Raw genomic sequence first — 115,343 nt, 5'->3', positions numbered from 1 at the left:
GCCTTCAGCGCCGCCAGGTCATTGCCCTTCAGGCCATGGCGAGAATCGACCAGCACGAAGACCCGGCGCAGGTTCACACGACCGCGCAGGTAATCGAAAATCAGGTTGGTCCAGGCATCCACCGTCTTTTTCGGGGCTTCCGCGTAACCGTAGCCCGGCATGTCGACGATCGTGACCGGCTCGGCACCGCCGAAATCGGGGGTTGAGAAGAAGTTGAGGAGCTGTGTGCGGCCCGGCGTGTTGGAGGTGCGTGCCAGTCCCTTGCGGCCCGTTACCGCGTTGATCAGGCTCGACTTGCCCACATTGGAGCGGCCCGCAAAGGCCACCTCCACGCCTTGCGGCGCGCTCAGTTGTTGGTAGCGCGCAACCGAGGTCACGAAGTCCCAGGGGCGGGCAAACAGCAAACGTCCTGCTTCGAGCCGGGCAAGGGCCGCGGCCTCTGCATCAGCGGGATCGATGTCGGAAAGAGGCGGTGTATCTGTCATCTGGTCTCGCAGGGCCGGTTTGGTCCGGTTTCTTGCAATGTCTCACCCTAAGCGGGCAGGCAGCAGGCATACCATAAAAATTGCCGGCCAGATCGAAACAATCTGGCCGGCAACCGTGATTTCAAGCGATGCGGAAACGCCGATCCGCTCCGTTATGTTTCGCTCTTCTTGCGCTTGAAAGTCCCAAGCACGTTGTCGAAAAGTTCCATCTTCACGCCCTGACGGCGCATGATGACATATTGCTGAAGGATCGACAGCGAGTTGTTCCACGCCCAGTAGATCACGAGGCCGGCGGGGAACGAACCCAGCATGAAGGTGAACATCACCGGCATCCAGTTGAAGATCATCTGCTGCGCGGGCTCGGCCGGCGTCGGGTTCATCTTCATCTGGAGGAACATGGTGACACCCATGATCAACGGCCAGATGCCGATCGACATGAAGGCCGGGTGATCCCAAGGCACCAGCCCGAACAGCGTGAACACCGAAGTCGGATCGGGCGCGGACAGGTCGTGGATCCATCCAAAGAACGGCGCGTGCCGCATTTCGATGGTTACATAGAGCACCTTGTAGAGCGAGAAGAACACCGGGATCTGGATGATCATCGGAAGGCAGCCGGCAAGTGGATTGATCTTCTCCGTCTTGTACAGCTCCATCATGGCCTTCTGCTGCTGCGCCTTGTCGTCCTTGTAACGCTCGCGGATCTCAGCCATTTGCGGCTGGACCTTCTTCATCCGGCTCATCGAAACATAGGACTTATTTGCGAGCGGGAAGAAGATGAGCTTAACCACCACGGTGGCCAGCAGGATGGCGATGCCGAAGTTGCCGACCATCTTGTAGAAGAGATCGATCATCCAGAACATCGGCTTGGTGATGAAATAGAACCAGCCCCAGTCGATCATCAGATCGAAATTGTGGATGGAGTACTCATCATCGTACTTGTTGATGACGTTGACTTCCTTGGCGCCTGCGAACAAGCGGACCTTGGCTTCCGATTGGCCACCGGCGGGCACGGAAACCGCATTGCCGAGATAGTCGGCCTGATAGCCGTCAACGTTGGGAATGTAGGAAAAGCGCGGCTGGAACTGGGTGTTGGCATCTGCCGGAATGAGCGCCGTCGCCCAGTACTTGTCGGTGATGCCAAGCCAACCGTTGTTGGTCGCATCGCCGCGCACGGCCTTTTCTTCCTTGAGGTCGGCGTATTTGACCTCTTTCAGGCCCTGGTCGCCGAAGACGCCGATCAGCCCCTCATGCAGAATATAGAAGCCCTTGGTGTCCGGCGTGCCGTGGCGCGAGATCAGTCCGTAAGGATAAAGCTTCACCTCCTGGTCGGTGGCGTTGGCCACGGACTGGGTAACGGTGAACATGTAGTCCTTGTCGACCGAAATCGTGCGGCGGAAGGTCAGGCCTTCGCCATTGTCCCAGCTGAGAACGAGCGGGTTGGTCTCGCTCAGCGGGCCGGTGCTCTCCTGCGTCCAGACCGTCTGGGCGTCGGGAACCGTGACGTTGGCCCCCGGATCCGTCGTCCAGTCGAATTCCGCGTAATAGGGGTGCTCTGAGCCAGACGGCGAGAGGAGCGTGATGGTCGGGCTGTTGTCGTCGACCGTCTCGCGATAATTGGAAAGGTGAAGATCGTCGATGCGCGCGCCGCGCAAATTGACGGAGCCGGACAGGCTCTCCGTCTTAATCTCGACCCGCGGCGTGGCGGCGATGGCCTCTTCACGCGTCATCGCGACGGCTTTTTCGCTGGTCGCCTGCGGAGCCGTGGCCGGAGCAGCTTCAGGAGAGGGGCGGGTCTCACCGGGCAGAACCGCGGTCACGCCCTGCTTGGCGGCCTCTTCCTTGAGGGCGGCCACCTGTGCTTCGCGACGCGCCTCCAAGCCTGGCTGGACGACAAAATACTGCCAGCCGAGCAGGATCGCTAATGAGAGCACGATCGCGACGACGTAATTCTTGTTCTCGAACATGCCTCTGGTCTCACCGTTACTCTGGTTTCGCCTTGGGCGCGGTGTTGGGCTTGCCGCTGCGCGTGCGCACGGCGTCGGTTGCGTCCCGGTGCACGCGGGCAAAACCCGCAGCCAGATCCTTTTTCAGGTCCGAAAAGGATATGTCGAGCGCTGCTTTGCGCCCGATCAGGACATAGTCGCACGCCTCGTGGGCAGCCTCGGGCGCTACGGCCCGAATGGCGGCCCGCAGGCGGCGCTTTATGCGGTTGCGTTCTACAGCATTGCCCGTCTTTTTTGTGACGGTGTAGCCGACACGCGGCAAGTTGCCGCTTTCACGTCCGCACAGGGCTTGCAGCACAAAAGCGCGCCGAGGCGCTCGCGTGCCTTTGGCGACAGCGAGAAACTCGGTGCGCTTTTTAAGCGTAGGTATGGAAAAGGGCGGTGTGCTCATGTGCCATCCGCCTCATTCGTACCTTATGCGGACAGGCGCTTGCGGCCCTTGGCGCGCCGACGGGCGATGACCTGACGGCCATTCTTCGTGGCCATGCGGGAACGGAACCCGTGGCGACGCTTGCGGACAAGGCGGCTCGGCTGATACGTGCGCTTCATGATTTCCCACCGCGCCGGACGCGGCCCTTGACTTAAACAGACTTCTGACGATCGATGTTCGGCTGAGGCTGCGCCCGCCGCGCTCAATCAAGCGCATGTCTTTTCAGGTATGGGCACATCAGGTGCAAAACCACAGCCGAAAGAGACCGGTCGGGCGACAGGTCCTGATGGAGCGCGCTTATACGGGGGGCGTTTGCCTAAGTCAACGCATTCGGCGCAATCATCCTCGCGATACACCGATCTCCATGCTGCAGGTCGCCATCGCCTCGGGTCGGCAAAGCCCGTCTGCCCAGCTCCCATATGCCGTCCATTCTGGCTCACAGCGACTTGAAGTATCGGTTTCAGGTCATCAATTTCGGGTGAGAAGACAGAATAGTCTGCGCGTTTTCCGTATCTAGAGATTAGATAGGCCTCAACAGACAAGGCCAACCTCTCGGCCGAAATGTCGGGACGCACGCCAAGCTCAATGACAAGAATCCTGACAGAGTGTGGTGCCCGGGCAACGGCAATCGCGCAGAGAACGGAATCCCAATGCAAAGACCCCAACGGGGAAACCTCAGGGCCGATGCGAGCGAGAAACCGGCTGGAGACGCGCCGCAGACAGGCGTGGGAGATCGCGCCGGGAGAGCGCGACGCTGGTTGCCTTTGGCGCTTTTGATCGCGGCCATGGTTCTGGGCTACGCCATGGGCTGGCACAGATACCTGACCCTCACCGAGCTCATTCGGCACCGCGACGAGCTGGATGAGCTGGTCGATGCCCATTACTGGGCGACGGCGACCGTCTTTTGCTTGGTCTACGTAGCCTGCGTGGCGTTGTCCTTTCCAGGAGCTTCCCTGCTCACCCTTGCGGGCGGATTGCTTTTCGGGGCGCTTTCGGCCGGGACCATGACCGCCTTTGCAGCCACCTCGGGCGCGGTGATCGTGTTTCTCGTGGCCTCCAGCTCATTCGGCGGCGCCTTGAAACGCCGCGCCGGACCTGCCACCCGGCGCCTGGCGCGGGGCCTGCGTGAGGATGCGTTCAACTATCTCCTGTTCCTGCGCCTGACGCCGATCTTTCCCTTCTGGCTTGTCAATGTGGTGCCCGCGTTGGTGGAGGTGCCATTGCGTACCTACACGCTCGCCACCTTCATCGGAATCCTGCCGGGAACCTACGCCTATGCGTTCCTGGGCTCCGGCCTCGACAGCCTGATCGAGGCACAGGAAGAGGCGGATCCGGGCTGTGTCGCGCGTGGGGCATGTTCCATCGAGGTTTCCGCGTTGATCACGGGGGAGATGATCGTCGCTTTCCTGGCTCTTGGGGGGGCTGCGCTCATTCCGGTCGTGCTGAAGAAATGGCGGCGGAAACAGGCGGGAGGCGAGGCATGACCGGCAATATCCTGACACCGGACATATGCGTCATTGGTGCCGGCAGTGGCGGCTTGAGCGTCGCCGCCGCCGCCGCGGCTTTCGGCGTGGAAGTGGTGCTGATCGAAAAGGGGCTGATGGGCGGAGATTGCCTCAATTACGGCTGCGTCCCCTCCAAGTCTCTCATCGCCGCAGCGCATCGGGCCCACATCATGCGCAACGACAGGGGGCTTGGCGTCGCGTCGGTGGAGCCGGTCATGGATTTCGCTCGGACGCAGGCGCATCTGCGCTCCGTCATCGCCGCCATTGCGCCACATGATTCGGTGGGCCGTTTCGAGGATCTCGGTGTCGTCGTTCTGCAATCGCACGCTCGTTTTGTCGATTCGGAGACCGTGGAGGCGGATGGAACCCGCATCAAGGCCAGACGATTCGTCATCGCGACAGGCTCTTCGCCGGCTATCCCGCCCATTCCGGGCCTTGCCGAGACTGGCTATCTCACCAACGAAACGATCTTTGATCTCACCCAACGTCCCGATCACCTGATCATCGTCGGGGGTGGGCCCATCGGCATCGAACTCGCTCAGGCCTATCGCCGTCTGGGCGCGGGCGTGACCGTTCTGGAAGCCAACAAGGCCCTGTCGCGCGAGGATCCGGAAGCCGCCGCGCTGGTGTTGTCTGCCCTGCGCGCGGAGGGTGTGGCGGTCCATGAGGGCGCGAAGGTCGTGCGGGTCGAGGGGCAGGAGAGCGCTCGCACCGTCATCATCGAACGCGAAGGTGAAGCGCAGGAGCGTATTACCGGGTCCCATCTTCTGGTGGCGGTCGGACGCAGTCCCAACATTGCCGATCTGGGGCTTGAGGCGGCAGGTGTCGATTTCGAGCGCGGCGGCATTCGCGTCGATCCCGATCTCAGGACGTCCAACCGCCGCGTCTACGCCATTGGCGACGTGGCGGGCGGGCTGCAATTCACCCATGCCGCCAATTATCATGCTGGGCTTGTGGTGAGGGCGATTCTGTTTCGCCTGCCGGTGCGCAATCGGCCGCATCTGGTGCCGCGTGTCACCTATTGCGATCCGGAGCTTGCCCATGTCGGACTGAGCGAAGCCGAAGCGCGCGAAGCGCACGGCGACGGCATGAAGGTGCTGCGTGCCGAACTCGCGGAAAACGACCGGGCGCGGGCAGAGGGAATCGCTCAGGGCTTCGTGAAGATACTCACCGACAAGCGCGGCCGTATTCTGGGCGTGACGATTGTCGGCGAAAACGCGGGCGAGTTGATCGGCATGTGGGCGCTTGCTGTGTCGCGACGGCTGAAGGTCTCCGCAATCGCGGGGCTGACATTGCCTTACCCGACCCTGTCGGAAACCGGCAAACGGGCCGCCATCGGCTACTATTCCGGCTCTCTTGAGAGCCCGTGGGTTCGCGCACTTGTTCGTTTCCTGCGCATCTTCGGCTAAGGTGCTCCCCCATAGCAGTTGAAATGCGCTTGAAAGCCGTGATGCCGGAAACGAGTGAAAACAGCCGATCTGTCGATGATGTGGGGGAGGTCACGTCACGGAGCAGGCTTGGCCTGTCGGCAAAGCTCCTGATCCTGACCGTCATTTTCGTCATGCTCAGCGAAGTGCTGATCTTCGTTCCCTCGATAGCCAATTTCCGAAATAACTGGCTGTCCGACAGGTTGCGCACCGCAGCCGTCGCCGCCGCGGTTCTGGCGGAGTCCGATGTGATCTCGCCCGCACTTCAGACCCGTCTTCTGGCGGCGACCGGCGCATCTGCGATCGCGCTCAATGATGGGCCCGCCCGTCGCCTAATCGCCATGAATGCCATGCCGCCCATGGTCGACGAACTCGTCGACATGAACACGATGGACGCAACCACCGCCATCCTGCAGTCCTTCGACACGCTCCTTTACGGTGAGCACCGCACCCTCCGCGCCATCGGAAAGGCGGAAATGGGCATGAGCGGCAATATCGAGATCGTCATGCCGGAGGCGCCACTTCGCGCGGCGATGCTGGGCTTTTCCTGGCGCATTCTCCTCCTGTCGCTGGTCATCTCCATGGTCACCGCCTCCCTCGTCTATGTGAGCCTGCGTTGGCTTTTCGTGCGTCCCTTGCAGCGGCTCTCGGCCAATATGGCCCGCTTCGGCGAGGCGCCACAGGATGCCTCGCGCATCATTGAGCCGTCGGGGCGCGCCGATGAAATCGGTGATGCGGAAAAGCGCCTTGCGACCATGCAGACGACGCTTGGCCAGACCTTGCACCAGCAGCGCAGGCTGGCCGATCTCGGTCTTGCCGTTTCGAAGATCAACCATGATCTGCGAAACCTTCTGGCCTCCGCGCAGCTCTTCCTTGAGCGTTTGGAAACGAGCCCGGACCCCTTGGCGGCCCGTCTCGCACCCAAGATCGTTTCCACTCTCGATCGTGCTGTCGGCTACACCCGTGCGGTGCTTTCCTACGGACGAGCGCAGGAGGCCCCGCCTGCGCGTCGCCTCGTGCACTTGTCGCGTATCGCTGACGATGTCGCGCAGGTCCTGGGGCTGTCGGACAGCGATACGATCACCTGGGAAAACCGCGTCGACGCGGACATGGAGATCGATGCCGATCCGGAACAGATTTTCCGCGTGTTGATGAATATCTGCCGCAATGCGGTTCAGGCCCTGAAGGGCGAGGACGACCCGGCGGTGGTCAAGCGGTTGGCGGTGGAGGCCGAACGGCACGGCTCCGTGGTGACCATCCGCATCAACGATACCGGCCCCGGGGTTCCCGCCGCTGTTCGTCCGAATCTCTTTCAGGCCTTTCGCGCCTCCGCGCGTCCGGGCGGGACGGGACTGGGACTCGCGATTGCGTCGGAACTGGTGCGCGCCCATGGCGGGGAGATCGTTCTGGAGGACGCCACGGTCGGTGCGTCGTTCCGTATCACCCTGCCCGACAGACCGCTTGATCTCGCCCGCGCCCGTGCCTCGCAAGGCGGGACAAGCGGTTCGCTGCGGCAAAATGAAGGGAAATCGGCGGAACGGGCGGACGGGCCGGCGCTCAACTGAACGATGGTCGGGGACGGGGAATTCCACAGTTCGGTGGATGAGTTTGCACAAGGTGGATTTTTCCGTTTTTGTGCCCTTGCATTCCTCGAACTTAGGCAGTAGGAGTAGCGCCCTGTTCGGGACGGTTCCACACGGGCCGCAGAGAACGGAAAGCGGATGTCTCCCATCCGCGACGACCCGGGCGATAAGCCCACGGCAGGCGCCGGTAGCTCAGCTGGATAGAGCACCAGACTACGAATCTGGGGGTCGGGGGTTCGAATCCTCCCCGGCGCGCCATTGCCCTTCACGGCAATGGCCGCCACGCCTGGCCACAAAATCTCAAGTGCCGTCTGGGTCCCTGCATTCCCCTTGTTTAACCCGCAAACCGAACTCGCTCTCGACGTCATCAAGCGTGGAGAAGAGACGTGTGCGGGGCTTAGCGTGCGCTTCAAGGAGCCGAGCCGATGACGAAGAAAATCTCCGATTATACGGCGGCAAACCGCGCTGTTTGGGAGGTCTCCGCACCGCTTCATGAGCAGGGCGCGCAATGGGATGCCCTTCTTGCACAGGCCGGCGAACCCGGGTTTTCGGTGCTGGACAGCCATCTGACCGAGACAATTCGTGCCCTGAACCTCACAGGGGGAACTGCATTCCAGGTTGGCTGCAACAATGCGCGCGAGCTTTTGTCTCTGCGGGCTTTGGGCCTCGTGCCGAAACTGGGGATTGACCAGTCAGCCGCGTTTCTTTCGCAAGGGGCGCGATTGGCTTCGGCCTGCGGGGCCGATGTGAAGCTGGTCGAAGCCGATATTTATGACCTCCCGTCCGGGCTAGGCACATTCGATATGGGCCTGATCACGATCGGCGTCCTGAACTGGATGCCGGACCTGCCCGCTTTCTTCCGGATCGTGGCGGGTCTGTTGGCAGATGGGGGACGTCTTGTCATTTACGAGACGCATCCGATTCTGGAGGTCTTCGACCCCGCCAGCGCCACACCGTATGAGCCGGCCTACAGCTATTTCGATAGCAGCCCTCAGGAGATCGAAGAGATCATCACCTATGACGGACAGGATCACGGCAAGGGCGAAACCGGGTACTGGTTCGTGCACACCATGGGAGCCATCGTGACGGCCTGTGCGAAGGCGGGGCTGCAGATCTGCGAGCTGACGGAATACCCCCACAGCAACCGTGAGCCGCAATATGACCTCTATCAGGGGCGGGCTGCGCAGATCCCCATGTGTTACAGCCTGGTTGCAGCGAAGTCGGCCTGATTGCGAGTGCACCGGGGGCGGCCTTGCTGCGAACCTCGATGCCGATCTGGCCGCGTCAGCTTTCCACCGTCAACTGGATTCGCTCCGCCGCAAAACGTGTTCGCGCGACCTGGATCGGTTGGCCGTCCTTGTCGGTGTTGAGGACAGCGGTGACAAGGACCGGGGCCGTCGGGGCGATTTGCAGAAGACGGGCCTCGTCCGGCTCCGCAAGTCGCGCGGAAATGTCTGTCCGGGCGCGAGAATAGTCGCTCACCCCATGGGCGGCGAGCGCCTTGGTCACCGAGCCGGTCTCCGCATAGTGCATCACGAGATCGGGAAAACGCGCGGCGGGAAACCACGCGGTGGAGACGGAGACCGGCAATCCGTCTGCCACATGCAATGTCTCCAGCCGGTGCACGGTTGCTCCTGCAGGAAGCTTCAGCTTCTCCGTCAGCCAGGGGGCGGCGGTCTCGCGAAAAGACGAGATCAGCCGTCCGCCAGGTTCGCGGGCCTGCCGCGAAATGATCTCCGAAAACCGGGTGCGCGAGCCGATGGGATAGCTGATCGGCGCGCTTTCCACGAAAGTGCCGCGCCCCTGCCTGGAGGAGACGATCCCCTCATTGGCGAGCTCGCCGACCGCGCGGCGAATCGTGTGGCGGTTGACCCCGAATCGCTCGGAAAGCTCTGATTCGGTCGGCAGTTTCGCACCCTGACCCCAAACGCCGGAGCGGATGTCGCGCTTCAACTGTTCTGCGATCTGCCGCCAGAGCGCGACGCCCTTGCTGCGCTCCATGGAGAGTGAGGCCTGGTCTGTCAGGTCACAAGTCAGCTCGCTTGTTTCGTCCAACGGCGTTCTGGGCACGGGGGCTTCCTGTTTCTGCATGTCCGGCTTCGCCATTTTGGCCTGCCTGTTCTTGGTGTTGGGCGTCATCGCGCCGTTATCTCTGCCGCGCCATGATCCATGCCGTCCGAGCAGATCCCGGCAGAGCCGACGACGTGCGCGCAAAAGCGCCGAACGGACCGCGCCGAGATATCCAGTCTTCCCGACATAGCTGCTGCCTTCCTCCCTGTCATGTCCCCGGTGGCGGGATCGTTTGTGTCATCGCCACGTCATGCAGTTTCGATACGACTTGTGCTTGAAGATATGCTTGTATAGATAAATAGACAAATAAGGGGAAGGACGGAGCCTGCGTCTGAAGCTGTTTGAAGGCTGAGGGGGCAGGGCGCGGATCCCTGGTCGGCGGGACACGAGGCCAAGGTTTCAGGTGTTGGCTGCCAGCCGGGTTTTCCCGTGGTGTCGCTCGGGTGACGTCCGAGGCGGAGGCCGGATTTGCGAATCGAGACAGGTCAGAGCGAGGCCCATCTGCGGCCTCAAGGCGGGAATGATGGAAGGTCTCATGATGATGGAACACGAGGTGGAGCGGCGGGACGTGATGGGTGTGATTGCCCGCGCCAGCCGCGATGAAATGCGTGGTGCGCTGGATGCCTGGCCGGAAAAGCCTGAGGCGGAAATCCTGCGCGGCCCGGAAGCGGGCATGATCATGCTGCGCGGGCGCACCGGCGGCGGCGGCGCGCCGTTCAATCTCGGCGAGGCGACCGTGGCGCGCGCCACGGTGCGGCTCTCCTCCGGCGAGGTTGGCTTTTCCTGCGTGATGGGCCGCGATCTGGAAAGGGCGCGTCTCGCCGCGATCTTCGATGCCCTGTGGCAGCGCGAGGCCGAGGCTGTCGATGCCCGGCTGCTACGCGGTGTGCGCGCGCGCCTTTCCGCCGAGACCCGGAAGACGGCGGAAGAAACGGCGGCCACCCGGGTCAACTTCTTCACCATGGTTCGCGGAGAGGACGAATGACCCTCACCTCCAATGCCGACAGCTTTTCCGGCGGCTTCAAGCAGCCTGTCTTTGATGCCCAGAGCGTGTTCCGCGTCATTCTTGATGCGCTTTCGCGTCCGGGCCAACCCAAGGCGCTTGCCTTGCGCACGCGTCCGCCAAAGCCTTTGTCGCCGCTTCTGGCCGATATCCTGTGCGCGCTCGCCGATCAGGACAGTGCCGTCTTTTTCGATCCCGCGCTTTCCAGGGCCAGGGGCGTTGCAGACTGGGTGCGCTTCCAGACGGGCGCGCCCTGCGTGACGAACCCGGTGGAGGCCGATTTCGTGGTTGCATCTGCGCCAGACGTCCTGCCGCCGCTGTCGCAGTTTTCCATCGGCACGGCTGACTATCCCGACCGCTCCGCCACGGTGCTGATCGCGGTGGAGAGCCTTGAGGGCGGCGATGAGGTGACGCTTTCCGGCCCCGGTATCAAGGGCAGCGTGACTTTCGCACCCAAAGGCATCGCGAAGGGCTTGTGGCAGCAGCTTGTCGCCAACCATGCGCATTACCCGCGCGGGCTGGACGTGATTTTCGTTGGCCCTGACGCCATTGCCGGACTGCCACGTTCCACCATCATTGAGACCGCGGAGGGCTGAGACCCATGTATGTTGCCGTCAAGGGTGGCGAGCGCGCCATCCGCAATGCGCACCGCTTGCTTGCCGACAAGCGCCGCGGCCCGCGCACCCTGCCCGACATCACGCTGGAACAGATCGCGACCCAGCTTGCACTTTCCGTTGATCGCATCATGTCGGAAGGCTCGCTCTATGACCGCGATCTGGCAGCTCTTGCCATGAAACAGGCGCGCGGGGATTTGATCGAGGCGATCTTCCTCGTGCGCGCCTATCGCACCACCGCGCCGCGGTTCGGTTTCTCCGAGCCGCTTGATACCGCGAAGATGACCGTGGAACGGCGCATCTCCGCCACCTTCAAGGATCTGCCCGGCGGCCAGCTTCTGGGCCCCACCTTCGACTACACCCACCGCCTGCTCGACCCGACGCTAGAAGGCGCGGATTGCGAAGAAGGCGAACGCGCCGAGGTGACGGATGAAGACCAACCCATGCCGCGCGTCACCGATCTTCTGGCCCATGAGGACCTGATCGAGGGCGATGGACAGGCCGAAGAGGGGGCACCAGTTGGCGATCTCACCCGCGAGCCGCTGTCCTTCCCCGCAGAGCGTGATCTGCGGCTCCAGGCGCTGGCGCGTGGCGATGAGGGCTTCCTGCTGGGGCTCGGCTATTCCACCCAGCGCGGCTATTCGCGCACACACCCCTTTGTGGGCGAGATCCGCATTGGCACGGTGGAAGTGGAAATGGAGATCCCGGAACTGGGCTTTTCCGTCTCCATCGGCGAGGTGCAGGTGACCGAATGCCAGATGATCACCCAGTTCAACGGCTCCGCCAAGGCCCCGCCGCAGTTCACGCGCGGCTACGGGCTTGTCTTCGGACAGGCGGAACGCAAGGCCATGGCCATGTCGCTGGTGGACCGCGCGCTCAGAGCCCGCGACTTCGGCGAGGATGTGGTCGCGCCCGCACAGGATGAGGAATTCGTCCTCTCCCACGCCGACAACGTGCAGTCCACGGGCTTCGTGGAACACCTGAAACTGCCCCATTACGTCGACTTCCAGGCCGAGCTCGATCTCGTGCGTCGTATGCGCGGCGAATATGAAGCCCGCATGGCGGCTGACGCCAGCGGCTCAGATCAGAACAGGGAGGCTGCGGAATGACCGTGAGCGCCGCAATCGACACGCAAGGGTCAGCGTCAGCGGAGCCCGCCGTCTACAATTTCGCCTATCTCGACGAACAGACGAAGCGGATGATCCGCCGGGCGCTTTTGAAGGCGGTAGCCATTCCCGGCTATCAGGTGCCTTTCGCGGGCCGCGAGATGCCCATGCCCTATGGCTGGGGCACCGGTGGCGTGCAGGTGACCGCCGCCGTGCTGGGCCCTGAGGACACGCTCAAGGTCATCGATCAGGGCGCGGACGACACCACCAACGCGGTGGCCATTCGCGGCTTTTTCGAAAAGACCGCCCGTGTCGCCACGACCACGGTGACGGAGGAGGCGACCGTCATTCAGACCCGCCACCGCATTCCTGAAGCGCCGCTCACCGAAAACCAGATCCTCGTCTATCAGGTGCCGATCCCGGAGCCGTTGCGCTATCTGGAACCGCGTGAGCTCGAGACCCGCAAGATGCACGGGCTTGCCGAATATGGCCTCATGCACGTGAAGCTCTACGAGGACATCGCCCGCCACGGCCACATCGCCACGACCTACGCCTATCCGGTCAACGTCAACGGGCGCTATGTGATGGATCCCTCGCCGATCCCCAAGTTCGACAATCCGAAGATGGACGATTGCGAGGCGCTCCAGCTGTTCGGAGCCGGCCGCGAAAAGCGCATCTACGCCGTCCCGCCGCACACCTCGGTCGTCAGCCTCGACTTCGAGGACCATCCCTTCAAGCCGCAGGAGTTTTCCGAGCCCTGCGCGCTGTGCGGGTCCACGGGCGTCTATCTCGACGAGGTCATCCTCGATGACAAGGGCGGGCGGATGTTCGTGTGCTCCGATACCGACCATTGCGAACGGCACCGGCCCGAGGATGCGGATATCGCCCTCGCCGGATGGGGAGAGTGACAATGAGCGATCACACTGAAATGCCGCCCGTCGCCATCGAGGATCTGCCGCTGCTGCGCGCATCCGGTCTCAGTCGGTTCTATGGCGACCGCGTCGGTTGTCGCGATATCGACCTGACGGTCTGGCCGGGCGAGGTTCTGGCGATTGTGGGCGAATCCGGTTCCGGCAAGACAACGCTCCTGAACTGCCTTGCCGCGCGGCTCGTCCCCACCGCTGGGTGTGTCGAATACCGCATGCGCGATGGCACGGTGCGCGATCTGTTCCGCATGTCGGAGGCTGAACGCCGGGTGCTGATGCGCACCGATTGGGGCTTTGTCCACCAGAACCCCATCGACGGGCTTCGCATGGCGGTCTCCGCCGGTGCCAATGTCGGCGAACGGCTGATGGCGGTCGGCGCGCGTCACTACGGCAATATCCGCGGCGAGGCGCTGCGCTGGCTCGACAAGGTGGAAATTGCCGCCGACCGGATCGACGACGACCCGCGCGCCTTTTCCGGCGGCATGCGTCAGCGGTTGCAGATCGCCCGCAATCTCGTCACCGGCCCGCGTCTCGTCTTCATGGACGAGCCGACCGGCGGGCTTGATGTGTCGGTACAGGCGCGGCTTCTCGATCTCATCCGCCAGCTTGTCGCGGATCTGGGGCTGTCGGTCATTCTGGTGACGCACGATCTCGCGGCCGCCCGGCTTCTGTCCCATCGCATGATGGTGATGAAGCAGGGCCAGATCATCGAGCAGGGGCTGACCGATCGCATCCTGGACGATCCGCGCGAACCCTATACCCAGCTTCTCGTCTCCTCCATCCTGCAGGTGTAGCCATGCCCTCCCGTCTCATTCTCACCGATGTGGCAAAGAACTTCGTCATGCACCTGCGCGGCGGGATCGCCATTCCCGTCGTCGGCGGGGTCTCCTTCTCTCTCGACGCGGGCGAATGCGTGGTGCTGGGCGGCCCGTCCGGCATTGGCAAAAGCTCGATCCTGAAGATGATCTACGGCAACTATGGCGTGGAGCAGGGCCAGATCATCTGTGCGCCCGGCTCCGGCAAGCTCGTTGACATCGCTTCCGCCGATGCGCGCACCATCCACGCGCTTCGAAAGCGAACCATCGGCTATGTCAGCCAGTTCCTGCGCGTCGTGCCGCGTGTGAGCGCGCTCGACGTGGTGGCCGAACCGATGGCAGCGCAAGGGGCGGATCCGGAGGCAGCACGCACAAAGGCCGCCGATCTTCTGGCGCGGCTGAACCTGCCGGAAGCCTTGTGGAACCTGCCACCCGCCACCTTTTCCGGCGGCGAACAGCAGCGCGTAAACATCGCGCGCGGCTTCATCACCGATCACGAGATCCTGCTTCTTGATGAACCGACCGCCTCGCTCGATGCGACCAACCGGGCGGTGGTGATCGATCTGATCGAGGAAAAGAAACGCCAGGGCGTCGCCATGCTCGGCATTTTCCACGACCGCGACGTGCGCGAGGTCGTGGCCGACCGGGTCATCGATGTGACCGCTTTTTCCCGTAGAAGGGCTGCAGCATGACCCGGCTGTCTGAAACGCCCCTTGTTCATGATGGGGCCGAGATCGTGAACTCCACGCTCGGCCGCTACACGGAAGTGAGCCGGCGCTGCCAGATCGCCGAGAGCACGGTGGGCGACTATTCCTACCTGATGCAGGACTGCGAGGTCTGGGCGACCGACATCGGCAAGTTCGCGAATATCGCAAGCCATGTCCGCCTCAACGCCACCAACCACCCGATGGAGCGCGCGACGCTCCATCACTTCACCTATCGCGCGGGCGACTATTTCGAGGACGCGGAACACGAGGCCGACTTCTTCGCCGCGCGGCGAGCCGCCCGTGTCACCGTCGGGAATGACACCTGGATCGGCCACAAGGTGACGGTCCTTCCCGGCCTCACCATCGGCAATGGTGCGGTGGTGGCGGCGGGCGCGGTGGTCACACGCGATGTCGCGCCCTACACCGTGGTGGGCGGCGTGACCGCGAAGGTCATCCGGCGCCGTTTCAGCGAAGAAATCGCGGAGCGACTGGAGGCTCTGGCATGGTGGGACTGGTCGCACGAGGCACTGCGTGCGGCGCTTGAGGACTTCCGAAATCTGTCGATTGACGCCTTCCTGGAACGTCATGAGGGGCGTGCAATGTGATCAGCTAAGCAACCCTTGCGGGGCCGCACGTTTGCACACCCGGTGCAGGGCAGTAAGTGAGTGAATTAAAATACTGAAAATAAAAAGAAAACTTAGGCGGCGCAGAAAGAACGCGCTGTCACCCAAATGTCACGAAAGCGAGACACGAGTGCAATAGAGACGCGGTAATCACACTGGGCAAAACACGGGATGCTCACATGGTTGCCGTAAAGATTGATGGCCTGAAGAAAACCTTCGGCCGTACCCGCGCCCTTCGCGGCGTCAGCGTTGAAATACCCGCGGGAGAGATGGTTGCGCTGATCGGGGCGTCCGGCTCTGGCAAGTCCACGCTCATCCGTCATATTGCGGGGCTGGAGCGTGGCGACGAGGGGCGGATCACGATCCACGATCGCGAGATCCAGTCCAACGGGCGGCTCGCCAATGATGCGCGCGATCTGCGCCGCTCCATTGGCGTGGTGTTCCAGCAGTTCAATCTGGTGGGGCGGCTTTCCGTTCTCACCAACGTGCTGATCGGCTTTCTCGGCCAGATCGGTCGGGTTCGCGGCACTCTGGGCTTCTTCACGGCTGAAGAAAAGCAGATCGCGATGCAGGCGCTTCACCGGGTCGGCATTTCAGATCATGCCCGCCAGCGTGCTTCAACGCTTTCGGGCGGCCAGAAGCAGCGCGCGGCCATCGCGCGCGCTCTGGTTCAGGGGGCGAAGCTGATGCTGGCTGACGAACCCATCGCCTCGCTCGATCCGGCATCTGCGCGCCGCGTGATGGAAATCCTCGGCGGCATCAACAAGGAGGACGGCATGACGGTCATCGTGTCGCTCCACCAGGTCGAATATGCGCGTCGCTACTGCCCGCGCACCATCGCCATGAAGGACGGTGAGGTTGTCTATGACGGCCCTTCCACGGCGCTGAATACCGAATTTCTGAAGGAACTCTACGGCGAAGCCTCAGAGGAACTGATCCTGCCCGATGCGCCCGTCAGCGCCCCGGCCAGCGCGCCTTTCAATGTGCCAGTTCGCGAGCGCCCTGTCGTGGTCAACGGTTCCGGCGCGGCTGCGCTGGCAACCGCCTGATCCCCAGCGGGCAGGCAAGAAACGCCATGGCCCGGCACAGCCGGCCAGGCAGCGAGTTTTGAAGATCCACGCCAATCGACTGCCAAAACCGTCCAGATGGAGGACAGCATGAACATGTTTGTGAAGGGTGCCGCCGCGGCCGCACTCGCCCTTTCCCTCGGCACCGCCGCCTATGCGGAGACGACCGAAATCAACTTCGGCATCATCTCCACCGAATCCCAGCAGAACCTGAAGCCGCAGTGGGAACCCTTCCTGTCCGCGATGGAGCAGCAGACGGGTCTGAAGGTCAACGCCTTCTTCGCCACCGACTATGCGGGTGTCATCGAGGGCATGCGCTTCAACAAGGTGCAGGTTGCCTGGTTTGGCAACAAGTCCGCCATGGAAGCCGTCGACCGCTCCGGCGGCGAGGTGTTTGCCCAGACCGTCGATGTTGAAGGCAATCCGGGCTACTGGTCTTTGCTGCTGGCACACAAGGACAGCCCGATCAACTCGCTCGGCGATGTTCTGAAGTGCGGCCAGGATCTGGATTTCGGCATCGGCGATCCGAACTCCACCTCCGGCTTCCTGGTCCCGACCACCTTCATCTTTGCCAAGAACGGCATCGACCCGAAGAAGTGCTTCAAGACCGTGCGCAACGCCAACCACGAGACCAATGCTCTCGCGGTCGCCAACGGCCAGGTGGATGTCGCTGCCAACAACACCGAGAACCTTGCCCGCATCGAGAAGACCAATCCGAAGGCCTTCGCGAACATCAAGGTGATCTGGAAGTCGCCGCTGATCCCGTCCGACCCGATCGTCTGGAAGTCCGAGCTTGATCAGGCCACCAAGGACAAGATCTACACCTTCTTCATGAGCTATGGCCGTCTCGGCACGCCGGAAGAGGTCGCCGAGGCCCGCAAGGTTCTGGCCGGTCTGGCCTGGGCTCCGTTCCGCCCGTCTTCCGATGCGCAGCTCTACCCGATCCGCGTGATGGCGGTGACCAAGGACATGTTCAAGGTCGAGGCCGACGACAAGTTCACGGCCGAGGAAAAGGCCGCCAAGCTCAAGGAGCTGGAAGCGGAAAAGGTCAAGTACCAGAAGCTGATGGACGTCGTCCCGCAGGTCTGATCCTGCAGGATGATCCCACTTTCTCCGGTCGGCGGCGCATGAGTGCGCCGCCGGTTTGGGGGCAGATATCGCGGTTGTGGCCCATCCTTCGAGACGGCCGCTCCGCGTCCTCCTCAGGATGACGTTGAGTGTGTGGAGCGGTTCTTTCGAGGTCGCCTGAAATTCAACGTCATCCTGAGGAGGGCCGAAGGCCCGTCTCGAAGGATGGGCCTCGCGCTCGAAGCAACACTTCAGAGCCCGAGCCCGACCGAAACACCTAGTCGATCAGACATCAATCTCCGGAACACCCCATGACGACCCCGAACGCTGCTGCCCCGAACCCTGCCGTCATGTCCGGCCCTGTCGCATTGCCGGCAAAGGACCTGTCGCGCTCGCTCTTCGGTTATCTGATGTGGGGCGCGCTGGCGCTTGCGCTCGCATGGAGCTGGGCTCCGGCGGAGATGGGCCGCATCGTCCTGCTCTTCGCCGATTCCAGCAATATGGCGGAATACGCTTCCGGCTTCCTGAGCCCCAACTTCCATGAATGGCGCTACTATCTGGAAGAAATGGTTCTGACGGTTCAGATCGCACTCTGGGGCACGGTGCTTTCGATCGTTTTCGGCATTCCCTTTGCGCTGTTGTCATCCTCCAACGTCGCCCCGATCTGGATCGTCCAGCCGGTGCGCCGTCTGATGGACGCCTGCCGCGCCATCAACGAACTGGTCTTCGCCGTTCTCTTCGTGGTGGCCGTGGGCCTGGGGCCGTTTGCAGGCGTGATGGCGCTCTTCGTCCATAATCTCGGCATCATCGCCAAGCTCTTCTCGGAATCGGTAGAAGCCATCGATCCCTATCCGGTGGAAGGCATTCGTGCGACGGGCGCATCGAAACTGCAGGAAATCGTCTTCGGCATCATCCCTCAGGTCGCCCCGTTGTGGATCTCCTTCGCGCTCTACCGTTTCGAGACGAACGTGCGCTCCGCGACCGTGCTGGGCATGGTGGGCGCAGGCGGTATCGGCCAGATCCTGTTCGAATCGATCCGTGGCTTCTACTATGCGGAAACCGCAGCGATCCTTCTGATCGTCGTCGTCACCGTCACTTTCGTCGATCTGCTTTCGCAACGGCTGCGCAAGATAACCATCTAGCCGACATTTGCCGGTCCGTTGGCGCAGCGTTGCCGTTTTGCCAAGGTCGGAGCCCGTATTGTTGAAGTGCGGGCCCCGCAACACAAAACGATGACGGACAGCCCCGCACTGCGCTGAAGTCAGGGGGCGCGGGCTGGCGTGACGATGCTCCATCGATGAACCTGTCTGAAAGCCATTTTGCCCATGCGAACCGCGATTTACTTCACTCCTGCTCCTGACCATCCGCTGACGCTTGCTGCTGCCCGCTGGCTTGGCCGCAACGTCCATGGCGAGGATGTCGCCGGGAAACCGGATCTTGAGGGGATTTCGCCGGAAGACTGGCGGGAGCTGACCGCAGCCCCGCGCCGCTACGGCTTTCACGCCACGCTGAAGGCGCCGTTCTCGCTGGATGCGGCGCGCTCCGTGGCCGGGCTCGACAATGCGATCCAAGCCTGGGCAACGGAAACCGCGCCTTTCGAATTGCCAGCTCTTGCGCTGCGCCGCATCGGGTCTTTCTTCGCGCTCGTACCGGGCGAGCCGAGCGAGACCCTGCAACACTTTGCAGGTGATGTGGTGAAGGCTTTCGAGCCGTTCCGTGCGCCGCTGGACGAAGCTGAATTTGCGCGCAGGACCAAGGCCGATCTCACGCAAAGTCAGGTGGAAAACGTCCGTAAATGGGGCTACCCTTACGTCTTCGACGAGTTTCGTTTCCACATGACCCTCACAGGCCCGGTGCCGCAGGAGAAGCAGGCGCTCCTCCAGGAGGTGCTCGGTCGCCAATTCGCCGAATTCATCGGCAAACCTTTGACCATCGATGCACTGGCTCTGTGTGTGGAGTCTTCCGCGGGAGCCGACTTCACGGTCTTTTCCCGTCACACCCTTCGTGAGCCCTGAACGCTCGCAATAGACCGACTGCTGCAACGGCGTCCGACTGTCCCTTAAGAGGCCCCGATGACTGAAACGATCTTCCGCAATGCCCGCCTCGTGCTGGCCGACACCGTGATTCATGGCGACCTTCTGGCCCGAGACGGCAAGATCGCCGCCATCGACAGCGCGGGCGCGACGAGCGGTGCGGGCAGGGCAGAGGACATGGGCGGCGACTGGTTGGTGCCGGGGCTCGTGGAGCTTCACACCGACCATCTGGAGAGCCACTACATGCCGCGCCCCAAGGTGCGCTGGAACCCGATGGCGGCCGTTCAGGCGCATGATGCGCAGGTCGCCTCTTCCGGCATCACCACCGTGCTGGATGCCTTGCGTGTCGGCATGGATGAAGACGCGCGCGTGACCTCTGCCGACATGCGGCTTCTGGCCGATGCCATCGAGCATGCGCAGAAGGCGGGCCGGTTGCGTGCCGATCACTTCCTGCACCTGCGCTGCGAGGTTTCCTCGCCGGACGTGATGGAGGGCTTCTCGCTTTTCGAAGACGATGACCGCGTGAAGATCGCCTCGCTGATGGATCACACGCCCGGCCAGCGCCAGTTCGTCAGCCTGGAGGCCTACAAGATCTATTATCAGGGCAAGACGGGCATGTCGGATGAGGAGTTCGAAAAGTTCTCAGCCATGCGCCAGTCGCTGGCGGGCAAGTATTCCGGGACCCACCGCGCACAGATTTCCAACACCTGCAACGCACGCGGCATCGTGCTTGCCTCCCATGACGATGCGACCACCGAACATGTCGCAGAGGCGGAAGAACAGGGCATCAAGGTGGCTGAATTCCCCACCACGGTGGAAGCGGCGCGCGCCTCGCACAAGGCGGGGCTGAAGGTTCTGATGGGCGCACCCAACGTGGTGCGCGGCGGCTCGCATTCCGGCAACGTCTCGGCGCGAACCCTCGCCGAAGAGGGCCTCCTGGACGTGCTTTCCTCCGACTACATTCCCTTCTCGCTCATCCAGGGCGCCTTCATGCTGGCGGAAACGGTCGACGGCGTGTCGCTCAATCAGGCGATCAACATGGTCTCCAAGACGCCCGCAGAGGCTGTCGGTCTTGAGGACCGCGGCGAGATTGCGATCGGCCGCCGTGCCGATCTGGTGCGTGTCTCAACGGAAGACGATGTGCCGGTCGTACGCTCTGTGTGGCGCGAGGGCATGCGGGTTTCGTGATGGGAGAGAGTGTCGAGGCTGAGCGCGAAGTGGATACGTCGGAGGCTCCATTGTCCGGCTGTTTCGTTGCCGTGGTGGGACCGAGCGGTGTCGGCAAGGACAGCCTGCTGGCCTATGCCCGCGAACATCTCTCCCGCGATGGGCGGTTCGTTTTCGTGCGCCGCATCGTGACCCGCATCGCGGATGCTGCCCTTGAGGATCACGACAGCCTGAGCCCGGAAGCATTTGACGAGGCGCGAAGCTCGGGCCGTTTCGCGCTCGCCTGGCGCGCGCATGATCTTGGTTATGCGCTACCCGGTGAAATCCGCCATGATCTTGCGAGTGGACGCACGGTGATCGCCAATATTTCGCGCGCCAGTATCGAGGCCGCCCGACGGGAATTCGCGTCGTGCCGTATTGTATCGGTCACCGCGCCGCGTGAGATCGTTGCCCGTCGTCTGGCTGCGCGGGGCCGGGAAACGGCCTCCGAGATCGAGGCACGGCTGAACCGCGACCAGCCCTGTCCGAGCGGTGCGGACGTAATTGAGATCGACAATTCGGGTGATCTGGCGGAAGCTGGAGCGCGGCTCGTTTCGGCGTTGGAGGAACTGACGGGAAAACGGGTCTGAGGCGATGCCGGAGTGACGCCTCGCAGCATGCGGAGGAGGCGAGGTGAGCGAGAATCCTGGTCAGCGTTTCATGTCGGCAACCGCCCGCAAGGACTGGCCGGAGGCGGAAGCGGCCTTGCGTGACCTGTTGCTCGCCGACCCGCGAAACGCCGCGCTTCACTGTAATCTCGCCCGCGTGCTGAACATGCAGGGCCGTCCCGCTGAGGCGTTTCGATCCGTGCGCGACTGTCTTACCCTTGACCCCGATCACCGTGCCGCGCGTTTCGAGAAGGCCTCCTGCCTGATGGCGCTGGGCCGTCTGGATGATGCGGAAGCCGCCTTCACCGCCTATCTGCGGTCCTATCCCGATGATACGGATGCCCATGCGGGCCGTGCCCGGCTGCGGCTCAGGCTCGGCGATCCGCAGCGTGCTCTTGAGGATTGTGAACGTGCGCTGAAAGGTGCGCCGGAACTGAAGCTGCCACAAGGATCTGCGGCCTTGGTGGGGAGTGGCGCGGGCAAGACGATCCCGCTGCCCCTTTCAGGCAGGCGAGATGTCATGCGCGCGGCGATCGTCACGCTGTTTCCCAAGGCCGACACGGTCGGCACCCCTTTGGAAAACGGCGCGCCGGGCTGACCAGATATCAGCCGCAGCGCGGGGCGCGTTCACTTTCGGCGCAGAAATTCGTCGGAGAGCACATATTCGCCATCCGGTGTGCAGTGGAAGGTCGAGGATGCGTCCGGGGCGTCGGAGACATGGGCCTTGATGATCTCGAAGATGAAGTAGTTGTAGTGCTCCACCATGGCGTCGTCGTGAATGCGGCACTCGAAACACGCATGGCATTCGTCGATCAGCGGAGCGGAGACAAGATCGGCCTTCTTTTGCGTGAGGCCGAACCGGGCGAACTTGTCCACATTCGCGCCGGAACAGGTTCCGATCTCGGTGGCGAGCTCGAACATGTCCGGGCCCGGCAGATTGATCACGCATTCACGTGAGGCCAGCACCATCTGGTAACTGTGGGTCCGCGCCTCGATCTTGCAGCCGACAAGCGAGGGGGGGAACGCAAGGACGGAGTGCCAGCCGAGCGTGATGATGTTGGATTTCCCCTCGTGATGCGACGTCAGCAGCATTACGGGGCCGGGCTCAAGAAACTGGAGCGCCTTTTCGACCGGGTAGTCGTGCTTTTCGGGCCTGATCAACGGGAATTCCTTTCGAGCCTGTTCATACGCGGGCCGCACATGCTGCGCCTTTCAAAGAAGTCCTCTTTTTCCTCCCAGATCCAGTCCGTACCAGCCGGGACATGAGACAGCTTGGCTCTGGATCGTTGTCCGAACCGCGCGTCCCCGACAAGCCCCGATATGCTTCGGTTGGGCAGGCCGTTCTTTTTCACGCTCAGGTCATGCGGCCCGGGCTGGCATGACGAAGACACCGCAAGGGGCGCTGGCTGGGGGTGGGCGTTCGCAGCGGCGGTTCCCTGTCCGGATAAGGCAGAAGGGGCGAAGCCGGATGGGGTTTTCGGTCGGGGAGGGGGCTGTCTTGGCGGGACCATCTCTTTGCTCCGGGTCGCGAGCGGGCCGGGACTTTGAGCCGATACTATCCGCCGCGCCTTCCAAAGGGAATGCGACGTTGCGGCACCTCTGACGCTCCCTTCCTAAGGGAAGGGTTGTTCTTGCCTTTGCGCCTTCATGGCGGGAAAATGATCGCATAACAATCACTTGCCTCTGGCAACGAAAGGGAGGAAGGGCGATGCCGTTGACCATGCGTTTTTGCGGGGCGGCCGGAACCGTGACCGGTTCGTGTTACTGGTTGCGCACGCAAAAGTCCTCCTTCCTCATCGATTGCGGCATGTTTCAGGGCAACAAGACCCTTCAGGCCTTGAACTACGAGCCCTTCCCCTTCGACGCCGCGCGGATCGACTTCGTGCTCCAGACGCACGCTCATATCGATCATTCCGGCCTTTTGCCGAAGCTCTACAAGGAAGGCTTTCGCGGGCCGATCCGGGCCACGTCCGGCACTGCGGATCTGCTCTCCTACATGCTCCCCGACAGCGCCTTCATTCAGGAAATGGAAACCGAACAGCTCAATCGCCGCAATTCGCGGCGTGGCAAGCCGCAGGTGGAGCCCGCCTATACCCGTGAAGATGCGGCCGAGTGCCTGGAGCTGTTCCGCTGCGTGGAATATGAACGCTGGGTGGATGTCGCCCCTGGCATCCGTTTCCGCATGTGGAATGCGGGGCATATCCTCGGCTCCGCCTCCATTGAGCTGGAGGTGGCCGATGCGGGACGCGCCGCGCCGCTCAGGTTGCTCTTTTCCGGTGATATCGGCCCCGATCACAAGCTCTTCCATCCCGACCCGGAAGCGTCCAGCAATTTCGACTATGTGATCTGCGAATCCACCTATGGCGGACGTCCGCGCGAACGGCGCAATGCGGAACAGCGGCGTGAAATTCTCGCCCGCGAGGTACGTGACGCCCTTCAGGCGGGTGGCAACCTGTTGATCCCGAGTTTCGCTGTGGAGCGCACACAGGAGCTGCTGGCTGACCTGACGCTTCTTCAGGAATCCGGCGCCATCAATCATGCGCCGATCTTCCTCGACAGTCCGCTTGCCATCCGCGCCACGGAGGTGTTCGAACAGCACGCCCATGAGCTGGAAGAACTCAGCAAACAGCCGCACCTGATCGACAACCCCAACATTCGATTCACCGAGACGGTGGAGGAGAGCAAGGCAATCAACCGGATCCGGGGCGGGGCGATCATTCTGGCCGCCAGCGGCATGTGCGATGCGGGCCGCATCCGTCACCACCTGCTGCAACATCTCTGGCGGCCCGATTCAACCGTGCTTCTCGTCGGCTATCAGGCGCCGGGCACCATGGGGCGCATGCTGTCCGAGGGCAAGGCGCAGGTGACCATTCAGGGCAACCCCATTCGTGTGCGCGCCCGCATCCGCGAGATCGACGTCTATTCCGGCCATGCCGATCACGGCGAACTGGTGGAGTGGATCGACGAGCGCAAGCCTATTGGTTGCCTGTTGCTGACACATGGCGACCCGGAAGCGAGCAAGGCCCTGCGCGAGGCAGTGATCGCCAAAGGCATGGAAGCCGACAAGGTGCTGCTGCCCCAGATCGACGACTGCTACGATTTCGAGGCCGGGAAGCTGGTTCCTTCGGTGAACAGGAAGCCAGTGACGCGCCGCGTGGAGCCGGATGCGATCATCCGGCCCGACTGGCACAACGACGCGGCCCAACTATTGCTCGATATTCGCGCCCAGATCGACGCCGCCGCCGACGAACGCGCGAAGAAGGTCGTCATTCGCCATCTGCGCCGTGCGCTGGAAGAAATGTGAATCCGCGTCTGATCGATGGGGTGCCATTCAGCCCGGTATCGCCCTGTTTCTTCGGGTCCAAACGCGCTCACGCGAGTGTGTGCGCGCGTGTCGGTGACTGCAATTGACTTTCCTTTCCGCAGGCGCACTCTCGGCAAAACCGTGTGCTCAAAAGGGCTTTCCCCCGATGTCGGCTCGCTGTCTCTCCATAGCCGGTGGTCTCCGGTGCGTGCTGCGGGGATTTCTCGGCGGTGCGTGCTTTGCCGCGCTGATGTTCGGGTTGAGCCCTGCGGGCGCTGCCGAACCCGCTGCAAGGACGACGGAACCCTGCGGTGTGGAAGCGGCCTGCACCGTTCCCAGCGGTGAATATCGCGTCCGCCTGCCGGGGCGTGCGAAGCCCAGCGAGCGTATCGGCGCGATTCTTTATCTGCACGGCTATGGCGGCACGGCGGAAAACGCCATCCGCAACAAGGCCCTTGTCCGCATGGCTTCCGATCTCGGCGTGGCGTTGATTGCGCCGCAAGGCGCGGACAGGTCATGGTCTTTTCCCGGAAGCCCGCAGGAACGGCGTGACGACATCGCCTTTGTCGCTGCGGTTCTCGATGATGCCACCCGCCGCCTGCCCATCGATCCGGACAAGATCATGGCTTCGGGCTTTTCGGTTGGCGGATCGATGGTCTGGTATCTCGCCTGCAATCTGGGCGACCGCTTCGCGGGCTTTGCGCCCGTGGCCGGGGCGTTCTGGGAGCCGCTCCCGCACAGCTGCCCCGGTCCGGAGCCGAACCTCTTTCACGTCCACGGGACTTCCGACACCGTGGTGCCGATGGCGGGGCGCGCCATCGGAGATCGCGCCCGCCAAGGCGACGTGATGGAGGGCTGGAAGTTGTGGGAGACGAAAGGGGCCTGTGCGGGTGAAGTGCCGGAGAGCTTCTCGCTTGAAAGGCTCGGCCTTGAGTGCGAGCGCCGTGCGCGCTGCAACGGCAAGACACTGGAGCTTTGCCTCCATCCGGGCGGGCACGCCTTCAAGGCGGTATGGGTGGCGCGCGCCTGGCGCGAGCTCGCGGCTCTCAAGGGCTGGCGGGTGCCGGCAAGGATCGAATAGGGACAGGAATTTCCATGAACGGAGCTGATATTATCGCCCTGGCGCTGAAGGGCGCCGGCTGCCGCACGGCCTATGGTATTCCCGGCGGCGAGGTTCTGGCGCTGGTTGAGGCGCTGGAGGGGGCGGGGATCTCCTTTGTCCTGGCAAAGCACGAAAACGCTGCCGGATTCATGGCCGAGGGCGAATGGCACGCCATGGCGGATGAAGCCGGGGCCGCCGCCGCACCGGGCATCCTCGTTGCGACGCTTGGGCCCGGTATGGCCAATGCGGTGAATGTGGTCGCCAACGCCATGCAGGACCGCGTTCCGCTGATCTTCCTGACCGGCTGCGTCGATGGCGCGGAAGCGGTCCGCTACACCCACCAGGTTTTCGATCACCAGGCCGTGCTCCGCCCGATCGTCAAGGCATCCTTGCGCGCCGAGCCCGGCGCGATTTCCGGGATGATGGAAAAGGCGCTGATCCTGGCGATGGAGGGGCAGCCCGGCCCCGTCCACATCGATGTGCCGATTTCGATTGCGGAAGGGGAGACCTGCGAGGCCCCGAAAGGTTTCCCGCGCCTGCAGACCCTCAGCGAGACCGCTGCCGGTGGCCGGGCGCTGGAAGCCGCCCGCGCGCGTCTCGGCTCAGCGACACGCCCGGTGATGATCGCTGGCGTCGATGCGCTGAACGAGGGGGCCGCGCGGGAAGTGGAAGCCTTCTGCCGCCGCTTTTGCGTGCCGCTCATCACCACCTACAAGGCCAAGGGCATCGTGGATGAGGAGGACCCGATCTGCCTCGGCGGGGCGGGTCTTTCCCCGCGCGCAGATGGTATCTTGATGCCACTGATTGAGGCCGCCGATCTGGTGCTTCTGGCGGGCTATGACCCTATCGAGATGCGCGTTGGCTGGCGTGACCGCTGGGCGGCTGAAAAGGCCGTGGAAATCACTCCCGTTCTGCGCACCCATGGCATGCACCGGTCAGAAACAACGCTGATTGGCGGGATTGCTCCCACATTGGCGGCGCTTGGCCAAGACATCGAGCCGCGCGCCACATGGGCCGATTGCGAACCTGCCAGCGCGCGCGAAGCCTTGTCGCGGGCCTTTGCGCCGGAACCTGACGGCTGGGGGCCGGCGACCGTCTTTCATGTACTGCGTGATGTCATGCCGCGCGCGACAGTGGCAACCGCCGACAGCGGGGCCCATCGCATCCTTTTGTCGCAAATCTGGCGCTGTGCGATGCCGCGCGCGCTTTTGCAATCCTCAGGTCTTTGCACCATGGCCTGCGCGCTTCCGCTGGGCGCAGGCCACAGGCGGGCAAGGCCGGATGCTCCGGTCATCGTCTTTGTTGGCGACGCGGGACTGGAAATGGGGCTTGGCGAACTGGCGACGGTGCGCGACCTGAAGCTTCCCCTCATCGTGGTCGTTCTGGTCGACGCGTCCCTGGCGCTTATCGAGCTGAAGCAGCGAGGTTCCCAACGCCCGAATGCGGGCGTCGATTTCGGCGAGACCGATTTTCCCGCTGTGGCAGCCGCGTTCGGCGGGGCAGGCGTCTGGGTAGAAGATGCAGCAACGCTGCGTCGCGAGGCACAAGCGGCCCTTGGGTGCGACAGCTTCACCCTTCTCGCCTGCCGTATCGGCAGGCGCGCCTATGATGGCAAGATCTGACCCGCTGAGCTGCCGTGAGAGGTTCTCTTGCCCGAAACGTCGGAACTACCGGTTATTCGCGCGAGGGCGAGCTTTCTGAAGTTCCGTCCGGCCCTTCTGGGCGAATGGCGCGGATGGCGATGGTCTTGAAGACCTCGTCCAATTCGTCTGCCAGTTCGCGCAACGCGTCTCCGCCATCTTCGAAATAGGGTTTGAGGAGCATGTGTGGCGTCTTGTAGGCCAGTGTCGCCGTGCCCTTCGGGTCTTCGGTGACATAGAAGCGGATGGGCGCCTCGATCCCGGCTGCGAGGGAGGCCTCAAGCATGCGGCGTGCGAAATCGTTGCGGAAGACGCCGAAGACACTGTTCCCCGGAATCTTGATGCCCTGCAATTGCGCGCCCGCTGAGGCGCTGGCCTGGCTCACGAGGTTCATGTCCTCGTCGACGATTGCGCGCTTCAGGCGTGCGGTGAGTTCGTCGAAGGTGTAGGGGGTTGGCTGAATGATCCAGCCACTGCGATTGGGCCAGACTGGGGCGGCCGAAACCGCAAGTGAACCGGCCACCGTCATCATCAGGACGATGGCGAGGACGGGGAAGCGCAGGATCCGCATGGGAGTCTCCGAAGAAGAAGCATCTGCCCGTCCCGTGGGGAGGAGAGACGGGCAGATTCTGTATATATCGGAGATTGCGGGAAAAACGTGCTATTTCTGCATGGTAGAAATGACAGGTGCGGCAACCTGTGGCGGCTTGGCCGGATCCATGCCTGCAAGCCTGCGAAGCGGCAGCGCGGCGAAAGACCCTGCCAGCGCGAAGGCGAACCAGACCCAGCCATGTACCGAGCCGGAAATGATACCGCCGAGATAGGCGCCGATGTTGCACCCGAAGGCGAGGCGTGCGCCGTAGCCCATCAATAGCCCGCCGGCAATCGCGGTGGCGGCCTCGCGCGCCGTGATGGAGCGCTTGGGCGCGAATTTGCCGGCAAGGGCCGCCGCAGCCATGGCTCCCGCCATGATGCCGAAATTCATCACGGAGGTGGCATCGGCAAAGACGGACCGTTCCACCACGGCTGCCTTTTGCCACTGCCAATATTCCCAGGACAGAACATCGACGCCGAGCGTATGGGCAATCTTGGCGCCCCACAGGGCAAAGCCCGAGGTGATTCCCCAAGGTCGGCCCAGCACGATGAGGGTTGCGATTGAGACGACCGCAATCATCAGCGCCCCCAGCACCATCGACCAGGGACCGGCTAGAAACGAACCCGTCTTGCGCGGGGTTTCCAGCGCGCCATGGGTGCGCTTTTCAAGCCAGATGCTCAAAAGGGCGATCAGGCCGAGCGCGCCGGCTGTCAGGATGAAGGCTCCGACCACACCAAAATGCGCGGGAAGTGAAAAACCTTTCTCCTTTGGCAGCGAATTCCAGAACGGAAGATGCGCGGTTGCGGCCAGAGACCCGGCAATGAAGGCGGCGAGCGTGACAAGCATGCGGCTCGATCCGCCGCCAAGCGTAAAGAGCGTGCCCGATCCGCACCCGTTGCCGAGCTGCATGCCGACGCCGAACATGAAGGCGCCGATGGCAACCGAAACGCCGAAGGGAAAAACGAATCCGCCGACCGGCAGGCCATAGTCGCGCCCGAACTGCATGAGCGGAAAGGCGAAGGCGATTGTCACCACGATGAGCAGAAACTGCGCCCGCAGGCCCGCGCCACGCCTCTCGCGCAGGAAGTGCCGCCACGCGGCGGTGAAGCCGAAGCTCGCGTGATAGAGGGCAAAGCCCGCGACGATGCCGATCAGCGAGCCGGTGCCCACGCGCCAGCCGCCCGCCATCCAGCCGGCGATCGTCACGATGATCATTGCGGCGCTGGACACGGCCAGCACACGGACTTGTGTGTTGCTTGTAATCATTGATCTTACGAGGCTTTCAGTAATCCGGCAGCAGTCTCCGACCACCGATATGTCGAAGGCTGACAGCCCCCGATTTCCTGCCTGTATCCCGGCGACCGGCGCCGATGGAAACCGTCAGGCCCATGTGGTGGAGCGTTGCGAAACACACTGGCTGCGGCTGGCGACGCACATCCTTTGAAGGATCCGAATACCATGCCACAACCCGATTTGTTCGGCTATGACCTAGCGGTAGGTGATCGCGCTGCATGCCTGGCGTGGAACAGGACCGTACTCGGTTTCCTGACCCATTCCGCTGATGCCGCCGATCATCTTCAGCAAGCCATATCCCGCGAGCCGGATTTCCTTCTCGCAACCGTCGCCCGCGGGCTCTTCTGCCTGCTGCTGGGACGGCGCGAGCTTGTGGAAACGGCCCGAGATGCGCATCGCATGGCTCTCTCTCAGCGTCAACGAAACGGAGCCGGGCTGCGTGAAACACTTTATCTTGACAGTCTGGGACTTTGGTTGCAGGGCCGTCCGCTCGCCGCAGCCGCTCGTCTGGAGGACGTGCTGACCGACTTCCCCGCCGATGCGTTGGCGCTCAAGCTCGTCCATGCGATCCGCTTTATGATGGGGGATGCAAAGGGAATGCGGCTATCCATCGAACGCGTGTTGCCTCATTACGGCGAGGACCATCCCGCTCACGGCTATGTGCTCGGTTGTCATGCCTTTGCGCTGGAAGAAACGGGCGATCTGGCTGCAGCAGAGGCGGTCGGGCGGCGCGCGGTTGCCCATTCACCGGACGACGCTTGGGGTATTCATGCCGTCGCCCACGTGTACGAGATGCGCGGCGAACGCGAACATGGCATCGCATGGCTGACCGGTCGCCCGCAGGGATGGGCTCACTGCAACAATTTCCGTTATCACATGTGGTGGCATCTGGCGCTGATGCATCTGGATCGGGGCGAGATCGACGAAGTGCTGGCACTTTATGACAGCCGTGTGCGCCACGAACACACAGACGACTATCGCGATATCTCCAACGGGGCCTCGCTTCTGGCGCGTCTGGAAATCGAGGGCGTGGATGTGGGCGAGCGCTGGCACGAGCTGGCAGAGATTTCCACCGGGCGGACCGAGGACGATTGCCTGGTCTTTGCCGATCTCCACTACATGCTCTCGCTGGTCGGCGACCGGCGAGAGGAGGCGGTGGAGAAGCTTCTGCGCCAGCTCAAGCAGCGCGGGGCGCGCGGTCAAAGCGATATGGATACCGTGACCGCAAGCGCCGGGGTGCAGAGCGCGGAGGCGCTTCATGCCTATCAGCACGGCAACTATGGCGCGGCCTTTCGCGGTTTGGCGGCGGCGCGCCCCAATCTGCAACGGGTGGGAGGCAGCCACGCACAGCGGGACGTATTTGAACAGATCATGATCGAGGCGGCCATGCGGGCTGGCCTTCTGGATGATGCGCGCACCTTGCTCGATGAGCGGCTGGAACGGCGTGGCGGACGTGACGGTTTCGCATCGCGAAGGCTTGCCATGTTGGCGGAAGCCCTCAATGATGCTGGGAATTCCTCAACGGAAGTTTTTCCCGCGACGGCGACGCCTTGAGGGCGCGCCGCGATTTTGCCGGTCTTGTTGCGAGACTGCCTGTGATGCCATGAGAAAGTCGCAAGAATCACGAAAACGCCGTTTGACGCGTTGAGGCGGGTGGGGCAGGAGAATGCGCCCCGCCGTGACGTTGCCTGCGCGTCCCGGCGCCGACATGCGCAGGTTCCAGGGCGCGCTTCAGATGGCCCCCGATTGACACAAGGTTTTTGTTTCTCAAGATGAACAAGCCCCACCCTTCCGCCGGCCCCGTGCCGGACCTTTTCGTCGGCCCTCATGCGACTGGTCCGGCAAAGAAACGTCGCGATCCGCGGCTCGACTTCTTCCGCGGCATCGGCATGTTCATCATCTTCATCGCGCATTTGCCGGAGGCATGGGCCACCTTGTGGATCCCTGCCCGTTTCGGCTTTTCCGATGCGACCGAGATCTTTGTCTTCTGCTCCGGCATGGCCTCTGCCATCGCCTTTGGCCGTATCTTCGACGATATCGGCTGGCGCATGGGAGCTGCGCGCATTCTCTACCGGATGTGGCAGGTCTACTGGGCACATATCGGGTTGTTTCTGGCGATTGCCGCGCTGCTCGCCATGGCGGATGCGACCGGCTGGTTCTCCATCGATTATACCTCGCAGCTCAACCTTCAGCATTTCTTCGCCAACCCTGCGTTGAACCTGCCGGGACTGTTGACGCTGACCTATGTGCCGAACTACTTCGACATCCTGCCCATGTATATCGCGATCCTTGCAATGATCCCGGTTGTCATGGGCCTGAAGCGTATCGGCGGGCCAGGCCTTGCCATGGCGGCAGTGGCCGTAACCTGGCTCGTGGCGAACTTCCACATCCTGGAGCTTCCGGCGGAGCCGTGGACGGATCGCCCGTGGTTCTTCAACCCCTTCGCCTGGCAGCTCTGCTTTTTCACCGGCTTCGCCTTCATGCGTAGCTGGATCGCGCCGCCCGCCGTCACGAAACGCGCCATGATCTTGGCCGCCCTCATCCTGGTGGTGACGGTGCCCTTCGCCTATTTCCGCATTCTTCAGGCGGTGCCGGAATTCAACGCCATGGCGACCGCCATCCGTCCGCTGACCGACAAGACCCATTTCGGCATCCTGCGCTACGCCCATTTTCTGTCGCTCGCCTATCTGGCGTGGATCGCGGCAGGCGAAGCGGGGGCACGGCTGAGCGGATCCGGCATTTGGGGCCTGTTCGTCAAGGTGGTGCAGAAGGTTGGCCAACAGTCGCTGGCGGTCTTCATGACAAGCCTGGTCGCCTGCCAGTCCATTGCCATTGTCCGCGACTATCTAGGCCTCACCGACACATTGTTCGGACAGGCCCTGTCGGTGCTGACGGGCTTCTTGATCCTGATCGCGACTGCCTATGTGGTGGGCTGGTTCAAGCAGGCGCCCTGGGCAAAGAAGCACCAAAAGCATGAGCCGCATTCTGAGCACGCGACGGCTCGGGAGCACAGGGCGGGCGCGCCATTACATGGGGCCCCCGCCCCTGCGGAATAGTTGTGGCGGCCCCGAGCTGACGGGGCACACCCTTCTCCCGCGGTCAATGTCACCAGCGAACAATATCGCCTTGTCGAAAAATGCCCTAACTTTAGTGGTTCATCAGATGTACTGAGACGGTTGAGCACCGTCGCGGCGATAGGCGCGGGGGGGGGCGTGTTTTGACGGTGAAGGGTACATATGGTTGCAGCCTGAGGTCTATCGCGATCTTCAAGGACCTCTCCGACGCTGCACTGGCGCGCCTGTCTCAGGCCTGCAACTGGTCCTCGTTCCATGGTGGCGAGGAGATCGTTCCCTATCTCGACGAAAGCGACGACGTCTACTTCCTGGTCAACGGCAGTGCGCAGGTGATGCTCTATTCGCGCACCGGCAAGGCGGTCGCCTTCCGCACCATCGAGGCGGGCAGCCTTTTCGGCGAACTGGCCGCCATCGATCACGCGCCCCGCTCCGCCCGGGTGGAAGCCGTCGGGCCATGTGTGGTCGCGCGCCTCACTGCCGAGACTTTCCGCAGGTTCATGCGCGAGGAGCCTGCCATGATGGAGGCCGTCTCGCGCCATCTGGTCGCCCAGATCCGCGAGCTGACGGCGCGGGTCTTCTCCTTCTCCACGCTTTCGGTCAAGACGCGCATTCAGGCCGAAATCCTGCGCCTCGCAGGCGCGCGGGAGGCCGGGGCCGCGCCTTGTCGTATCAAGGGGTTTCCGACCCACGGCGATTTCGCAGAACGTGTCTCGACCCATCGAGAGGCGGTGACCCGTGAATTGGGCCGTCTGGCGCGCGCGGGCATTGTGCGTCGCGAAGGACGAGATCTGGTGCTGCTCGACATCGATGGCCTTCGCGCCATGATTGACAAGGGCTCTGATGCGGAGTGAGGCAGAGCCTCTCCCACCGTCATCTCACTCGATCAGCATGAAATTGTTCACGTCGAACATGCCGTAATCGGTGATCTTCAGGTGCGGAATGACCGGCAGCGGCAGGAACGCCACCTGCAGGAAGGGTTCAGGCAGGGTGCAGCCGATCGCGCGCGCCGCTTCACGCAACACGATCAACGCATCATGGACGTGTTCGAAGGGGTGATCTGACATCAGCCCGGCCACGGGAAGCGCCAGTTCGGCTTTTACCTCGCCTCCGTCGACCACCACGAAGCCGCCCTTCAGTTCTATCAAGCGGTTGACGGCGGCAGCCATGTCGGCCTCGTTCGCACCCACGACGCAGATGTTGTGACTGTCATGGCCGACGGAAGAGGCGATCGCGCCGCGCTGCAACCCGAAGCCGTTGACGAAGCCGCGCCCGATATTGTCGTTGATCCCATGCCGCGCCACGACCGCGACCTTGATTGCGTCCTGATCCAGATCGATGACAGACGCGCCGTTTTCCACCGGCAGGTGTATTTCGCGATGTTCGGTGAGGATCAGCCCGGCCTCCACGCCGATGACCGGCATGGTTCCATTGCGCGCGGGAACCGTAAAGGCCTCCGCGGTGACGGGCTTCGCCTTCATGCTCTCAAGCCCGACGGGGGCGACCGGTTTGCGCGCCTCGAAAGCGGCCGCGTCCACCGCCCGTCCGCCCGCGATCACGGAATGCACCTGGCAGGTCTCCAGATCGTCAAGCAGCACGATATCGGCTCGCCAGCCCGGCGCAATCAGCCCGCGGTCGCGAAGGCCGAAGGCGTTGGCCGCAGACCAGCTCGCCACCCGATAGGCGTGGTGGATGGGAACATTGCGGGCCTTCAGGTCGGTAATGAGCCGCGCGATCATGTGATCGAGATGGCCTTCCTCGGCAATGTCGAGCGGGTTCCGGTCGTCGGTGCACAGGGCGATGAAGGAAGAGGTGTCGGCATTCACGAGCCCCTTCAGCGCGTCGAGATCCTTGGAGACCGAGCCTTCGCGGATGAGCAGGCTCATGCCCTTGGCGAGCTTCTCGCGTCCCTCGACTGCGTTCGTTGCCTCGTGATCGGTGCGGATGCGCGCCGCGAGATAGCCGTTGAGGTCCATGCCGGAAAGAAGCGGTGCATGGCCGTCGATGTGGCCGCCCTGAAAAGCCGCGAGTTTGGCGAGCACGGCGGGATCGCTGGCCAGAACGCCCGGAAAGTTCATGAATTCGGCCAGGCCGATCACCTTGGGGTGATCCGCGAAGGGCAGAAGATCGGCGATCTCCAGCCGCGCGCCGGAGGTCTCGAAGGCGGTTGCCGGCACACAGGAAGAAAGCTGGACCCGCAGGTCCATGACGACTTGCTCCGCGCAAGCGAGGAAATAGCGGATGCCGTCGGCGCCCAGAACGTTGGCGATCTCGTGCGGATCGCAGATCGCGGTGGTCACGCCGTGGGGCAGGACACAGCGGTCGAATTCATGCGGGGTGACGAGCGACGATTCCACGTGGAGATGCGTGTCGATGAATCCCGGAACGGCCACGCGGTCTTCCGCGTCGATTTCCCGCAGGCCCTCGTAAACATCATGCGTGCCGACAATCCTGTCGCCCACGATGGCGATATCTCCCCTGGGCAGGCTCCCATCGATGATATCGAGGAAACGGACATTTTTGATAACCAGATCAGCGGGTTCGCTCCCCCGGCCAGCGGATATCGCGCGTTTGAGGAAGAGTTCGTCGTGCAGCATGTGCGCTCTCCGCAGGCAGGTGGTCGCCTTAAGATCAGGGTGTCGAGCCGGATTGGCCAGTTTTCAGCCAAGGGGAAGCTGGACAGGGCTATCATCGATACTAGTGTCTAAAAGCTGATTGTCGATCAGTCGTAGAGTTGCGTATCGATCTGCCGGGAGAGGGAGCCTTTCATGTCAACGTCAAAGCAGGAAGCCGAACTGAAGTTCGAGCTGCAGCCGGCTGAGTTCGAAAGGCTGAGCGCCCACCCCGCTCTTAAGGCGCTGACCGTCGGACGCGCCCAGACGAAGAACCTCCTGTCCATCTATTTCGATACCGCAGATGACGTTCTCTCCTCCGCGGGGATCGCTCTGAGAGTGCGCAAGGTCGGAAAATCCTGGATCCAGACCGTCAAGCAGGGCAGGGGGATGCGCGGTGGCCTCTCCACGCCGATGGAACTGGAAGTGCCGGTTTCCGGCCCAGAACCTCGCCTTGATCTCATCGAGGATCCGGCTTTGGCCGAGACCATCCGAAAGCTGGTCGGTAAAAGTTCTCTGCTCAGGCGCTTTGAAACCCGCATGCGTCGCACCATCCGCATGTTGAAGGTGGAAGAAGGTAAGATCGAATGCGCGCTCGATCAGGGCGAGATCGTTGCCGGCGAAGCGGTCCAGCCTTTGATGGAAGCGGAACTGGAATTGACGGATGGTTCTCTGGGCGCGCTCTACGACGCTGCCAGACTGATCTTCGATGACGGGCCCTTGCGTCTGTCCTCAATGAGCAAGGCGGCGCGTGGGTTCAGGCTTGCGCACGGTGTTGCGCCGGAAGACCCAGCGCCGAAAAAGAAGCTCGCACTGTCGCTCCATGCGAAGATGACAACCGAGGAGGCTTTCGGGGAAATCCTGCGCGCCTGTCTCGATTCCATTTCCCACAACCGGCTGGCGACCCTCGCGGGCGACGATCCGGAAGGCCCGCACCAATTGCGCGTTGCGTTGCGCCGCCTGCGCTCCGCCTTCAAGATCTTCCGCCCCGTTGCTGACAACGAGCTGACCCGGCGTCTCGACAGAGAGGCGCGCGAGATGGGGCTCCTGGTGGGCGCGCTTCGCGATGCCGACGTGGTGTTGGCCGACATCGTTTCCCCTGTTGTGGAAGCCGAAACCGGCTCCACGGCAAACGGTGTGCCGGTCGACATGCAGCCGCTCATCGCCACACTTGAGGCGCGTCGCGTCAAGATCAGGGCGGAGGTGGTGTCCGGGCTTTCAAAGCCCGCGATCAATGCCTTCCTGCTTGATCTGGGGCGCTACGCGGAAACCCGGGGTTGGTTGTCGGAAGATACGCGCCAGACCAGGCGGCTTGCCCGTCCGGTGACCGAGTTTGCAGCCCGTGCGCTTGCAAGGCGCTGGAAGGTTTGCGCGAAAGCGGCGCGCAATCTGGATACCATGGGGGCGGAGGAACGCCATGCGCTTCGCAAGAAGCTGAAGACGCTTCGCTACACGGCGGAATTCTTCAGCGGTCTCGGCAAGCCCTACAAAATGAAGGCCTTCGTCCGCGAACTGCGGGCGCTTCAGGAGATTTTCGGTTACCTGAATGATGTCGCCATGGCGGAAAAGCTGGTGGAGATGGACCCCGGCACCCGCTCTGATCGCGACGATGCGTTGAAAGCGGCAGGTTTTGTCATGGGCTGGCACCTCGCCAATGCTGAAAACGCCTGGAGCCATGCGCAGGCGCGCTGGCAGGCGCTGGCCGATGTCGAGACGTGGTGGAACAGGGGCAAGCGGTCGTCGCGGAAATGAGCGTCTGAAAGACAGCCTGCAATTCCTCACACGTTTTGCGCGCACTGTGTCATAGTGCGCGAACACTCCCCTTTTTCGAAAAAGGAATTTCCATGACTTTCCGTCGTCACACGTCTGCGGTCGACAGGGCCGAAGCCATGTTCAAGAAGGTGACGGCAAAGCCCGCACCGCAAACGCCTGAAGTGAAGCGCAACGCCATTCCGGTGGGCAAGGAAAGCGTCACCATCCGCATCGACAATGATGTGATTGCCCATTTCCAGGAAGACGGCCCCGGCTGGCAGGACCGCATCAACGCCGCGCTCAGGACGGCGGCAGGGCTCGACTAGGCCCGTAACCTTCCATGGTTGGCCGGGCATTCTCAGATGGGGGAAACCGCATGAAGGGTCTGTTCCTGTCATGGCAGCTCTGGGCACTGCTGGCGGCGGTCTTTGCAGCTCTCACCGCGATCTTCGCGAAGGTCGGCGTGGAGAATGTCGGTTCCGATTTCGCCACCCTCATCCGCACGGTGGTGATCCTCCTCGTGCTGGCAGGCATTGTCGCCGTCACCGGGCAATTCCAGTCTCTGGGCTCGATTTCGGGCAGGAGCTACCTGTTCCTGATCCTCTCGGGCATGGCGACGGGGGCTTCCTGGCTTTGCTATTTCCGCGCGCTGAAACTGGGCGATGCGGCCCGCGTCGCGCCGATCGACAAGCTCTCCGTGGTGCTGGTCGCTGTTTTCGGCGTGGTCTTTCTGGGCGAGCGGCTTTCCATGCCCAACTGGCTCGGCATCGTGCTGATCGGCACGGGCGCGGTGCTGGTCGCCTATCGAGGCTAGAGCGCGTTCCGCTCAGGCGACTTCGCCTGAGCGACAAGAATTCGCTCAGGAACCAGAGCAAGACCGCCTATTTGACGATGGAAATCGTTTCCGCCGCCCGGGTCACGGCGGTGTAGAGCCAGCGGGTGCTGTGCTCGCGAAAGGCCCAGCTTTCATCGAAAAGCACGATATCGTCCCACTGCGAGCCTTGCGCCTTGTGGACGGTCATGGCGTAGCCATAGGCAAATTCGTCGGAACGCCGCCTGAGCGCATAGGGCAGGTCATCCGCCCCGTCGGAGAAAAGCTCCGGCACGATGGACACCCGGACCGTGCGCTTGCGGCGGGTTTCCTCCGGCGTGACGTCATATTGCAGCTTGCCGCGCTTGGGGGCATGGGCAGCCTTCACCGTCCATAGTCCGCCGTTCAGCAACCCCTTGGCCTTGTCGTTGCGCAGGCAGACCAGCTTTTCGCCCACCTCCGGCATTTTCGACGTGTAGCCCATCAATTCGCGGATGCGGTCATTATAGAGGCGGCGGGTCTTGTTGCGCCCGACCAGCACCTGATCGGCGGCCAGAATGGCGTCGGCGTCGATCTCGCGGCGATGGATCACCCGGCTTTCGCCATAGGTGCCGTAGTCGAGCTGTTTGCCCTCGCGGATATCCATGGACAGGCGGATGATCGGATTGTCGGCGGCCTGCCGGTGAACCTCCGACAGCATCACGTCGGGCTCGGCTTCCGTGAAGAAGCCGCCGCCCTTGACCGGCGGCAACTGGGCGGGATCGCCCAACACGAGAACGGGGGTGCCGAAGGACAGAAGATCGCGTCCCAGTTCCTCGTCCACCATGGAGCACTCATCGATCACGATGAGCGAGGCGCGGGCCGCCGAGCTGTCGCGGTTGATGGTGAAGGAGGGGCCTTCGCCCTCCTCGTCGTCGCCACCGCGAGGGCGATAGATCATGGAATGGATTGTGGAGGCATCCGTACAGCCCTTGGTGCGCAGCACATGCGCGGCCTTGCCGGTGAAGGCGCCGAAGGCGACATCGCCCTCCACCCCTTCCGCCAGATGGCGTGCAAGCGTGGTCTTGCCCGTTCCGGCAAAGCCGAACAGGCGGAAGACCTGGCTCGGGCGGGCTTTAAGCCATGCGGAGACCGCGCTCAAAGCCTCTTCCTGCTGGGGCGACCAATCCATGTGTCTGTGCGAATCCTTGGGTCGTGATGTGGGCCCAAGGTTGGTACACCGGGAAAGGGGCATCCGGAAAGGGCGGATGCGAAAAGAGGCGGAAGGGCAGGCGCGGAGCCGCTTCCGCCCCGGTTTCCGGTATCTAGTCCAGCATGATCTTCTCGGCGAATTCCATGCCGTGATCGTCGCGCAGCAGGTTCTTCTGCACCTTGCCCATGGTATTGCGCGGCAGCGCGTCGGCGAAAAACACCCGCTTGGGCTGCTTGAACCGGGCAAGCTTGTCGGCAATGGCGGCCTTCACGCCTTCTTCGGTGAGGTTGGCGCCCTCAAGCGGCACGACGACCGCGACAACGCCCTCGCCGAAATCGGGATGCGGCACGCCGATGACGGCGGACTCGTTCACACCCTCAAGCTCATCGATCACCAGCTCGATTTCCTTGGGGTAAATATTGAAACCGCCGGAAATGATCAGGTCCTTTTGCCGCCCGACAATATGGACATACCCATCCTCATCGATCTGGCCGAGATCCCCGGTGATGAAAAAACCGTCGGAGCGGAATTCCGACGCGGTCTTTTCCGGCATCCGCCAATAGCCGGAAAAGACATTCGGGCCTGTCACCTCGATCATGCCGATCTTGCCCGGTCCGATATCCTCGCCCGTTTCCGGGTTGGCGATACGCAGGGAAACGCCGGGAAGCGGAAAGCCTACCGTGCCCGCCCGGCGCTCGCCGTCATACGGGTTGGAGGTGCTCATGTTGGTTTCCGTCATGCCGTAGCGCTCAAGGATACGATGGCCGGTGCGGGCTTCGAACTCCACATGCGTTTCCGCCAGAAGCGGGGCGCTGCCGGAGGTGAAAAGGCGCATGTGGGAAACGAGATCGCGGGTGAAATCGTTGCGCGCCAGAAGCCGGGTGTAGAAGGTCGGCACTCCCATCATCGTTGTCGCCTGCGGCAACAGCGAGATGATGGCATCGGCATCGAATTTCGGCAGGAAGATCATCGTGCCGCCCGACAGCATCACCGTGTTGGAGGCAACGAACAGCCCGTGCGTGTGGAAGATCGGCAGAGCATGGAGCAGCACATCTTCCTCGGTGAAACGCCATGTCTCGACCAGTACACGCGCGTTGTCGAGCAGGTTCATGTGGCTCAGCATCGCCCCCTTGGAGCGGCCTGTCGTGCCCGACGTATAGAGGATCGCGGCGAGATCCTCGTTGCCGCGCGCAACCGTTTCGAACGTATCGGGCTGACTTGCGGCGCGATCCATGAGGCTGCCGGTGCCGTCGCCTTCCAGCGTCTCGCATCGCGCCCCGTTCTTGCCTGCAATCACGCTCACCGCATCCAGAGCCGCCCCGCTGCACACCACCAGCGCAGGCTCCGCGTCGCTCACGAAATAGGAAACCTCCGAGGCCGTATAGGCGGTGTTGAGCGGCAGGAAGACGCCGCCAGCGCGCACGGTCGCCAGATAGAACGCGAGCGCCTCGGCGGATTTTTGCACCTGCACCGCCACCCGGTCCCCCGGCTTCACGCCGAGATCGACCAGCGCATTGGCGAGCCGTCCCGTCAGCGCGACCATGTCGCCATAGCTGATGCTGGCGCCTCCGGGCCGCGCAATCAGGGTCTTTTGCGCATCGCGCGCACCGCCCAGAAGGGCATCGTAGAGCACGTTGGAGGAACCTGTTGTCATGCTGTGTCCTTCTTGCCGTTTTCTGCCTTGCGGGCTTTCTTGTCACTGGCGGAGGCGAGCGAGCGCACAGCGCGCGCCGCCGTAACCTCGCGCCGGGCCGCATAGGCCTCGTGGTTCGTTTCCACCTCTGAGAGGTCGTAGAGATAGTTGACCATCACGCCGGCGGACTGGGTGAGGCCCTTGGGTGAGGTGTCTCCCAGCCAGTCGATCTGTCTCAGCATTGCGCCATTGCCCAGATGGAAGCGCGCCACCGGATCGAGCGGCTGGCCGTCAGAGCGCTTGGCGGACAGGAAATAGTCCGCCGTCAGGCCCTTGATCAGCGGTTCGAGCTTGCCTGCGGTGTCCGCGTCGAGATGCCAGGCGGGCGCTGCCATGGCCGCAAGCGCCTGCGCTGCCCGGCCGTTCGCGTCCGTTTCCGCCTGCTGGCGCATCCAGCGCATCAGACCCGGCACTGGCGACAGCGTGACGAAGGTTTTAAGAGACGGGATCTCATGTGCCAGATCCTCCGCCACCTGCTTGATCAGGAAATTGCCGAAGGAAACCCCGCGCAGGCCTGTCTGGCAGTTGGAGATGGAATAGAAGGTGGCGGTCGTTGCCTTGTCCGGGCTCAGGATTTCCCGGTCCTCCGACAGAAGTGTCTGGATGGAGGAGGGGATCTCGCGCGACAGCGCCACCTCCACGAAGATCAGCGGTTCATCCGGCATGGAAGGGTGGAAAAAGGCGAAACAGCGCCGGTCTGCAGGCTGCACCCGGCGGCGCAACTCATCCCAGTTGTCGATGGCGTGGACCGCCTCATATTCGATGATCTTCTCCAGAATATGCGCGGGGGTCTGCCAGTCGATATGGCGTAGCACGAGAAAGCCCCGGTTGAACCAGGAGGCAAAGAGGCGCCCGAAATCCGCGTCCACGCGCTCAAGCGCTGGATTGTCGGGCAGGAGCGTCAGAAGTGTCTCGCGCATATGGACGAGCGCGGCGGTGCCACCCGGGGCGAGGTTCAACCGGCGCAAAAGCTCCTGACGTGGCGGTTCGCTGGCTGCGATCAGTTCCGCCAGCGCCTCGTTGGTGCCGTTTTCGCGATAGCTTGCCGCGGCTTTTTCCACGCGGGCTGCATCCGGGTCATAGGGCTCGGCCAGACCGGTCAGGAACTCCTTGCGGGCCTCGATATCCAACGTGTCGAAGCCGCGCAGGATCTCGCTTGCCAGCGCCACGCCCGAAGCTTCGCCGCGCGACGACAGCAGCGCCTCGCACAGCGTGTGAAGGTCCTGAGGGCTCTGAGCCCCGCCGCGTCCCTCCATCAACCGCGCGCCGCGGCTGACAAGGGCCGACAGCATGTCCTGAAGCATGGTCATGCGTCCGGTTTCGCTAGGCTGTTCGTTGCTCATGGAGGTTTCCTATCCGTCTATCCCATCATGAAGCCGGGCAGCCACGTGGCGATCTGAGGGAAGATGCACAGCAGGACAATGCCCAGCACCATGCACAACACATAGGGCAGAGACCCGCGAAGAACCTGTCCGAGCGAGATATCCGGCGCGATGCCGTTGATGACATAGAGGTTCAGCCCCACCGGCGGCGTGATTAGGCCGATCTCCATGTTGATGGTGAGCACGACGGCGAACCAGTAAGGATCGAAGCCCGCCTGCGTGATGATCGGCAGCAGGATCGGCGCGGTCATCAGGATGACGGCGACCGGCGGCAGGAAGAAGCCCGCAAACAGCAGGAACAGGTTGATCACGCCCATCAAAACCCAGCGGTTTACCTCAAGATCGGCGATCCATGCGGCAATCGACTGGGTGATGAAGAGCGAGGACAGCGCGAAGGAGAAGAGCTCCGAGGCGCCGATGATCATCATGATCATGACGCTTTCCTTCAGCGTGTCGCGCAGCACTTTCCAGAGCGGTGCGGCCTTCCACAGCCGGTAGATGACCATGACCAGAATAATGCAGAAGACCGCGCCGACGCCTGCGGCCTCCGACGGCGTTGCGACGCCGCCGTAAAGCACCCACAGAATGCCGACGATGATGGCAAGGAATGGCAGGACCTTGGGCAATACCTCGAAGCGCTGGCGCATGGTGAAGCGTTCGGTGACTGCCGAGAGCCCGATCCCGCGCCGACTGCAGGCATAAAGCGACCATGCCATGAAGAGCATGGTGAGCATGAAGCCGGGAATGATGCCCGCAAGGAACAGCCGCCCGATGGAGGTCTCCGTGGCGATGCCGTAGACGATCATGGTGACCGAGGGCGGGATGAGGATGCCGAGCGTGCCGCCCGCCGCAATCGACCCGGCCGCGATTTCCTTCGGATAGCCGCGCTGGGTCATCTCCGGAATGCCCATCTTGCCGATGGCGGCGCAGGTTGCGGGCGAGGAACCGGAGAGGGCTGCAAAGATGGAGCAGGCTCCGAGATTGGATAGCACCAGCCCGCCGGGCACCCGGTTCAACCAGCGATCGAGCGCGAGATAGAGATCCTTGCCCGCTGGCGAGGAGGCGACCGCCGCGCCCATCAGGATGAACATCGGGATGGAGACGAGCCCGAAGGAGGCGAGCCCACCGAAAAAGGTCTCGCCGAGGATGGAGAGGGTGCCTGTTCCCTCCACAATCATCAGCGCGGCGATGGAAACGAACCCGAGCGCGAAAGCGATGGGTGTGCCAATGGCGAGAAGCGCCAACAGCGCGGCAAGGACGATCAATCCGATGACAAGCGGCGTCATAGCGTGGCGGCTCCCGGGTTGCCGTCAGCGAAGGGGCGGAGAATTTCGGCGATGTATTGAAGGCACATGATGCCGATGCCGAGCGGCAGCGGCAGGAGCGGGATCCACAGCGGCGGGGCCCAGACCGTGTCGGTCGTCCAGCCATAGGTCCAGGCTTCCTCAAAATAGATCCACCCCGACCAGGCCAGCAAAGCGGCAAAGGCGAGGCCGAAGAGCCCGGCCACCCCGTTCATGATCGAGCGGGCTGGTTCCGGCATCATGTTGGGCAACAGGTCCACATTGACGTGGCCGCGCTCCAGCAACACGAAGGGCGAGCCGAGGAAGGTGGCGGCCACCAGTGAATAGACGACGAATTCGGTTTGCCAGACGGTGGAACCGTTCATGAAATAACGGATGAAGACCATGTGGCACACGACCAGCGCGGCGGCTGCGACCAGAAGGATCGCAATGACGCCGCAGGCGCGCGAGATCGCCGAGACAAAGGAGATATAGGCTTTCATGCAAGTGTCCTTCGGGCCGCGGCGCGGCGCGCCGTGCAATGTCGCGGGGCCGGGGCATGAGCACGGGGTCGATCCGGTAACCGGCCGACGGCCCTGCAGAATTGCGCAGGGCCGTCCTTTGCCGGTGAGCCGCGAGCGGCCATTCAGGTTTCGTACGATCCGAGACCTATTGGACAGCCAGAGCAGCGTCGATCAGGGCCTGTCCGCCCGGCACCTTCTCCGCGAAATTCGCGTAGGAGGTCTTCTTGGCGATCTCCAGCCATGCCGCATAGTCATCGGCGCTCATTTCTGCGATCTCAACGCCCGCGTCCGCAAATGCCTTGACCAGTTTGTCGTCGAGGCCTTTGGCTTCGCCGACGAAATAGTCCTGGGCGACCTTGCTGGCCGCCATCAGCGCGTCGCGCTGCGCGTCGTTGAGCTTGTCCCATGACCGCTTGGACATCAGGATCGGCTCATACATGAACCACAGGGCATTCGCGCCCGGCTTCGTCAGGCACGTCACCTGCTCATAAATGCGATATGAAACGAAGGAGCCGGACGAGGTGTTGGCCGCATCGAGAACGCCTGTCTGAAGGCCGGTATAGATCTCCGACGATGGCATGGAGGCGATGGATGCGCCCGCACCCACCAGCATCTGCTCGAAGGCCGGACCGGCGGCGCGGGTGACCTGACCCTTGATGCTCTCGGGCGAGGTAATGCACTGCTTCTTGGAGGCAAAGGCGCCCGCCAGCCAGGCGTCGGCCAGCACCACGACACCGGCGTCGTTAATGGTCTTCTTGATGCTTTTCATGAAGTCGGAATTGTTCAGCCGCTGCGCGCGATCATGGTTGCGCACCAGGCCCGGCATCAGGGTTGAGGAGAATTCCGGATGGCGCCCTGAGGCGTAATCGAGCGGGAAGGCGGAGATATCGAGCTGGCCCTTGACCATCGCGCCCCACTGTTCCTTCGGCTTGAACAGCGAACGGCCCGGATACACCTGTATCTTGAGCCCGACATCGGCCTTCTCCACCTCGCGTGCGAGGATCTGGACCATCTCGTCGCGAACGTCACCCTTGCCTCCGGGCCACTGATGGGACGCCTTGAGGGTGATGTCTGCAGCCGAGGCGACACAGATGCCCCCAACTCCAAGCGCGGCCGCAATGGTCGCCGCGGTCACGGTTTTTCGAAAAACGCTCGTCAACATGTCTTTTCCTCCCAAATAACCGGTCTTCACCGATCTGGAATAACCCAAGGGAAGGGCAGCTTGACGGAGGGCTGCGCACAGAGTCAAGGTTCTTGTATACAAGAATAGTGTATATTCACGTAAGGGTATGTGTTGATATTGTGCCGGATGGGCATGGTATGGACAAATCCATTTCATGGGGATCGTAGAATCGGTGAGGTGGCGCGGGGCGACTGGTGGCGGGAATGAGAGGCTTTAAGGATATGTCGGAGAGGTCTCCGCGCAGCAATATTTGCGCAACGGGGAAAACGAAGTTCCGCAAGATCGCTGGAGGTCGCAGTGCGTAAGCGGTCGGGAGACGGAGATCGGATCGTGTGGGCCTGGCATGGGTGAGCGTATTGCCGACAAGCTGCGCGATCAGCTTGAACAGGACATTCTGACCGGTGTCTATGCGCCCGGCGACCGGCTTGACGAATTGCGGTTGGCGACCCGTTTCAGCGTATCGCGGACCCCGATCCGCGAAGCATTCCAGCATCTGGCTGCGTCCGGGCTGGTCGACCTCAAGCCCCGGCGTGGAGCTTTTGTGCGCCGTCCATCCGTGGTCGAAATTTTCGAGATGTTCGAAGTCATGGCGGAGCTTGAGGGCATGTGCGGGCGGCTGGCCGCTCGCCGCATCTCCGCCAGACAGCTATCGGATCTGGAGGTGGCACTGGAGGCTTGCGAGAAGGCGTGTTCCCGTGGCGAACTGGATGACTACTACTACGAGAACGAGCGCTTCCATTTCGTGATCTACCGCGCCTGTGGCAATGGCTATCTCAGCAAGCAGGCCATGGCGCTTCATCGTCGGCTCAAACCCTATCGCCGCATGCAGCTGCGTGTACGCGGACGCATGCGCCGCTCGCTCGATGAACATCGCGCCATTGTGGAGGCGATCAGGGGAGAGCGCGCTGAGGAAGCCGAACGCGTTGTCAAAAGCCACCTGCTGATCCAGGGCGAGGAATTCAACGACCTGGTGGCTGGTCTGGAGAAGGAAAGGGGGCTGGAGCGGGAAAGAGGGTTCACGAGCGCGGGCTAGCATGACACGGCATGTGCGTATCCGAAATGGCGCCGAACCCATTGGCGGTACAGGAATGAACGTGCGAGCTCTTGCCCCATTCAAAATGCGCCCGGCAGTTCCTATATGGCCGGCATGCGTACGATCTTCGCCCTTTTCATGCCCGTTCTGGCCGCGTTCGTTCTTGCCTCGTTGGCGATCGTCGAACTTGGCGCGTCGGGATTTGAGCTTTCCCAACTCGCGCCGAGCGGGTTCGAGTTGCTTCAACGCCAGAACGACCAGACCCACCGAGCCTTGCAGGATCAGTTGCGTCAGCGCGAGAACCAGATCCGGGATCGGCGGATGGATGAGATCCGCCGCAAATCAGATGAAACCCGACGCCTCCAGTCCGTGCCTCCCGGGACGACGCCACCCTACGTGCCTGCCCCCTCAAATCCGGGGGCTGGGTCGCGCTGAACGCGCCCTAGTCCAAAGATCGGCTGACAGGCCTCAGGCGCCGCGAACCATGCGCATGAGCGTACGGTCGCGACGGATGAAGTGGTGATAGAGCGCCCCGCCGATATGCATGGCCACCAGAGCGGTGATGACCAGCCCCATGGCTTCATGGATCTCGAGATAGGTGTCCGCCATCTCCTTGTTCTTGTCCACGATGGGCGGCAGCACGAACAGCCAGAAAACGGTGATTTTCGCGCCAAAGGCGGCGGTTCCGATCCAGCCGATGATGGGCTGGGCGAGGAGCAACAGATAGAGCAGGCCGTGAACGGCATGGGCGACCATGCGTTGGGGAAACGGGATGTCTTCTTCCATCGGCGCGGGCGGGGTCTTGAAACGCCACAGCAGCCGGGCGAGCGTAATCACGAACAACACGACACCGCAGGAGCGATGATAGTCGAACAGGAAGTTCTGGATCGCGCCCGATGGTGCGTCCAGCATGACGAACCCGGCTGCAATCATCGTCAGAACAAGGGCGGCCGTGACCCAGTGAAAGCTTCGTGCAACCGCGTCGTAGGCAATGCCGTCGTCCCGCATGACGTCCCTCTCTGATGCAACAAGAGGCACATGCTAGCGAAAAGCACGTAAGCTGTCGTTAGGGAAGTTGAGTTTGCCGCAGCTGCCCCAGGCGCGCGCATGTCCCAGGGGCAGTCGCCGTTTCAAAGCGGTTCCAGCAGCCCTGCATCGTTCAGCAGATGGCCGGAGCGCTTCGCCTTGGTGGTCAGATAGCGCAGATTGTCCGCATTGGCGGGCGCAACAACCGGCATGCGATCAACGATCTCGATCCCTGCGGTCGCCAGGCCATGAAGCTTGGTGGGATTGTTCGTCAGCAGGGTGACGCGCTCGAACCCCAGTCGCTTCAACATGAAACCCGCGGCGTGATAGTCGCGCTCGTCATCGTGGAAGCCGAGCATCTTGTTGGCATCCACCGTGTCGAGGCCGCGGTCCTGAAGCGTGTAGGCGTGCATCTTGTTCGCAAGACCCAAGCCCCGGCCTTCCTGATCAAGATAGATCAGGCAGCCGCCGCCCAGATCGCGCAACCGGTGCAGCGCAAGCTGGAGCTGTTCGCCGCAATCGCAGCGCCGCGAGCCGAAAATGTCTCCCGTTGCGCAGGAGGAGTGAACCCGAACCGGCACCGGCTTTTCGCCCGACGCATAGGCGGTTTCCGGCTCGCCCACGAGAATGGCCGTCGCAATGCCGCCAATGGCGTTTCGGAAGATCGCGAAACGGGTTTCTATGCCATCTGCAATGGGAACACGAGCCTGACTGACCTGACTGTAAGTGGCCGCGAGGCGGGCGCGAAAGGCTTCCACATCTCGCGTCTTCACGGTCAGGACCGTGTCGTTCTCGTCGATCTGATCAATGGGAGAGGAAATCAGGCAAGCGGGCAGCCGCAGGGCAAGCTTGGCAAGCTCCACCGCCGCCGCTGCGGTTTCGCCAGCAGGCGTGAAGACGGGCACATCGCGCGGTTCGGTGGCCGTGGCCAGTTCCATCAGGCGGGCATGTGCGCTCTGCGCCAGGGCTTTCGGGCTGACCGGGGTCATGACCGCGCCAGTCTCCGCGCTCGCGCCAAGCCCCATGGCCTGTGCGCGGACCCCTGACAGCGCCAGCAAGGCGGTGCCCTGACAGAATTCGTCAAGGAAAGCGGCGACCTGCGCGTCGTCGAGGTCGTCGATGGCCAACACGAAACGCACGCCGTCCTTGCCGGAAAGCGCCAGCGGCCGCAGGCCTTGCATTTCACCCACAGCCCTGTGGACGGCGGTGATCAAAGGATCGCCGAAAGTGGCGGCAGAATCTGCGGCATGGGTCTGAAGCATCGTTTGCGTCTTCGTCACGTTTGGACCTTCGAGCAGCGTTTCCGCAGAGCCCGGAAAGGCTTGATCAAGTTGGTACACCCTAGCAGCGGGCCTTGCGCATTAAAGCCAATTCTCAAACACGCTGACGTGATGTCATACGTACGGGGATGGCGAACAGATCAACGTGCCCGACCAGAATTTGCGATTTTTTCGCAGTGATGGCCTGACTGCGGAAGCTGTGCCATCGATCGAGATCTGCCGGCGAAAGAGCTTCGGTTTCCCGCGCTGCATTTGCCCATCCATCGACAAGTTCGCTCTGGAAGATGGGGTCCTCTTCCCGACAAGTCCAGTCCGAAGGTGCGTCCATGACCTGACAACCCGCTCCACGCAAGGCGCCCAGAACGAATTCGGCCGCATGCGGGCCGAGGGCCGGGCCGAAGCCCTTGTCGCTCGTCTGGTGCAGGTTGACGGCGTCGACGACCTGTTGATCGAGCGGGTGGACGGGGGTGCAGCTGGTGCGCCCGTCATAGGTGAGTGCGGCATAGAAAGGCAGGCCGCACTCCAGCAGCTTTGCAAGGAAGGCCTCAGCCCACGGCTTGGAAACGAGGTCGAGAAAGGCGGAGGTGGTGACCAGATCTGCTCCCTCAAACGCACGGTCGAGCACGCTATCCATGTTTCCGGCGAGATCTGCTTCCAGGCATTCAAGATGGTCGGCATCAATCAGGTTTGCGCAAAGAGCCTCAGCCCGCTTCAGCAGGGCCGGGTCGTGATCGATGAGCCGCCAGCTCTGTCCTTTCGGCAGATGAGGGGAAAGGGCGCGCAAGGTGGAACCGGTGCCGGAGGCCAGATCGACGATCACCGGATGCGTCTTGCCCGAAAGGACGGAGATTGCGGCATCGCGTATTTCGTCCGCGCGGGCGCAGGTGTCCGCCGGTTCGCGCAAGGAAAGCCAATCGGCGGAAAAGCCGCTCATGACGAAGTCTCCCTGAATTGGGTGATGGCCGCCGCGAATGCGCGCGCCGCATCCGGCCAGTCCTGCAGACGCTCAGCCGCTTCCCTTGCGCCCGCTGCGAGGCTTTCGCGCAAGGGGGCTTGCATTATCAGACGGCGCAGGGACTGCGAAAAGCCAGCCTCATCCAGCGGGTCGAAAACCATGCCTGCCTCCTTCGGGACCGTCCGCGAGACAGCGCCATCGCCTGTTGCCAGGATCGGCAAGCCGTGCGCGACGGCTTCCGCGAAGACCATCCCGTATCCTTCATAGCGGCTGGCCAGCACGAAGAGATCGGCTGCATCGTAAAGCCCGTCGAGCGTTTCGCGGTCCACCGCGCCATGGAAGGTGATCCGCCCCGCAAGCGACGGGCTTTGCGCCATGACGCGCACACCGTCCGCGCAGGCGGGATCGAAGTCGGGGCTTCCGGCAATGTCGAGATGCCAGGCGAGGTCGCTCATGCCGGACAGGGCAGAAAGCAGCATCTCGTGTCCCTTGCGCGGCACCAGCGAGCCGACCGCCAGAAGCCGGACCGGTGCATCGGGTGCGCGATTGCGGGGTGTCTGCGGTGCGCGATCCGTGCCCGGTTCGACGATGGCGATGCGCTCGGGCGCAATGGCATAGTCTTGCGCCAGAACCTCCGCCGTCGCCGGGCTCGGCACGATCACACCGCGCGCGAGGGACAGCGCAACGCGCTCGCTTGCGCGCAAGGCCTTCTCGGCCTCGGGCGAGAGCCCGCTCTCAAGCGCCAGTGGATGATGGACGAGCCCGATCAGCGGGCGCCTGGGACCGAGAACCTCGCCAGCTTCAGGCAGCGCACCCAGCGCGAGACCGTCAATGATCACCGGCACATCTTTGGGAAGCCCTCCAAGCTGCGCATGCGCGGTATCCCGCCTTTGCGCGCCGGGAAAGGGAAAGCCCGGTCCCAGTGAAAGAGCCTCCACACGCCAACCAAGGGCCGTCAACCCGGCGATGATGCGGCGGTCATACTCATAGCCGCCGCTCGGTGTCTCGATGTCACCCGGATAGGCGAAGACGAGATGCCGATGCGGATTACCCTGCGTCGGCATCGTCAAAGATCCCGGCCTCATACCAGGCGCGCGCGACATGGCTTTCAGACAACGTGACGCGAATGCGGTCGAGGTCGACGCCCGCGCGGCCCAGTCCGTCGGTCCGTGCGATGGCGGAGAGCTTCTCGTGAATATGGCGGGTCAGAAATTCGGTCGTGGTGTTGAGGCCGCGAAATGCCTCCACTTCATCGAGGTTACGATAGTTCAGCGGCGCGAGGATGGATTTGAGCGCCTCATGTGCCCGCCCGATGTCGATCACCACGCCGTTTTCATCGAGTGTCCTGGCGAAGAAGGCTGCATCCACAACAAAGGTCGCGCCATGCATGGCCTGGGCTGGTCCGAACATGGCCCCGCGGAAAGAATGGGCGATCATGATGTGATCGCGAACTTCGACGGCAAACAAAGGGGATGGCTCCTCAATCTCGTGACGTGGCAGTTATTTTCCAGAACAGGTCATGAAAGTCCGTCGGCTGACGCAAAGGCGTTGCCTGTTCCGCATCCATCATCTCATAACCGTTTCTCAGCCGTATTCCACAAGCTGGCATAGAATGCCACTGTCCTTTTTGAAGATGTCGGGAAGTCTCTGCGGAAGGTCCCTGAAAGGGATCGGCGTTTCCAGAAGACGATCGAGACGCGGATCGGCGAGCAGGCGCATGGCGGTTTCGTTGCGTCGCGCGAAATCCCAGCGCGCCTTGTGGTCGTCGGGAATACGCCCGACCTGACTGGCAACAAGCCGCAAACGACGGCTGTGGAACGCGCCGCCCAATGCGAGTTTCACCGCTCTGTCGCCATACCAGCTCATTTCCACGATGGCCGCTTCTTCGCCCGCCAGCGCCAACGCTGTCTCAAGACCCGCCTCGCTGGCGCTTGCATGTATCACAAGGTCGTTATTTCCCCGGGCCTTGGACGGCGCGGCAAAGGAAAGGCCGAAATCGCGCGCAATCTCCTCCCTTTCGGGGTTGGTATCGACGAGCATGACGGATGTTGCCGGGATTTTCGCGCACAGCCAGGCGGTCAGAAGCCCCACAACTCCGCCTCCGACCACGGCAATGTGATCGCCGGGTGCTGGCCGGGCATCCCAAAGGCCGGTTAGGGCTGTCTGCATGTTGCCGGCAAGCGTGGCGCGGGCCGCGGGGATTTCGTCTGGAACCACCGTGACGCTGTCGATGGAGGCATCAAATGAGGTCTGGTGAGGATGGAGAGCAAAGACGCAATGCCCGAGCATGTCTTCTGGGCCGACAATAACGCGACCAACGCTCTGGTAGCCATATTTGACGGGGAAGGGGAAGTCCCCTTCCTGCATCGGTGCGCGCATCCGGCCCCATTCGGCTTCCGGAACGGCCCCGTCGAAGACCAGGCTTTCCGTTCCACGGCTGATGGCGCTGAAAAGCGCGCGCACACGCACCTGGCCGGGCTTAATATTGCCCAAGTTTCCGTTGCGTATTGCAGCGCAACCTCGGCGGAGGTACCAAAGCGCTTCGGTCTCGACGGGCCCGTCTTTCATTTCTGTCACGTTCATTGTCCCGTCTGTCCTTTCCGCTTGATCCGTCCCGCAGAAAAAGTCTGTCGCCTATCACGCAGAGTGAGCCTGACATGAGTGCTGTTTTCTCCTCGCGCGGTCAATCCGGCGCGTCGTCCCCTGCGGTCGCCACCCGCCGCCGTCTTGTCTTTGCCGCGTTGACCGGCTTCAGTTTCCTGGGTCTTGCCGCCTTGATGTTTGCCGCCATGCGTAGAGGGGGCGTGCAGCCGTTGGAAAGCGTCATGCTTGGGCTCTTTCTCGTCACCCTGCCCTGGCTGGTCATCGGCTTCTGGAATGCAGTGATCGGTCTCGTCCTCATGCGGTTTTCCCGTGATCCGCTGGCCGCGGTCAATCCGATGCTCGCTGACGAGGCTTCCGACAGTCCATTGGAGACATCCACCGCCATCCTCGTTTGTCTGCGGAACGAGGAAATCGACGGTGTGGCGCTTTCGGTCGAAACCATGCTGGAAGGCCTGCTGCGCGAAGGCGCGCTTGCTCACTTCCACCTCTATCTGCTGTCCGACAGTTCATGGCCGGAAATCATCGCGCAGGAGGAACGGCTTGCCTGTTCATTGCAGGCGCGCTGGGGCGGCGATATCGCGGTAACCTATCGTCGCCGCGCCGATAATCACGCCTTCAAGTCCGGAAATATCGCGGACTTCTGTCAGCGCTGGGGGCGGGGGCATGACTTCGCACTGGTGCTGGATGCGGACAGCTTCATGGAAGCGCCCGCCATCTTGCGCCTTGTCCGCCTGATGCAGCGTCACGAACGCGTCGGTATTCTGCAGAGCCTTGTCGTTGGCCTGCCGACCATGAGCGCTTTCGCCCGTATTTTTCAGTTTGGAATGCGGCTCGGCATGCGCTCCTACACGCTGGGCTCGGCGTGGTGGCAGGGCGATTGCGGTCCCTATTGGGGCCATAACGCCCTCTTGAGGCTGAAGCCCTTCATGGAACATTGCCACTTGCCGGAACTGGGCGGCAGGGGGCCGCTTTCCGGACCCATCCTCAGCCACGATCAGGTGGAGGCGGTGATGATGCGCCGCGCCGGTTACGAGGTGCGGGTGCTGCCGGTCGAAGGGGGCAGTTTCGAGCAAAACCCGCCGGATCTTGTCGAGTTCATCCGTCGCGACCTGCGCTGGTGCCACGGCAACATGCAGTATCTGAAACTGTTGACGATGAAGGGCCTGCGCCCTGTCAGCCGGATGCAGCTTGTATTGGCTATCCTGATGTTCGTCGGCTCGCCCGCATGGGTCGCCTTCATGGTGCTGAGTGCCGGGCTGTTTCTCCTCCACGACGATTACCTGAACCAGTTCGATCCGGCCCTCGGTGCGGTCCTCTTCGTGAGCGTCATGAGCATGGTCTTTGCTCCGAAATTTGCGACCGTCTTCGATATTCTGGCGACACGCGAACGGCGGCAGGCCTTTGGCGGCGCTGCCCGGATTGTCACGGGCGTTGCAGGGGAAATCGTCTTTTCCATGCTGCTTGCCCCGGTCATGGCGATCGCCCACACGGTCTTTCTGGCGAAGCTGGCCATGGGACGTGGAGGGACATGGTCCGCCCAGGCCCGCCAGCTTCACACCGTGCCCTATGCGAGTGCAATTCGGCGCCTGTGGCCGCAAACGCTCTTCGGTGTGGCGGGGGCGGTATGGTTCGCCAGCATGTCGGCCTTGGCCGTCCTGCCCGCATTGCCGGTTGTTCTCGGACCGCTCCTTGCCATCCCTTTTACCCGTATCACAGCCGCGCCCTTCTGGGGCAGAGCTGCTTTGCTGAGCGGCCTGTGGCGTATCCCGGAAGAAACGGAACCTCCCGGTGACCTCCTCCGGCTCGGGCTCCCCGCCCTGCCGACCATGGCGCCTCAGGAGCATTTCCAAGAGGCTGCCTATGTCGAGGCACCGGCTGCGGAGTAGATCCTGTCACGAACCGGGCCCTGAGCAGGCCAGCCTCTTTTTCTATAGGGAAAAATGCACGGTCAAAACTGGCAGGTTGGGGGAACGGCGCGAATCCGGCCCGGCTGTGGCAATTGCCACAGCGCGCGCCCGGATCTCGCTTGAATGTTCGTTCTTGCCGGGTATCGGACCGGGAATGTGAGACAGGCGCCACGGTGACCCGAACGCCATGTACCGTTCGTCTTTCCCCCCAACCCGGCTGGGGCCTTTTAGGCCACAGGACACCTTGGAGGTTCGGGCAAGGGGTGACCTGCCATTGCGGGATCGGCTTGCGTGGGAGGCAAGCCGATCTCGCCCGTTTCGCATCGCATGACTGCTCGGGAGTAGGCGATGACGCTATTGGTGAGATTTGCCGCGGAACCCGGTACGGCCCGCGCCGAGATCGACGCGCTGATCGACGAGAGCACGGTCTGGAAAGCGGGGCCTGACTGGATCGTCGCGCGGCTGGAAACGGATGTCGCGAACCTGCCTTCGGCGCAAGGGGTGCGCGCCGAAGTCCTCTGCGATCATGTGGACGATTTCATTCCGGCAGCTTCTGTGTGCGCGCCCGGCGCCTATCATTCCCATGCCATGCTGAAAGAGGACATGCGTGCCCTGGCGGACAGCGCACCCGATATCTGTTCCTTTGAGACAATAGGTCAAAGCGTCGAGGGGCGCGGGATCTTCGCCCTGAGGCTCGGCGGGCAGACGCCCGGCGCCAATGCGGCGCTGGTCACAGGCTGTCATCATGCGCGGGAATGGATATCGGTGGAGGCGCCGTTTCATCTCGCCCGCACATTGGTGGAGCGCCGCGCAGACCCTCTCGTTGCCTCGTTGCTGGAAAACGGCGACACGTGGATCGTGCCCATGCTCAACCCTGACGGTCATGAATTTTCCCGAACCTGCGATCGATTGTGGCGCAAGAACCGGCAGGTGAACGGCGACGGCAGTATCGGTGTGGATCTCAGCCGGAATTATGCCGTTGGCTGGGATGCGTCCCTCGCGTCGGTCGCGCCGGCCTCCAGCCGGTTCCGCGGGGCTGCGCCCTTTTCGGAGCCGGAGACCCAGGCAATCGCGGATCTGTTTTCAAGAATGATCGACGAGACCGAGCGGCCCTTTGTCGGCATTCTCTCCTATCATGCCTTCTCGCAAATGATCCTCTACCCGTGGAGTTGCATCGACGCGTCCACTCATGGGGTGGACGGGCAGCTTGTCCGGCAATTTGCAGCCGATATGAAGGACCGGCTCAATGAAGCGGGGCCCTGGGTCTACGGTTTGTCGTGCGGAACGAACCCGGGACATATCGGAGGCGAGATTGCAGATTGGGCCTACGAGACATACGGCACCTACTGTTTCACGGTCGAATTGCCGCCCGAACCTGATAGTCCCGTCGGCTTCCTGCTGCCTGCCGAGGAAATCGGCTCCGTCGTCGATCAGGCGGTTCCAGCCGCCATTCACCACTTGAAGGAGCTCTTCGCTCTGCGTCGGAACGATTTCGCCGCAGTGGCGGAATAAGGGACGTGCCAACTGGCGCGTTTGACGCTCAGGCCGGTTCCTCGGAAACGTGGGGGAAGAGCGCTGAAGCCGGTCGGGGCGAGCGAGGCGCAGCCTTCAGTCCGCCGATGCTGCTTGTATGTGTGCAAGAACCTCTTCGAGGGCGCTTACGGAGGCTCGGTCCTCCATTCCCCGGCAGCGTTCCAGGCTTTGGCTGACGATCCGCCGGGCTTCGGGGATGCGCTGCCGCGCGAGGAGCCATGTGCCGAGATCACGTGCGGTGCGGGCTTCGAAAAGATACATGCTCCGCTTGCGGCAACGCTTCAGCGCCCGCATCAGGTCGGCCTCAGTTTCCTGTTCGAAGCCTGTCTTTTGGGCCGTCATCAGGGCGTGGACGCGCCATAATTCACTCTCGAATGCGCCTTCATGGTTGGCCCTTGCAAGGTGCATCGCCTCTTCCTGATGGGCAATGGCTGTTTCCAGGTCGCCGAGCATATGGTGCCCATGGGCTATGATGGACCGCAAATAGGGGTGCACCGCGCCCGCTCCCGTGCCGCAGAAGGCGGCCATGCCCTCTTCCGCCAGCCGCAATCCTGCATTTGTCTCGCCATGGCGGATCAACGCATGGCCTTGCAGTACCTGCGCCCAGTATCCCCAGAACGGCAGGCCACGCTCCATGCTGAACGTATTGGCCTGTTCGGCGGCCTCGTGCGCCTCCGTCTCCTCCAGAATGTCGAGAAGCGTCGCCCGGCACACGAGCGTGTAGGCCATGCTGTGCGGATGGTTGACTTCCATGGCCACACGCACGGAAAGCCAGCTCGTTTCACGTGCTGTTCTCGTGCGGCCGAGCATTGCTTGTGCGAGGGAAAGAAAGGCAAGCGAGCCCGAACGCGGATCGCTGCCATAGAAGATGGGCAAGTCGCCATGGAGGGAGGGGGCGTAAAGCGACACGATATGGGAAAGGTGTTCGCAGGCTTCTTCCGGCTGGCCAAGCCAGAATAGGGAGACGCCCAGATGGCGCAGCGCCTCAAGTTCGAAGGGGACGCTCCCACGCTGGCGGGCGAGGGAAACACATTCGCGCCCCAGCCGGGTGGCCTGCTTGTGTCGCCCGCGCGCCAGGAGATTGACATGACGACCCAGCTGGGTGGGCAGGAAAAGCGTGTGTTCGCGTCCCAGGCGTTGGGCGATCTTGCCTGCCCTGTCAAAAACCCGTTCCACTTCGGGTGCGGCGAAGCCCTTTTCCGCCATATGGGCCGCTCCCAGAGCCATAAGGCCCTCCAGCTGAACGACTGCGCGTGTCTCCGGCGTGGAAATCTTGTCGGCAAGCCGCAGGACTTCCTCAAAATCGATGCGCGCCTCCTTCAGGCTCGAACGGCGTGTCGCACGTAGGCCGGCCTTTAGCCAGTTTCGCGCCGCTGCTTCCATGTCGCCCGCTGCACAGGCGTGGTGGGCGAGAAGCTCCGGGCGGGCCTCCGGTGTGCCGGCGGCCCGCTCCTCCTGAAGGATTTCGAACAACCACGCGTGGATCTGCCGCTTGTCACGTCGCCACAGGCCCGCATATGCCGCGTCTTGCACGAGCGCGTGCTTGAACCGGTAGACCGGCATGGAGCGTGCGCGATGGACGCGCGCCTCCACGTTTCCATTCGAAATGTCGCCCATCGAGACCTTGCCTGTGGTGGCATCGCTGCCAAAGGGGTCGATGACACGATGGACAAGATCTGCGTCCGCGAGTTTCTCCAGCGCCTGCTGCACCATAAGCAATACCTCCGGTCCGGTTTCGCATGCAGGGCGTAGTTCTGTCGCCATTTCCGCGGTAACCACACGCGCAAGCATGTCGAGCGGAAACTCGCGTCCGATACAGGCGCCGATCTGTGCAACGCGTTTGGGAGAAAATGCGCCGGGCGGCGGATGGCGCAAGCCGTCCAGGCGGGCGGTCAGGCTGTCGCGCAAGGTCGCGGGAATGTCGTTGTCATCGGCGGGCGAAGGCGATTGGCTGGCCCCCATATCAGCGGACGGGCCATTGTGGGGCGTGTGCCCGCTCGCATCCTTGTTGCTGCGGGCCATGACCGCGCGCGTCAGTTCCTCGATGAACAGGGGAACCCCGTCCGAGCGTTCCACGATCCGCATGATCCAGTCTGCGGAAAGCCCGGAGGGATCGGTGCGCAAGGCGATGTCGCTGGCGACTTCAACCGAATGCGGGCGGCTCAGTCGGTCGAGCGCCATAACCCGGCAATTGTCGTGCGCATACAGATCGCGGAGCGGATCCTTCTCGTTCCACGGTGTGGTCGCACGGCAGGTCGCAATCAGCATCATCTGCTTGTTGCCGAGCGAGAGCGCGATATCGTTTAGAAGCAACAGGGTGGTCGGATCGGCCCAATGCAGGTCCTCCGCGACAAGAATGAGCGGATGGCGAAGGGTCAGGGCGTTCAGGCAGTGAATCACCAGCATCGTCGTTCGGATGCGGACCTCTTCCGGCTTCAATGTGCTGAGAAGCGGCAGATACTGGGCCGCTGGAAGGTCAACGAGATTTGCCAGCAGCGGAACGGAGTATCCGTCGCGGATGCCAAGATCCTGCAGAAAGGCCCTGAGATGGCGAACTTTGGACTCATCCGAGCTTCCCTTCTCAAGACCGATGAAGTCCTGCAGGCCCGCGGCAAAGGGGTGAAGGGAAGTGCGGGTGTGCAACGCGGAGCACTGAAACTTGATCACCCGCTGGCCCACATCCTCAAGTCGCCTCAGGAAATGGCTGATCAGCCGCGATTTCCCAATGCCGGGGTCGCCGGTCAGGATCAGTGACTGGCCCTCACGCGCGCAGGTCTTCTGCCAGGCGAAGTTCATTTCGGCCAGTTCATGATGACGATTAACAAAAGCCGACATCGGCTTGGTCCGGGCGCGCTCGAAACGGGTGGGCGCATCTTCAGCGGCAAGGGGGCGGTAGGCTGTCACCGGCACAGGAAAACCGCGCATCTGGGCCTGGCGACCGGCGGCGAAGCGGAAGTCATCCCGTGTGAGATGATAGGTGGCCGCATCGACCAGCGCGGCATTCTCTTCCGCTTCGGTTTGCAGGCGGGCGGCCAGGTTTGGTGCCGGGCCGAGCAGTTCCAGTCCGTCCGGGTCGGCTGCCCGATTGTCGACAATGGCAACCTCGCCAGTGGCGATGCCGATCCTGAGCCGGAGCGGGGCCCCATCGCCACCATGGGGGCCGCCCTCGCGCTCAAGCTGCGAAAGCACGCCCAATGCGGCCATCACCGCGCGAGAGGCATTGTCTTCATGGGAGGCGGGATAGCCGAAGCAGCACAGAATGCCGTCGCCCTTGTGGTGGCAGATGATCCCGCCAAACGCCCCCACCGTCCTGCGTACGGTCTCGCGATATCTGTGCATCACGGCCCACAAGTCTTCCGGGTCGAGTGAATAAGACATCGCCGTCGATTGGACGATGTCAAAAAAAACGACACTGACCTGTCGGCGTTCTGATGTATTGCCGTTTCCCGTCATTGGAACAATTATCTCTGGAGCAATCACCAGCTTCCACTCATTCACGCATCTGAATTTATTCGGAATGTTTGGGGGAGTGTGCGCAGAGAATTATTGTTCCGTTGCCCTTATGACTGGGGCATTTTCGGATTTCATTGATCAGAGTGTGGAGTGCGTGGTGGCGTTTGTCCAGAAGATATGAGGCGTTCTCCTGCGTCATTGCCTCACGAGGTTTGGCGCAGCAGGGCTTGAACCATGTTTTCAAGTGCCGAGAGAAAGGCGGAGCGGTCCTTTCGGCTGACGGGGCGGCCGCCGCCACGGATCTCGCCCGTCTCGCGCAAGTGCCGGTTCAGATCGCGCATGGCCAAGGCCATGCCGATGCTGGCAGCATCGAAGGGCTTGCCCGCCTGACCGAGCGCCTTCGCGCCCTTCTCAAGGCAGCGCGAGGCAAGCGGGATATCGTTGGTAACGCAGATATCGCGAGCCGTGATGGCGTCTGCGATCCAGTCATCGGCCGCATCCGGCCCTTCCGGAACGATGACGCGCTTCACCAGCGGACTGTCATCGAGCCGCATCCACTGGTTGGCGACGAAATGCATGACGAGCCCGTGCCGCTCGCCCACGCGCACGACCTCGTCCTTCACGGTGCAGGCATCGGCATCGACATAGATCTGTGGCGCGGGAAGGGGCTGGGCGGGGCTCGTCACTTGCCTTCAAGCTCCTCGCGCAACATCTCAAGTTCAAGCCAGCGTTCTTCGGCATCCGCCAGCTTTGCTTCCAGATCCTGCAGTTCACCGCTCACGCGCTGGAACCCGTCCGGGTCGCGGCTGTAGAAGTCAGGGTCGGCCATGCGTTTGGTATGACCGGCGATCTTCTTCTGAAGCTCTTCCATCTCGCCGGGCAGGGTTTCCAGTGCGTGCTTCTCCTTGAAGGAGAGTTTGCGCTTGGCCTGCTGCGGCCTGGTCTCCACCCTGGGGGCAGACTGTGCCGGCTTCTCCGCGCGCGCCTGCGTCGGCTCCGTTGCGGAACGGGCCCGCACCCCATGGCCGCGTTGCGCCACCATATCGGTGTATCCGCCCGCATATTCGATCCACCGCCCGTCGCCTTCACCCGCGATCACGGACGTCGCCACCCGGTCAAGGAAGTCACGGTCATGGGAGACGAGAATGACGGTGCCGGAATAGTCGGCGATCATTTCCTGCAGGAGATCGAGCGTTTCAAGATCGAGGTCGTTGGTCGGCTCATCCAGCACCAGAAGGTTGGAAGGCGTGGACAGCGCGCGCGCCAACATGAGGCGGCCCCGCTCGCCACCCGAAAGTGCCGAGATCGGCGTTCCGGCCTGCTCGGGCGTGAACAGGAAGTCCTTCATGTAGGCGACCACGTGCTTGGTGACGCCCGCCACCTCCACCTTGTCGCCGCGCCCATCAGTCAGGGCCTCGCGAAGCGTCCAGCTTGGGTCGAGGCTGGCGCGGCGCTGATCGAGGGTGACCATCTGCAGATTGGTGCCAAGCTTGATCTTGCCGCTGTCGGGCTCCAGGGCCCCGGTCAGCAGGTTCAGAAGCGTTGTCTTGCCCGCGCCGTTGGGCCCGATGATGCCGACCCGATCACCGCGCTGGATGATGGTGGAGAACGTGTCGACGATCACGCGTTCGCCAAAGCTCTTGGACATCCCTTCGCATTTGGCCACCACCTTACCTGACGTGTCGCCCTCACTGGCGGCAAGCTTGACGTTGCCCTGCGCCTTGCGCTGCTCGCGACGCTGGGTGCGCAGGTCGGCGAGTGCGCGCATGCGGCCCATATTGCGCTTGCGCCTCGCGGTCACGCCGTAACGCACCCAGTGCTCTTCTGCCACGATCTTGCGGTCGAGCTTGTGCCGGTCGCGCTCTTCCTGTTCCAGCACCTCGTCGCGCCAGGTCTCGAAATTGGAGAAGCCCTGATCCATCCGCCGCAATACACCGCGGTCGAGCCACAGGGTGGAGCGGGCCAGATCTTGCAGGAAACGCCGGTCATGAGAGATCAGGACCAGCGCGGAGCGCATGGAGGAAAGTTCCTCCTCAAGCCATTCGATGGCGGGAAGATCGAGGTGGTTGGTGGGCTCGTCCAGCAACAGGATGTCGGGTTCCGGCGCAAGGGCGCGGGCAAGGGCTGCCCGCCGCGCCTCCCCGCCGGAAAGCCTTGAGGGATGTTCCTGACCGCTCAGGCCCAGTTCGCCCAGCAGATATTGCGCGCGGTAGTGGTCGTCGCCGGGCGCGAGCCCGTCTTCCACATAGGCGAGCGTGGTGTCGAAGCCGGAAAGATCCGGCTCCTGCGCAAGATAGCGCACGGTCGCGCCGGGCTGGACGAAGCGACGTCCGCCATCGGCCTCCACGAGACCGGCGACGATCTTTAAAAGGGTCGACTTGCCGGAGCCGTTTCTTCCGACAAGGCAAAGCCGGTCGCCGGGGGAGACGGCCATCTCGACATCTTCGAGAAGCGCGGTCCCGCCGAAGGTCAGCCGGATCGATTGGAGCGTGAGGAGCGGTGTTGGGGCCATGGTAGGTGGCATTTACCCTTGCCGGGCTCATCCGACAAGGCTTGCGTAAGGTTCAACAGCATGATGGTGGCGCGGTGTTGCCGTTTTCACGAGTCGGGACAGCGAAGCTGATTGGTCAGGCGGTTCTGAAATGGGCCCATGATCTGTAGATGCTGGCCTGTGGATGACTTCGGGGAGCAAACCCAAGGAGAACCAAGAGGATCCCCCGCCCGGTAACCATAAAGCCACAAAGACGCCATGCAGTATCGAACCGGGCCATAAAACAACCTATGCAACATGTGACAAGAACCGGCGCTAATTCTCCCCAGCTCGACAGTCCTTACAGACAAGATAACGAGACCGAGATGCAACTTCCCAAATACGAGCAGGTCGCCGAGACGCTGGCGCAGGAGATCCGAGAGGTTCGGTATCCTGAAGGGTCACTTCTTCCTACGGAAGCTCAGCTGTCTGCTCGCTTCAATGCCAGTCGTCATACCATCCGCCACGCACTTCGCTCGCTGCGCGAACGGGGGCTCGTAAACTCCCGGCAGGGACGGGGAACGGAAGTCGTCAGCAGTCGCGAGCGGTCGCCAACAGCGGGCCAACATCAGATTGGCAGTTTTGCGCTCAATCCCTTCGACTATCCCTTTTGTCTTCAGGGGGTCTCCACCGTCACGGCGGATGATCGGGCCGATGTCGGTATCGCCAAAGCGGCTCATGAGCGCCCCATGTTGCGATTGAGCGGTCATTTCAAGTTCGAGGGTTCAAGCGCGGACGTTTCTGCACTGATCTTTCTGGATGAGGCTTGTGGAGACGTGGTGCCTCGGTTGGCGGAAGGCCGTCTTCCGGATCTTCTCGCCGAGATGCATCATTTGCGACCTGCCCAGATCCTGCAGGCAATTTGTGCCGAAGTCGCCGATCTGGAGCCTGCCATGCAGTTTCCGCCCGCCTCATGCTCCCTCAAGACCTGCGTGCCGGAAGGGCTTTGCCGGCTGGTGATGACGCGCCGCTATCTCGACCCGGCAGGGCTGACCTACATGGTGCTGCGCACCATCTGTCCCCCGACCGGTTTTTTCCTGCATTCAATCCTGCCAGGGGATCAGGAAATTGCCTCTCAGTGCAATATCTCGGGCGCAGCAGAACTACGTTCAACCCATTCCTGAGCGATAGTGACAGGGCCCTGCCGGAGCGTTGCCGCATTTCGTTTAAGTGCCGGTCAGGCAGGCGGCATGTGCGGGCATGATCAGGTTGCCGTCCCTGACGAAACGGATTTTCAGTTTTCTTTGATCTGTTGAGGTGGAAACAGAAGTGATTCCATCCGCGGTCGCGTCGGGAAAATGGCGCAAGACCGGAATGCGATAACCTCGTTGCTGGCCGCATAGCCCTGTTACCTTCGCGAGCCATGCGTGAAGGGGCGATCGATGGTGTCTTGAGCGGAAGGTGCCGTGTCGACGACAGGAGCGTTGACGCAGATGCTGGCGTGGTTTTCCATCATGCCGTTACGGGAAAAACGTCGGATTGCGTCAATCGGCGCCGTCTTGCCAGGGTGGATCGCGCTATTTCTCATTGGTGCAATATGCGGGTTACGCTAGGGTCGGTTGCGACGTGAACGCCCCTGGAGACGATGCGGGCCACAAGAGAGGTTGGAATCCATGAGTGCTGCTATTGTTGGCTGGTCACACCTGCCTTTCGGCAGACTGTCCGAGGAAACGGTGGAAAGCCTGATCGTGAAGGCCGCCGCCGGTGCGTTGGCCGATGCGGGCATCGAGGCCAGCGACGTCGACGAGATCATTCTCGGCCATTTCAATGCAGGCTTCTCGCAGCAGGATTTTACCGCCTCGCTGGTGTTGCAGGCCGATCCGGACCTGCGCTTCAAGCCTGCCACGCGCGTTGAGAACGCCTGTGCCACCGGCTCTGCCGCGGTGCATCAGGGGGTGCGCGCGGTGAATTCCGGTTCCGCCCGCTTCGTGCTGGTGGTCGGTGTGGAGCAAATGACCACAACCCCTGGCCCGCAGATCGGCGAAAACCTGCTCCGTGCCTCCTATCTTGAGGAGGAAGGCGATATTCCCGGCGGCTTTGCCGGTGTCTTCGGCAAGATCGCAGGCGCCTATTTCCAGAAGTACGGCGATCAGTCAGACGCGCTTGCCACCATCGCGGCCAAGAACCATCGCAACGGCGTGAAGAACCCCTTCGCCCAAATGCGCAAGGATCTCGGTTACGAGTTCTGCCGCACCGAGAGCGACAAGAACCCCTTCGTGGCCGGCCCGCTGAAGCGGACGGACTGTTCCCTCGTTTCCGATGGTGCGGCGGCGATCGTGCTGACCAACACCGAGATCGCTCTCGGCATGAAGAAGGCGGTCGCCTTCCGTTCGCTCGCCCATGCGCAGGATTTCCTGCCCATGTCCAAGCGCGACATCCTTAAATTCGAAGGGTGCAGCACCGCCTGGAACCGCGCTCTCTCGGCAGCGAACCTCACCATCGAGGATCTCTCTTTCGTGGAAACCCATGACTGCTTCACCATCGCGGAACTGATCGAATATGAAGCCATGGGGCTTGTGCCGGAAGGCAAGGGCGCGATCGCGGCCATGGAAGGCTGGGTGGAGCCGGACGGCAAGCTGCCGGTCAACGTGTCTGGAGGGCTGAAGGCCAAGGGGCACCCGATCGGTGCGACCGGCGTCTCCATGCACGCGATCACGGCCATGCAGCTGAGCGGCGAAGCCGGGGACATGCAGCTCCCCAAGGCCGATATCGGCGGCATCTTCAACATGGGCGGCGCGGCGGTCGCCAACTATGTCTCGATCCTGCAAGCCCTGAAATAAGTTCGCGCGCTTCCAACACGTCAATCAAATGAAAAACGCCCGCCGGTCTCCCGGCGGGCGTTTCTGTCTTTGTCAAAAGGACGACGGATGCCCATCAGTGCAGGGCGTCGTAGTCCTTGCCGGCGAGATCGACCACCTGGTCCACGTCTTCGGCGCGCATCAGACGGTCGTCGACGAGGTCTTCGGCCGCCGCTTTGACAGCCGCCTGATAGGCAGCCTTGTCGGCGTAGCGGTCAGACAGCGGCGTACGGCTGTCGCCCTCGGCCGCAGTGGCCGGGAAGGCGAAGAACGAGCCCTGCGTGGTGTAGAGTTCACCTGCTGCGAAGCCCTCGGCGCGCGGGTTCCAGCCCGTATAGGTGCCAAGCGGAGCGGCCAGACGCGGAAGCTCCACGCCACCAAGCTCGTTGCCGTCGACATCGAGTGCGGGGACGAACTCGGGATAGGCTGCGCCGCGAGCGGGAGGCTGGACCGAGTAGTCCATGACCTGAAGCTTGTTGAATTTCGGCGTCGTGGCTTTGCCCGAGATCGTCGGGAAGTTGAGCTTGGCCGGTGTCACCAGCGTTCCGTTGGCGACGCTGGGATAGCGGCTGGCCGGGGGCTCTACGCCTTCAGCAACCCAGTCCTTCATGTCTTCGTAAAGAGCACGCATGACAGGGGTTCCCGACAGCGGGTTGTTCAGGTTCGCGGCAGGTTCCTTGGCAGCGGGCTTGGCGTCCAGCAGCGAGAAGTGCTGCGTGCCTTCGATGAAGTAGAGCCGAACATTATCCGGCATGGTCAGGGCCTTGCCGTCGGGCGAGGTGGAAAGCAGGTAGGCGCGAGCCTGCCAGAATTCCGTCGACGTGTCCGATTGCATGATCAGCGGGCAGGTCTCGCTCGCTTTGCACGTGTCCAGAATGCCGCCAGTCTCCCCGGAGACGGGATCGGTCATCGAAACATAGGTGAAGGGGAACTGGTCGCCCTGGTAGTCATGGTCTTCATGCTGGCGGGAATAGCGGCCCTGCTGCGCGAAGGCATAGTTGGAGTAGGTCTTGCGCGAACCAGCAATATGGATCATCGCGCCGTCGAACACCTTGTTGCCCTGCTCGTCGGCGTTGAAGCCTTGGTAAATGATGTCGCGCAACAGGCGACCGGACTGGGAAATGCCCATGCCGACCGTGTGCTCGATACCCGAAAGCGGGTTCTTCGCCTCATGTCCGGGATTGCCGCGCAGGAACGACACGACGTCGCGAATTCCCGCCATGCTGAGGCCTGCCGGGACGGCATCCTTTGCCGGATAAATGAACTCATAGATCGCGCCTGCCGGCATGGAAGCCGGGCGGGTGATTTCGACTTCATTCTCGCTGACATATTTGAACGACAGGTCTTTCGGCGTGGTCGCCTCATCCGTGTCGTTGACGCGGACCGTGATCTTCGCCTTGGCGGGATCAAGATCGGCGGCCGGATAGGTGAGCTTCAGCGTGCCGGTCTCGCCCGGCTTGTCGAAGATCTTCTGTTCGCGGGAAATCCCGGTGACGCCCTTTTCCACCGGCAGGGTGACGTTGAGCAGCTTTTCGCCCAGGAAAGGCTGCCAGCCGTTCCATACGATCGTGTCGCCCTGGGAGAGGAGGAAGCCGTCACCGGCGTCTTCCGGCTTGGTAGGGACAGCGGAGGAGTGGGAGGCATTCAACAGCATGAAGCTGAGATTGCGACCACGATTGGGAACTTCATAAAAGAGGACGGGAGAGCGCGAGTTCTCGTCGCTCGGACGCAGGATGGAGACTTCCGACGTGAAAACAACATCGCCGTGCTTGTCGCGCGGAGCCTTGTCGAGACCGACGATGCCGGCATTGGCCGGATCGTCAGGCTTCACTGCGATCGTCGCGATGGCGTCGATACGTTCATAGGCGCCGACTTCACCGAAACTTGTACCTTCGATCGCAGGTCCAGTGGACTCGATCTTGAAGTCGATCACGCGCGACATCGCCGTTCCAGACAGCATTGTTGCTGCCAGAAGGCTCGTTGCAAAAATGAGTTTTGATTTCATACTGTCACCATCCATGAAAGGGGGAGTATGAAACGAGAGGTTAGGCGCAAGCGGCGGCGCATGGCGATAGTGAGAAAAGACAGTGTGCGTCAATCGTCCGCACCTCGACCGCACGGGTGACGCAGCGGTCCCCGAGGGTTCCGGTGTGTGGTTAAATGGTACGCATTGCAATTAAGCGGTGGACAGGTGTGCAACCTTGAAGTGTTGCGCGCAAGAACGCCCGCACACTTAGGGCGTTCGGATGGTCTTGAACAGGAAAGGCTCGTAACGGAAGCCCGGTTTGTTGCCTGGGCGACGGGCCGTCGGCAACATTGACGCGATCCTTGAAGGCTCACGCCTGACGACGCATCCATGGGCGGGCCCCCGCCGGGATTTCCTTCGCGCTCTCGACGGGTTGGTAATGGAGAACGACATCCGGCACGCCGTTGCCCTCAAGGCTTGCGCGGGTCGGTACATGGGTGACCGCGAAGGCATCGAAGCCGCAGCGGCGCATAAGGGCAATCTGGTCGATCAGCACATCGCCGATCGCCCGGATCTCGCCGGTGAAGCTGAGTTCTTCGCGCAGGATACGCGCAGTCGAATAGCCGCGTCCGTCGGAGAATTTCGGAAAACGTACAGCGACCGCCGCCACATGCGCGATATCGGCGGCGAGGGCGCGAATATCCTCGCCAGCCTCCACCACCACGCCGGTTGGCGCGTTGCGACCTCTCAAGGCGTCTGCCGATGCGCGCCAGACCTCCAGCGGCACAAACACTGGCCCCGCAGCGGGCAGGGCCTCATCCTCGCCAAGAAAGGTCCAATCGCAGGCCTGGAAACGGCCGTCCTTGTAGATGTCGTTTGCCGATTTGGCGTCCAGTTGCATGCCGCTCATGGATCAGATCCCGCTTCCGTCGATTTCGCGCCCATGCGTGGGCAGATGAATGCCGCATTCCACCTTGTCGGCGCCGCGCCAGCGTCCGGCGCGCGCATCCTCGCCGGCGCCACCTTGTCGGTGCAGGGCATGCAGCCGATGGAGGGGAACCCTTGCGCCACCAGCGGATGAGGCGGCAGGTCGAGGCGGGCCGCGTAGTCCTTCAGATCCTCCACCGACCAGTTGGCCAGCGGATTGATCTTGATGCGCCCGTCGGCCACCTCGAAGAGCTCCAGCTTCGAACGCGTCGAACTCTGGAAGCGCTTGCGCCCTGTCATCCAGGCATCGAAGCCGTCGAGTGCGCGGTCCAGTGGCAATACCTTGCGCAGGTGGCAGCAGCGGTCCGGGTCCTTGAGCCAGAGCGCGCCTTGCGGATCGGCTTCAGCCAGTTCGTCGGCATCGGGCGTGATGGTGCGAACCCCGGTCAGACCGAAGCGTGCGACAAGCGTCTCGCGGTAGCGCAGCGTCTCGCCGAAAAGCTTGCGCGTATCGACGAAGAGAACCGGCGCGGAGGCGTCCACCTCGCTGAACAGATGCAGCAGAACAGCGGATTCCGCCCCAAAGGACGAAACAAGCGCGACCTTGCCGGGATAGAGCCGGTGAAGTGCCGTCTCCAGCAGCTTAGGGGTGTCCAGCTCGCCATACTGCGCATTGAGAGCCTGAGCTTCCGACCTCAGCGCGTTTTCTGGATCGAGCGCGAGGGCTGTCGCGTCACGCGGTGCCATAAAGTGCCTCCTTGAAGGGGCCGTCGCCCACCCTGCGATAGGCTGCGAGAAAGGTCTCGTTGTCGTTGGCGCGAAGCTTCAGGTAGGTCTCCACAACCGTTTCCACCGCATCGATGATCTTCTCACCGTCGAAGCCGCGCCCGACGATGGAGCCGATGGAGGTGTGCTCATCGGCGGAGCCGCCAAGGGTGAGCTGGTAGAGTTCCTCGCCCTTCTTCTCCACGCCGAGAATGCCAATATGGCCCACATGGTGATGGCCGCAGGCGTTGATGCAGCCGGAGATCTTGATCTTCAGTTCTCCGATCTCGCGCTGGCGGGCGGACGAGCCAAAGCGGTTCGAAATCTCCTGCGCAAGCGGGATGGAGCGCGCATTGGCGAGCGCACAATAATCGAGCCCCGGGCAGGCGATGATGTCGGTGATGAGCCCGCAATTGCCCTCCGCCAGTCCCAGATCGACCAAGGCTGCGTGGATCTTGTCCAGATCGTCGAGCCGCACATGCGGCAGGATCAGGTTCTGCTCGTGGCTGACACGCAATTCGTCGAAGCCGAAGGTTTCGGCCAGATCTGCGATCGCATCCATCTGATCGGCCGACGCATCACCCGGTACACCGCCAATGGGCTTGAGCGAGATCGTCACCGAGGCATGACCGGCCACCTTGTGAGGATGGACGTTCCGCTCCGCCCAAGCGGCGAAGGCGGGATCTCCCGCGCGCTTCGCCTCGTAGCGTGCGCCGTTGGCGGACGGATCGAAGGCAGGCGGTTGGAAATAGGCCTCGATGCGGCGAACCTCTTCGGCAGGCAGTTGCAGAACGCCGTGGCGGATCTTCTCGAATTCTGCCTCGATATCGGCGCGCAACGCCTCGATCCCGGTTTCATGGACAAGGATCTTGATGCGCGCCTTGTATTTGTTGTCGCGACGGCCATAGCGGTTGTATACGCGCAGGATCGCCTCCGAATAGGCCAGCAGATCCTCTTCGGGCAGAAACTCGCGCACGAGCTTGGCGATCATCGGCGTACGGCCCTGGCCGCCGCCCACATAGACCTTGAACCCGATGCCGCCGTCTTCGCCGCGCACGACCTGCATGCCGATGTCATGCACCTGAATGGCCGCACGGTCATGCGGCGCGCCGGTGATGGCGAACTTGAACTTGCGCGGCAGGAAGGTGAATTCCGGGTGCAGCGACGACCACTGGCGGATGATTTCCGCATAGGGGCGAGGATCGGCGATCTCGTCGGCGGCGGCGCCCGCAAAATGGTCGGCGGTGGTGTTGCGAATGCAGTTGCCCGAGGTTTGGATCGCATGCATCTCCACGGAGGCCAGATCTTCCAGGATCGCCGGAATGTCGGAGAGGCTCGGCCAGTTGAACTGGATGTTCTGGCGCGTGGTGAAATGGCCGTAGCCGCGGTCATACTTGCGCGCGACATGGGCGAGCATGCGCATCTGGGCGCTGTTCATCGTGCCATATGGCACACACACGCGCAGCATATAGGCATGAAGCTGGAGATAGACGCCGTTCATCAGGCGCAGGGGCTTGAACTGCTCCTCGTTCAAGTCTCCGGCAAGACGGCGGCGGACCTGGTCGGAAAACTGTGCGATGCGCTGATCCACGAATTCCCGGTCGAATTCATCGTAACGATACACGGGGCTCGCTCCTGACGATTGGCTTTTTGTTGCTGGCTTTGCGGGGCGCGCCTTCAGGCGGCGTCGGATGCCCGCCGGGACTGTTTGCCGAGATCCTTGCGGAAGGTCGGACCTGCGGCGCGGATACGTTCGCGCAGCCGCACCGGCACGATTGCCCCACCCTCGCGCCTCGCCTCGATCACATCGACATCGACAATCCGGTTGAGCGCCATGGCGCGGACCGCTGCCGCTTCCCCGGCCTCAAGATCGGTTTCATCTTCCAGAAGCCAGGCGCTTTCGATGGTCTCAACCCAGACCTCGTTTTGACCGAGCCACACGACCTCGCCATCCGCGAGGCGGTTGGCGGTGACGATCTTGAACGTTGCTTTTGCGTGAGCGGGCATGGGGGCTGGCTCCTCAGGCGGCTTGAACTTGGGAGGCGGAGAGGGGGGAGAGCGGCTCGGCCCGTTCGATGGCCGCATGGGCGACGACGGCGCCGATGACGATCAGCACCGGGCCTCGCACGTCCATACGCCCGGCGAATGCGGAAAGATCGTCCAGGTTCCCGCTGAAGACGCGCTCTTCGCGCCGCGCGGCATTCTCGATCGCCATGACCGGGGTGCCGGTGGCAAGGCCTGCTTCCATCAGGCGCTCTGCAACCTGGCCCGCAACGCTGCGGCCCATGTAGACGGCGACCGTGGAACCTGTCAGCGCAAGGCCCGCCCAGTCGGGCAGGGTCTCGCCCTGCCTGTCGTGCCCCGTGGCAAAGACAAGACTGGAGGCGACGTCACGAAGGGTGAGCGGGATTTCCGCGGAAGCCGCGGCCGCGAAGGCCGCGGTCACACCCGGCACGATTTCATAGGCGACATTGGCTTTACGAAGGGCCGCGATCTCCTCGCCCGCGCGCCCAAAAACCATAGGGTCGCCGGATTTCAGACGTACCACGCGCTGCCCTTGTGCCGCTTCCTCGACCAGGATTTCGTTGATGCGGTCTTGTGAAACCGAATGCGCGCCCTTGGCCTTGCCGACGGAAACGCGCCGCGCATCGCGCCGCCCCATGGCGACGACAGCCTCCGGCACGAGCCGGTCGTGAACGATCACGTCCGCTTCCTGCAAGAGACGTTGGGCACGAAGCGTCAGAAGGTCTTCCGCACCGGGGCCAGCACCGATCAGCCATACGAAACCGGCTTCATCGGCAGCGCCATTGACCAGCCGGTTGGCGGCAGCACGCGCCGCTTCGATGCGCCCTGCATAGGTTTCGTGCGCGACCGGACCGGAAAAGAACGTGGCCCAGAGGCGGCGGCGACCCTCGCTTGTCGGCACGAGGCGGGCGACCGTCTCGCGGAAGCTTTCCGCAAGGCGGGCGAGCGTGCCCGTTTCGCGCGGCAAAAGCGCCTCGACGCGCGCCCGGATATGACGCGCCAGAACAGGACCGACCCCGGTCGACGTGATGGCCACCGCAACGGGCGCGCGGTTGACCAGCGCGCCAGTATAGAAATCGCACATCTCCGGCCGGTCGACCGCGTTGACGGGAATGCCGAGCGCGCGGGCCGCATTCACGACGGCGCGATCAAGCGCCTCGTCCTCGCGCGCGGAAAAGACGAGGGCGGCGCCTTCGATCATCTCGGGGGTAAATTCCCGCGCGACGTGACGCGCACCGACGCGGTGTGCGGCGCGGGCGAGCGCGGGCTCCATCTCGGGGCAGAGGATCTCGATCAACGCATTGGTTTCGCCAATGAGCCGGACCTTGGCCGCGGCTTCCTCGCCGGCCCCAACCACCACCACGCGCCGCCCCGCGACCTTGTGAAAGGTGGGAAATACGTCGAGGCGGTCTTTGCCGTTTTGATCGTGTTGCCGGGCCATGAGCCACTCCGCGCTTCAATTGCGTTCGTGGCTTTGAAGGTAGGCGTGACGCCGGGGAAATGCCGGGCATGGGGTTTCAAGGCGAAATCGATACGGGAAAAAGATTTCCGCATTTGTGCGGGAAGTGAGATCCCCGCCGGGCATTTCCGGCGGGTGCAGGCGGGAGAGCGGCTGTCCGGCCCCGGCTAGACGTCGAGCAGCACGTGTTCTACCACCTGATCCTCCACCATCTCGTAGTCTTCTGAGATGATGCGGTCTCGACCGAGGTTCTTGGCGGCGTACATGCGTTCGTCCGCCACGCGCAGGGCATCGGAAAGCTTGTCCTCATAACCGGAGGAAAGGCCGATGGAGAGCGTCACGTCCAGTGGGCTTCCATCCACCGTGTGAACGTGCCGGTGGAAACGCGACACGAGCGCGCCGCATCGCTCCTTGGCAGCGTCCAGTGTGCTGCCCGGCATCAGCAGACAGAACTCGTCGCCGCCCAGGCGGACTGTCAGGATGTTGCCGTCACAGATGCTGGCAATATCGTTGGCAAGGTGCTTGATGACTGCATCGCCCACCTCGTGACCATACTGGTCATTGACCTGCTTGAAGCGATCGATGTCGAGCAGAGCGACCGGGATCGGCTGGTTGCTGCGCCGACATTCCGCGAAAACGTGTGTTCCTGCCTCGAACAGGAAACGGCGATTATAGAGGCCGGTCATCGCATCATTGTTCGCGGCATCCGTCAGCTTGAGGATGCGATCGATCGTGTCGAGGTTTTGTCCGGTGCGCAGGAGAAATTCCTCCGGAGCGCAATCCTTGGCTAGCACCTCGTTCGCCCCGCTCTTCAAGAGCCGAACCATGTCCGTGCGTTTCAGGGTTTTCGAGAGTGCGAAAATGGCCACCGCCTCCGGCCCGCGTCGCAGGCGAACCTGCTTTATCAGCTCCATCGTGCTGATATCCGGAATGTCGCTATCCACCACGAGAAGGCGGATATATTCGTTGTCGGTGATCTCGCTAATCGCTTCCTTCGCTGTGGAGGCGTGCACGAGCGAAAGCTGCAGGCGCCGCAGTTGCTCCTCCACGTCTTTCATCGGCCTGTCCGGGTGCTGCAGCATCAGCGCGCCGATGCCGCGGTTTGCACGCAGACGCAGCACGAGTTCACGCAGATAGGACAGGCTTGCCGGGCTGTCTTTCAGAACGTAGTCGACAATGCCCTTGCCGTAGAGCCGGGTTTGCAGGTCCGGGTCGAACCGGCTGGTGAAGACGATGGTCGGCACCTTGTGGTGGGTGGTCAGGTCCACCGTTTCCACATCCGTGGTGTCGGGAAGGGAAAGGTCGACCAGCGCGACTGAAATCTTGGCGGCGTGTTCCTTCAGAATGCTGGCTGCTTCCGCGCAAGTCCTCCCAACGATCAGCTCAAACCCGTCGGATCTGCGGAAACTGCGGGATACCGCCTTTTCGAAAAAGCTCGAGTCCTCGACGAGAAGTATCGTGTCCATATGTGGGCCCCGCGCCGAACATGGCCCGACACTCCGCCGAACACGAAGTCAGGCCTGGGAATCGTTTAAACCAGCCATTGACGCAAGCCGAGCTTGCGCTCTTCCCCAAAGACGGAATGAAGCTCACGTAAAGGCTCCTGGGGACCTGACGTGGCTTTCAATCTGAGCAGCCTCGAAATGTTAACTATCCGCCTTGCGAAAACTATTTGGGTTGGTCTGTATTGCTGACTATGTAAAAACACAGGCGCCTTAAATAGGTATTAATAGGATCGTACAAATTACGAGTGACGCACAGTAGGCACAATCTTGCGCGACGGGCAGTGCTATAATCGGTCCCGTAGGGCGAACCAGGACATGGCGAGCGCCTGGATGGGAGTGCGCAGCCACTTGCCACCTGGAAATGGCATCATCGGCAGGCGTGCGAAGGTATCGAAACGCCCCGCATCTCCGGCCACCGCTTCTCCGATCAATCGTCCGGCCAAATTCGCGATTCCGACACCGTGCCCGGAGAAGCCGCACACGATATAGAAGCCGGGGCGCGGTCTGCGGAAATAGGGCATCCGGTTGGCGGTGATCGCCAGTGTGCCCCCCCAGGCATGGTCGATGCGGACATCCGCCAGTTGCGGATAGATCTTGGCCATGTGCTTGCGCACGAAGCCTTCGACATCGGCCGGGTAGCTGCGGGTGTAGGTCTCTCCGCCGCCAAAGATCAGCCGCCGATCCGGGCTCATGCGCCAGTAGTGGACCACCCAGCGCGTGTCGGCCACCGCCTCGTTGTCCGGAATGGGATCGCGCTCGCCCAGCGGCTCGGTCGCCAGAATGTAATTGTTGATCGGCAACACGCGGGCCTCCGTTGTCGGATCGAGGCCGTCGAGATAGCCATTGGCCGCAAGCACCACGTTCCTGGCGCGCACCTCTCCATTTGCGGTCTTGACCACGATGGGCTGGCCCTTGCCGATTTCGGTAACGGCCGTGCCTTCAAAGATCCGCGCGCCTGCCTCCTCCGCCGCCCTGGCCATTCCGAGCACGAAATTCAGCGGATGCAGATGCCCGGCGCGCGCATCCCGGTAGCCCCCGTAATAGACGTCGGTGCCGATTTTGGCCGCCAGTTCGTCATTGTCCAGAGGCGAGATGGCGTCGTAGTCGAACTCGCGCGCCAGCGTTTCCGCCTCTTCCTGCACGTCTTCTAGCCAGCCCTTCTTGTGAACGGCGTGGATGAGGCCGTCGGCCCAGTCGCAATCTATGGAATGGCGTTCGATGCGCTCCTTGATCAGGGTCTTGGCCTCCTCCGCCATGTCCCAGAAGACGCGGGCCTGCGCCTTGCCGACATGGGAGATGAGCCATTGTTGGTCCCGGCGCTGGCCGGAATGCAATTGTCCGCCATTGCGCCCCGATGCGCCCCAGCCAATGCGCTTTGCCTCGCAAAGCACCACCGACAGCCCCTGTTCGGCCAGATGAAGTGCGGCGGAAACACCTGTGAAGCCGCCGCCGACAATACAGACATCGGCCGTCAGGCTTTCGGTGAGGGCCGGGCGCGGCCGATCATCGTTGATGGTGGCCGTGTAATAGGAGGTGGGGTCGTAGGCGGGAACGGTCATGGGGCGCAACGCTTTCCGGGAAGGTCTTGCTTGCGTGCGCCATGGCGACGGACAGGCCGCCATGGCGCAGGCGTAAGACCTGCAGGAGATTAATCGATTAATCGGTATTTCAAACCGTCGGCTAGCCGAGTTTGCCGTCCCGTTTCAATGTGGCGTAGGTGTCGTCGAGCGTTTTTTCCGCAATTCGCACAAGTTCGTCCGCTTCCTCGTGCGAAAGCACCAGCGGGGGCGACAGGATCAGGCTGTCGCGCACCGCCCGCATGACGAGGCCATTGGCAAACGACGTGTCACGCGCAAGGGTGCCGACCGCGCCCTCATTGGCGAACTTCTGTTTTCTGTCGCCCTTGGCGGGTGCCAGTTCCAGCGCGCCAACGAGGCCGACCATGCGGGCCTCTCCGACCAGCGGATGCTCGCCAAGTGCGATCCACTTCTTTTGGAGATAGGGGCCGATATCATCGCGCACCCGGTCCACGATCTTCTCGTTTTCCATGATGGAGAGATTGGCGAGCGCGGCCGCGCAGCAGGCCGGATGACCGGAATAGGTGTAGCCGTGATAGAATTCGCCCCCCTTGTTAATGACGACATCCGCCACCTTGTCCGAGACCATGACCCCGCCAATGGGCAGGTAACCGGAGGAAAGGCCCTTGGCGATGGGCATCAGGTCGGGCTCGATGCCATAGAAGGTGGAGCCGAACCATTCACCCGTGCGTCCGAAGCCGGTAATGACCTCATCCGCAACGAAGAGAATGTCGCGTTCCTTCAGGATGCGGGAGACCTCCGGCCAGTAGGTGTCGGGCGGGATGATGACGCCGCCCGCGCCCTGAATGGGTTCGGCGATGAAGGCCGCCACCTTGTCCTCGCCAATGCGGTCGATCTCCTCCGCCAGCTGGTTGGCCGCCCAGAGGCCAAACTCGTCTGGGCTCATGTCGCCGCCCTCGCCATACCAATAGGGCTGGGCGATGTGACTGACGCCGGGCACCGGCAGGTCGCCCTGCTCGTGCATGCCCGTCATGCCGCCAAGACTGGTGCCCGCGAGCGTGGAGCCATGATAGCCGTTCCAGCGTCCGATGATGTGCTTCTTCTCCGGCTTGCCCATCAGGTCCCAGTAGTAGCGGACCATCCGGAAGACCGTGTCATTGGCTTCCGAACCGGAGCCGACGAAGAAGACATGGTTGAACTGGGCAGGCGTCAGCCTGGCGAGCCTTTCGGCCAGAGCCACGGCGGGAGGATGCGTCGTCTTGAAGAAGAGATTGTAGTAATCCAGCTCCTGCATCTGCCGGTGAACGGCCTCCACGACCTCCTGGCGACCATGCCCGATCTGGGTGCACCAAAGACCGGCCATGCCGTCCATGATGCGGTTGCCGTCTGAATCGGTGAGCCATACGCCCTCGGCGGCAACGATGACGCGCGAGCCTTCGGCGTTCAGCGTGCGGTGTTCGGAGAAGGGATGGAGGTGATGGGCGGCGTCAGCCTCCTGCAGCGCCCTGGTGGGGTAGACGTTGGACGTGAGGGTCATGGAAAGGGCACTCCGAGAAAGATGATCTTTGTCTTGTTTTGATCGGGTCGATGTCCCGCGCTCCGGCCTTGGCCAGTCAGCGACGGGAAAGGGGGGGCGCGGCTGCGCTAGACGTTCAGCAGCAGGTATTCGCGCTCCCATGCGCTGATAACACTCATGAAGGTTTCGAATTCCTCCTGCTTGATTGCCCGGTAGGTGGCGACGAAGCGTTCTCCGAACACGTCGACCAGTTCCTCGCACTCTTCAAACAGCGTCAGCGCCTCGGTGAGGCCGCGCGGCAGCGTATAAGGGCCGTCGGAGGAATAGCCCGTACGCGGCGGTTCCGGCTTCATCGCGTTCTTGATGCCAAGATAGCCGCAGGCGAGCGAGGCGGCGATGGCGAGATAGGGGTTGGCGTCCGATCCCGGCACGCGGTTTTCGAGCCGCCTTGCGGACGGCTTGGAATTGGGCACCCGCAGCGCGACCGTGCGGTTGTCGTACCCCCAGTAAACATTGCAGGGCGCAGTCGAATGGCGCACGAAGCGGCGATAGGAGTTGACGTAGGGCGCCATGATGCAGGTCACGGCGGGCAGATATTCCTGGTGTCCCGCGATGAAGGACAGGAATTTCGGTGTCGCCTCGCCATCTTTGCCGGAAAAGATGTTCTGGCCCGTCTCGATGTCGATCACCGACTGGTGGATATGCATGGCAGAGCCCGGCTGTCCGCTCATCGGCTTGGCCATGAAGGTCGCGTACATGTCGTGGCGAAGCGCGGCTTCGCGGATGGTGCGCTTGAACAGGAACACTTGGTCTGCCAGTTCCAGCGGCGCACCATGGCGCAGGTTGATCTCCATCTGCGCCGCCCCCTCCTCATGGATGAGCGTGTCGATTTCGAGGCCCTGCGCTTCCGACAGGTCGTAGATATCGTCGATGAGATCGTCGAATTCGTTGAGCGCGGAGATCGAGTAGGACTGGCGGCCCACCTCCGGGCGGCCCGAACGGCCAACCGGCGGGGTCAGCGGATAGTCCGGGTCCGTGTTCGGCTTGACGAGATAGAACTCGATCTCCGGCGCGACGACCGGCTTCCAGCCTTCCTTTTCATAAAGAGACAGGACGCGTTTCAGAACGTTGCGCGGCGCGGTTTCCACCGGCGCGCCTTCCTGTGTGATCGCATCATGGATCAGCTGGGCGGTGGGGTCGGTTTCCCATGGCACCACCGCAAGGGTGGAATAGTCGGCCTCGAAGAACAGATCGCCATCGGTCGGGTTGTGATGGAAACGGTCGTCCTCGGGGGGGTAATCGCCGGAAATGGTCTGGGCGAAGATCGAGGCGGGCATGCTCATCACCGGTCCGGAGAAGAATTTCTCCGTCGGCATCATCTTGCCGCGGGCAACACCGGCAAGGTCCGGCACGATGCACTCGATGTCCTGGATCTGACGATGGCGCAGCCACGCGCGGGCCTCCTCCATCGTCGCCACGCCGCGAATGAGGGGCTCGTTCTGCTTCCCGGCGTTGTCAGACGTATCCGTCACGTGAAGTCCTTAAGCGTTGGTCCCTGTCTTGGGGGAGGTCCCCGAAGAAGGAACGTCAGGTGTTGGCGCAGGGAATTGCGCTCGACAGGTCTTGCAAGCGCCTCTTGTCGGCAAGACGGGGCGCCTCGGGGAGCGATGCGGGCAAATTGTGATCACATTCTGAAATTTGTCAATCGCGGCTCCTGGTGGACCTTTCGGAACGGGAGCCGGCCTGCGGTTGGAGCGTGGTGATCGCACCTGTCTTGCCGTCGCCGTCAGGAAACGCGGTTGCGGCCGGAGGGTCTTCCAGTACCGAGTGACCAATCAACCCCATCCCGTCGAGGATGTCCCGTTCGATCGCCACGCGCAGCTTTTCCGGCTCGTTTTCGCGGATCGCGGCAATGGCCTCCTTGTGCTGGTCTTCCAGTGCCGATGTGCCGACCCGCCCATAGGCGGTGCGCATGAAGGGCGCGAATTGCAGCCAGACATGTTCCACCAGAGGAAGAATGATCTGGGACGCGGAGGCTCGGTAAATCCGGAAATGGAACTCGTGATTGCGGCGCATATAGGTGGTGACATCGCCGGTCACGAGGCTGATATCGATGGCATCATCGATGCGGGTGAGGTCGTCTGCCAACTCGACCAGATTGGGCAGCGCCAACATGGCCAGATGCGGCTCCAGCAGCACGCGGGCATGCAACAGCTCGTCGAACCGCTGGCGCGTCATGGTGGGCACGCGGATGCGCCCATTGGGCAGGACGTCCAGTGCGTTCGCTGCCGAAAGCCCGCGGATCGCCTCACGAACGGGCATGGGAGATACGCCCAGCTGGCCCGCCAGGCCGCGCAGCGTCACAGCGTGGCCGGGCACGAACTGGCCGGTCAGCAGCGCGTCGCGCACCGCGGCCTCCACCCGGTCGCGGGTCACCACGCGTACGGAGGGATCGGCCTCCCTGGCGGAGCCGTCTTCAAGGGCCCCTGAAGAGGGGGCGTTGGGCGATGTGGCGCCAGACGAGGGGGGGCGGCCGGATGAAACCTCGCTCATGCCGCGCCGCGCGCCCTGTGCGATGGTCGCATTCTCTGGTTGGTTGCCCGCGTTGCGTCCATATTCTGCATGTCTTTTGATCGTGCCTCTGCGGTGTGCAGTAGTTGACAGGCTTATCGATACGTGATCACATTTTTACCGCAACAGCAATCGACAGGGTGCGATGTCGGTGTCATGCCGCATCGAACCGGTTCGATGAAAACAGATGGTCGGCGCTTGCAACGTCATGCTCGCATCGGGCGCCAGATCATTGTCCAGAGAATGCCTGCGTCACGTCATCTGCGCCCATGGAACCCGAACTCATGTCGGGTCGTTTCATGGAATATCAGTCCGATTTGCGAGGCCGGGAACTTCGGATGCGCTCTCGGCGATCTTCAAAGTGGGTCTGCCCCGCCCGAAAACACGATACGCCGGGAACGGCGAAGGCGGCGGAGCGCGAGATGACGGTCATGTTGGGGGGTGTTAAATGGGTCCAGTGGCCCGCGTTGAGTTTCTGACGCCGGATGGCGACATGACGGAAGCGGTGGAGAGGTTTCTTGCCGCCCATCCCGATCTCGACACTGTCGAGGTCATCCTGCCCGATACGAATGGTGTCCTGCGCGGCAAGTGGCTGCCGGGCACGGCGCTGCCGAAGATTTTCGAGGGGGGCGTCGCCTTCCCCTATTCGCTGTTCGGCCTCGACGTCTGGGGGCGTGAGGTTGAGGAGACCGGTCTTCACATAGAGACCGGCGACAAGGACGGTCTGTGCTGGCCGGTCATGGAGACCCTGCAACTCGTCCCCTGGGCGGAACGCAAGACGGCACAGGTTCTGCTTTCCATGTATGATCGGGAGGGCACCCCCTTCCTGATCGATCCCCGCCATGTCCTGTCAGGCATGGTGGACCGGCTCGCCGACTATGGTGTCACGGCCACCTGCGCCTTCGAGCTTGAATTCTATCTCTTCGAGGAAGACCCGGACGGCCGCCAGCCGCGCCCCGTCTTTTCCACCCATCGCGGGCCCGCACGTCAGAACATGTATGCGCTCTCCGATCTGGAAGCCTTCATGCCGCTGGTTGACGAGATCCGCCGCGGTGCGGACGAGCAGAATATTGCCGCCGATGCGGCCGTCTCCGAGGCCGCGCCCGGCCAATTCGAGCTGAACCTGCACCATCGCAGCAATCCGCTCACCGCCGCCGACGATGCGGTTCTTCTGCGCCGTCTGGTCACAGGGGTGGCGCGCAAGCACGGGCTCAAAGCCTCCTTCATGGCAAAGCCCTTTGTGGAGTGGCCCGGCAATGGCATGCATGTGCATGTCTCTTTGGAAAATGCGCATGGCAACATTTTCGCCAATCCGGAAAACGGCGAGGAGCTTCTTGGCTACGCCATTGCCGGTCTTCTGGAGACAATGCAGGAAAGTCAACTTCTCTATATTTCCACTTTTAACGGCTTCCGCCGCATGCAGCCCGGCTCCTACGCGCCGACATCGATCACGTGGGGCCACGACAACCGGTCTGTCGCGCTGCGCGTGCCGCCGGGTGGGCCGAATGCGCGCCGTGTCGAACATCGTATCGCAGGTGCCGATGCCAACCCCTATCTGGTGCTGACCGGCGTTCTGGCCGGCATGCTGGAGGGGCTTGAGAGACGCAAGGATCCGCCCCGCGCCATCTCGGGAAATGCCTATCAGGGGCGGTCGCGGCGATTGACGCCGTGGATGGACGAGGCCATTGACGCCTTTGAGAAATCGAAGCGGATGAAACGGGCCGTGGGCAAGGAAATGCACAAGACGCTCACCGCCATCAAACGCGAGGAACTTGCCGCGTTCGGGCGCGAGATTTCGACGCTTGAGCGCGAAACATATCTCTGACTGCAAAGACGGGCCGCAAAGAGTCCACATCGTCGGACAAAATCGCCATGGAAATCGGGGGACGGGTCATTTAATCAGCGCCCCGGTTGATCTACTTATGGCGGATCGAACTGACCTTCGAACCCCGGGAGGGACCGCTGGCCATTATGGCTAAAGCCGTGCCGGGTTTGGGAAATTGGCTGAACGGGAGCATTCAGACATGCGCATCCTATTTACCGCAACCGTGGCTGCCGTGGCGCTCGTCGCCGGCAACGCGCTTGCGCAGGAAGAGAAAGTCGTCAACGTCTTCAACTGGTCGGATTATATCGACGATTCCATTCTGGAGGACTTCACCAAGGAGACGGGTATCAAGGTCGTCTACGACGTCTTTGATTCCAACGAGGTTCTCGAAACCAAGCTGCTGGCGGGCGGAACAGGCTACGATGTCGTGGTTCCCACCGGATCGTTCCTGTCGCGCCAGATCAAGGCCGGCGTCTTCATGAAGCTCGACAAGGACAAGCTTCCCAACCTGGAAAACATGTGGCCCGAGATCCAGGAGCGCACCGACAAATACGATCCGGGCAACGACTACTCCATCAATTACATGTGGGGCACCACCGGGCTCGCCTACAATCCCGAGAAGATCAAGGCTGCGCTGGGCGACGATGCTCCGGTTGACAGCTGGGACCTGCTGTTCGATCCGAAATACGTTTCCAAGCTTGCCGATTGCGGCGTCTACGTCCTCGATGCGCCGACAGAGGTCTTCCCCGCGGCGCTCAACTATCTCGGTTACGATCCCGACAGCAAGGATGTGGACCAGCTCCGTGAAGCGGCGGACCTGTGGAAGAAAATCCGCCCCTATATCCGAAAGTTCCACAATTCGGAGAACATCAACGCGCTCGCCAACGGCGATATCTGCCTCGCGCATGGCTGGTCGGGTGACATGCTCCAGGCCCGCGATCGCGCCGCGGAGGCCGATAACGGCGTGACGGTTGAATATTCCATCCCCAAGGAAGGCGCGCTGATGTGGTTCGACCAGATGGCGATCCCGGCGGATGCGCCACACCCGGACAATGCGCATATCTTCCTCAACTACATCATGCGTCCGGAGGTCATGGCGAAGGCGTCGAACTACGTCTACTACGCCAACGGCAACCTCGCCTCGCAGAAGTTCCTGGAAAAGGACGTGATCGGCGATCCGGCGATCTATCCGTCGGCTGAGACAATGAAGAACCTCTACACCGTGACCGCCTATTCGCCGAAGGTGACCCGCGTCGTCACCCGCGAATGGACCTCGGTGAAGAGCGGCAATTGAGCCCGCATCACGCCTGACAAGACGACCACCGGCGGCATCCCGCCGGTGGTTCGGACTGCGGCCGGATCGGTCCGAAGAGCCCGACTTGCCGACATGACGGAAATGACCGCGCCGGATAGGGGGCGGACCACACGCAAAGTGTGGAGGAACTGGGGATTGGTGGTGAGGACAACGTCACCGTCATTGTGAAGAGTTCGGCAGGGGCCATGACGGATGCCCCGATGCCGGTTTGCGACAGGGGTGGGGGTTTTGGCTAAAAAACCGATCGGTCCGATCCGGCGAAAATTCGCGCCGTGGGATGATCCCGAGCTGCGTCCTTTCATCGAATTCCGCAATGTCACCAAGCGGTTCGGAGATTTCACCGCAGTCGACAATCTGAGTCAGACAATCTACGAGCGCGAATTCTTTGCGCTGCTCGGCGGGTCGGGCTGCGGCAAGACCACCTTGATGCGGATGCTCGCCGGCTTCGAGACGCCCACCGAGGGCGAGATCTTTCTCGAAGGCAAGAGCCTGAAGGGCGTGCCGCCCTATCACCGCCCGGTCAACATGATGTTTCAGTCCTATGCGCTGTTTCCGCATATGAGCGTCGCGGACAACATCGCCTTCGGTCTCAAGCAGGACGGTGTGCCCAAAGCGGAAATCGCGGAGCGCGTGACGGAGATGTTGCGGCTGGTGAAGCTGGACGCCTTCGGCAAGCGCAAGCCGCACCAGCTTTCCGGCGGTCAGCGTCAGCGTGTGGCGCTGGCCCGTTCTCTTGCCAAACGGCCCAAGGTGCTGTTGCTGGATGAACCGCTCGCCGCCCTCGACAAGAAGCTGCGCGAGGATACCCAGTTTGAGCTGATGGACCTCCAGATGGACATGGGGCTCACCTTCCTGATCGTGACCCACGACCAGGAGGAGGCCATGACGGTGGCCGACCGGATTGCGGTCATGGACAGCGGCCGGATCATTCAGGTCGCGACCCCGCCGGAAATCTATGAAGGTCCCAATTCGCGTTTCGTGGCTGATTTCATTGGCGATATCAACATCTTCGAGAGCAAGGTGGTGGCCAAGTCCGCCGAAGCTACGCGGCTTCACGCTCTCGATCTCGGCGTGGAATTCGATGTTGGCCAGACGACATCGGCGAATGTCGGTGACATGGTCGGCTTCGGCATCCGTCCGGAAAAGATCTCCGTGTCCCTCGACAAGCCGGAGACGGATTTCGTCGTGGAGGCGCTGGTCTGGGATATCGGCTATCTGGGCGACATCTCCACCTTGCATTGTCAGACGGCGAACGAGGTGGCCTTGCGCGCTTCGGTTGCCAACGTGACGCGTCTGGTCGAACGCCCGATCGCCTGGGACGACAAGGTCTGGCTCACCTGGGGGCGCGACGCGGGCGTTATTCTGATTGACTAGGGCAGGAACCGGGGCAGGAGCGGGGGGCTGCAGATGAGCAATATTCTTGCAAAGGCAGGCAAGCGTCTGGCGGGACGGTGGGCCGTTATCGGCATCCCCTATGCGTGGTTGCTGTTCTTCTTCCTTGTGCCCTTCCTGATCGTCATCAAGATTTCCCTGTCGGAAGTCACGATCGCCATGCCGCCCTATCTGCCGACCATTGATCTGGCGGAGGGCTGGTCGAGTATTCGCGACGCGATTTCGGCCTTTTCTTTCGACAATTACATCTGGCTGACAGAAGACGATCTTTATTGGAAGTCGTATCTCTCCTCCATTCAGATTGCGGCCATATCGACGCTCATCACGTTGCTGGCGGGCTACCCGCTTGCCTATGGCATGACGCGCGTGCCGTCCCATTGGCGCCCCACGCTTGTCATGCTTGTGATCCTGCCCTTCTGGACCTCGTTTCTGATCCGCGTCTATGCGTGGATCGGGATCCTGAAGAACGAGGGTCTTTTGAACCAGTTCCTGCTCTGGGTGGGCGTGATCGACGAGCCGCTGATCATTTTGAACACCAATTGGGCGGTCTATGTCGGCATCGTCTATTCCTATCTCCCCTTCATGGTTCTGCCGCTCTATGCGACGCTGGAGAAGATGGACGATTCCCTGCTTGAAGCGGCTGAGGACCTGGGCTGCCCGCCGTGGAAAGCCTTCTGGCAGATCACCTTGCCGCTGTCGCTGCCGGGCGTGTTGGCTGGCTCCTTTCTCGTCTTTATCCCGGCGGTGGGAGAGTTCGTCATTCCCGATCTTCTGGGCGGTTCCAACACGCTGATGATCGGCAAGACGCTGTGGGTGGAGTTCTTCGCAAACCGTGACTGGCCGGTCTCTTCGGCCGTGGCGGTCATTCTCCTGCTCATTCTGGTTGTGCCCATCGTGCTCTTCCAGAACCAGCAGCAAAAGATGCAGGAGCGCGACAAATGAAGCTGGATGTGAGGATCTGTGGAACTGACCGAAAGGAGACCCGGGCATGAGACGCGGCGCTTCCTGGTTCAATGTCACATCGATCGTGATCGGCTTTTCATTCCTCTACCTGCCGATCGTGATCCTCGTGATCTTCTCGTTCAATGAATCGCGGCTGGTCACCGTCTGGGGCGGTTTTTCCACCAAATGGTATGGGGAGATGCTGAACAACAAGCAGCTCCTCGATGCCGCCTGGGTGACCCTGCGCGTGGCTTTCGTCTCAGCCTCCGTCGCGACCGTACTCGGCACGATCGGCGCACTGGTTCTGGCGCGCATGGGCCGGTTCTGGGGGCGTTCGCTGTTTTCCGGCATGATCTACGCGCCGCTGGTCATGCCCGACGTGATCCTTGGCCTGTCGCTGCTCTTGCTCTTCGTGGCGATCAATCAGGATCGAGGCTTCTGGACGGTAATACTGGCGCATACCACGTTCTGCATGTGCTACGTGGCGGTGGTGGTCCAGTCACGTCTCGTCGGCTTCGACCGATCGCTGGAAGAGGCGGCGATGGACCTAGGTTGCCCTCCGCTCAAGACCTTCTTCCGCATCACCCTGCCACTCATCCTGCCGGGTGTTCTGGCGGGCTGGATGCTGGCCTTCACCCTGTCACTTGACGACCTCGTCATCGCCAGTTTCACGACCGGGCCGGGTGCAACCACGCTACCGATGAAGATCTACAGTCAGGTCCGCCTTGGGGTGACGCCGGAAATTAACGCGGTCTGCACAATCCTCGTCATGCTGGTGACGGTTGGCGTAATCGTGGCCTCGTTGGTGACGAAGCGGCGCGAGGTTTCCCGTCTGCGCGATGAGCAGATGGCTGCTGCCTCAGCCTGAGCTGACGGTCCGAGGCGTCTTCCTGTCAATCGGGCAGGGCGCCCCGGATCAGGCGGGGCGAAGCCTATTGCGCTGCGGGGGGCGTTGCCGGAAGGGCGGGCGCCTTCTGGCGGGGTGCCTGCTGGACGGGCGGCTGCTGGACGGTGGAGGCTCCGCTTGCACCGCCGGTTGCGGCCTGTATCTCCTCAGACCCGTGCGTCTTTGCTTCCGTGGCCTTGCGCTGCTCGATCATCCGGTTGACGTCGGGCAGGAATTGCGGGTTGAGCAGGGGGCCTCGCACGAGAAAGAGCACCGTGGCTGCCGGATCGCCCTTGCGTGTGGCCTGTCCGGTAAGCGCGATGGTGCGTTCTGGCAGGGAGGCGCGCCCCTGCGCGTTGATCGCGAGTTCCTTGCTCGCCGCACTGACCTTGGTGAAACTGGCGGTGCCGTTTTCGACCGTTGCCGCGAGTTCCAGCGTGTCCAGGCTCGTGCGGCCGGTTTCCGCCGCTGCGCGTTGCGTGTCGGCGGTGGGGGCGGGCAACGGATCACCCTTTTCCCCAGCGTCCGTCGGCGCGCCGGACGCTTCGTCAGCCTTCATGGTGAAGGTCTCAATGGCGCGGGCGATGTCGACCTGGGAGAGTGTGAGCCCGTCCACCGTGAGATCGAAATGGCCCTTGGCGGAGCTCGCCAGCGCATCGAGATCGAGACCTGAAGCCATCAGATTGAGACTGCCGCGCGCAACGCCGGATGTCGGCCGCATGCGCGTGTCTTCCAGAGGCAGCGCGCCCAGATCGATGTTTTGAACACGCACGTCGCCGGTCACTGCCATGGCCTTGGCCGACAGCGGCGAACCATCCTTCGGAGCGGTTCCGTCCGTGCGGTCCATATGGGAGGAGAGACGGGCGGTGAGGGTGCCGCCATAAAGCACCGCCTCGCTTATGTCGAAAGCGATGTTGCCGTTCTTCAGGAGGAAGGAGGTCGCGGTGCGCCCGATACGGGCCGCACCGATGCGCACCTGGCGGGCGGACAGCTGAACGTCGATATCGGCCGCCGCCATCGTTTCGACTGGCATGGCGACATTGCCGCCTTTCGGCAAGGGTTCGGCGCGCAGCCATTCCGAGATATAGCCGGACAGGTCGAGCTTCTCGAAATCCAGTGTCGCTTGAACGGATGGTCTTTGATCGCGCCATCCGAGCGCGATAAGGCCGGTGCCAATATTGCCGTCAAGCTCCAGCGTCGCCTGATCCATCACGAGGCCGGAGGCATTTGCGCGGGCCTGGAATTCGGCCGAGAAGGGGCCAAGCGTCGCGCCTTCTCCCGGATCGCGTCCCACCCAGGCAAGCGCCCGGCGAAGGTTCGGCATGGTCAGCGAGGCCTTGCCGTTCGCCTGCAAATTGGTCGGCCCCAGCAGAACGCCCTCGAAATTCATCCGCAAGGGCGTGGAGGTCAGCTTCAGGTTCAGCGACGCCTTCTGTGCCGCTCCCGCAAAGACCGCTGTATCAGAAAGCCCTGCACGCACCTCCATCGCCTCGCCATGCCAGATGAAGGCGGCGGAAAGGACGGCTTCTCCGCGCGCGCCGGGCCATGTCAGCGTGCCGTTGATGCCCGTGACACGTTCGTTCTCACGTCCGTCAGGCAGACCGTCATGCAGGATGAGAAAACTGCCGTCCTCGATGCGCAACTCGTTGGTGGCGAATGGCCATTGCGTGGGGTCGCGGCGAAGGGTCGAAACCGCGAAGGCGGAGGATGCCGCTTCGGCAATGATCTGCGGTTTGCGGAGCAGGAAACGCGACAGCTCGATATCGCCGGTGAGAAGCGGGAGCCATTTGACCTCAGCCTCCACGGCCTCGAAATGGGCCCGCATCTTCTGATCGCGATTGGCGGCGCGCACATCGGGCAGGACGACGGAAAGCCCGGACGTGAAGGTCACATGGGGCCGTCCTTCCACTTCCACATCTGCGCCCAGCCAGTCCGACAGGACAGCGGCAATGCGGTCCTTGGCGATTTCTGTTGAGACAAGCAGTGGCAGCGCCGCGAAGAAGGCGGCGACGAGCAATACGGCAAGACTGGCGAGTATGAGCCAGCGTTTCATTGGTTTTCCTTGCTATCGCACGAGACAGTCACCCCGTTGGGCGGCATAGGAAGTCCCGTGAGGAACCGCAAGCGGTTTGTTGTGGCGCTGCGCGCTTGTCCGCTTGATTTTACAATGCTAATCGAAGCGTATTGTGCATGAGCGAAAGATCTGTCGCTACGGGATGTGAGCGGGGTCGCCGGCATCGGGGTTCAGTCGAAGCGTTGTGCCAGAATTCTGGTCGCGGCTTCAACTCGGACCGAGCGGCAGGGCAATGGCCCCGGACGACAGATCGAGTCGGCACACCGGGAGGATTGCATGAATCAGAAGCAGCCGCTGTGGGCTCCGTCGCGTGCGCGCGTCGAAGCCTCCGCTATCCACAAGTTCATAGGGTTCGTCATGGATCGCGGGGCCCCCGCCCTTGCCGATTATGATGCGTTGCATGCCTGGTCGGTCGCCGAGCCGGGCGCTTTCTGGGATGCGATCTGGGATTTTTGCGGTGTCGTCGGGGAGAAGGGGGAGCGCCTTATTGAGAACGGCGACGCCATGCCCGGTGCGGTCTTTTTTCCCGATGCGCGGTTGAATTTCGCCGAAAACCTCCTGCGTCGCACCGGTAGCGAGGATGCGCTCGTCTTCCGCGGCGAGGACAAGGTCGAAAAGCGCGTGTCATGGGATGACCTCCATGCACTTGTTTCCCGCTTGCAGCAGGCGCTGAAAGCTGCGGGCGTCGGCGTGGGCGATCGGGTCGCTGCGATGATGCCGAACATGCCGGAGACCATCGCCGCCATGCTTGCCACGGTCTCTCTGGGCGGCATCTGGTCCTCGTGCTCGCCGGATTTCGGGCCGCAGGGCGTGCTCGACCGGTTCGGCCAGATCGAGCCGAAGGTCTTCATTGCTTGCGATGGCTATTGGTATGCCGGCAAACGCATCGAGATCGCAGAAAAGCTCGGTGAAATCGTGCCGAAGCTGCAAAGCGCATCAACCGTCGTGATCGTGCCCTATCTGGACATCGCGCAGGAAATGGCGGCCGGCTTGCCGCGGGCCGTGGCGCTGGACGATCTCATCGCACCTTATGAAGCAGGTCCGATCACCTATGAACGTGTGGCCGCGGCCCATCCGCTCTACATCCTGTTCTCTTCCGGGACGACGGGCATTCCGAAATGTATCGTCCATTGCGCGGGCGGCGTCCTTCTGCAGCATCTGAAGGAACACAGGCTCAACTGCGATCTTAACCCGGGCGACAGGTTGTTCTATTTCACCACCTGCGGCTGGATGATGTGGAACTGGCTGGTGACGGGACTGGCTTGCGAACTGACGCTCCTGCTCTTCGATGGCTCACCCTTCGCGCCGACGCCGTCTGTGCTCTTCGACTATGCGCAGGCCGAGCGCATGACCATGTTGGGCACGTCTGCGAAATATATCGACGCACTGCGAAAGGAAGGGCTGAAGCCCTGTGAGACGCACGATCTGAGCAGCCTGAAGGTGATCACCTCCACCGGCTCGCCGTTGGCGCCGGAGAGCTTCGACTACGTCTACGAGCACATCAAATCCGACATCCATCTGGCCTCCATTTCCGGTGGCACCGATATCGCGTCCTGTTTCGTGATCGGTATTCCGACCAAGCCTGTCTGGAAGGGCGAGATTCAGGGGCCTGGCCTGGGCATGGCAGTGGATGTTTGGGATGACGATGGAAAGCCGGTGCGGGGCGAAAAGGGCGAATTGGTGTGCACACGCCCCTTCCCCTCCATGCCTGTGAAATTCTGGAACGATCCGGACGGCCGAAAGTACCACGCTGCCTATTTCGAACGTTTCGACAATGTCTGGTGTCACGGCGATTTCGCGGAATGGACCGAACACGGCGGGATGATCATTCATGGTCGTTCGGACGCGACGCTCAATCCCGGCGGTGTGCGCATTGGCACGGCGGAGATCTACAACCAGGTGGAGCAGATGCCGGAGGTGATTGAATCCCTCGCCATTGGCCAGAGCTGGGATGGAGACGTGCGGGTCGTTCTCTTCGTGCGGCTGGCGGAGGGCGTGGAGCTTGACGAGGCAATGGAAAAATCGATCAAGGCCCGCATACGCACCGGTGCGTCGCCCCGCCATGTGCCTGCACGCATTGTTGCGGTCGACGACATCCCGCGCACAAAGTCCGGAAAGATAACCGAGCTTGCCGTTCGCGACGTCGTGCACGGACGCGACGTCAAGAACAAGGAAGCGCTGGCCAACCCCGAAGCTCTTGATCTTTATCGCGATCTTCCGCAGTTGAACGACTAGAAAGCTGTTCCGGGAAAGTGGAGGGGCGGAGGGCTGCGGCGGTATGACCCCGCGGCCCCGGATGCCGTTCGCGCCTGGCGCAGGGGAGGACTGCAGTTCATCTTTTCTAAAGTCTGTTAGCACGTGCAGCATGACCTGTTGCGTGTAACAACGGATCCATCAACCACCTGTAAACGCCCTGCGGAACACAATACCTTCGACCAGAACGGTATGGATTATTGCGTTGTCCTCCACTTGGAAACGGGCTCTCAAACAAAAGATCGCGCTCGCTTTGACGCCGCGCGATGCTTTCCACGCGCGCAGTGCCACCCGCACGGGCAGGCGCACGCGCGCGCCGGGACCGTTCGCAATCAGTTTGCGCGCGCGGTTCATCCTTCTGGTTGTCGGGCTTTTTGTTAGCTTGACCCTCACCATGGTCGCCACGGCCAGTTATCTCGATCTGCGCGATGATGATCGCAAAACGCTGGACATGGCCACGGTCATCGCGCGAACCGTCGGTCGTCTGGCCGCTCCTGAAATCGTCAATGCCCGCCACACGCCGCTGGAAAACCTGCTTCGCGGCATCGCCTCCGATCCGCTTGTGCTGCGCGTCCATGTCTATGACGCCATAAGTGCGGTGGATGTTGATAGTGGCGTTGACGCCTCGTCGGAGGCAAAGGAGATCCCGCGCTCGCTGATTGACGAGGTTCTGGCGTCGGGGCGGCGCAAGGTAATGCTCGAAGAAGGCGAGGTTGAAGTCGCCGTCCCGATCCTCGTCAGCGGCAACCGCGTTCCTGCGGGCGTTGCTCTCGTTACCTATGCGCGCCCCTATGCGTCGGAGGTCGTTGAGCGAATTTGGTTCCGTAGCGCGCTGATCGCTGTCTTCCTGATCGCAGGCGCGATGCCCCTGACGGTTCATTTCGGCAATGGGTTCCTGCGCCCGATCCGGGAATTGACCCATGTTGCGCACCGGGTCAGCGCTGGGGATTTCAACGCGCCTTTCCCGGTTGAACGTCGCGACGAGATCGGCGTGCTCGCGCGCGCCTATTCCGACATGGTTCGCACCATTCGCGGCAATCTTGATCGTATCCACCAGCTCGCCTTCATCGACAGCGTGACCCGCCTCGCCAATCGCGAGAGCTTTCGTGTGGAGACGGAAAAGGTCGTTTCGACTGCGGGTTCCGAGAAGAAGGGCTTTGCGGTTCTCTACATCGACCTGGACCGGTTCAAGCGCATCAACGACACCTATGGCCACGATGTCGGCGACAAGTTGCTGACGCATGTCGCGCGTCGGCTCACGCTTGAGCTTTGTGGACAGGACAGGCGTATTGACGGCCTTGGCCAGCCCAACGCCGCCAATGGGCAAGGCGAGGAGGCCTTGCCGTTGATCGCGCGGCTGGGAGGGGACGAATTCGCGGTGCTGCTTCCAGGCTGTGCCTCGCGCGCGGCTGCGGCCTGCGTTGCGCAGGTGGCATTGGGAGCCGTGCGCGGCATTTCATCGGTGGACGGTATCCCCGTCTCGATTGGCGCAAGCATTGGCATCGCGATCTATCCGCTGGACGGCGACAGTCATATGACGCTGATGAAGAATGCCGATATCGCCATGTATGCGGCCAAGACCGCCGGGGGGCTGGGTTACGCCTTCTACAATGCCGAGGCAGACCGCGCGGCGGCGGAACGCATGCGGATGGAAACGGAACTGAAGCAAGCGGTGGCACGCGACGAGCTCTTGCTGCACTACCAGCCGCAGATTTCAACCGGATCGAACGCGCTTGTCGGCGCGGAAGCTCTTCTTCGCTGGAATCATCCCGAACGTGGGCTTATCGCGCCGGGTGCCTTTATCAGTCTTGCGGAGGAAACCGGGCTGATTGTGGAGATTGGCCGTTGGGTGCTGCACGAGTCCTGTCGTCAGGCGGCCGATTGGCACCGGCGGGGGATGAAAGTTCGTATCGCGGTCAACATCTCGCAGGCCCAGTTCCGCGATCCGGATGGGTTCGCCAACACGGTCATGGCGATCCTCGACGAGACCGGTTTTTCACCCGCGTTCCTGGAGCTGGAGATCACCGAGTCCATGGCCATGCGGGATCCAAACGAGATTGCGCGCATCATCGATCCTTTGCGCGATGCAGGCATCCGCTTCGCCATCGACGATTTCGGGACCGGCTATTCAAGCCTCGCGCATCTCACCCGGCTGCCTTTTGACATCTTCAAGATCGATCAGAACTTCATCGCCGGTATCGGTGAAGACAAGAGTGCAGAGGTCATCGTCCAGACCATCCTCGCCATGGCGGGGAGCCTGCACTATGATACCGTGGCCGAAGGCGTGGAAACCCGTGAGCAGCTCGCTTTCTTGAAGGACCACGGCTGTACGATGGCGCAAGGCTACCTGATCGGGAAGCCGATGACATTTGACAGTTTCGAAAGCTGGATGGAGGCATGCGCTGCATCGAGAGGCCCCGGCGAAGACGTTGATGCGGGGCCGGCGGATGGTGAGACGGCGCGCTGTACGGCGACTTGCGGCTAGCTGACCTGGCGCAGCCGGGCCACTGCTTTTATCTGTCGAACAAAGGTTGCCTGTCAGAAGAACGGGTGCGGAAAGTCGCCCGGCTGGTGCGCGCCAGCAACATCACCGGGATAAGGCCTGTCAGGACGATTGCAAGGGCAGGCAGCGAGGCATCCTCGAACACTTCGTGCGAGGCCGCCGCATAGACCACGGTGGACAGTGTCTCGAAATTGAAGGGACGCAAGAGGATCGTTGCCGGCAGTTCCTTCATGCAATCCACGAAGACCAGAAGTGCTGCCGACAGCAGGATCGGGCGGATGATCGGCAGGTCGACTTCAATCAGCGTTCTGAGCGAGGTGCGCCCGAGTGTGCGGGCGGCCATGTCCAGATGGGGCGAGACCTTGGCAAGGCCCGCCTCGATGGAGCCGCTGGCGGCAGCCAGAAAGCGCGTGGAATAGGCATAGACCAGGGCCGCGCCAGAGCCGGTGAAGAGCAGGCCTGTTGCAAAGCCGAATGTCTCGCGGGCGAAGCCGTCGACCATATTGTCGAAAGCGGCAAGGGGCACGAGGATGCCGACGGCCAGAATGGTGCCGGGCACCGCATAACCTATGGCGGCGACCCGCGCGACCGCCTGCAAAAGCGCGGACCGGCGAACCCGTTGGCCATAGGCGATCACGACGCCAATACCCACTGTGATGAGGGCGGCCACGCTCGCCAGTGTGAGGGAATTGGTCGCCGCAGCCAGAAAATCGGGACTGGAGAGATCTTCCAGGCGCCGGCTCGCGAAATCCGCGAGCAAGAGCGACGGGGCGATAAAGCCGAGAAGGACTGGAAGCGCGCAGGCGACCATCGCGCCGGCTGCCTGGTAGGGGGAAAGGTGGTAGCCAGGCAGTGCGCGGTAACGCGATGAGGAATGGTGGAAGCGCTGATTGCGCCGCCCGTATCTTTCCACCCACAACAACGCGAACACGGCGACGAGCATGGCGCAGGCGATCTGGGCAGCCCCAGGCAGGGAGCCTCGATTGAGCCACGTGTCATAGACGGAGAAGGTCAGTGTCTTGACGCCGAAAAACTCCACGGCTCCGATGTCGTTGAGGCATTCCATCAGTGCCAGCGAAACGCCGACGGCGATGGCGGGGCGCGCCATGGGAAGCGCCACGCGGAAGAAGACGCGCCAGGGCCCGGAGCCCAGTGTGCGGGATACATCGAGCACGCAGGTCGACTGCATCAGGAAGCTCGCGCGGGCAGTCAGATACACATATGGATAGAGCACCATCGACATGACAAAGATGGCGCCTGGAAGGGAGCGGATTTCAGGAAACCAGTAGTCCCGCGAGGTCTGGAAGCCAAAGATCGCGCGCAGCGCGCTCTGCACGGGGCCTGTGTAGTTCAGGATGTCCACATAGGCGTAGGCGACGATATAGGTGGGGACTGCGAGGGGCACCAGCAGCGCCCAGTCGAAGAAGCCGCGGCCGGGGAACCGGCACATGGTGACGAGCCACGCGGTGCCGACCCCCACAAGCGCCGTCAGGATGCCGACGCCCAGCATGAGCCAGGCGGTGGTGGCGACGGCGCGTGGCAGCACGGTCGTCGCCAGATGGTGCCAGACACCTTCCGCCGGGCCCAGCGCAATGAAGAACAGCGATCCGATGGGGGCGAGGACGAGGGCGGCAACGAACAGGATGGTCACCAGCCAGCCGCGCCCTGCGGCCTGACCGCTGACGCTCTGGCCTGCCATGCCCGGGCCATTTTCGATTTGGGCGTCGGCCTGCGACGCCGCCCCCATGCTCATTGTGAACCGCTCTCCCTTGCCCACCGGCTTACGGGCTTTGCCTAGCTGGAAGGCCCGTCGTCGAAGGCGACTTCATCGACGAGTTCGCTGGCTTCCTGACGGTGCCTTGCGATCTCGATCAGCGGAAGGCTGTCGGGATGAAGCTTGCCCCAGGAGGAGACCAGCTCCGACGGCTGGACATGCGGGTTCAGCGGATATTCGAAATTGATTTCCGCATAGAGCCCTTGCGCCTCGTCCGAGGTGAGGAACTCCATGAGCTTCACCGCGTTCTCGCGGTTCGGCGCGTGCTTGGTCAGCACCATGCCGGAGATGTTGACGTGGCTGCCGCGTTCCTCGGCGTTGGGGAAGAGGATCTTCACCGAACGGGCCCAGGTCTCCTGTTCCGGTTCCTTGTCGTTGGTGAGCATCTTGCCCATGTAGTAGGTGTTGCCCAATGCGATGTCGCATTCGCCTGCATAGATGGCCTGAACCTGGGCCCGGTCGTTGCCGGTCGGCTTGCGCGCAAGGTTTTCCTTTACCGCCGAAAGCCACGCCTTTGCTTTTTCACGCCCCTCATGGGCGATGATCGAGGCGATCAGTCCGATCGTGTAATCGTGCTGGCCCGATCGGGTGCAAAGGCGGCCTTTCCACTTTGGATCGGCAAGCTCTGCATAGGTGATATTGTCCTGCGAAACGCGCTCGCGTGACGCGTAAACGACGCGCGCACGGCCCGTCAGGCCGAACCAGCGATTGTCGGGATCGCGGAAGTTCTCCGGGATGTTGGCCTCGATCGTCCCGCTATCGAGGGGGGCCGCGAAATCCAGTTCCTTGGACCGCTCAAGCCGTCCGATATCGACCGTCAGCATGATGTCGGCCGGCGAGTTGGTGCCCTCCGCGCGGATGCGTTCGCCCAGCCCCTTGGAGGCATAGACGATATTGGTCTTGATGCCGGTCTCTTGCGTGAAGCGGTCGAGCATTGGCTGGATCAGGTAGGGCTGGCGGTAGGAATAGATATTGACCTCACCGTCGGCCTTCGCCGTCGTTGTGCCGAGGCTGCCCGCGACGAGCGCGAGGCTGAGTGTCAAACAGGAAGCAGAAAGGGCGCGTGTCGAAAACAGGCGCCGCGCCGCGGTGGCAAGACTGCCAGAGCGATCGAAATTCAGCATGTGCATCCTCCGGGCGGCAGGGTCAAGGTCTGCCGTTTTGGGGTTTGCCCGCCGCCGGACCCGTCGGTCGGCACTTGCGCTTGAGCGGGCAAATCGTCGTGCGGATGCTCTCGGGTGTTCGGCTCGGATAACTGCGGATCGTACACACCGAAAGCGCTTGGAACGCCCGGGAAGTCACCCTCCCGAGTGGTGCGGCAGTTTATCCAATTGAACCCCGCAGTCAACGATTTTACTATATATTACAATATGTTAGAATAATTCTAAACTATCAGGCTCAAGATTTAATTAGGGCGCGAGATTTAAGTGGAGCGATTGTGGCGCAGAGGGATGCTTCCTCGTCGCACGCACGCCTGTCTTGAACGATCGGGATGTTCCAGATCCCGATCGTTCAAAAGAGATCGCCCTGCTCAGGCGCACCTTTGGGGGCGTTCTTGCGCTTCGTCGGCTTGCGTTGGGCGCGGGCGGGTTCCGTCGGTGCAGCATTTGGTGCGCCTGTGGCGGAACCGTCATCGATCCCGCCGAGCTGAACGCGACCGTCGGCAAACTCGATCTGAAGCGTCATGCCGGGTGAAACGAGCCTGGCGCGCGGCAGGGGCGTGCCTTCCGCGTCGCGCACCACCGCATAGCCGCGGTTCAGAACGCTCTTGTAGGAGAGCGCATCCAGCATCTGTGCCAACCCGTCGAGCCTTGCACGCTGTCGTTGAGCGGTGACGTCGAAGGCGCGGCCGCTTCGCTGTGAAAGGCCGACAAGCCGTTCGCGCCCGACCCGGATGCCCTGCTGCAGCATGCCCGGCTGAAGCCGGCCGCCCACTGTCTGAAGTCGTCCGCGATGGGTGGCGGTGTTGGTGCGCAGCGCCTGACCCAGCGCGCCTGCCACCATGTCGAAGCGCTGGCGGGGAAGTGCGATCAGATCGCGCGGCAGGCTTGCGGCCGCCGCCCTGAGTTCCGTGCGTCGACCCTGAATGAGGCGCAGGAGACCCGTCCGGTTACGGCGGGCGAGGTCGTCGACGGTTGCAAGGAGGTCCGCCTTTACAGGCACGGCGATTTCCGCAGCCCCCGTCGGCGTCGGTGCGCGAACATCGGCGGCGTGATCGATCAGCGTCCAGTCGGTCTCATGGCCCACGGCGGAGATGAGCGGAATGGCGCTTTCTGCCGCCGCGCGCACTACCACCTCGTCGTTGAAGCCCCACAGGTCCTCAAGCGAACCGCCGCCGCGTGCAACGATGAGCACATCGGGCCGCGGGATCGCGCCTCCGGGCTGAAGGGCGTTGAAGCCGCGAATGCCCTCTGCCACTTCCTGGCCACAGGTGTCGCCCTGAACACGCACCGGCCAGACAAGGACGTGCAGCGGGAAGCGGTCATTGATCCTGTGAAGGATGTCGCGGATCACGGCTCCCGTCGGCGAGGTCACGACGCCGATGACCCGCGGGAGAAAGGGGAGGGGGCGCTTGCGGGTCGCATCGAACAGACCTTCCGCCGTGAGCTTTCTGCGCCGCTCTTCCAGTAGCGCCATGAGCGCGCCGACGCCCGCAGGCTCAAGACTGTCGATGACGATCTGGTATTTGGAGGAGCCGGGGAAGGTGGTGATGCGGCCAGTGGCAATGACCTCAAGGCCCTCCTCCGGGCGGAACTTGAGTTTGGAAAAGGCCCCGCGCCAGATCACGGCCTCAATCCGTGCTTTTTCATCCTTCAGCGCGAAATAGCAGTGGCCGGAGGAGTGCGGACCACGATAGCCGGAGATCTCGCCACGCACACGCACATAGCCGAACGTGTCTTCCACGGTGCGTTTGATCGCGCCGGAAATCTCCGTGACGGTGAACTCCGCGGCATTGGTGCGTACTTCGCTCAAGATCGAGCATCCCTTCGTAAAAAAAGCGGAGCAACCGTCCGGTCGCGTCAAAGGCCGGAAAACCGCGGGAAACTGAAGAAGTGTACTTCAGCCGGCAACGCGGCCCATAAGGCGGTGTATGCCACCTATCCCCTTGTCCTTTCAAGCCTTTCTCGCATCTTCAGGCACCGGGGCGCCAGTCCGCGCCCATCGGGTCCTTCAATGAGGCGAGCCAGCATGAGGCGTTTACGTCACGCGATTCGACATGCTTACCTGACGCTCCCATTATGCCGCTTCACATCGCTGTGTCTGCCAATTGATCACGGTCAATGTGGGGGGTGTCAACGGGATGCACAGTTGAGCTGCCTGAGGGCGACGCCATGGCGCGCCCTTATGGTCGAGGAGGTAAAAGATCATGGCACTGAAAGACATTACTGCTCTTGTTGACCTGCATGGTCCCAAGAATGCGATGAGCGTTGCGGTTGACCTGGCGTCGAAGACGGAAGCGCATGTGACTGGCGTGTCACTCGCCTACAATCCGGTCATGCCAGGCTACCTGATCGCGCCCATGCCTGCGGACTATCTGGAGCAGGCGCGCAAGCAGTCACAGGACGACGCCAGGGCCGCTCTGAAGGAATTCGAGGGGATTGCGGAGCGAAATGACGTGCGTTTTGAAAGCCGGGTCGTGCAGATGGCCGGTGGCGGCGCCGCCGATCCCTTCATCGCGCAGTGCCGCCTGTCGGATCTCATCGTCATCGGCCAGTATGATTCAGAGCGTGGAGATGCGATCGGCGAGGTGCTGATCGAGGCGGCGCTGTTCGATTCCGGTGTGCCGATCATGATCGTGCCCTATGCGGGAAAGCCGAAGCTGGCGACCGACAATGTGATGGTTGCATGGGACGGCAGCGCCACGGCCGTGCGCGCGATCCGCGCTGCAATGCCGCTGCTCAAGCTTGCCGGCAAGATCACCGTCGTCATGGTCGATCGTGGCCAGATCAAGACGGGAGAGCCGGGCGCAGAGGTCGCGACCTACATGGCGCGGCACGGCCTTAACGTCACGTTGGAGATGGTCTCTTCGCCGGAAACCTCCGTTTCCGATGCGCTTCTCAACTATGTGTCGGACAACGGCATCGACATGGTCGTCATGGGTGGCTACGGCCACTCGCGCATGCGAGAATTCGTTCTGGGCGGCGCGACCTATGGAATGCTGAAGTCGATGACCGTGCCGGTTGTCATGGCTCACTAACGAGACGGATCCTCCTCTCTCATGCGATGGGAGGGGATGAGAAAATGGCGGCCCGCAGAAATGAACGGACAGTCCGTTTCGTTTCTGCGGGCTGTTTTGTTTTCGGCGCACAATGAGCCGATGTCGCTCATCTGCCGGGGGAAACGGGAATGCAATCACGGGCTGCGTGCCCATGCCGTCCACAAGTTGATCTTTCGTAGGGACTTTTGCAGTTGCGAGTTCGGCGGAGCCTGCGCATCATGAAAAACTGGTTGAAGGGCGGCCTTCCTCCGGCGCAAGTATGTTTGTGTACGTTGTAAACCAGATAAAAGCCCGCTCTCCCGGTTTGTCGCGCGAGCGGGAATACGCCTCGAACTTCCATAACAACCGCAAGACCGCTGTCCCACACCCCATCATGACCATCATCAACCTTGACGGATTGCTCAAGCCCAAATCGATCGCGCTGATCGGCCCCAATTATTTGGGCGAAGACGAGCTGAGTTCTCTGCTGGAGCGCATGGCCGACAGCGGATATCTCTCGCCGACGACGCTTGTTGGCTTTCACGACACACATGGCGCGTTTTCCGAGGCGGACAGTCTGGACGACATGGGCCAGATGCCAGATTTGGCGGTGCTGGCCTGCGGGCCGGACCACGCCGTGGAGACCATCGCAAGGCTGGGAGCCGGAGGCACGCGCGCAGCGGTAATGATCGCGTCCGGTTTCGAGGTGTGGCCGTCGGAAACGTTGCAAGCCATGCTGGACGCCGCGCGCCCTTACAATCTTCGCCTCATTGGTCCGGGCAGTCTCGGCATCTCGTCTCCCAGTCACCGCATGCAGGTGCACCTGTCGGTGGAAACGGTGCCGGGCGGGGATCTGGCAATGGTCTGCCGGTCCGGCATCATCATGAACGCCACCCTTTCCTGGGCCGCGGCGCATGGGGTCGGGTTCTCCCACGTTGTCTCGCTCGGCGACCGGGTGGACGTCGATATCGCCGACCTCCTCGACTGGTTCACCAGCGATGTGGAAACCCGTGCCATCATGGTCCAGCTGGAAACGGTGACCAATGCGCGCAAGTTCCTGTCGGCTGCGCGGGCGGCGGCAAGGGCGAAGCCGGTCGTCCTCATCCGCACCGGCGTCAGCACCGATCCCCAGGCGAGCTCGCTGACCGCAGCCGGGCGTCTTGCCACCATGGATGCGGTCTATGATGCGGCGCTGATGCGTGCGGGTGTGCTGCGTGTGACCGGTCTCGACGACATGTTCGATGCTGCGGAGACGGTGACCCGTGTGCACCCGAACCTCGGTCGCCGTTTGGCGATCATTGCCAACAGCCGGTCTCTCGCGACCCTCGCCGCCGACCGTGTGGCTGCGCTTGGCGGCGAGATCGCGCAGATTTCCGCGGTGACGGAGGAGGCCGTGCAGCCGATGCTGCGCTCCTTTGTGGCCCCCGAAAACCCGTTGATAATCCCCTCCAATGCCCCGCCGGAGAGCTATCAGGAGTTGATCCGGCTTCTGTTGGCGGACCGCAACGTGGACGGGATCGTGGTCGTCTCCGCGCCCACCGCTTTCGCCCAGCCCATGGGTACGGCGGCAGCCATCGTGGCGGCCGCGGGACGCCAGGTGGGCCAGCCGCGCGCCAAGAAGGCCGTGATTGCGGCGCTCGCAACGGCCGAACAGGCGCCGCAGCGCATGCTGGAGGCTGCCGGAATTCCCTGCTATCGCACGTCGGCGGAAGCCGTGCGCGCCTTCATGTATGTGGCGCGCTACAGCGAGGGCAAGAAACTCCTGATGGCGAACCCGCCCAGCCTTCCGGACGATTTCACTCCTCAGATGGAAGTGGCCCGCGCGATCGTGACCAATGCGCTGGCGGAACCTCGTGACTGGCTCGACCATTCGGAGTGCCGCGATGTGCTGACGGCCTATGGCCTCAATTTCGGTCCGGCGCCGTCCATCCCGCGCAAGGCGGGCAGCAAGGTGCCGGGTGAACTCTTCGCCGGCCTTGCCGACAACCCCACCTTCGGGCCCGTGATCGTGTTCGGACAGGGCGGTTCCGCAGTCGATTACGCAGGCGATTACGGTCTCGATCTCGCACCGCTCGATCTCAACCTCGCCGAGGCCCTGATCGCGCGCACCCGCATTTCCCGTCTTTTCCACGACGCGGACGAGAACGAACAATCGCGCCATATCCGTCATGCCATCGCGATGGTGCTGGTCAAGCTCGCCCAGCTCGCCGTCGATATCCCCGAGATCCGCGAAATCGACCTCAACCCCTTTTATGTGGACGAGGACGGCGTCGTCACGATCACGGACATGCGCATCGCGATCGCTCCGCCCAAGATCGTGCCCGGCCGCATGGCGACCTCGCGTCTTGCAATCCGTCCCTATCCGAAGGAATGGGAGCGCACACTGCAGCTCAAGGATGGCCGCCGCTTCTTCGTGCGTCCCGTGCGTCCGGACGACGAAGACAGCTTCAAGGCTTTCTTCGAGGCGGTGAGTGCGGAGGATCTCCGCTTGCGGTTCTTTGCGCCGGTGCGCGATTTCTCCCACGCCTTTCTCGCGCGGCTGACCCAGCTCGATTATTCGCGCGCCATGGCCTTCGCCGCCTTCGACGTCTCCACCGGCGTCATGGTGGGGGCGGTGCGCCTGCATGCCGATCCCGATCACAAGACCGGCGAATACGCCATCATGGTGCAGTCGGATCTGAAGGGCAAAGGTCTCGGCTGGATGCTGATGAACCTCATTATCGAATATGCGGAAGGCGACGGCATCGAGACAATCACGGGAGAGGTGTTGAAGGAAAACACCACCATGCTCGATATGTGCCGGTCGCTTGGCTTCAAGATCCGGCCGTCCTCGGATGACGAATCCGTCTCTGTGGTCACGCTGTCGGTGGCCGAAGTGCGCTCCGACGCGAAAGACCCCGGCGAGAGCCCCCAAGAGGCCGCCTCATAGCCGCACGACTGGGCCAGAACTGGCGTCGAATGGCGAAGAGATGCAAGACAGACGGGCTGAGCGGGCTTCTGCCTGCTCAACGAACAGGTGTCTATCTCCTTCGCGGACCCACACCCCGTCGCCGCGGGGCCGGTTTCTTCCGGTTCCATGGCGCCCGGCAGGCGTCAAAGATAGCCTTGTTCCTTGAGGAAGACTGTTAGCGCCGTGGGGAAGGGGTAGGTGCCCCGCTCGCTTTCAGAGCAGTTCGGCTTCTCCGTCGGGCAGCTTTCGAAGCCTTCATCGCGGTAGCCGCGATAGGCGCGTTTCATGGTCTCCCAGGCGTCATAGCCTTCTCCCAACAGCGCCTTCTGCGCGACCCAGCCTGCAAAGAAGCCGGGAGAAAATTCCGCGCGCGCGGCCTCCAGTCCCTCGTTCATCGAGCTCAATCGCGTCCGATGGGCCTGCGCGAATTTCGGTTCGCGCGTGATGTCGACCCGCTGACCGCTCCGCGCCGTCAGGATCATCAGCGGCGCGGTGGAACAGGCATAGCAATCGAAGGCATAGAGAAATGCGTTGTCATAGGTCGACATCTCGACCAGGCCGTCGCCGTCGATATCGGAGAAGTCCCCGCCCTCGCCGTCATACATGCCGAAGTCGATCGTCTGCCACGCGCCCGAAGCATCTGTGCTCATCACGTAGATCTGGGTGCAGCAATGCGCGCCACCGGAAAAGGATGTGAAGACAATCTCGGGCGTGTTGTTGGTGGGGTCGATCTCGTAGAAGCCGACGGTGCCTTGCGGGGTCTCCCAGCCATTCGCTTCGCCAAACAGCTCCACCACGCGCTTGCCTTCGACGCTGATTTCCAGCTTCGGCGCTTTCAACGTGGCGTCGTTTTCCGGATAAGCCATGAAGAGCTTCGCAGTAATGCCGTCGCGGGTCAGGGCCACCTGTGGAAGCTTATCGGAAAGAGTTGCCCGGTCTTCATCGGCGGCCTCCGCGAGCCCGGCCAAAAGGCTCGCGAAAACGGCGAAAAGAACACCGATAGTCAGTCTGCAAAGCCCCGGCTGCCCGGATGCAACGCCCCGCCTGAAACCCATTTTCCGCCCCTTCTTCCAGCCATGATTCCGTATTGCCGGATCCGCAAAGCATAGTTGATCTTCCAAGGTGGCAGAAGCGTCCTGTCGCAAGGCGGCCACCCGCGACGGGGAGGGATCAGGCACAGGGGGCTCGAACGTCGGAGGTCTCGAATGCGGCCAGGGTGTCCAGCGCATTGGCCTTGGTATCCTCAGGTGATCCCGAGGCATCGACGCGTGGCCAGCCGATCGGCCCAAGGTCGAGGCGTAACTGGAAACGCACCACTGCGATGTCAGCGTCGGACGCATCGTTGACGCGCGTATCCACGCGCTCTTCCATGAGCTTCGGATTGGCTTCCAGCCAAAGGCCGCGGAAGGGAACGTCCAGTATCGTGGCGAGTTTCGCAATACCGTCGCGCTCACGCGGCCTGGCGAAAACGGCGTCGACGATCACGTTTTGCCCCGCGGCCAGCGCCACCTCGGCCTTTTCGCACAACCGGGCATAGACTTCCTGCGTGATCGTGTCCGTATAAGCTTCCGTCGGCAGCTGCTCGGTCATCTTCGCGTTGAAGAGCAGTTTGCGTTCGACATCCGAGCGCAGGACGACCGCCCCCGGAGGCATGCCCAATTCCGGCGCCAACGCACGCGCAAGCGACGACTTTCCCGTGCCCGAAAGCCCGCCCACCGCGATCAGCCGGGGCTCGGGCGAGTCCAGGAAGCGCTCGGCAAGCTGAAAGTGACGGATGGCGTCATCATTGGCCGCCTGACGATCCTGCCCTGAAAGGTTGGCGGCGCGTGCGGCGGCCACCTTCGCTCGGATACAGGCGCGCATCAGCATGAAGAACGGAAGTGCCGCCAGATCCTCCAGATTTGCAAGGCATTGGGTTTCTGCAAGATATCGGTTCAGCAGCCTGTTTGCAGCGCTCTCTTGTCCATGCATGACAAGGTCCATAAGCGGAAAGGCAAGGTCGTAGAGCACGTCGCCGGTTGCAATGCGGTCGTCGAATTCGATGGCGTCGAAGAGCACGGGCTTTTCGTCGATCAGCACGATATTGCCCAGATGCGCATCGCCGTGACAGCGCCGAATGGAGCCGGTGCGGCCACGCTGGGCCAGAAGGGGGCGAATCCAGGTGAGCATGGCGTTCGCCTCCGCGTTCAGCATGCGCACCCGCTCGGGGGGGAATAAATCCGGACTGGCCAGAAACGCCGCCCGGTTTTGGTCCACATAGGCTTCCAGATCGTCAATCCAGTCGGCCGCAGCCGCTTCGTCGACCTGCGGGGCTGCCGCATGCGCGGCGGCGAATATCTCCGCAAGTTGATCCGCCATCCCTGCGGGAAGGGGGCCCTTTTCAGCGAGGATATCGAGTGTGCGGGTCTCATCGAACCGCGTCATGTGCACTAGCCATTCCACAGGCTCGCCGTGGCCGCCAAGCGCCAGACTGCCATCCGCGTCCTGCGTCACGGGCACTGCGCCGCGATAGATCCGGGGGGCATTCGTTTGGTTGACCTCTATCTCGCGTTTGCAGGCCGCTTCCCGTTTTTCAAGCGTTGAGTAATCGAGAAAGGGAAAACGCACCGCACGTTTCATTTTCCATGCGTTGTCACCTGCCAGAATCACCACCGCCGCATGTGTGTCGATACGCGTGACCTCACCGCCTGTCCCGTGGGTAACCGGATCCTCCAGCATGGCAAGAACTCGGGGCTGCATGTCGTCAGTCACGTTCAGATACCGTCCAGGCAAGTGTTGTCGGGAAAAGGATAGTCATTCTGCATTCTATTCGTTGATCGTACGGGGGCGTTGACTTCAATCAATGAACTGGTCGCAATTTAAGGCAGTCTTGAGGGAAGAGAATGAGAATTTCCCCAACGGAATGGTGATGTGATAATTGTATCTTACAACATTACGTAAAATTTGAATGAGTTGGCGCGGAGGAGATGAACGCCATGGGTGACCTTTCGGAACTCAAGAAAATACGGCTCAATCTGGCGCGTACGAAAGAACACCCCAACGGCTCCAATCGCCACGGATATGAGTTCGTTGCGCCCCTGACGGAGGCCGGGGAAATCGATCCCGCCATATGGAAAACCCATCGCGACAAGTGTCGGGTGCGGCGTTTCTGGGGGGACGAACAGGACGATATTGGCCATCTCGTCCATCGCCCTGGCGGCTCCTGGGCGTTTCGCTATGACATTGACGGCGACGAGGATGATGAGGCGGGTTATCGCTTCGCGGCCCATCCATTCAGGCCTGGCGAATATGTCTCCATCCGCGATGATGATGGCGAAATGCACACGTTTCAGGTGGTGACCGTTCAGTCGATCTAACATTCCCGGTCGCATTTCGGTGTTTACGTAGCGGTGAAAACGCAAAACTTCACATGCCGTTGCGATTCCCTCTCCGACTTTCGCCCTCTATGATCGCGCAAAAATGTGCACAGAGGGTGATTCATGACTGACGTAGCAGCGCAAAAAAAGAAGACCGGAGGGCAACTCCTCGTCGATGCGCTTGAGGCAAATGGCGCGGAACGTGTTTTCTGCGTTCCCGGTGAAAGCTATCTGGCCGTGTTGGACGCACTTCACGATGCCTCCCTTCCGGTGACGGTGTGTCGTCAGGAAGGCGGCGCGGCGATGATGGCCGAGGCCTGGGGCAAGATGTCGGGCAAGCCCGGCATTTGCATGGTAACGCGCGGGCCCGGAGCGACCAATGCGTCTGCAGGGATCCATGTCGCGCAGCAGGATTCCACGCCGATGATCCTCTTTATCGGCCAGATCGAACGCGGGATGCGCGGGCGCGACGCTTTCCAGGAAGTCGATTACACCAAGATGTTCGGCTCGATTGCCAAGTGGGTCGCCGAAATCGAGGACGCCGAACGGGTGCCGGAGATCATCGCGCGGGCCTTCTCCGTTGCGTGTTCCGGTCGCCCCGGGCCGGTTGTGCTGGCGCTGCCGGAAGACATGCTGGTGGAAGAGGCGGATGTCGCCGCCCCGAAGCCGGCCTGCCACGTGGAAACCCACCCCGGCCTCGGTCAGATGGCGGATCTTCAGAAGATGCTGTGGGCCGCAAAACGTCCCGTCGTGATCGCGGGCGGCAGTGGCTGGTCGGAAGCTGCGACCGCCCGGCTTGCACGGTTTGCCGAGCGTTTCGACCTTCCGGTCGCCTGTTCCTTCCGGCGCCAGATGCTGTTCGATCACAACCACCCCAACTATGCGGGAGATCTGGGGCTTGGCGTCAATCCGAAGCTGGTTGAACGCATCCGCGATGCGGACCTGATCCTGTTGGCGGGCGGACGGCTTTCGGAAGTGCCGAGCCAGTCCTATACGCTTCTCGATATTCCCGCGCCTGCGCAGACCTTCGTTCACGTTCATGCCGCTGCGGAAGAGCTTGGCCGCGTTTATCAGCCCAGTCTTGCCATTCACGCCTCGCCGGAAACCTTCACAGCCGCGCTTGAAGGTCTTCAGCCGCCCAACGAGATCGTCTGGTCGAATGAGACGCGGGCCGCCAACGAAGCGTATCACGCCTGGTCGGATCAGCCGCCCGCGACGCAAGGCCCATTGCAGATGGGGGAGGTGATGACCTGGCTCCGGCACAATCTGAAGCCCGACGCCATCATGACCAACGGTGCGGGTAACTACGCCACCTGGTTGCACCGTTTCCACCGTTTCCAGCGGTTCGGTACCCAGCTTGCGCCGACATGCGGCTCCATGGGGTACGGTTTGCCGGCGGCGGTTGCCGCCAAGATCCGTCATCCCGAACGCGACGTCGTCTGTTTCGCCGGGGACGGATGCCTGCAGATGACCATGAACGAGCTGGGCACCGCGATGCAGGCAGAGGCCGCGGTGATCATCCTGTGTATCGATAACGGGATCTACGGCACCATCCGCATGCATCAGGAACGCGAATATCCGGGCCGGATTTCGGCGACCATGATGGCCAATCCTGATTTCGCCGACCTGATCCGCGCCTATGGCGGACACGGCGAGACGGTGCGCGAGACATCGGAGTTCGGGCCCGCTTTCGAGCGTGCGCGAGCGTCCGGCAAGCTGTCGCTGCTGCACCTGCATCTGGACCCCGAGATCATTTCCCCCGTGACGACGCTCTCCGCCATCCGGGAAAACTCGCTGGCGAAGGTGAAGGGATGAGGCGTTAAAGCCGCTCAGACGTCGAAATGGAAAGGGCGGCGCTTCGGGGCCGCCTTTTTCATATGCGGGGGCAGGTGTGTTCGCCGTGTCGCCCGAGTGTGGGGCCGATCCTTCGAGACGCGCCTGCGGTCGCTCCTCAGGATGACGTTGTAAATGTAGAGAGATTGAAGAGCTTTCCCCACCCACAACGTCATCCTGAGGAGCCTGCGAGAAGCAGGCGTCTCGAAGGATCGGCCGCGCCCCGCAACGTCTCTCCCGCGCAAATCAAACGGGCAATCCCCCGCCCCTCAACACGACCAATTCGCCCCTCTCTCCCATGGGGAGAGGGTTGGGGTGAGGGGTATCGAATTCTCGTGGATACGGTTGAGCTCGACACGCTTACTCGGAGCTTCGCTCCGATCTCTCCCCTGGAGAGAGGTGCTTGGGTCGGTCTCTTCTTCGCCGCGCGCACGACAAGGCGTGCCCCGTGAGAGCCTGATATCGTCAAATTGTCAGGAAAACCCCTTGAAGGGGAATGGTACCGCCTCCCCGGTTCGAACGGGGGACCTCTAGATCCACAATCTAGCGCTCTAACCAACTGAGCTAAGGCGGCGCGAAGTGAGCGGACCATATGGATTTTCGATTTCGATTTCAAGTGCCCATGGCGGCGTTTTTGCGTCGCCTGTGCACAGCTTGATCTCGAAACGAAAACGCCCGGAAAACCACCGCTTTTGCGGGGCTATCCGGGCGATCTTCTGGCGACTGGCAGGTGCCAGCCGCGCGCAGGCGGCGCTTTACGCAGCCTTCATGTCCTTGAAGGCCTTGCCGAACGCGTCCTTCATCGGCTCACCGAGGTCGCTGGCGAGCTTGGTGCTCAGTTCCTGCATGTCCTTGGTCTGCTTGGTGAGCGCGTCGAACTGGTTGCGCGCAAAAGCGGTCTGAAGCTCAATCGCCTCCGACACGGACTTGACGCCGAACAGCGACTTCATGAAGTCGTAGGTGGCGTCGGTGTTGGTCTTGGCGGCTTCAAGGGCGCACAGGTTGATGTCCATCACGCCCTGGCGGGTGGTTTCGTAGCTGTCTTCGATCATGTCGGTTGCCTCCTCGGCTGCAGACTTGAATTTCTCGTAGGCTTCGCGGGACTGGTTGAGCCCCTTTTCCGTCATCTCGCGCACGGCCGCAGGCATTTCCATCTTGGGCATGGAGAAAGCCTCGAAATTCGGCATGGCGGCGGACGGCTTGGCGCTAGAGGTCGGCTTGGCGGTCGTGGACTTCGCAGTGGTCATGAATTCTCTCCTATGGGTTTCCGGCCCCGGAGCGACCTGACTGCTGCACATCGTCAGCAATCCATCCTTCGGAGCGATTGGCGGACCGGTACGTCTTTCTGGCCGGGGTTGTTCGGGAGACAACATCGCTCAGGCGATAATTCGGCCCGAAAGGTCCCAATCCGGCAGTCACAAAATCAATTCAGGCACTTAAGCGTCGATCAGAGATCGGATGGCGTGCCCAGCGTTTCTACACCGCATAGAATAGGGAGTTTTTGTTGCATTGCAACATAAATATTGCGATGCACCATAAATATTTTCGAAGGTCTTGAAAGGAAACGAAATTCGGGGCCTGTCCAACAGCCCCGGTCAAAGACGCAAGATGGAAACGCGAGCCAGCTGGTCCGTATCCATCCAGACGCGCGGCAGCCCAAGCGGGTGCGCCCTGACGTGGCGTGGCGCACCGCAAGAGGCGTTTTGGGGCGGGGACGCTACTTGTCAGTCCCCTTTCTGGTGACATCGGATGCGGTGCGCGAGGCGCTCTCGCTCAATTCGCGTGCCTGCTCGCCCAGGGCCTCCATCTGGCCCTTCAGATACTCGCTCTGCAGCCGGAGAATTTCCTGCATGTCGCCTGCGCGCACGATCTTCTGGGCAAGCTGGAAGGCGGCGTCGACATGCTCTTCCGCGTAGTCGAGTACCTTCTTGTTCATGTCGAGCGAGCCGGACTGAGCGGCGTTCGTCTGCCCTTCCACGGTCGTCATGGCTTTCTGGGTGGCGTCCATGAAGCTGTCGAAGGCCTTGCGTGCCTGGTCCACGCTTTTCTCGGCAAATTCACGCATCTGCTCGGGAATCTCGAAATTGGATTTCGACGTCGTCATGAAAGGCTCCTTGATTCCGCCTCGACAGGCGTTGTGGCATCGGATAACCGCAAATCCACAGCTTGCCCTCTGCAGGTATGGATCTTAATGCGAACACAATGACAAACACATTACCATACGACAACTGTCGCGTGGTGCCGGACGGTAACTGTCTCCGGCAAAAACAAACGTCTTGCTGCGAAGCGCTGCAAGCGCGATGCGCGCATGGTTCCTGCGTATCGTCACAATTGGCATATGTTACCATAAGCAAGGCGCATTGCGACGAATACGGGTTAACCACGCTGTCAACGAGGGGGAGGGATCGGACATCTGCGCATGGACGCTGATTGGAATTCCGGTTATTAACAAGGTGTTAATCCGGCTTGTGCCGGGCCGTCTCGCAGTCCTGTCCTTTCGGCGGGGGAAAGGATGCGTTGGGTGATCGCATGACGGATGGTTCCGGGGAAAAAAGGGACCGCCGTACAATCTTTTAAGGATTATGAGCGAGACCTCGGACGGATATGCATCCAGCGAAGGGCAGGGGCGGAGTTGCTACAGCGATGAGCGCGTACGGCCGGACCTTTTTCGAATTCTGCGCCATGCCGGCTTTGGCCGGGCATTTGGGCGAAAAACAGCCTGCCTGGCTATGGTCGGCCGATGGGCGGCGTGTGCTTTGGGCCAACGCCGCCGGCGTCCGGTTTTTCCGCGCCGCCTCCATGGCCGAGCTTCTGGGGCGGTCCTTGGCCGACACGGCACCTGCGCGTCGTCATCTGGAACGTCTGGCGCATGCCCCGCAGGACCGCGAAACCCTTGAAAGACTTCGTTTCTTCATTGGTGTCCGGGCCGTCCAGGTAACCGCGCATGCCCGCGCGCTTACGCTGACAAATGGCGAACAGGCGGCGCTGGTCGTCGCCACCGATACCAGGCTCGACATCGAAGACCCGCTTGCGGAGTTTTGCCGGTTGCTGGCGGGCGAGGGATATTCGGCCTTCCTGACGGACGAGGACGGAAAGGTCCTGGCAAGCGCGGGCGCGATCGAGCCGGGCATTGTCTCGCTGGAAGAGGCGGATGACGAGATTGATGTGCTGGTGCGCATCGCCGACGACCTTCACGCCGCTCGGATGGCGCAATTAAGCGATCCGGCGCCTGCCGCCTGTCTGATCATTGCCTGGGATGATGTCGCGCAGGCGAGTGCGCAGGAACCGGACGAGATCGAAGCCGAACCGGTCGCGCCGGAAGTCGCCACTGTCCCTGGCGAGGCTGGGGTCGAAACAGCGGGTAGTCCGGAGGAAGAGGCCCAGTCGGAAGATGAGGCCGCACACGACGCGCCGTCCGTGGATGGTTTGGGGTCCGAAGAGGATGTCGCGCTTTCACAAGACGAAGAAAGCGCCGGGCCTGATGCGGGGATCGTGCCCGAAGACGATATCGAAGCCGAAGTGGTTCCGATGCGCGCGCATGCGATCCCAGGTGAGGAGACTGAAGCCGTGGCCACATCCAGTTTCCCGCGCAATTTCTTCCCTTGGCCGCGCTTTCTGAAGGGGCGCGGGCACCCCCGGGATGTTGCGTCCTCCGCGGCTCAGGTGGCGCTTGCCGAACCTGACGCAGATCGGCCCGCCACCGATCTGATCGCCCAGGCGCGTGCGGCCAAGCAGATACTGATCGATCGCGAACACGAGCAGCAACTCGTCGCCACGGAACGTCTCGAAGAAGTTTCCGCAAAAGGGAGCGAGGACCAGCCAGCGGATGATCCGCATGAGGACGGGCCAGCTCTTGAGGATGCGCCGCAAGAGCCTCGTGACGCACAGGAAGTGGACGAGGTCGCCATCTTCGAGACCCCCGGTTCCGAGGTCGAGGAGCGGGATGGTCTTCAGTCAGCCGATGCCGAAACCGGCGAGACGGTGACGCTTGCAGACACTGGCGCACCGGCGATGTCCGGAGCTTCGGACGCGCCCGACGATGAAGGCGTGGCCGATGTCTTTGCTGCACCTTCGCCCGATACCGAGGCGGAGCCTGACGTGGCTGTGCTTGATCATGATGGCAAGGATCTCCCCATCGATGACCGTGAAGGCGTAGACGCCGAAGGTCGTACGCCGTCGGAGAGCCTGGTGGAGCCCGAGGAACAACCAACTCCGGCATTTGCCTTCGACAGTGATGGGCGCCCGGTGCGCTTTGTCTGGCAGATGAATGCCAGCCATGTCTTCACCGGCGTGTCGCCGGAACTCGCCCATGTGATCGGCGAGGAAGCGGCCGATATTGTCGGCCGGAGCTGGCCTGAGGTCGCCGAACGCCTCGATCTCGATCCGGAAGGCCGTGTGGCGGCCGCACTTTCGCGCCGCGACACATGGAGCGGGCTGACGGTGGAATGGCCGGTGACGGACAATCCCGTTGTCGTGCCGGTCGATCTGGCGGCTTTGCCCGCCTTTGATCGCTTCCGCCAGTTCGAGGGTTATCGCGGGTTCGGTGTCTGCCGTCCCGCCGATGCCGTCACGATGGAGCGGATGCACCAAATTCCCGCCTTCCTTGCGGAAGAAGAGGAGGCGCCCAATATCAAGGCCCCCCTTGACGCGGATCTGACGCGTGAGGCGGCAGCGCCTGCGCGAAGCGAAGCTGTTGCCATGGCCGCTTCCGCCGCCGCAATTGCAGGTGCAGAGCTTCTGGCTGACGCTGAGGTTGATAATGAAGGGGAAACCGAAAGTCGCGAACCGGACACCGCCCGCCATGAAGCGCCGGTGCCTGAGAACCCCAAGCGGCTAAGCGAAGCGCAGGAAAGTGCCTCTGACACGGAAACGGATCTTGAGGCGGCGGAGCCGAAGGATCCGCAAGGGGCTGGCAGCGTCACCGATATGCCGAAGCTCTCACAGCCAGCTCCGGCCTATGCCCATTATTCGCCGAATGCCGGACACATGCCCGATTGGGGCTTGCCGGAGGCCGCGAATTCCCAGGATCACTCCGAAAACTCCCCCTCCTCCGCACGGGATGAGGAAAATGCCGTCCCGCGCGATGAAGCCAATTCCGACAATACGGCGGCGGGGATGGATGAAAGCGACGACGCTCTGGCGTCCGATGATGTCGACGAAGTGCGCGACGAGCCGGTCGAGCTTGCCGAAGGTGAGGTTGCTGCGGTTGCGGATGACCTTTCGGAAATGGCTGAGCCGGATGAAACAAGGGGCGAGCCGGAAGACGAATCCGAGGCCCTGCAGGGCGAGCCGGACCCTGAACTGGCCGCCGGGCCCGAACTGGCAACGGAGCCTGAGCCCGAGACAGAGCCGGAACCGGTTGCCGAGGACGAAAGCCACGGCTCCGTATCCAGTGCGGATGCCACGGATGCCTCTGGCGGTGATGACACGGTCAAGGAAGCGTCCGGCGAGGAGGATGCCGCCAGTCGGGAGCATGACGCGACACAGGAGGCCGAACCGTTCCTGCCGATGGAAGGCATGTCGGTGTCTGCGCCTGAGGAACCCTCCACCGAGGGCGACGCAGTCGCGCGCGATGATGCCGACGAAATCGGAGAAGACCCGATCGCGGTTGACGGAACCGGTGGCGAAACCGGGGACGGGGCCCAGGCTGAGGCTGGAGAGAGTTTCACCGAAACAGTTGTGCGACTGGCGGAGAGGCAGGTTATTCCGCCCGACAGCCAGTTGACCCGACCGGAGCGCGAAGCCTTCCGTAAGATCGCCGAGGCCCTTGGCGCGCGGATCGACGAGACCAACGAGCCTTCGGATGATGAGGACGAGATTGCGGCCAAGGCCGTGCCTCCGATCCCCATGCCGATTGCACCGCGCCCGCAGCCGCGCGCGCCCGAGAACCGGGAGGAGACGGCGGAAGAAAAGGCCGCAGCGATTCATCCGCGTCTTCTCGATCGCCTGCCCATAGGCGTGGCGATCGTGCGCGATCGCGATGTGGAATACGCAAATCGCTCGCTTCTGAAGATGCTGGGCTATGCCGATCTGGAGGCGCTGGCGGAAGCCGGTGGGCTGGAAGCCCTGTTCGCCGCGCCTGACGAATGGCCGCCCAAGCCCGCGGGCAGCGCCACCATCGAGCAATCGCTCTGTGTGCGCGGCAGCGACGGCGCGCTCCACCCGGTCGATGCCTTCATGCACACGGTACCGTGGAAAAGCGCCAGCGCCCTGATGATTTCCCTGCGCGAAAAATCGGATGCGCCGAAGACAACGGCCGTGTCAACGGACGAGGTGGAGGCGGCGAACGAGAGGGTGGCCGAGCTTGAGGCCATTCTGGAAACCGCGACCGATGGTGTGATGGTTCTGGATGCGCATGGCCGCATCCTGTCGGTCAACCGCTCCGGCGAGGCGCTGTTCAACGCATCGCGCCAGCGCATGACAGGGGCGTTGATCACGGATTATCTGGCTCCGGAAAGCCACCGCTCCGCGCTCGATTATCTGGACGGGCTTGCCCGCAATGGGGTCGCCAGTGTGCTCAATGATGGGCGCGAGGTGATCGGTCAGCTCAGTGATGGCGGGCTCATTCCGCTTTTCATGACAATCGGGCGCATTGGCCAGCACACGAACAGGGAAAACACCAAATTCTGCGCGGTGCTGCGCGATATCACCCAGTGGAAGAAGGCGGAGGAGGAACTGACCTCCGCCAAGCGGCAGGCGGAAAACGCGTCTTCTCAGAAATCCGACTTCCTGGCCAAGATCAGCCACGAGATCCGCACCCCGCTCAACGCCATCATCGGGTTTTCCGAAGTGATGATGGACGAGCGTTTCGGGGCGGTCGGCAACGAGCGCTACAAGGATTACCTGAAGGATATCCACGCATCCGGCTCGCATCTGCTCAGCCTGATCAACGACCTGCTTGATCTGTCCAAGGTGGAGGCCGGCAAGTTCGAACTGGCCTTCGAGGCCGTGCCCATCAACGATGTGTTGCGCGACTGCGTGGCCTTGATGCAGCCGCAGGCCAATCGCGATCGGGTAATCATCCGCGCCAGCCTTCCCACATCCGTGCCCAAGGTGGTGGCCGACCCGCGCTCCGTGCGTCAGATCGTGCTGAACCTTCTCTCCAACGCCATCAAGTTCAATCATGCGGGTGGGCAGGTTATCGTCTCCACCGCACTGGAACCCACGGGCGAGGTGGTGCTCCGTGTTCGCGATACCGGCATGGGCATGTCGCGCAAGGACATCGAGGCGGCGTTGGAGCCCTTCCGGCAACTTCACACCGCGCGACTGGGCGGCGGAACGGGCCTCGGCCTGCCGCTCACCAAGGCGCTGGTGGAGGCGAACCGTGCGGGTTTCTCCATCGACAGCGAGCCCAATCAGGGAACGATGGTGGAAATTACCTTTCCCTCGCAGCGGGTGTTGGCGGAGTAGGGCCGGGCTTCATCCTGAGCCTGTCGTTTATCCGCAATCCCGCAACACGCGCAATCCGCCCCCTCTCCCATGGGGAGAGGGTTGGGGAGAGGAGATGTGATCTCACGTGGATACGGCGGGCCCGGACACCCCTCACCCGGAGCTTCGCTCCGACCTCTCCCCATGGGAGAGGTAAATGGGCCGGGCTCTTCTTCGTCGGGACGTTTGCTCGAAAGCGCGACCTTCAATTCCGCGAGAGCCGTAATCCCGCGATCCCGCAACACGGGCACTCCGCCCCCTCTCCCATGGGGAGAGGGCTGGGGTGAGGGGATGGGTTCTCTCGTGGATACGACTGCGTGGAATTCGAGTGCGCGGCCCATCCTTCGAGACGGCCTTTCAGGCCTCCTCAGGATGACGTTGTCGTGTTGATATCCTGGAGAGGTTCGCCCCACCCACAACGTCATCCTGAGGAGCCGTCGCAAGACGGCGTCTCGAAGGATGGGCCCGCTCCGTGAACGCGGAAACGAACCGTCCCGACCGTCCCGCATAAAAGAATGGGCCCTTGCGGGCCCATTCTCCTGTTCGTCACATCATCGATGGCAGCCAGGTCACGATGGCCGGGAAGGCCAGCAGGCCCGCTATCGTCACGATGTCCGCGATGAAGAACGGGATGCAGCCACGGAACACTTCCTGCACCGGGATGTCCGGCCTTACACCGGAAACCACGAAGCAGTTGAGCCCGATGGGTGGCGTGATGAGACAGAGCTCCGCCATTTTCACGACCAGGATGCCGAACCAGATCGCGCAGGCCTCACCCGACATGCCGAAGGCGCTGTCGGCAGCGGAGACGAACTCACCGCCATTGAGCGCGATCACCGCCGGATAGACGACCGGCAGCGTCAGGATCAGCATGCCGATGGCGTCGATGAACATGCCCAACACCGCGTAGGCGCACAGGATCAGCACCAGCGTCAGCATCGGATCATGCGGCAGTGTGACGATGAAGTCGCGGAAGGCATCAGGCAGCCCGGCAAAGCCCAGAAAGCGCACGTAGCAGAGAACGCCCCAGATCAGCGTGAAGATCATGACCGCCAGTTTTGCCGTCTCATGCAGGGCCTGACCGAGCTGCTTCAGGCGCATGCCTTTCCAGATGGCTGTCACCAGCACGACGAAAGCACCGAGCGATCCGGCTTCCGTGGGCGTCGCGGAGAAGTTGAAGTCGCCGATTTCCACGCCGAACAGGCTGATGAAGATGATCAGCACCACGGCAATGATCGGCAGGGTGCCGGGAATGGAGGCGAAGCGTTCGCCCCATGTGAAGCCACGGATCGGCGGTGCATCTCCGCGCCATGCCGCCATGCCGACGATGATCGCGACATAGATGAAGGCGGAGTAGATGCCGGGTACGAAGCCCGCGATCAGGAGCTTGCCGACCGACTGCTCCACCAGAATGGCGTAGATGACCAGGATGGCCGACGGCGGGATGAGCGAGGCGAGCGTTCCGCCTGCGGCCACAACGGCGGCGGACAGGCGCTTGGAATAGCCCACCGCCAGCATTTCCGGAATGGCGACGCGGGCAAAAACGGCGGCTGTGGCGACGCTGGCGCCGGAAACGGCTGCAAACCCGGCGGTTGCGAAAATGGTGCCCACCGCCATGCCGCCCGGCAGCCATCCAAGCCAGCGCTTGGAAGCTTCAAAGAGCTGGCGCGTCAGACCTGCATAGAAGGCCAGGAAGCCGATGAGAATGAAGGTCGGCAGAACGGACAGCGAGTAGGTGACGGATTTGGAATGCGGAACGGTTCCCGCCATCTTCAACGCGGTGATGACGCCCCGCTCAAATCCCATGCGCATGGAAAAGATGATGATGAGGCCGGTGACGCCCACAAAGGCTGCGGCGAAGGCAACGCGTACGCCAATTACCACGAGGACCAGCAGGAGGCCGGTCATGATCAGTCCAACTTCGAACGGCGTCATCGTGCAGCCCCCCCGTCGCGCAACGTTTCAGTTTCCTCATCACCCAGCGTATCCTCGATCTCGTGACGCGCGTGCTCGGTGACGTCTTCCACCACAGGCACGTCGATGGGTGCGCTGGAGGGATCCGCGATCAGGCGGGCATAGCCGACGAGCTGGAGAATGAGCCGGAGCGCCAGCAATGTCAGCGCCACCGGCACCACAAGCTTGGAGGGCCATGTCGGCAAACCGATATCGATCGTGCTGTCGCCGATCGACCAGGCGCGGTCGAAGTGGAACCAGGAACCGTAGGTCAGCGCCACGACTACGGTGAGAATGACCAGGACACCGATGAATTCGGCGATCCACAGGGCCCGTCCGCTCAAGACCCCCAGCAGCATTTCCATGCGGATGTGGCCGCCCACGCGCTGGCAATAGGCGATGCCAAGAAAGGTGAAAACCGCCATCGCCTGTTCTGTGATGTCGATGAAGCCCGGCACCGGTTGGTTGAAAAGTGTACGCGCGAAGATCTGCACGACAGCCAGCAGCATCAGGATCATGATGGAACTGGCGGCGATCAGATTGAAAACGTTTTC

Annotated in this window: 92 protein-coding genes and 2 tRNA genes (2 of these 94 only partly in view); 46 read left to right on the top strand and 48 right to left on the bottom strand. The window is 62.3% G+C overall.

Annotated elements, in window-relative coordinates; all coding sequences use genetic code 11:
- From yihA to rpmH, 4 genes are all read right to left on the bottom strand, one after another.
- Positions 1-485: the 5' portion of a ribosome biogenesis GTP-binding protein YihA/YsxC gene (gene yihA / locus ABGM93_RS11425; RefSeq protein WP_321499534.1), read on the bottom strand. Its footprint begins 235 nt before the window's first position; the window shows 485 of its 720 coding nt (coding positions 1-485); it begins with the start codon at positions 483-485; its stop codon lies off the left edge, out of view.
- 152 nt (positions 486-637) lie between these two features.
- Positions 638-2,449: a membrane protein insertase YidC gene (gene yidC, locus ABGM93_RS11420; protein WP_321499532.1), complete on the bottom strand. Its 1,812-nt coding sequence runs from the start codon at positions 2,447-2,449 to the stop codon at positions 638-640.
- A gap of 16 nt (positions 2,450-2,465) precedes the next feature.
- Positions 2,466-2,879, bottom strand: coding sequence for a ribonuclease P protein component (gene rnpA, locus ABGM93_RS11415; protein ID WP_321499530.1), 414 nt, complete (start codon positions 2,877-2,879; stop codon positions 2,466-2,468).
- 23 nt (positions 2,880-2,902) lie between these two features.
- On the bottom strand, positions 2,903-3,037 hold the full coding sequence (gene rpmH, locus ABGM93_RS11410; protein WP_293724006.1) for a 50S ribosomal protein L34: 135 nt from the start codon (positions 3,035-3,037) through the stop codon (positions 2,903-2,905).
- Between the two features lie 639 nt (positions 3,038-3,676).
- Here rpmH and ABGM93_RS11405 point away from each other — a divergent pair.
- From ABGM93_RS11405 to ABGM93_RS11385, 5 genes are all read left to right on the top strand, one after another.
- Complete coding sequence (locus ABGM93_RS11405) at positions 3,677-4,402, top strand: TVP38/TMEM64 family protein (RefSeq protein WP_321499527.1); 726 nt, start codon at positions 3,677-3,679, stop codon at positions 4,400-4,402.
- Positions 4,399-5,832, top strand: coding sequence for an FAD-dependent oxidoreductase (locus tag ABGM93_RS11400; protein WP_321499525.1), 1,434 nt, complete (start codon positions 4,399-4,401; stop codon positions 5,830-5,832). Before ABGM93_RS11405 ends, ABGM93_RS11400 begins: the two co-directional genes overlap by 4 nt.
- 23 nt (positions 5,833-5,855) lie before the next feature.
- Positions 5,856-7,415: a HAMP domain-containing sensor histidine kinase gene (locus ABGM93_RS11395; RefSeq protein ID WP_321499523.1), complete on the top strand. Its 1,560-nt coding sequence runs from the start codon at positions 5,856-5,858 to the stop codon at positions 7,413-7,415.
- Between the two features lie 199 nt (positions 7,416-7,614).
- Positions 7,615-7,691 (top strand) — tRNA-Arg (locus tag ABGM93_RS11390).
- Positions 7,692-7,858: 167 nt separating this feature from the next.
- A complete protein-coding gene (locus ABGM93_RS11385) occupies positions 7,859-8,662 on the top strand; it encodes a class I SAM-dependent methyltransferase (RefSeq protein ID WP_321499521.1) in 804 nt (267 codons plus the stop codon).
- A gap of 55 nt (positions 8,663-8,717) precedes the next feature.
- Here the strand turns inward: ABGM93_RS11385 and phnF are convergent, their stop codons facing one another.
- Positions 8,718-9,572, bottom strand: a complete 855-nt coding sequence (phnF, locus tag ABGM93_RS11380; protein ID WP_321499518.1) for a phosphonate metabolism transcriptional regulator PhnF — start codon at positions 9,570-9,572, stop codon at positions 8,718-8,720.
- Between the two features lie 466 nt (positions 9,573-10,038).
- Here phnF and phnG point away from each other — a divergent pair, with 466 nt between their 5' ends.
- From phnG to ABGM93_RS11310, 14 genes are all read left to right on the top strand, one after another.
- Positions 10,039-10,488, top strand: a complete 450-nt coding sequence (gene phnG, locus ABGM93_RS11375) for a phosphonate C-P lyase system protein PhnG (protein ID WP_321499516.1) — start codon at positions 10,039-10,041, stop codon at positions 10,486-10,488.
- The gene (gene phnH, locus ABGM93_RS11370; RefSeq protein ID WP_321499514.1) at positions 10,485-11,102 is read left to right on the top strand and encodes a phosphonate C-P lyase system protein PhnH; all 618 of its coding nucleotides are present in this window, start codon (positions 10,485-10,487) and stop codon (positions 11,100-11,102) included. The genes phnG and phnH overlap by 4 nt, the downstream gene beginning before the upstream one ends.
- A gap of 5 nt (positions 11,103-11,107) precedes the next feature.
- Positions 11,108-12,229, top strand: a complete 1,122-nt coding sequence (locus ABGM93_RS11365; RefSeq protein ID WP_321499512.1) for a carbon-phosphorus lyase complex subunit PhnI — start codon at positions 11,108-11,110, stop codon at positions 12,227-12,229.
- Positions 12,226-13,134, top strand: coding sequence for an alpha-D-ribose 1-methylphosphonate 5-phosphate C-P-lyase PhnJ (locus ABGM93_RS11360; protein WP_321499510.1), 909 nt, complete (start codon positions 12,226-12,228; stop codon positions 13,132-13,134). Before ABGM93_RS11365 ends, ABGM93_RS11360 begins: the two co-directional genes overlap by 4 nt.
- A gap of 35 nt (positions 13,135-13,169) precedes the next feature.
- Positions 13,170-13,946: a phosphonate C-P lyase system protein PhnK gene (gene phnK, locus ABGM93_RS11355; RefSeq protein ID WP_321505846.1), complete on the top strand. Its 777-nt coding sequence runs from the start codon at positions 13,170-13,172 to the stop codon at positions 13,944-13,946.
- 2 nt (positions 13,947-13,948) lie between these two features.
- Entirely contained in the window at positions 13,949-14,659 is a 711-nt protein-coding gene (phnL, locus tag ABGM93_RS11350; RefSeq protein ID WP_321499508.1) for a phosphonate C-P lyase system protein PhnL, read from the top strand.
- The gene (locus ABGM93_RS11345) at positions 14,656-15,279 is read left to right on the top strand and encodes a DapH/DapD/GlmU-related protein (RefSeq protein WP_321499506.1); all 624 of its coding nucleotides are present in this window, start codon (positions 14,656-14,658) and stop codon (positions 15,277-15,279) included. The genes phnL and ABGM93_RS11345 overlap by 4 nt, the downstream gene beginning before the upstream one ends.
- A gap of 197 nt (positions 15,280-15,476) precedes the next feature.
- On the top strand, positions 15,477-16,346 hold the full coding sequence (phnC, locus tag ABGM93_RS11340; RefSeq protein WP_321499504.1) for a phosphonate ABC transporter ATP-binding protein: 870 nt from the start codon (positions 15,477-15,479) through the stop codon (positions 16,344-16,346).
- A gap of 108 nt (positions 16,347-16,454) precedes the next feature.
- The gene (gene phnD, locus ABGM93_RS11335; protein WP_321499502.1) at positions 16,455-17,453 is read left to right on the top strand and encodes a phosphonate ABC transporter substrate-binding protein; all 999 of its coding nucleotides are present in this window, start codon (positions 16,455-16,457) and stop codon (positions 17,451-17,453) included.
- A 290-nt stretch (positions 17,454-17,743) separates the two neighbouring features.
- Positions 17,744-18,574, top strand: coding sequence for a phosphonate ABC transporter, permease protein PhnE (gene phnE, locus ABGM93_RS11330; RefSeq protein ID WP_321499500.1), 831 nt, complete (start codon positions 17,744-17,746; stop codon positions 18,572-18,574).
- Between the two features lie 183 nt (positions 18,575-18,757).
- Complete coding sequence (locus ABGM93_RS11325) at positions 18,758-19,447, top strand: DUF1045 domain-containing protein (protein ID WP_321499498.1); 690 nt, start codon at positions 18,758-18,760, stop codon at positions 19,445-19,447.
- A 57-nt stretch (positions 19,448-19,504) separates the two neighbouring features.
- Complete coding sequence (locus ABGM93_RS11320) at positions 19,505-20,653, top strand: alpha-D-ribose 1-methylphosphonate 5-triphosphate diphosphatase (RefSeq protein ID WP_321499497.1); 1,149 nt, start codon at positions 19,505-19,507, stop codon at positions 20,651-20,653.
- A complete protein-coding gene (gene phnN / locus ABGM93_RS11315; protein ID WP_321499495.1) occupies positions 20,653-21,261 on the top strand; it encodes a phosphonate metabolism protein/1,5-bisphosphokinase (PRPP-forming) PhnN in 609 nt (202 codons plus the stop codon). Before ABGM93_RS11320 ends, phnN begins: the two co-directional genes overlap by 1 nt.
- 43 nt (positions 21,262-21,304) lie before the next feature.
- The gene (locus tag ABGM93_RS11310) at positions 21,305-21,877 is read left to right on the top strand and encodes a tetratricopeptide repeat protein (protein ID WP_321499493.1); all 573 of its coding nucleotides are present in this window, start codon (positions 21,305-21,307) and stop codon (positions 21,875-21,877) included.
- A gap of 29 nt (positions 21,878-21,906) precedes the next feature.
- Here the strand turns inward: ABGM93_RS11310 and ABGM93_RS11305 are convergent, their stop codons facing one another.
- Positions 21,907-22,440: a flavin reductase family protein gene (locus ABGM93_RS11305; RefSeq protein WP_319772710.1), complete on the bottom strand. Its 534-nt coding sequence runs from the start codon at positions 22,438-22,440 to the stop codon at positions 21,907-21,909.
- 547 nt (positions 22,441-22,987) lie between these two features.
- Between ABGM93_RS11305 and ABGM93_RS11300 the strand changes: the two genes are divergently transcribed.
- From ABGM93_RS11300 to ABGM93_RS11290, 3 genes are all read left to right on the top strand, one after another.
- Positions 22,988-24,583, top strand: coding sequence for an MBL fold metallo-hydrolase (locus tag ABGM93_RS11300; RefSeq protein ID WP_321499491.1), 1,596 nt, complete (start codon positions 22,988-22,990; stop codon positions 24,581-24,583).
- 208 nt (positions 24,584-24,791) lie between these two features.
- Positions 24,792-25,664 (top strand): alpha/beta hydrolase-fold protein, encoded by an 873-nt coding sequence (locus ABGM93_RS11295; protein WP_321499490.1) that lies wholly within the window; start codon positions 24,792-24,794, stop codon positions 25,662-25,664.
- A gap of 14 nt (positions 25,665-25,678) precedes the next feature.
- Entirely contained in the window at positions 25,679-27,307 is a 1,629-nt protein-coding gene (locus ABGM93_RS11290; RefSeq protein ID WP_321499489.1) for a thiamine pyrophosphate-binding protein, read from the top strand.
- A 52-nt stretch (positions 27,308-27,359) separates the two neighbouring features.
- Here ABGM93_RS11290 and ABGM93_RS11285 read toward each other — a convergent pair whose 3' ends face one another.
- From ABGM93_RS11285 to ABGM93_RS11275, 3 genes are all read right to left on the bottom strand, one after another.
- Positions 27,360-27,896 (bottom strand): DUF302 domain-containing protein, encoded by a 537-nt coding sequence (locus ABGM93_RS11285; RefSeq protein WP_321499488.1) that lies wholly within the window; start codon positions 27,894-27,896, stop codon positions 27,360-27,362.
- A gap of 90 nt (positions 27,897-27,986) precedes the next feature.
- Complete coding sequence (locus tag ABGM93_RS11280) at positions 27,987-29,186, bottom strand: YeeE/YedE family protein (protein WP_321499487.1); 1,200 nt, start codon at positions 29,184-29,186, stop codon at positions 27,987-27,989.
- A 222-nt stretch (positions 29,187-29,408) separates the two neighbouring features.
- Complete coding sequence (locus ABGM93_RS11275) at positions 29,409-29,777, bottom strand: hypothetical protein (RefSeq protein WP_321499485.1); 369 nt, start codon at positions 29,775-29,777, stop codon at positions 29,409-29,411.
- A gap of 33 nt (positions 29,778-29,810) precedes the next feature.
- Between ABGM93_RS11275 and ABGM93_RS11270 the strand changes: the two genes are divergently transcribed.
- From ABGM93_RS11270 to ABGM93_RS11260, 3 genes are all read left to right on the top strand, one after another.
- A complete protein-coding gene (locus ABGM93_RS11270; RefSeq protein WP_321499483.1) occupies positions 29,811-30,767 on the top strand; it encodes a tetratricopeptide repeat protein in 957 nt (318 codons plus the stop codon).
- A gap of 218 nt (positions 30,768-30,985) precedes the next feature.
- Positions 30,986-32,269, top strand: a complete 1,284-nt coding sequence (locus tag ABGM93_RS11265) for an OpgC domain-containing protein (RefSeq protein ID WP_321499481.1) — start codon at positions 30,986-30,988, stop codon at positions 32,267-32,269.
- Between the two features lie 167 nt (positions 32,270-32,436).
- Entirely contained in the window at positions 32,437-33,138 is a 702-nt protein-coding gene (locus ABGM93_RS11260; protein WP_321499479.1) for a Crp/Fnr family transcriptional regulator, read from the top strand.
- 24 nt (positions 33,139-33,162) lie between these two features.
- Here the strand turns inward: ABGM93_RS11260 and ade are convergent, their stop codons facing one another.
- Positions 33,163-34,881: an adenine deaminase gene (gene ade / locus ABGM93_RS11255; protein ID WP_321499477.1), complete on the bottom strand. Its 1,719-nt coding sequence runs from the start codon at positions 34,879-34,881 to the stop codon at positions 33,163-33,165.
- 171 nt (positions 34,882-35,052) lie between these two features.
- Between ade and ABGM93_RS11250 the strand changes: the two genes are divergently transcribed.
- From ABGM93_RS11250 to ABGM93_RS11240, 3 genes are all read left to right on the top strand, one after another.
- Complete coding sequence (locus tag ABGM93_RS11250; RefSeq protein WP_321499476.1) at positions 35,053-36,648, top strand: CHAD domain-containing protein; 1,596 nt, start codon at positions 35,053-35,055, stop codon at positions 36,646-36,648.
- Positions 36,649-36,740: 92 nt separating this feature from the next.
- Positions 36,741-36,974 (top strand): BrnA antitoxin family protein, encoded by a 234-nt coding sequence (locus ABGM93_RS11245; protein ID WP_321499473.1) that lies wholly within the window; start codon positions 36,741-36,743, stop codon positions 36,972-36,974.
- A gap of 50 nt (positions 36,975-37,024) precedes the next feature.
- Positions 37,025-37,462, top strand: coding sequence for an EamA family transporter (locus tag ABGM93_RS11240; RefSeq protein ID WP_321499471.1), 438 nt, complete (start codon positions 37,025-37,027; stop codon positions 37,460-37,462).
- A 67-nt stretch (positions 37,463-37,529) separates the two neighbouring features.
- Here ABGM93_RS11240 and ABGM93_RS11235 read toward each other — a convergent pair whose 3' ends face one another.
- From ABGM93_RS11235 to dctP, 6 genes are all read right to left on the bottom strand, one after another.
- The gene (locus ABGM93_RS11235) at positions 37,530-38,630 is read right to left on the bottom strand and encodes an ATP-dependent RecD-like DNA helicase (protein ID WP_321499469.1); all 1,101 of its coding nucleotides are present in this window, start codon (positions 38,628-38,630) and stop codon (positions 37,530-37,532) included.
- Positions 38,631-38,763: 133 nt separating this feature from the next.
- Positions 38,764-40,305, bottom strand: a complete 1,542-nt coding sequence (locus ABGM93_RS11230) for a malonyl-CoA synthase (protein ID WP_321499467.1) — start codon at positions 40,303-40,305, stop codon at positions 38,764-38,766.
- Positions 40,302-41,687, bottom strand: coding sequence for a malonyl-CoA decarboxylase (locus ABGM93_RS11225; protein WP_321499465.1), 1,386 nt, complete (start codon positions 41,685-41,687; stop codon positions 40,302-40,304). The genes ABGM93_RS11230 and ABGM93_RS11225 overlap by 4 nt, the downstream gene beginning before the upstream one ends.
- Positions 41,688-41,704: 17 nt before the next feature.
- Complete coding sequence (locus ABGM93_RS11220) at positions 41,705-43,012, bottom strand: TRAP transporter large permease (protein WP_321335384.1); 1,308 nt, start codon at positions 43,010-43,012, stop codon at positions 41,705-41,707.
- The gene (locus ABGM93_RS11215; RefSeq protein WP_319772727.1) at positions 43,009-43,512 is read right to left on the bottom strand and encodes a TRAP transporter small permease subunit; all 504 of its coding nucleotides are present in this window, start codon (positions 43,510-43,512) and stop codon (positions 43,009-43,011) included. Before ABGM93_RS11215 ends, ABGM93_RS11220 begins: the two co-directional genes overlap by 4 nt.
- A gap of 166 nt (positions 43,513-43,678) precedes the next feature.
- On the bottom strand, positions 43,679-44,695 hold the full coding sequence (dctP, locus tag ABGM93_RS11210) for a TRAP transporter substrate-binding protein DctP (RefSeq protein WP_321499462.1): 1,017 nt from the start codon (positions 44,693-44,695) through the stop codon (positions 43,679-43,681).
- Between the two features lie 364 nt (positions 44,696-45,059).
- Here dctP and ABGM93_RS11205 point away from each other — a divergent pair, with 364 nt between their 5' ends.
- Both ABGM93_RS11205 and ABGM93_RS11200 read left to right on the top strand, forming a co-directional pair.
- Positions 45,060-45,749, top strand: a complete 690-nt coding sequence (locus ABGM93_RS11205; protein WP_321499459.1) for a GntR family transcriptional regulator — start codon at positions 45,060-45,062, stop codon at positions 45,747-45,749.
- Positions 45,750-45,854: 105 nt separating this feature from the next.
- The gene (locus ABGM93_RS11200; protein WP_321499457.1) at positions 45,855-46,184 is read left to right on the top strand and encodes a hypothetical protein; all 330 of its coding nucleotides are present in this window, start codon (positions 45,855-45,857) and stop codon (positions 46,182-46,184) included.
- Positions 46,185-46,217: 33 nt separating this feature from the next.
- Here ABGM93_RS11200 and ABGM93_RS11195 read toward each other — a convergent pair whose 3' ends face one another.
- The 6 genes from ABGM93_RS11195 to ABGM93_RS11170 form a co-directional block, all read right to left on the bottom strand.
- Positions 46,218-46,757, bottom strand: coding sequence for a cytochrome b (locus ABGM93_RS11195; protein ID WP_321499455.1), 540 nt, complete (start codon positions 46,755-46,757; stop codon positions 46,218-46,220).
- Positions 46,758-46,879: 122 nt separating this feature from the next.
- On the bottom strand, positions 46,880-48,055 hold the full coding sequence (gene ribA, locus ABGM93_RS11190) for a GTP cyclohydrolase II RibA (RefSeq protein WP_321499453.1): 1,176 nt from the start codon (positions 48,053-48,055) through the stop codon (positions 46,880-46,882).
- 94 nt (positions 48,056-48,149) lie between these two features.
- Entirely contained in the window at positions 48,150-48,989 is an 840-nt protein-coding gene (locus tag ABGM93_RS11185) for a class I SAM-dependent methyltransferase (protein WP_321499451.1), read from the bottom strand.
- Positions 48,986-50,074 (bottom strand): glycosyltransferase family 4 protein, encoded by a 1,089-nt coding sequence (locus ABGM93_RS11180; RefSeq protein ID WP_321499449.1) that lies wholly within the window; start codon positions 50,072-50,074, stop codon positions 48,986-48,988. Before ABGM93_RS11180 ends, ABGM93_RS11185 begins: the two co-directional genes overlap by 4 nt.
- Positions 50,058-50,477, bottom strand: a complete 420-nt coding sequence (locus ABGM93_RS11175) for a 6-carboxytetrahydropterin synthase (protein ID WP_321499447.1) — start codon at positions 50,475-50,477, stop codon at positions 50,058-50,060. The genes ABGM93_RS11180 and ABGM93_RS11175 overlap by 17 nt, the downstream gene beginning before the upstream one ends.
- A 117-nt stretch (positions 50,478-50,594) precedes the next feature.
- The gene (locus ABGM93_RS11170) at positions 50,595-51,503 is read right to left on the bottom strand and encodes a zinc-binding alcohol dehydrogenase (RefSeq protein WP_321499446.1); all 909 of its coding nucleotides are present in this window, start codon (positions 51,501-51,503) and stop codon (positions 50,595-50,597) included.
- 164 nt (positions 51,504-51,667) lie between these two features.
- Here ABGM93_RS11170 and mdoH point away from each other — a divergent pair, with 164 nt between their 5' ends.
- Positions 51,668-53,500 carry a glucans biosynthesis glucosyltransferase MdoH gene (mdoH, locus tag ABGM93_RS11165; protein ID WP_321499445.1) on the top strand — a complete coding sequence of 611 codons (1,833 nt, stop codon included), beginning with the start codon at positions 51,668-51,670 and terminating at the stop codon, positions 53,498-53,500.
- A gap of 369 nt (positions 53,501-53,869) precedes the next feature.
- The gene (locus ABGM93_RS11160) at positions 53,870-55,033 is read left to right on the top strand and encodes a M14 family metallopeptidase (RefSeq protein ID WP_321499443.1); all 1,164 of its coding nucleotides are present in this window, start codon (positions 53,870-53,872) and stop codon (positions 55,031-55,033) included.
- Between the two features lie 96 nt (positions 55,034-55,129).
- On the opposite strand, the gene ABGM93_RS11155 is transcribed toward ABGM93_RS11160, so the two are convergent.
- From ABGM93_RS11155 to ABGM93_RS11145, 3 genes are all read right to left on the bottom strand, one after another.
- Entirely contained in the window at positions 55,130-58,432 is a 3,303-nt protein-coding gene (locus tag ABGM93_RS11155) for an AAA family ATPase (RefSeq protein WP_321499440.1), read from the bottom strand.
- A 278-nt stretch (positions 58,433-58,710) separates the two neighbouring features.
- The gene (locus ABGM93_RS11150; RefSeq protein WP_321499437.1) at positions 58,711-59,193 is read right to left on the bottom strand and encodes a YaiI/YqxD family protein; all 483 of its coding nucleotides are present in this window, start codon (positions 59,191-59,193) and stop codon (positions 58,711-58,713) included.
- Complete coding sequence (locus tag ABGM93_RS11145; protein WP_321499434.1) at positions 59,190-61,019, bottom strand: ATP-binding cassette domain-containing protein; 1,830 nt, start codon at positions 61,017-61,019, stop codon at positions 59,190-59,192. The genes ABGM93_RS11150 and ABGM93_RS11145 overlap by 4 nt, the downstream gene beginning before the upstream one ends.
- 269 nt (positions 61,020-61,288) lie before the next feature.
- Between ABGM93_RS11145 and ABGM93_RS11140 the strand changes: the two genes are divergently transcribed.
- Positions 61,289-62,161, top strand: coding sequence for a GntR family transcriptional regulator (locus ABGM93_RS11140; protein WP_321499432.1), 873 nt, complete (start codon positions 61,289-61,291; stop codon positions 62,159-62,161).
- A 489-nt stretch (positions 62,162-62,650) separates the two neighbouring features.
- Positions 62,651-63,817, top strand: coding sequence for an acetyl-CoA acetyltransferase (locus ABGM93_RS11135; RefSeq protein WP_321499430.1), 1,167 nt, complete (start codon positions 62,651-62,653; stop codon positions 63,815-63,817).
- A gap of 94 nt (positions 63,818-63,911) precedes the next feature.
- Here ABGM93_RS11135 and ABGM93_RS11130 read toward each other — a convergent pair whose 3' ends face one another.
- From ABGM93_RS11130 to ABGM93_RS11080, 11 genes are all read right to left on the bottom strand, one after another.
- A complete protein-coding gene (locus ABGM93_RS11130; RefSeq protein WP_321499428.1) occupies positions 63,912-65,840 on the bottom strand; it encodes an alpha/beta hydrolase domain-containing protein in 1,929 nt (642 codons plus the stop codon).
- Positions 65,841-66,171: 331 nt separating this feature from the next.
- Entirely contained in the window at positions 66,172-66,711 is a 540-nt protein-coding gene (locus ABGM93_RS11125; protein WP_321499425.1) for a DUF934 domain-containing protein, read from the bottom strand.
- Positions 66,708-67,475, bottom strand: coding sequence for a phosphoadenylyl-sulfate reductase (locus ABGM93_RS11120; RefSeq protein ID WP_321499423.1), 768 nt, complete (start codon positions 67,473-67,475; stop codon positions 66,708-66,710). The genes ABGM93_RS11125 and ABGM93_RS11120 overlap by 4 nt, the downstream gene beginning before the upstream one ends.
- Positions 67,462-69,117, bottom strand: a complete 1,656-nt coding sequence (locus tag ABGM93_RS11115) for a nitrite/sulfite reductase (protein ID WP_321499421.1) — start codon at positions 69,115-69,117, stop codon at positions 67,462-67,464. The genes ABGM93_RS11120 and ABGM93_RS11115 overlap by 14 nt, the downstream gene beginning before the upstream one ends.
- Positions 69,118-69,170: 53 nt before the next feature.
- Complete coding sequence (locus ABGM93_RS11110; RefSeq protein WP_321499420.1) at positions 69,171-69,500, bottom strand: DUF2849 domain-containing protein; 330 nt, start codon at positions 69,498-69,500, stop codon at positions 69,171-69,173.
- 13 nt (positions 69,501-69,513) lie between these two features.
- Entirely contained in the window at positions 69,514-70,959 is a 1,446-nt protein-coding gene (gene cysG, locus ABGM93_RS11105; RefSeq protein WP_321499419.1) for a siroheme synthase CysG, read from the bottom strand.
- A gap of 185 nt (positions 70,960-71,144) precedes the next feature.
- Positions 71,145-72,443, bottom strand: coding sequence for a diguanylate cyclase (locus tag ABGM93_RS11100; protein ID WP_321499417.1), 1,299 nt, complete (start codon positions 72,441-72,443; stop codon positions 71,145-71,147).
- Positions 72,444-72,766: 323 nt separating this feature from the next.
- A complete protein-coding gene (locus ABGM93_RS11095; protein ID WP_321499415.1) occupies positions 72,767-74,041 on the bottom strand; it encodes an FAD-binding oxidoreductase in 1,275 nt (424 codons plus the stop codon).
- A gap of 121 nt (positions 74,042-74,162) precedes the next feature.
- Entirely contained in the window at positions 74,163-75,557 is a 1,395-nt protein-coding gene (locus ABGM93_RS11090) for an aspartate aminotransferase family protein (RefSeq protein ID WP_321499413.1), read from the bottom strand.
- 107 nt (positions 75,558-75,664) lie between these two features.
- The gene (locus ABGM93_RS11085; RefSeq protein ID WP_321505843.1) at positions 75,665-77,005 is read right to left on the bottom strand and encodes a glutamine synthetase family protein; all 1,341 of its coding nucleotides are present in this window, start codon (positions 77,003-77,005) and stop codon (positions 75,665-75,667) included.
- 232 nt (positions 77,006-77,237) lie between these two features.
- Positions 77,238-78,089, bottom strand: a complete 852-nt coding sequence (locus ABGM93_RS11080; protein ID WP_321499411.1) for a GntR family transcriptional regulator — start codon at positions 78,087-78,089, stop codon at positions 77,238-77,240.
- 466 nt (positions 78,090-78,555) lie between these two features.
- Between ABGM93_RS11080 and ABGM93_RS11075 the strand changes: the two genes are divergently transcribed.
- The 5 genes from ABGM93_RS11075 (at position 78,556) to ABGM93_RS11055 (ending at position 84,449) form a co-directional block, all read left to right on the top strand.
- On the top strand, positions 78,556-79,932 hold the full coding sequence (locus tag ABGM93_RS11075) for a glutamine synthetase family protein (protein ID WP_321499409.1): 1,377 nt from the start codon (positions 78,556-78,558) through the stop codon (positions 79,930-79,932).
- A 199-nt stretch (positions 79,933-80,131) separates the two neighbouring features.
- On the top strand, positions 80,132-81,226 hold the full coding sequence (locus ABGM93_RS11070; protein ID WP_321499407.1) for a polyamine ABC transporter substrate-binding protein: 1,095 nt from the start codon (positions 80,132-80,134) through the stop codon (positions 81,224-81,226).
- 213 nt (positions 81,227-81,439) lie between these two features.
- The gene (locus ABGM93_RS11065; protein ID WP_321499404.1) at positions 81,440-82,621 is read left to right on the top strand and encodes an ABC transporter ATP-binding protein; all 1,182 of its coding nucleotides are present in this window, start codon (positions 81,440-81,442) and stop codon (positions 82,619-82,621) included.
- 33 nt (positions 82,622-82,654) lie between these two features.
- Positions 82,655-83,581 (top strand): ABC transporter permease subunit, encoded by a 927-nt coding sequence (locus ABGM93_RS11060; protein WP_321499402.1) that lies wholly within the window; start codon positions 82,655-82,657, stop codon positions 83,579-83,581.
- 46 nt (positions 83,582-83,627) lie between these two features.
- Positions 83,628-84,449 (top strand): ABC transporter permease, encoded by an 822-nt coding sequence (locus ABGM93_RS11055; RefSeq protein WP_321499400.1) that lies wholly within the window; start codon positions 83,628-83,630, stop codon positions 84,447-84,449.
- A 64-nt stretch (positions 84,450-84,513) separates the two neighbouring features.
- On the opposite strand, the gene ABGM93_RS11050 is transcribed toward ABGM93_RS11055, so the two are convergent.
- A complete protein-coding gene (locus ABGM93_RS11050; RefSeq protein ID WP_321499398.1) occupies positions 84,514-86,520 on the bottom strand; it encodes an AsmA-like C-terminal region-containing protein in 2,007 nt (668 codons plus the stop codon).
- 297 nt (positions 86,521-86,817) lie between these two features.
- Between ABGM93_RS11050 and ABGM93_RS11045 the strand changes: the two genes are divergently transcribed.
- On the top strand, positions 86,818-88,776 hold the full coding sequence (locus ABGM93_RS11045; protein ID WP_321499396.1) for an acetoacetate--CoA ligase: 1,959 nt from the start codon (positions 86,818-86,820) through the stop codon (positions 88,774-88,776).
- Positions 88,777-88,935: 159 nt separating this feature from the next.
- Here the strand turns inward: ABGM93_RS11045 and ABGM93_RS11040 are convergent, their stop codons facing one another.
- On the bottom strand, positions 88,936-89,148 hold the full coding sequence (locus ABGM93_RS11040; RefSeq protein WP_321499394.1) for a hypothetical protein: 213 nt from the start codon (positions 89,146-89,148) through the stop codon (positions 88,936-88,938).
- Positions 89,149-89,176: 28 nt separating this feature from the next.
- Here ABGM93_RS11040 and ABGM93_RS11035 point away from each other — a divergent pair, with 28 nt between their 5' ends.
- The gene (locus tag ABGM93_RS11035; protein ID WP_321499392.1) at positions 89,177-91,279 is read left to right on the top strand and encodes an EAL domain-containing protein; all 2,103 of its coding nucleotides are present in this window, start codon (positions 89,177-89,179) and stop codon (positions 91,277-91,279) included.
- Between the two features lie 28 nt (positions 91,280-91,307).
- Here the strand turns inward: ABGM93_RS11035 and ABGM93_RS11030 are convergent, their stop codons facing one another.
- The 3 genes from ABGM93_RS11030 to xseA form a co-directional block, all read right to left on the bottom strand.
- Positions 91,308-93,050 (bottom strand): iron ABC transporter permease, encoded by a 1,743-nt coding sequence (locus tag ABGM93_RS11030; protein ID WP_321499390.1) that lies wholly within the window; start codon positions 93,048-93,050, stop codon positions 91,308-91,310.
- 41 nt (positions 93,051-93,091) lie between these two features.
- Positions 93,092-94,195: a Fe(3+) ABC transporter substrate-binding protein gene (locus ABGM93_RS11025; protein WP_321499388.1), complete on the bottom strand. Its 1,104-nt coding sequence runs from the start codon at positions 94,193-94,195 to the stop codon at positions 93,092-93,094.
- Positions 94,196-94,583: 388 nt separating this feature from the next.
- Positions 94,584-96,044: an exodeoxyribonuclease VII large subunit gene (xseA, locus tag ABGM93_RS11020; RefSeq protein WP_321499386.1), complete on the bottom strand. Its 1,461-nt coding sequence runs from the start codon at positions 96,042-96,044 to the stop codon at positions 94,584-94,586.
- A gap of 394 nt (positions 96,045-96,438) precedes the next feature.
- On the opposite strand from xseA, the gene ABGM93_RS11015 reads away from it, so the two are divergent.
- Both ABGM93_RS11015 and ABGM93_RS11010 read left to right on the top strand, forming a co-directional pair.
- Positions 96,439-97,269: a universal stress protein gene (locus ABGM93_RS11015; RefSeq protein WP_321499384.1), complete on the top strand. Its 831-nt coding sequence runs from the start codon at positions 96,439-96,441 to the stop codon at positions 97,267-97,269.
- A gap of 394 nt (positions 97,270-97,663) precedes the next feature.
- Entirely contained in the window at positions 97,664-100,198 is a 2,535-nt protein-coding gene (locus tag ABGM93_RS11010) for a GNAT family N-acetyltransferase (protein WP_321499381.1), read from the top strand.
- 164 nt (positions 100,199-100,362) lie between these two features.
- On the opposite strand, the gene ABGM93_RS11005 is transcribed toward ABGM93_RS11010, so the two are convergent.
- Positions 100,363-101,274, bottom strand: a complete 912-nt coding sequence (locus ABGM93_RS11005) for a hypothetical protein (protein WP_321499379.1) — start codon at positions 101,272-101,274, stop codon at positions 100,363-100,365.
- Positions 101,275-101,389: 115 nt separating this feature from the next.
- Positions 101,390-102,958: an AAA family ATPase gene (locus tag ABGM93_RS11000; RefSeq protein WP_321499377.1), complete on the bottom strand. Its 1,569-nt coding sequence runs from the start codon at positions 102,956-102,958 to the stop codon at positions 101,390-101,392.
- 236 nt (positions 102,959-103,194) lie between these two features.
- On the opposite strand from ABGM93_RS11000, the gene ABGM93_RS10995 reads away from it, so the two are divergent.
- Together ABGM93_RS10995 and ABGM93_RS10990 are read left to right on the top strand one after the other, a co-directional pair.
- A complete protein-coding gene (locus tag ABGM93_RS10995; protein WP_321499375.1) occupies positions 103,195-103,575 on the top strand; it encodes a hypothetical protein in 381 nt (126 codons plus the stop codon).
- A gap of 123 nt (positions 103,576-103,698) precedes the next feature.
- Entirely contained in the window at positions 103,699-105,390 is a 1,692-nt protein-coding gene (locus ABGM93_RS10990) for a thiamine pyrophosphate-binding protein (protein WP_321499373.1), read from the top strand.
- 515 nt (positions 105,391-105,905) lie between these two features.
- On the opposite strand, the gene ABGM93_RS10985 is transcribed toward ABGM93_RS10990, so the two are convergent.
- The 3 genes from ABGM93_RS10985 to ABGM93_RS10975 form a co-directional block, all read right to left on the bottom strand.
- Positions 105,906-105,982 (bottom strand) — tRNA-His (locus tag ABGM93_RS10985).
- A 181-nt stretch (positions 105,983-106,163) separates the two neighbouring features.
- Positions 106,164-106,655, bottom strand: coding sequence for a phasin (locus ABGM93_RS10980; RefSeq protein ID WP_321499371.1), 492 nt, complete (start codon positions 106,653-106,655; stop codon positions 106,164-106,166).
- Positions 106,656-107,125: 470 nt separating this feature from the next.
- Positions 107,126-107,512, bottom strand: coding sequence for a phasin (locus tag ABGM93_RS10975; RefSeq protein WP_321499369.1), 387 nt, complete (start codon positions 107,510-107,512; stop codon positions 107,126-107,128).
- 539 nt (positions 107,513-108,051) lie between these two features.
- On the opposite strand from ABGM93_RS10975, the gene ABGM93_RS10970 reads away from it, so the two are divergent.
- Positions 108,052-112,818 carry an ATP-binding protein gene (locus ABGM93_RS10970; RefSeq protein ID WP_321499367.1) on the top strand — a complete coding sequence of 1,589 codons (4,767 nt, stop codon included), beginning with the start codon at positions 108,052-108,054 and terminating at the stop codon, positions 112,816-112,818.
- Positions 112,819-113,382: 564 nt separating this feature from the next.
- On the opposite strand, the gene ABGM93_RS10965 is transcribed toward ABGM93_RS10970, so the two are convergent.
- Complete coding sequence (locus ABGM93_RS10965) at positions 113,383-114,771, bottom strand: TRAP transporter large permease (RefSeq protein WP_321499365.1); 1,389 nt, start codon at positions 114,769-114,771, stop codon at positions 113,383-113,385.
- Positions 114,768-115,343: the 3' portion of a TRAP transporter small permease gene (locus tag ABGM93_RS10960; protein ID WP_321499363.1), read on the bottom strand. Its footprint extends 69 nt past the window's final position; only the last 576 of its 645 coding nucleotides appear in the window; its start codon lies off the right edge, out of view; its stop codon occupies positions 114,768-114,770. The genes ABGM93_RS10965 and ABGM93_RS10960 overlap by 4 nt, the downstream gene beginning before the upstream one ends.

It is taken from the genome of Breoghania sp., assembly GCF_963674635.1.
Lineage (GTDB): Bacteria > Pseudomonadota > Alphaproteobacteria > Rhizobiales > Stappiaceae > Breoghania.
The sequence above is the reverse complement of the archived record's forward strand: the minus strand, read 5'-3'. Positions and strand labels throughout refer to the sequence as shown.

Bases quoted from the DNA above. Each gene is read 5' to 3' on its own strand.
- rnpA (WP_321499530.1), bottom strand. From the start codon at position 2,879: ATGAGCACACCGCCCTTTTCCATACCTACGCTTAAAAAGCGCACCGAG.
- ABGM93_RS11080 (WP_321499411.1), bottom strand. From the start codon at position 78,089: ATGAGCGAGGTTTCATCCGGCCGCCCCCCCTCGTCTGGCGCCACATCG.
- ABGM93_RS10995 (WP_321499375.1), top strand. From the start codon at position 103,195: ATGGGTGACCTTTCGGAACTCAAGAAAATACGGCTCAATCTGGCGCGT.
- phnE (WP_321499500.1), top strand. From the start codon at position 17,744: ATGACGACCCCGAACGCTGCTGCCCCGAACCCTGCCGTCATGTCCGGC.
- phnC (WP_321499504.1), top strand. From the start codon at position 15,477: ATGGTTGCCGTAAAGATTGATGGCCTGAAGAAAACCTTCGGCCGTACC.
- ABGM93_RS11085 (WP_321505843.1), bottom strand. From the start codon at position 77,005: ATGGAGGAGGCCCGCGCGTGGCTGCGCCATCGTCAGATCCAGGACATC.
- ABGM93_RS11095 (WP_321499415.1), bottom strand. From the start codon at position 74,041: ATGACCGTTCCCGCCTACGACCCCACCTCCTATTACACGGCCACCATC.
- ABGM93_RS11200 (WP_321499457.1), top strand. From the start codon at position 45,855: ATGGCCGGCATGCGTACGATCTTCGCCCTTTTCATGCCCGTTCTGGCC.
- ABGM93_RS11195 (WP_321499455.1), bottom strand. From the start codon at position 46,757: ATGCGGGACGACGGCATTGCCTACGACGCGGTTGCACGAAGCTTTCAC.
- phnD (WP_321499502.1), top strand. From the start codon at position 16,455: ATGAACATGTTTGTGAAGGGTGCCGCCGCGGCCGCACTCGCCCTTTCC.
- ABGM93_RS11320 (WP_321499497.1), top strand. From the start codon at position 19,505: ATGACTGAAACGATCTTCCGCAATGCCCGCCTCGTGCTGGCCGACACC.
- ABGM93_RS11050 (WP_321499398.1), bottom strand. From the start codon at position 86,520: ATGAAACGCTGGCTCATACTCGCCAGTCTTGCCGTATTGCTCGTCGCC.
- ABGM93_RS11155 (WP_321499440.1), bottom strand. From the start codon at position 58,432: ATGTCTTATTCACTCGACCCGGAAGACTTGTGGGCCGTGATGCACAGA.
- ABGM93_RS11345 (WP_321499506.1), top strand. From the start codon at position 14,656: ATGACCCGGCTGTCTGAAACGCCCCTTGTTCATGATGGGGCCGAGATC.
- ABGM93_RS11025 (WP_321499388.1), bottom strand. From the start codon at position 94,195: ATGCTGAATTTCGATCGCTCTGGCAGTCTTGCCACCGCGGCGCGGCGC.
- ABGM93_RS10965 (WP_321499365.1), bottom strand. From the start codon at position 114,771: ATGACGCCGTTCGAAGTTGGACTGATCATGACCGGCCTCCTGCTGGTC.
- ABGM93_RS11005 (WP_321499379.1), bottom strand. From the start codon at position 101,274: ATGGGTTTCAGGCGGGGCGTTGCATCCGGGCAGCCGGGGCTTTGCAGA.
- ABGM93_RS11130 (WP_321499428.1), bottom strand. From the start codon at position 65,840: ATGAAATCAAAACTCATTTTTGCAACGAGCCTTCTGGCAGCAACAATG.
- ABGM93_RS11070 (WP_321499407.1), top strand. From the start codon at position 80,132: ATGCGCATCCTATTTACCGCAACCGTGGCTGCCGTGGCGCTCGTCGCC.
- ABGM93_RS10970 (WP_321499367.1), top strand. From the start codon at position 108,052: ATGAGCGCGTACGGCCGGACCTTTTTCGAATTCTGCGCCATGCCGGCT.
- ABGM93_RS11275 (WP_321499485.1), bottom strand. From the start codon at position 29,777: ATGGACGAGCTTGAGCGCCAACGCATCGGCGGGGAAGTCGGTCAGCAC.
- dctP (WP_321499462.1), bottom strand. From the start codon at position 44,695: ATGTTGACGAGCGTTTTTCGAAAAACCGTGACCGCGGCGACCATTGCG.
- phnL (WP_321499508.1), top strand. From the start codon at position 13,949: ATGCCCTCCCGTCTCATTCTCACCGATGTGGCAAAGAACTTCGTCATG.
- ABGM93_RS10980 (WP_321499371.1), bottom strand. From the start codon at position 106,655: ATGACCACTGCGAAGTCCACGACCGCCAAGCCGACCTCTAGCGCCAAG.
- ABGM93_RS11030 (WP_321499390.1), bottom strand. From the start codon at position 93,050: ATGAGCATGGGGGCGGCGTCGCAGGCCGACGCCCAAATCGAAAATGGC.
- phnH (WP_321499514.1), top strand. From the start codon at position 10,485: ATGACCCTCACCTCCAATGCCGACAGCTTTTCCGGCGGCTTCAAGCAG.
- ABGM93_RS11205 (WP_321499459.1), top strand. From the start codon at position 45,060: ATGGGTGAGCGTATTGCCGACAAGCTGCGCGATCAGCTTGAACAGGAC.
- phnG (WP_321499516.1), top strand. From the start codon at position 10,039: ATGATGATGGAACACGAGGTGGAGCGGCGGGACGTGATGGGTGTGATT.
- ABGM93_RS10975 (WP_321499369.1), bottom strand. From the start codon at position 107,512: ATGACGACGTCGAAATCCAATTTCGAGATTCCCGAGCAGATGCGTGAA.
- ABGM93_RS11010 (WP_321499381.1), top strand. From the start codon at position 97,664: ATGACCATCATCAACCTTGACGGATTGCTCAAGCCCAAATCGATCGCG.
- ABGM93_RS11090 (WP_321499413.1), bottom strand. From the start codon at position 75,557: ATGACCCTCACGTCCAACGTCTACCCCACCAGGGCGCTGCAGGAGGCT.
- ABGM93_RS11015 (WP_321499384.1), top strand. From the start codon at position 96,439: ATGGCACTGAAAGACATTACTGCTCTTGTTGACCTGCATGGTCCCAAG.
- ABGM93_RS10990 (WP_321499373.1), top strand. From the start codon at position 103,699: ATGACTGACGTAGCAGCGCAAAAAAAGAAGACCGGAGGGCAACTCCTC.
- ABGM93_RS11045 (WP_321499396.1), top strand. From the start codon at position 86,818: ATGAATCAGAAGCAGCCGCTGTGGGCTCCGTCGCGTGCGCGCGTCGAA.
- ABGM93_RS11180 (WP_321499449.1), bottom strand. From the start codon at position 50,074: ATGCCGACGCAGGGTAATCCGCATCGGCATCTCGTCTTCGCCTATCCG.
- ABGM93_RS11245 (WP_321499473.1), top strand. From the start codon at position 36,741: ATGACTTTCCGTCGTCACACGTCTGCGGTCGACAGGGCCGAAGCCATG.
- ABGM93_RS11040 (WP_321499394.1), bottom strand. From the start codon at position 89,148: ATGAACCGCGCGCGCAAACTGATTGCGAACGGTCCCGGCGCGCGCGTG.
- ABGM93_RS11290 (WP_321499489.1), top strand. From the start codon at position 25,679: ATGAACGGAGCTGATATTATCGCCCTGGCGCTGAAGGGCGCCGGCTGC.
- ABGM93_RS11160 (WP_321499443.1), top strand. From the start codon at position 53,870: ATGACGCTATTGGTGAGATTTGCCGCGGAACCCGGTACGGCCCGCGCC.
- ABGM93_RS11060 (WP_321499402.1), top strand. From the start codon at position 82,655: ATGAGCAATATTCTTGCAAAGGCAGGCAAGCGTCTGGCGGGACGGTGG.
- ABGM93_RS11075 (WP_321499409.1), top strand. From the start codon at position 78,556: ATGGGTCCAGTGGCCCGCGTTGAGTTTCTGACGCCGGATGGCGACATG.
- ABGM93_RS11055 (WP_321499400.1), top strand. From the start codon at position 83,628: ATGAGACGCGGCGCTTCCTGGTTCAATGTCACATCGATCGTGATCGGC.
- yidC (WP_321499532.1), bottom strand. From the start codon at position 2,449: ATGTTCGAGAACAAGAATTACGTCGTCGCGATCGTGCTCTCATTAGCG.
- ABGM93_RS11185 (WP_321499451.1), bottom strand. From the start codon at position 48,989: ATGAGCGGCTTTTCCGCCGATTGGCTTTCCTTGCGCGAACCGGCGGAC.
- ABGM93_RS11285 (WP_321499488.1), bottom strand. From the start codon at position 27,896: ATGCGGATCCTGCGCTTCCCCGTCCTCGCCATCGTCCTGATGATGACG.
- ABGM93_RS11240 (WP_321499471.1), top strand. From the start codon at position 37,025: ATGAAGGGTCTGTTCCTGTCATGGCAGCTCTGGGCACTGCTGGCGGCG.
- ABGM93_RS11125 (WP_321499425.1), bottom strand. From the start codon at position 66,711: ATGAGCGGCATGCAACTGGACGCCAAATCGGCAAACGACATCTACAAG.
- ade (WP_321499477.1), bottom strand. From the start codon at position 34,881: ATGCTGCACGACGAACTCTTCCTCAAACGCGCGATATCCGCTGGCCGG.
- ABGM93_RS11325 (WP_321499498.1), top strand. From the start codon at position 18,758: ATGCGAACCGCGATTTACTTCACTCCTGCTCCTGACCATCCGCTGACG.
- ABGM93_RS11135 (WP_321499430.1), top strand. From the start codon at position 62,651: ATGAGTGCTGCTATTGTTGGCTGGTCACACCTGCCTTTCGGCAGACTG.
- ABGM93_RS11065 (WP_321499404.1), top strand. From the start codon at position 81,440: ATGCCCCGATGCCGGTTTGCGACAGGGGTGGGGGTTTTGGCTAAAAAA.
- ABGM93_RS11145 (WP_321499434.1), bottom strand. From the start codon at position 61,019: ATGGCCCCAACACCGCTCCTCACGCTCCAATCGATCCGGCTGACCTTC.
- rpmH (WP_293724006.1), bottom strand. From the start codon at position 3,037: ATGAAGCGCACGTATCAGCCGAGCCGCCTTGTCCGCAAGCGTCGCCAC.
- ABGM93_RS11225 (WP_321499465.1), bottom strand. From the start codon at position 41,687: ATGAGCAACGAACAGCCTAGCGAAACCGGACGCATGACCATGCTTCAG.
- ABGM93_RS11270 (WP_321499483.1), top strand. From the start codon at position 29,811: ATGCGGCTATCCATCGAACGCGTGTTGCCTCATTACGGCGAGGACCAT.
- ABGM93_RS11140 (WP_321499432.1), top strand. From the start codon at position 61,289: ATGCAACATGTGACAAGAACCGGCGCTAATTCTCCCCAGCTCGACAGT.
- ABGM93_RS11110 (WP_321499420.1), bottom strand. From the start codon at position 69,500: ATGCCCGCTCACGCAAAAGCAACGTTCAAGATCGTCACCGCCAACCGC.
- ABGM93_RS11365 (WP_321499512.1), top strand. From the start codon at position 11,108: ATGTATGTTGCCGTCAAGGGTGGCGAGCGCGCCATCCGCAATGCGCAC.
- ABGM93_RS11395 (WP_321499523.1), top strand. From the start codon at position 5,856: ATGCGCTTGAAAGCCGTGATGCCGGAAACGAGTGAAAACAGCCGATCT.
- ABGM93_RS11250 (WP_321499476.1), top strand. From the start codon at position 35,053: ATGTCAACGTCAAAGCAGGAAGCCGAACTGAAGTTCGAGCTGCAGCCG.
- ABGM93_RS11215 (WP_319772727.1), bottom strand. From the start codon at position 43,512: ATGAAAGCCTATATCTCCTTTGTCTCGGCGATCTCGCGCGCCTGCGGC.
- mdoH (WP_321499445.1), top strand. From the start codon at position 51,668: ATGAGTGCTGTTTTCTCCTCGCGCGGTCAATCCGGCGCGTCGTCCCCT.
- ABGM93_RS11280 (WP_321499487.1), bottom strand. From the start codon at position 29,186: ATGATTACAAGCAACACACAAGTCCGTGTGCTGGCCGTGTCCAGCGCC.
- phnN (WP_321499495.1), top strand. From the start codon at position 20,653: ATGGGAGAGAGTGTCGAGGCTGAGCGCGAAGTGGATACGTCGGAGGCT.
- ABGM93_RS11230 (WP_321499467.1), bottom strand. From the start codon at position 40,305: ATGACAACAGGTTCCTCCAACGTGCTCTACGATGCCCTTCTGGGCGGT.
- ABGM93_RS11235 (WP_321499469.1), bottom strand. From the start codon at position 38,630: ATGGATTGGTCGCCCCAGCAGGAAGAGGCTTTGAGCGCGGTCTCCGCA.
- cysG (WP_321499419.1), bottom strand. From the start codon at position 70,959: ATGGCCCGGCAACACGATCAAAACGGCAAAGACCGCCTCGACGTATTT.
- ABGM93_RS11100 (WP_321499417.1), bottom strand. From the start codon at position 72,443: ATGGACACGATACTTCTCGTCGAGGACTCGAGCTTTTTCGAAAAGGCG.
- ABGM93_RS11265 (WP_321499481.1), top strand. From the start codon at position 30,986: ATGAACAAGCCCCACCCTTCCGCCGGCCCCGTGCCGGACCTTTTCGTC.
- ABGM93_RS11300 (WP_321499491.1), top strand. From the start codon at position 22,988: ATGCCGTTGACCATGCGTTTTTGCGGGGCGGCCGGAACCGTGACCGGT.
- ABGM93_RS11120 (WP_321499423.1), bottom strand. From the start codon at position 67,475: ATGGCACCGCGTGACGCGACAGCCCTCGCGCTCGATCCAGAAAACGCG.
- ABGM93_RS11360 (WP_321499510.1), top strand. From the start codon at position 12,226: ATGACCGTGAGCGCCGCAATCGACACGCAAGGGTCAGCGTCAGCGGAG.
- ABGM93_RS11000 (WP_321499377.1), bottom strand. From the start codon at position 102,958: ATGCAGCCCCGAGTTCTTGCCATGCTGGAGGATCCGGTTACCCACGGG.
- ABGM93_RS11220 (WP_321335384.1), bottom strand. From the start codon at position 43,012: ATGACGCCGCTTGTCATCGGATTGATCGTCCTTGCCGCGCTGTTGGCG.
- phnF (WP_321499518.1), bottom strand. From the start codon at position 9,572: ATGACGCCCAACACCAAGAACAGGCAGGCCAAAATGGCGAAGCCGGAC.
- ABGM93_RS11400 (WP_321499525.1), top strand. From the start codon at position 4,399: ATGACCGGCAATATCCTGACACCGGACATATGCGTCATTGGTGCCGGC.
- ABGM93_RS11385 (WP_321499521.1), top strand. From the start codon at position 7,859: ATGACGAAGAAAATCTCCGATTATACGGCGGCAAACCGCGCTGTTTGG.